This window comes from Undibacterium sp. KW1, assembly GCF_009937955.1.
Classification (GTDB): domain Bacteria; phylum Pseudomonadota; class Gammaproteobacteria; order Burkholderiales; family Burkholderiaceae_D; genus Undibacterium.
The window spans coordinates 2,305,280-2,420,622 of sequence record NZ_AP018439.1; the positions used below are offsets into that span (position 1 = coordinate 2,305,280).

Here is a 115,343-nt window from a genome sequence, read left to right on the forward strand (position 1 = left end):
CAGGGCGCGGTTCATGAATGTGTATCCTTGCTTTTTTCTTTGTTTTTTGCTTCGGGCAACAGGACTACTTGATTGCCCTGGCTGATACCTGATTTGATTTCACTGCGCACCGGGCCACGCTGCCCCAGTACTACCGCCTGGCGCTTGAGCTGGTCGCCATCCTTGATATATGCAGCAAAATTACTCCCGTCCTGTATCAGTGCGATATTCGGTACCGTCATGGCTTTGGCCTGGTTGATGAGGCTGACCGTGCCTATCAATGCCTGGCCAGGTTTGAGTGCCAGGCTTTGTGCCTGCGCCTTATTGAAAGCGGCTTCGAAGGTGATGAATTTGACTGGCGACTCCCGTGAAATGACGCTGGCACTATTGCCAACCTTGGTAATGCTCAATTCAATTTCCTGGCCGTTACCAGCCAGACGTACCTTGACTGGCAGACCTACTTTCAAGCCAAAGGTGCGGCCTTCTTCTATATTGAAATTGGCGACCAGTTGATCAAGGTCTGGCAGTGAGCCAAATTCTTCCCTGGGGCGGAAGCTTGAGCCAACCAGAGGTTTGGCTCCATCCCAGTTTACCTGCAACAAAAATACGCCATCGTGCGGGGCCAGCAATTCCAGTGCATCCAGGTTCTTTTTGTGCTGGCTGGCATTCAGGCTGACACTTTCTTTCTGCGAGCTTAATACTGCCTGCTCTGCTGCACTGCGTGCCTGTACCTGCCCGGTTTTCCAGTTCAGGTAGCCGCGTTTGTTCTTCAGAAATCCGCTGTCCTGCAATTCATCCAGTATTTTATTGCGTGAGAAAATAGCCAGATCGGCGTTGGCATAGCGTTCGCTGAGTCGTAAATCTGTCTGTACTTTGGCGCTGTCCGCAGACAGGGCAGAGCGGCTGCTGGCATCACTGGCCTGTATGGTCTCTGCGGCCAGTTCCTTGCGCAATAATTCCATTTCTGCCTGCGATAATTCCATGCGTGATTTTGGGGCATCAAAGAGAGCAATGACCTGGTCTTTTTTCACCAGGCTGCCTTCTGGCAGCATCTTTATCAGGGTGCGCGAATCCCAGCCCTGGCCAGGCACAGTCAGCGGAGTTTTGTTGGCGGCAATGATTTCGCCATCGACGACAATATTTTCTTGCCAGTTTCTGGGCGAAAAGGTTTCAGTTGCATGCTGGGTTTGTTCAGTCTTGTTGCCGCAGCCTGTGCTGTTGAGCGCCAGTGTTGCGCAGATGAGGAGTAGCCTTGATTTCATTTTTTTGCTGTTCCTGTCTTCGCCGTCTCTATTCCCGATGAGGCTAAAATTGCCTGCACTGCCGCACCGGGTTTGAGCCCTTTGGGCATCTGATCAAATTCCAGCTCTATATCCCGCACGATGATGGGTTGTGAGCTTGATTTGCTATGGAATACGTTGCCCAGCCCGGTAACGCGCGCAGGCACCGTCATATTGGCACCAGGTATGGTGATGCGGGCACTTTGGCCAACTTTGATCGTAGTCGATTGGGCTTCGGGCACTTTGGCAGAAACAAATAATTTGTCTGGGTCTGCCACACTGGCAATGGATAAGCCCATCCAGACCTGGCTGCCAGCAGCAAATTTCTCGCCCTCGAAATTGCTTTTGTAGATCATCATGCCTGGTTTGCTTGCTGTCACAGTCAGGGCTTTTTGCCCTTTGTTCAGTACGTCGATTTTCCCTTGCAGCATGGCGATTTCAGTTTCCAATCCCGTTTTTTCTGCCTTACGGGCACGTGCCTGGGTAGTGCGCATACGTAGGGACATGGCAGCCAAGTCGCTATTCAGAGATTTCTCTATGACCAGCTTGTCATAGTCGACACGCCGTATCAATTCTTTGGGCATGGTGGCTTTGCGTGCAGCTTTCTCCGCATTGCTTTGTGCTTCTGCTACAGCCAGATCCGCAGCTTTTTCTGCTTCTGTCTGTTCCAGCTTCAGTTTTTCCAATGCCCTCAGTTTCTCATTGAGCTGGCTTTTTTGACTGGCAAGCTGGTTGGGAACTTCTGCTGCCTGGAACATGGCAAGCATGTCACCTGTTTTGACGGCGCTGCCCTCGGGTGCGATCTGTGCCAGGGTATATTGCCAGATGTAGGGGATGGATGGTGGTCCTATGGACGTGATACTGCGTGACTGTATTTCACCTTCCAGTGTCAACTCCTTGCTTTGGGAGGCAGGTTTTTCGCTGTTTTTCTTACTGGCCTGAGCAGGTTCTATCAACACGCTCATACCAGGCATCAGTTTGAGATTTGACTGCGCTGGTAATTTGATATCCACACGAAAATATCTGCCATAACCCCATATGTTGTGTTCTTCAGGTGCGTTGGAAATACTGTCTATATTGGCCATTACTTCAGTGCCGGGCAGGGCATCAAATTTCAGGCCTACAGTTTGCCCTTCCTTCAAATAAATCCTGTCTGCTTCCAGGGCCCATGCCCTGACTTCCATTTGGCCTGAGCCTATAACCTGTCCCGCAGTATTGCCGGGAAAAGCGCTTGAACCTTCTTCGAGACGCTCACTACGCCAGTTGCTGTAACCATGAACGACATAGCCATCCTGGCTGGCTCTGACCTCAGAGCGGGTCAATTGCGTTTTGAGGTAATTGATGTTGATCTCTTGTTTTTTTAACTCAAGGTCAGCATCCGATTTTTTCCTGTTGATGGAGGCATAAGCATCGTCAAATGCCAGTTGTTTGACTTGCAGATCACGTTCTGATCTTTCTTTTTCTGCCTGATATTTATCAAATTCCAGCGCAGCAATTTGGGTTTTGGGGAGAGCAGCATCAACCAGGGACTTGGCTAATGCAGCTTTGGCTGTGAGCAGATTTTTTTCCGCATCCAGTGCAGTGACCTCAAGTTTGGCCAGTTCGGCATCGGCTTTTGCACGGGTTTGTTGCATGCTGATTTCCAGTTGCTCCAGGTTGGACGCATTTGGCGTTTCTATGCGCAACACCAGGTCGCCTTTTTTGACCTGGCTACCCTCGGCAACGAAATTGCGTAAAACTACCGGTGAAGAATTGGATGGCGGCACCAGGATGGCTTGCGAATCTTTTGCAATGACTTCACCAGTTAATAATACCGGGCGGTTTTTTGCAGGCCAGCTAGTGCTGGCTGTGTTGACAGCGTTGGACGGTGTTGCCGACGAAGCCGGTGCAAGTGCAGGTATGCTGGCGCATGCAGTGAATATGCAGACGCTGAGATTCGATAAGCTTACGTGTTTGGATAAACTGTGTTTCATGCTGTTATCTCCGCGACCTTGCCGTCAGCCAGGTGTATGGTTCTTTGCGCCCTGGCAGCAACTGCAGGGTCATGCGTGACCAGCACCAGGGTTTGTCCACCGGCATGCAATTCACCTAGCAAGCCAAGCACGTCGGCAGCGCTCTTGGAATCGAGATTGCCGGTAGGTTCATCGGCCAGCAGCAAGGCGGGCTGATTCAGCAGGGCGCGGGCGATGGCAGCACGCTGCAACTGGCCACCAGACAATTCACCTGGCTTGTGATCGATACGTTGTGCCAGGCCTATGCGTTCGAGCAAATGGCGGGCACGTGTTTCGGCCTGCGCGTCTGGTGAACTGCTATAGCGCTGTGGCAGCAGCACATTTTCCAGTACACTAAGGCGCGGTAACAGATGAAAAGACTGGAAAACAAAACCTATGCTGCGATTGCGTATGTCTGAGGCTGCATCGTCATTCATGGCGCTGATCTCTTCCTGATTCAGTAGATAGCGACCATGGTCGGGGCGGTCAAGCGCGCCGAGTACATTCAACAGGGTGGATTTGCCAGAACCTGAGGGACCCATGATGGCAACGAACTCACCGCTGGCAATGTGCAAATCGATGCCATCTAGCGCACGAATTTCATTGCCGCCTTGCTTGTAGGTCTTGCGTATCTGACTGAGTTTTATCATGCCAATTTTTCTGGTTTTAGTGAGGCTGCGCCGGAAAAAATTGGTGCTGATATTGCCCGGCAAGCAAGCTGGGCAGTATCACTGTGATAATTTATTTTGTCAAATGGCTACGCAAAAAATAGATGGAAAATTTGATTCTTGTTACTGCTTTTGACGGCTTATGCACTGCTTATTTTGCTGCTCATCTTCCTGACCAATGTGAATAAACCAATCATGATGCCAGCATTGTGAACAATGCTGGCGGAAGTACTTATTTTTTACGCTTGGGTGACAAGACGGTAGGCAGAGCTTTGGGCAAAGTGTCAGGATAATCGCGGCTGAAATGCAGGCCACGGCTTTCGCGGCGCGACAATGCACTGTTGACGATCAGTGAGGCGACTTCCACCAGATTGCGCAGTTCCAGCAAATTATTTGAGATGCGGAAGTTGGCATAATATTCGTCTATCTCTTCCTTCAGCAGGCGTATGCGATGCTTGGCGCGCTCCAGGCGTTTGGTGGTGCGTACGATACCAACATAATTCCACATGAAACGACGCAGCTCATCCCAGTTGTTGGCAATGACGACTTCTTCATCTGCATCTGAAACACGGCTTTCATCCCAGTCTGGCAGGGCAATGACGCTGACACGTTCCTGGGCTTCTATATGTTTGGCTGTGGCTCGGCCTACGACCAGGCATTCCAGCAGTGAATTACTGGCGAGGCGATTGGCGCCATGCAAGCCAGTGTAGGCGGTTTCGCCAACGGCATACAGGCCGGGTAAATCAGTGCGGCCATCCGTATCTGTCACGATGCCTCCACAAGTAAAATGCACGGCGGGCACGACTGGTATGGCTTGTTTGGTGATGTCTATGCCGAGCTCAAGGCAGCGCGCATAAATAGTAGGGAAATGTTCTTTCAAGAATTCTGGTGGCTGATGGCTGATATCAAGCTCAACAAAATCCAGGCCACGTTTTTTCATTTCAAAGTCAATTGCACGGGCAACCACATCTCGTGGTGCCAGTTCCATGCGCTCATCATGGCTGGACATGAAGCGTTTGCCGGCAGATGCACCGGCTTCGGCTGGCAGTTTCAGAATGCCGCCTTCGCCACGTACTGCTTCAGTGATCAAAAATGATTTGGCAAAAGGGTGATACAGGCAGGTGGGATGGAACTGTATGAATTCCATATTGCCGATGCGGCAGCCAGCACGCCAGGCCATGGCGATACCGTCACCAGTAGCAGTGTCGGGATTGGTAGTATATAGATAAACTTTACCAGCACCGCCAGTTGCCATCACTGTGTGTTGCGCGGCAAAAGTATCTACCTTGCCAGTTTTTACGTCCTGCACATACAGACCCAGGCATCGTGGAGTCGGCGAGGTGTCACCGATCTTGGCCGAGGTAATGACATCAATTGCATAGTGATGCTCAAATAGCGTGATGTTGGGATGGTTGCGTACTTTCTGTTCCAGCGTGACTTGCACTGCATGGCCGGTAGCATCTGCCGCATGAATAATGCGGCGCTGGCTGTGGCCACCTTCGCGTGTCAGATGAAAGCCTAGCTCCGCATCTTCATCGCGGGTGAAGGGAACGCCTTGTTCTATCAGCCAGTCTATGGCTTCGCGGCCATGTTCTATGATGTAGCGGGTGGCACCTTCATCACACAGGCCACCGCCTGCGATCAGGGTGTCTGAAATATGTTGTTCATGACTGTCATGGGAATCCAGTACGGCAGCGATGCCGCCTTGTGCCCAGTTGCTGGCACCGTCAAGTAATTCACGCTTGGAAATGATGGCGACTTTGCGTGTTTGCGCCAGATGCAGGGCGACAGATAAGCCAGCCAGTCCACTACCTACGATTGTTACGTCAAAATTCTTCATTGTCTTCCGTGTGTGTCTTTATTTGTTTTCGGTTGATCCCGCTTACGGTAGCTTGTCATCTTTTTGCTTGATCCCTTACGGTTTCCTATAACTTAAAGCCATACCAAATGGTGAATCAGGAATGGTCTTGCTGTGTGCGTAGGGCTGTCACAGACATCTTATGATGCCTCGCTTTTTGATGTGGGCTTGTCACATTCTAATTCAGGATGCAAAAGAGGGTGGCTTTTCCATATAGCAAAAATGCGCAGCTACCTGATTTTTTGCACAGTGGCTGTTAGCCAGAGAGGTAGAAAAAACGAATAAGCAAATCACAAATCAGCAAACTTGGCCTTAAAGCTTGCAAACAGCTTGACATAAGGCTTTGCGGCTTGCTCTAATACCGGATGCAGATTTCCTGCTTGCCGTGATAGATGCACGACCAATAAAATAATCGAATACATCATCGCGAAATTCAAATTTTTGTGAGGGGGCTATAAGTGAATAAGACTGAGTTGATCGATCATATTGCGAAAACAGCGGATATTTCCAAAGCGGCTTCGTCGCGTGCGCTGGATGCTGTGATCGGCGCCGTAAAAACCACATTGAAGAAAAATGGCACGGTAACGCTGGTTGGTTTTGGTACCTTCTCCGTTGCCAAGCGCGCTGCAAGGGCAGGCCGCAATCCTAAAACCGGTGAGCCTATCAAGATCAAATCTGCCAAGGTACCTAAATTTAAACCTGGCAAAGCTTTGAAAGATGCGGTAAACTAATGCACTTTCGTGGTTCGGGACATGGGCCACGGTATCTGTTTTATGCGTGGGGCGCTTAGCTCAGTTGGTAGAGCGGAGCCCTTACAAGGCTTAGGTCGGGAGTTCGAGCCTCTCAGCGCCCACCAGTAACAGACAAAAGTAGTGCCAGCAGTAAAAAGGAGTGGTAGTTCAGTTGGTTAGAATACCGGCCTGTCACGCCGGGGGTCGCGGGTTCGAGCCCCGTCCGCTCCGCCAGAAAATCGAAAAGGCGAACGAAAGTTCGCCTTTTTTTGTATTCGTCAAATTGTTATTGTGATACTTAGCCACGTGATTGGTTGAACATGTTTGAATTTATTCGTACCCATCAGCGCTTAATGCAAATTTTGCTAGCTGTTCTTATCTTGCCGTCATTTGTTCTGTTCGGTAATACTGACGCTTTGCGTTCCATAGGCAAAGAGGCAGGTATCGCGACCGTGGCGGGAGCGCCGATTACCCAGGGCGAGTTTGATCAGGCCCTGCGCGACCAGCTGGACCGTATGCGTCAGATGTATGGACCGCAGTTTGATGCAAAAATGCTCAATACACCTGAAGCAAGGCAAAGTATTCTCGATGAGCTGATTGCCCGCAAGGCGATGGCTGGCGAGATTGCTGTAAAAAAACTGGCTATTTCAGATGCTACTTTGCAAGACAATATTGCCAAGATGCCTGGTCTGGTCAAAGATGGCAAATTTGACAATGCAGAATATACCCGCCTGCTGGCACAGCAAGGCATGACGCCAGCCATGTTTGAGCAGCGTTTGCGCCAGGATATGGTATTGCAACAATTGCTTGGCCCAATCCAGGCAAGTGCATTTGTTCCCAAAACGGTGGCAGAACGTCTTTCTGCCATCAATGAGCAGGAGCGTGAAGTACAGATGTTGATGTTCAAGCCGGAAGACTTTGCGGCGCGCGTCAAAGTGACGGATGACATGCTGAAGGCCTATTATGAAAAAAATGCGGCCCAGTTTGAAATCCCTGAACAAATCAATGCTGAATATGTCGTGTTGAATAGTGAAGTACTGGCAGAGCAGATCACAGTAGCAGATGCGGATGTCCAGGCTTACTATAAGGCCAATGAGAAATCGTATACGACAGAAGAACAGCGTCGTGCCAGCCATATCCTGATTGCTGCGGGCAAAGACAGTAGTGATGCTGACAAAGCCAAGGCAAAGGCCAAAGCTGCAGACATACTGGCACAATTGCGCAAGAAGCCTGAAGACTTCGCCAAATTGGCAAAGGAAAATTCTGAGGACCCGGGTTCCAAAGAAAAGGGCGGTGATCTGGATTTCTTTGGCAAGGGCATGATGGTGCCGCAGTTTGATGAAAGTGTATTCAAGCTTAAACAAGGTGAAATCAGTGAACTGGTGCAGTCTGACTATGGTTTTCACATCATCACTCTGACTGCTATCAGGCCTGCCGGCGTAAAAACACTGGATGAAGTCAAAGCGCAAATTGCTGCGGACATCAAAAAGCAAAAAGCAGCCAAGGCATATACGGAAGCTGCAGAAACATTTGGTAATGTCTTGTATGAGCAGGGTGAGAGTCTCAAGCCTGCAGCAGAGAAGCTGAAGTTGAAGATTCGGACGGTGAATGGCTTGACGCGTAACAGCAAGCCTGGGGTACCTGCAACTGTAGAAACCAATAATCCTAAATTCCTGAAGGCGATCTTCTCTGATGATGTGGTCAAGAAAAAACACAACACAGAGGCGGTAGAGGTTGCTCCGAATACCTTGATAGCTGGCCGTATCCTTGAATACAAGCCTGCATCCAAGCGTCCGTTTGAAGAAGTGAAGGCAGCAATCCAGGCGCAGGTCACTGCGACGGAAGCCGCAGCCCTGGCTGAAAAAGAAGGTATCGCCAAGCTGGCAGCACTGAAAACGGCTGATTCTACCGCTGGATTTGCCGAAGCCAAAGTGGTGTCACGTTTGAAAAATCAGGACATCCCTACTGCGGCCCTGGTAGATCTGATGCGCGCTGATATCCAGAAGTTGCCTGCTTTTGTCGGCACGCATCTGGGTAATGCTGGCTATGTTATTTTCCGTATAGGCAAGGTAACTGCTGGTACGCCGGATGCAGCCCGTCGTGCTTCAGAAGCGCAGCAACTGACAAGTATGCAGTCAGCTCAAAATCTGTATTCTTATATTGAATTGTTGAAGCAAAAGTCGAAAGTGACTGTCAATAAAGCGGCAGTGACTGCACCGGTATCAGCCGCTCCATAATTCAGCTTTATTTTGACTTAAAAAAGACACCCATTGGGTGTCTTTTTTTTGGGGCAAAAATTAAAATTTTGTCTATTCTTGTAACTGTTGTCTTTCGTGGGTTGTCGCCTTTGAATCCGGCAATATTTGATGTGAATCAATGTAGGCGGGCAGGGCGATTGTTATTCTTCTAGTGTATTTTTACAACAGAGTGAGATCATGACAATAACTAAAGAAAACACATACAACTACCGGGTTGTACGGCAATTTTCTGTCATGGCAGTGGTTTGGGGTATCGTCGGCATGCTCGTGGGCGTGGTGATTGCAACCCAACTTGCCTGGCCAGAATTTCTCGGGGGGATACCATGGCTTAGCTATGGACGCTTGCGTCCCTTGCATACGAATGCCGTGATTTTTGCCTTTGGTGGTTGCGCCTTGTTTGCAACTTCCTATTATGTCGTCCAGCGCACATCCAACGTGCGGCTGTTTGCAGAAGGTCTTGCTGAATTCACTTTCTGGGGTTGGCAACTGGTCATCGTGGCAGCCGCCATCAGTTTGCCATTGGGTTTTACCCAAGGCAAAGAATATGCTGAACTGGAATGGCCAATTGACTTGCTCATCGCTGTCGTATGGGTGTCGTATGCCATCGTATTTTTTGGCACGCTGGTGAAGCGCAAGGTTGAGCATATTTATGTCGCCAACTGGTTTTTTGGTGCCTTCATCGTTGCGGTAGCGGTGCTGCATATCGTTAATAGTGCAGCCATGCCCGTATCTTTCATGAAGTCTTACTCTGCTTATGCCGGTGTGCAGGATGCGATGGTGCAATGGTGGTATGGCCATAATGCGGTGGGGTTTTTCCTCACGGCTGGCTTCCTGGGAATGATGTATTACTTCGTTCCCAAGCAAATCGAACGTCCGGTTTACTCATATCGTCTGTCTATCGTTCACTTCTGGGCTCTGATTTTCACATACATGTGGGCGGGTCCACATCACTTGCACTACACTGCCTTGCCTGACTGGGCGCAGTCCATAGGCATGTTGTTCTCACTGATTTTGCTGGCGCCGTCCTGGGGTGGCATGGTCAACGGCATCATGACGCTGTCCGGTGCGTGGAGCAAGTTGCGCTCTGATCCTATCCTGCGTTTCCTGATTGTGTCGCTGTCTTTCTACGGCATGTCAACGTTCGAAGGTCCAATGATGGCGATCAAGACCGTGAATGCCTTGTCCCACTACACTGACTGGACTGTAGGCCACGTTCACTCCGGTGCGCTGGGCTGGGTGGGTTTCATTACTATCGGCAGCCTTTACTATCTGATCCCGCGCCTGTTTGGTCAGACGCAGATGTATAGCAAACGTCTGATTGAAGTGCATTTCTGGGTGGCGACGATAGGCGTGGTTCTGTACATCGCTTCCATGTGGATAGCTGGCGTCATGCAGGGCCTGATGTGGCGCGCAGTCAATGAGGATGGCACGCTGACTTACTCCTTTGTTGAAAGCGTCAAGGCAACCTATCCGTATTACGTGATACGCATGCTGGGCGGCTTGCTGTACCTCAGTGGCATGCTGGTCATGGCATATAACGTCGCGAAGACCCTGATGGCTGCCAAGCCAGTCAATAACGCGATCCCGGTTTTGCCTGCAGCCGCAGCGCATGCATAAATCCAAGGAGAAATTGAATGCGTAATTTTACTCATGACTTGATAGAGCGGAATGTGGGCCTGTTGCTGGTACTGGTGCTGCTGACCATCAGTGTTGGTGGCCTGGTTGAAATTGTTCCACTGTTCTTTCAAAAATCAACGACGCAGGCAGTGCAGGGTATGCAGCCTTACTCTGCCTTGCAACTGGCGGGCCGTGACATTTACCTGCGGGAAGGCTGCTATGGTTGCCACTCGCAAATGATACGTCCTTTCCGGGCCGAGACTGAGCGCTATGGTCATTATTCTGTAGCGGGTGAGTCGGTGTATGACCATCCCTTCCAATGGGGTAGCAAGCGCACAGGTCCTGACCTCGCAAGGGTGGGTGGCCGTTACAGCGACACCTGGCACAGGGACCATCTGAATGATCCGCGTTCTGTTGTCGTGGAGTCGAACATGCCTGCCTACCCATGGTTGGCCAAGACACAGTTGGTGCCTGAGGATATCACGCCCAAGCTCAAGGCCATGAAAACCCTGGGCGTGCCATACAGCGATGAGCAAATCAAGGCAGGGCCTGCCGAGCTGGCTAACAAAACTGAGCTCGATGCGGTGATCGCTTATTTGCAAGTGTTGGGCACTGCGGTCAAAAACAAGAATTGATTGAAGAAAAAGCCAGCGCCAGACAGTGCCTGAATGGACTGGTTTTTCGGGGAGAAGAAAATGAATTTCACAATACTGAGCAGCATCGTGACGGTCATCAGCCTCATCGTATTTCTTGGCATTATTTACTGGGCTTTCAGTGCCGGTAATAAAGAAAAATTTGAAAAGATGGCACGCTTGCCAATTGATAATGAGAATGGAAAATAGCCATGGCTGACTTTTTTAATGAATGGTGGAGTACTGGTATTGCCATCGTCACGGCCCTGTCCATGCTGGCCTGTGTTTTACTGTTGTGGTCGCAATCCAAGGTCAAGGTCAAAGTCGGTAGCGACGGTAAACCTTTGCCCGCAGAAACCACTGGCCATGTCTGGGATGGCGACTTGATGGAGCAAAACAATCCGCTGCCAAAATGGTGGATGTGGCTGTTTTACCTGACCGTGATATATAGTGCCGGTTATCTGGTGGTGTACCCTGGCTTTGGTAAATGGCAGGGCACTTTTGGCTGGAGTCAAAAAGGTGCCTATGAGAAGGAAATGAAAGACGGTGAAGCGCAGTATGGTCCCATCTTTAATAAATTCCTTGCCATGGATATCAAGGCGGTTGCCAAAGACCCGCAAGCGCATGAAATAGGTCAGCGTCTGTTCCTGAATACCTGCGCGCAATGTCACGGTTCTGACGCACAAGGCGGCAAGGGTTATCCTAACCTGACTGACACTGACTGGTTGTATGGCGGTGATCCACAAACTATCCTGACCACCATACGCGAAGGCCGTCATGGCCAGATGCCACCCATGGGTGCTGCGCTGGGCACTGATGATGATGTCAGGAATGTGGCCAATTATGTGTTGAGTCTGTCCAGTTCCGCCCATGATCCTATCAAGGCAGCCTTGGGTAAATCCAAATTTGCAGCTTGTGCTGCCTGTCATGGTGGTGATGGCAAGGGCAACCAGGCCCTGGGGGCACCAAACCTGACAGATAAAGTCTGGTTGTATGGCGGTGGCATTGAAAATGTCATGGAAACCATCAACAAAGGCCGCAACAACCAGATGCCAGCTCATAAGGCAATTTTGACCGAAGGCAAGATACATTTGCTGGCTGCCTATGTCTGGAGCTTGTCCAATAGTTCTGCTACTGCGCAGGTAAGTGATGCAGATGTCAGCGCTATCAAGCAAATTGCCGCCAGCGCTGCTGAAGCTGCACCAGGTAAATAATTAGTTGAAAACCATGAATGTGCCAATCATAATGAGGGAGGGGAAATGATCATACAGCACGCTCCGCCTGCACTGATTGGCACTGTCATTTTGTCTTACTAAGAAAAACAGAATCAAGATGAAACACATACCCATAATCCCAGTGCCTATAGAAGAAACTGAATTGGCGCTTTTTGAAGAACGCCGGAAAATTTATCCGCGTTCGCAAACTGGCTGGTTCTCTTCTTGGCGCTGGGTGCTGGTGTTTTTTACCCAGGCTTTGTTTTACGGCACAGCCTGGCTGAACTGGAATGACAGGCAAGCAGTTTTATTTGACCTGGTTGCCCGCAAGTTTTATATTTTTGGCCTGGTGTTATGGCCCCAGGATTTTATCTACCTGGCAGTCTTGCTGGTCATTTCAGCCTTGAGTCTGTTCTTATTTACTGCCATCGCAGGCAGGTTATTTTGCGGCTATGCCTGCCCGCAAACCGTATACACCGAGATTTTCTTGTGGATAGAACACAAGATAGAAGGTGAGCGCAACGCAAGAATGAAGCTTGATGCTTCACCTATGACGGCGCGCAAATTCTCGCTCAAGTTCATCAAGCATTTCATCTGGATAGTACTGGCATTGTGGACAGGTTTTACCTTTGTCGGTTATTTCACTCCCATACGTGAGCTGGCGATAGAGGTCGGCAATTTTACCCTGGGTCCATGGGAGACTTTCTGGTTTCTGTTCTACGGTTTTGCCACTTATGGTAACGCTGGCTGGATGCGCGAGCAGGTTTGCAAATACATGTGTCCTTATGCGCGCTTCCAGAGCGCGATGTTTGATAAAGACACGTTGATCGTTACTTACGATACTGCACGCGGGGATCCGCGCGGATCCAGAAACAAAAAAATTGATCACAAATCCCAGGGTATGGGTGATTGTGTCGATTGCGGCATCTGTGTGCAGGTTTGCCCTACGGGCATTGATATCCGTCAGGGCCTGCAATATGAATGCATCGCCTGCGGTGCCTGTATTGATGGCTGTGATCAGGTCATGGACAAGATGGGTTATGAGCGTGGCCTGATACGCTATACCACCGAACATGCGCTGACCAGGAAACTGGATGACAAGGCCATGTGGAAGCGGGTATTCCGCCTGCGTACCCTGATTTATGGTAGCTTGTTAGGGCTGATTATATTGCTGGCGGCTGTATCCCTTGCAATGCACACTCCCTTGAAAGTTGATGTCATCAAAGACCGTGGCATGCCAAAAATAACTGAAGCGGGTGCAATTGAAAATGTCTATCGCCTGCAAGTCATGAACACCCAGGAGTCGGCGCGGCATTATAGTGTGGCGGTAGAGGGTGCTGCTGGCGCAATGATCGTCAACTCTGCGAACATTGAAGTTGGCTCTGCGACTACGAAGGCATTCCCGGTCAGGGTCAGGGTGCCAGCCAATGTATTGGCAAGCGGCTCTAACCGCATACGTTTTGTCGTTAAGGATATTGATGCGCCAGAAGTAACGGTGACTGAAAAAGCCGTGTTTACTGTTCCACGTTAGGAGAAGAAAATGGAAGCCAGTCTGATGCCCCCAAAATCCAGGCGTGATACCTGGTACAAAGAACCCTGGTTGCTGCTGGTGGCTGGTGGCCCGGCCTTCGTGGTTTGTGCGAGTCTATATACCGGTTATATCGCCATGCATGGTGCTGACAAGGTTGTCGCCGAAGATTATTATAAGCAGGGCCTGATGATCAACAAAGATATACAGCGTGACGCCAAGGCCAGGGAGTTGCAACTGAATGCCTACATCAATGCAGACTTTGCCAAAGGCAAGATCGTATTGCAAGTCAGTGGCAAGGGTGATTTGCCTGAGACCATACAACTGAGCCTCGCCAATGCGGCAGTTGGCGGTAATTCGGTGAGTGAAGTGATACGTCGCTTACCGATGAAGCGTACGGCCACCGGTCAATATGAAGGTGACCTCAAACTGATGCCAAGTGCCGGAGAACAAGCTGTAAAACTGTTTCATATCAAACTGGAGACCACAGACTGGCGCCTGACCGGTGACTGGTTTGATCCAGGACAAAAACCAGTGCAACTGAATGCCGCAAAATGATTTTAATCCCTGAATTTTGCTGACCTGAGGCTGGACAATCACTAGAAGGGGACAGGATTTGGAAAATAGCACTCTCACATCACGTAAACCACAATTGCGTTCTATGTTGATGATCGTTTTGTGGCCAGCGTTTTTGATGGCCTGTGCGGCAACCGGCTTGTTCTTTAGCCTGGTTGACCCGATGGAATTGATTGTGCTGGACAGGCGCCTGCAAATGCATGAAACAGGTGTTTATACCATAGGCTTTTTTGCTTTCTGGTTACTGGGAATCCTGTCTAGTGGTTTAACGGCCTTGCTTGTGCAAAAAGCACATTGAGACCCATCATGAAAATGAACGAACCGGCTGCATTTCCAGCAATAGAAATTCCAGAAGCACTGATACGCCGTTTCGACAGCCTGGGCCCCCGTTACACGTCTTATCCCACGGCAGACAGATTTGCAGAAACTTTCACGGCAGAGTCCTACATACTCTATCTGGAAGAACGCAGTCGTTTGCTGAACAAACCGCCATTATCGCTATACATACACATCCCGTTTTGTGCATCGCTGTGTTATTACTGCGCCTGCAATAAAGTCATCACTAAAGACCATGGAAGGTCGGCCAAGTATCTTGAATACCTGGCCAAGGAATTGAAGCTGGTAACTGGGCATTTACATGCACGCGAAACCCTGAGTCAGTTGCATCTTGGTGGCGGTACGCCGACCTTTCTCAGTCATGCCGAATTGCGCCAGTTGATGCATCTGTTGCGCGAACATTTTGACTTCACCGCTGATGCCGAAATCTCCATAGAGATAGATCCGCGTACTGTCACTACCGAAACCTTGCAGTTACTGGCAGAGCTGGGTTTCAACCGCACCAGTCTCGGTGTGCAGGATTTCAATGAGGAAGTACAAAAGGCAGTGCACCGCATACAGCCTTACGAAATGGTGGCTGCTACAGTGGCAGATAGCCGGGTCTGCGGTTTTCAATCCATCAATTTTGATTTGATCTATGGTCTGCCGAAACAGAATCTGGAAAGTTTTTCTCAGACGCTGGACCAGGTCATCGCACTGTCTCCTGCCCGCATTGCGCTATATAACTATGCACACCTGCCCACGCGCTTCAAGCCTCAGCGCCGTATCGCCGAAGCCGACTTGCCGTCTGCAGAGCAGCGTCTGCAGATTTTCCTGATGTCGATACGGCGCTTACTGGCTGAGGGGTATGTCTATATAGGCCTTGATCATTTTGCCAAACCGGACGACAGTCTGGCACTGGCGACTCTGGATGGCAGCCTGCACCGGAACTTTCAGGGTTACACGACGCGGGCAGATTGCGATCTCATCGCCCTGGGCTTGTCAGCGATAGGCAAAGTGGGGGCATCTTATGGTCAGAACCTGCGCACGCTGGATGAATACTATGCGAGCCTGGATAAAGGTATATTGCCTGTAGAAAAAGGTTATCACCTCGATGTCGATGACATCTTGCGTCGTCAGGTCATCATGAGCCTGATGTGCAGCAATACCCTGAATTTCAAATACCTTGAAATGCAATACGGCATTTCTTTCCCTGACTATTTTGCAGATGAGCTGCAGAGGCTGCAAGACTATGCAATAGAGGGTATCGTCCTGGTGGATGATGTCAGTATCAGTATCCCAGCCAAAGGCCGCTTGTTTGTACGCGCACTCGCGATGGTTTTTGACCGTTATCTGTCACAGCAATCAGGTGCCAGATACTCCAAACTGATCTGAGATGCTGACCCTTCCTTTGGTATTTGCCGCGATGACAGCCGGTGCCATAGGTGGGGTGCATTGCGCTGGCATGTGTGGTGGCATCTCCATGTTGCTGACACAGTCCAGGCAGAAGTCTTACGGGAGCGGCGGCAAAATTATTCCTATTGCCCTGGCAGGGCAGCGGGCGGCAAAACAAGCTTCTTTTGGTGTGCCGGTCAGTTTGCAATATCAAATCATGCTGCAAGGTGGGCGCATTTCTACCTATATGATTGCCGGTGCTGTGCTCGGCGGCCTGGGCGCAGCGGGTTTGTTATTCAAGCCTTACCTGCCAGTGCAGCAAATCATGTTCGTTCTTGGTAACCTGATGCTGATACTGCTAGGCTTGCGCGTGCTGGGTTGTTTGCCACGTCTGCCTTTTTTGCAAAATGTACTGGCAAACCTGCATGCAGGGCTGACTGACAGGCTACCATTATTACGTCAGGTGACGCGACATCCATTCTTGATGGGTATGGGTTGGGGCTGCCTGCCTTGCGGTCTTTTGTATGGCGTGGCGCCATTTGCCTTATTATCTGGCGATGCCTGGTCTGGTGCTGCGCTGATGCTGGTGTTTGGTCTGTTTGCGTTACCGCATTTATTGCTGACCCAGGCAGTCATGCAGCAGGCGCAAAATAATGCCATCATGCGTGGCTTGCGCTATTTGGGTGCTGCAATTCTGTTGGGAATAGGTGGATTCGGACTTTGGTATTTTGATATGAAGGATATGCCATCCTTCCTGTGCCTGGTGCCAGCAGCTTAGCAGGCGGACTACCTCAGGCCTTGATGTCAATCAGTGTGCCCAGTAACTCATCTTTCGTTTTGATAATTTTCGCAGACAGGTCAAAACCTGTCTTGAATTGTAGGGATTGCACGATTTCAGTGTTCAGGTCAGTGCCGCTCTGTTCTTGCGAGGCCAGACTGCTGCCTTCTTTACTGATATTGGCAATCACACCACCAGCAGGCTGCTCTTGAAAGCTGACTTGTTGCGGAACAAAGCCTGCCGTACTCGCATTCGCCACATTGTGACCAGAACTATCGAGTGCACGGGCATAAGCCTGGAGTCCTGAAAGGCCACTATTGAGTGCTGAAACTGACATTAAAATGCTCCTGCCGCGATACGATTTTCCGTAAGCTTATACTGGATTCGCCAGGTCTGCACGCATCTTCTGTTTGCTTAACATATTTGCTTGATGTATTTACTTGGGCGGATTCAAGCTCGAAGTGCAACCCTGTGTTAGTGCGATTGTATCTGAGCCATAAAAACTTCGTGCGGTGTTTTGTAGCCAAGACATTTTCTAGGTCGATGATTCAAGTAGTCCATAGCGTCAGTCATGTCTTGCGTTGTGATAGATTCAAAACACATTTTCTTCGGAAAAAACTGCCGTATTAAACCATTCATGTTTTCGTTAGCGCCGCGCTCCCAAGAGCAATAAGGATGGGCAAAGAAATACTGCACATTGAGGCTCTGAGCAATACGTTCATGCTGAGCAAATTCCTTACCATTGTCGGTCGTCAACGTATGCACTAATTCAGAAAAAGGCGCTAGCAAAGAGATAATGGTATCCGTCACCGCCTCAGCAGTTTTGCGGGTCACTTTTTCTAGCAAGGTGTAGCGCGATTTGCGCTCATTGAGCGTGACCAGCGCTTGCTGGTGATTCGCGCCGACAACAAGATCACCCTCCCAGTCCCCATAGCGCTTGAGCGTGTCCACAATCGCTGGGCGCTCTTCAATCGAAATCTGGTTGAGTATGGTGCCGCGTCGTTCACGATTTCCATAGCGCTTCTTGCGTATCTTCTGGCAGCGCAAGGTTTTGTGTAACGTGCCACCTCGTTGCTTGTCCGCATAGATTCGCCAATAAATGCTTTCGTGACTCACTCCAGGAAGAGCATTGGCACGGAGATAGCCGCTGATCTGTTCCGGGCTCCAATACGCTCTCAACCTGTCTTCTGCAAATGCCCATGTCTCAGCGGAAATAGTCACACCATTCTTTCTGGCTTGCTTGTCGAGACTGCGTTGTTGAGCCTGTTTTGGGCGGTATCCACGACCACCACTATTGCGTTTGATCTCTCGACTGATCGTCGATCTGCTACGCCCCATCACCTCTGCTATCTCACTTTGCCTATGTCCTGCCTTCTTCAGTATATAAATCTGGTATCGTTCTTCTTGGGTAAGATGTGTGTATGTCATTTCGGGCAACTTTGACTTGGGGGTCTGGAAGTTCGGATGCTACCGCATCTTCCCATTCAAACCAATTTAGCTTCTGTTGCACTTCTTATTTGAACTCGCGTTGATTTATTGAATTAACTTAATGGCAAATTGATTTTCAGTTGCGTTCCTTCTCCTGGCTGGCTGTCAACCAGAAATTCGCCGTGCATGGCTTTGACGCGTTCACGCATGCCAACCAGGCCAAAAGAACGTGATTTACGCATCTCATCTGCCTCTATGCCTTTGCCATTGTCGATAATGCTGAAGCTCAGTGAGTCCGGGCTACGTTCGAAAGTAATTTGCACTTCTGTGGCATCTGCATGCCTGACTACATTCGTCAGCGATTCCTGGACGATACGGAAGATTGCTGTGCTGTGCGCATCGTCGAGTGTCAGTTGCTCTTCGTTTGCCAGCAGGTCGCAGGTAATGCCATGGCGCTGGGAAAAATCTTTTTGCAGGGTCTGCAAGGCAAAATAGAGTCCACCTTCATCCAGTGCGCGCGGCCTGAGGTCGGTGGCGATGCGTCTCAGTGTGGTAATTGAAGTCAGAAGCAGTTGATCCATGCTGTTGATGGTTTGCTGGGTCTTGCCTGTCAACACACTGTCTCTTTGCAGCAGCGATAAATCCATGCGCAACGCGGCCAGTAACTGGCCGAGATCATCATGCAGTTCGCGGGCAATGTGCTTGCGTTCTTCCTCGCGTATGCTTTGCAGTGCTGATGATAACTGTGTCAATTCATCGTGATAAAGTGCCATTTTTTCTTTGGCGACCTTGCGTTCGGTAATGTCGCGGAAAATCACGGTGTAAAAACGTTTGCCATTTTCTATCTGGCTGGAAATTGAAGCCTCGATGGGAAATTCTTCACCATTGGATTTGACGCCGGTGACATAAAAATCATCAAAGTTCCCCCCATCTTTCTGCGGGTTTCGCCAGTTTCACCAAACTGCTGTACATGTTTGCCATGTACCTTGCGGTGGCGCTCTGGTAATACAAGATCAAGTGAAGCCCCCATCAGATCATCAACTTCATAACCGAAAGTGGCAGCAGCGGCAGGATTGACGAGGATGATGGATTGCGATTCGTTGATGGTGATGATGCCATCGATGGCTGTATCTATCATGCGGCTCAGACGTTCTCGCTCTATGCTGAGCTCCTCTGCCGAGCGGGCCAGATTCTGGCTGGTTTCTGCCAGACTGGCATAAGGCGTATGGATATTCACAGAGACCATGCCACGATAAATGGCAATGGCTGCCATTAACTGGAACACATGGCCGATGGCGACGAAGACATCATTGCCGTCAGCATAGATGGCAAAATACACCTCTGAAACGGCCAGCAGGATAGCCGCAAGAAACAGGGGCGCACGTTCTATTTGCAGGCGCTCAGCTTGCTTACCAGGTCCAGCAGAGCCTGAAATGGCCTTGCCCCGTTTGTTCAATTGATAGGCTGTGAACAGATTGATGGCGATCAGACCTGCTTCACAGGCTATTTTGAAAGAAGTTTGCCCTTCACCCTGGATATAAGTTAGCGGCAGCAGATGCGGCAGTGCGAACACCATCATCATCCATCCGGCAGTTGCTATCAAGCCTGCAATCAAGACGAAATAAGCTTGGGCCGGGCTGACTTCTGAATCCTCAGGGGCCAATGTCAGGCCAAGCAGCGTAGTGGCAATGAATGAGCGTGACAGCAGCCAGAACAGCAGGGACTTGTGCATGTCCTCGGCATCTGGGAAGCCGGGCATGCCCTGGAAACTGATTGCATGCATGAAGCCCAGAATGGCAGTGCACAAGAACGCGACAGCCAGGATAACGCTGCTCTTTTTCCTGGCGCCGCCAAAGGCATTCCAGCAAACGATGAATACCGAAGTGAAAATCACGATGGTGATCGTTTCCAGCACGGTATGTACAGGCAGGGGTGCAGGCATCTGTATGGTGGACAGGGTTGCGTGGTTCAACCATAAAATGGCTGACAGCAAGGCCAGCAAACCTGCTATCCATCGTGCTTTTACCATACCGGGATAATCATTAGCCATGTGATTTAGCTTTATTAAAATGAGACCATTATTCTAATTCGTAAATGCCCGGTTAAAGCTTGAGTGCCCGGCTATAAAAAATAAAATGACACTCCTTTTACAAGGAGTGTCATTTGCCAGGCTTGAGATCCCGACGATTAGTTTAATGTGACATCAGCACTGGCAGCGTCATACTTTGCAGGATGGTTCTGGTAACCCCACCCATGATCATTTCACGGAAGCGCGAATGACCGTAGCCACCCATGACCAGCAAATCATTGTCCTGATCGTGTGACAGCGACAATAGTGCATTACCGATATCGGTAGATGTTTTATGCACGCCAACTTCTACCTTGATACCGTGTCTTGCCAGGTACAGGGCAATATCGGCACCAGGTTGCTCGCCATGACTGTCAGGTACTGCCTTGGGATTGAAGATTGCGACATTGACCATGTCGGCGCGACGCAGCAGGGGGATTGCATCGGTGATCGCGCGGGTAGATTCACGGCTGGCATCCCAGGCAATCAGGGGGCGTTTTGCGACTGTCGTGAAATCACCTACATAAGGAATGATCAGGATGGGGCGGCCTGAATTCATGATCAGGTATTCAGGGAAATCAGGCAATACCGAGGGCGAGGGCTCGTCACGATTGGTCTGGCCTATGACTACCAGGTCGCTATACCTTGCTTGCAGGCCAACTCCACCACCGGCTTCATCATTGGCGATCATGCTTTCATAAGAATTGACGCCTAAAGCCTGGGCTTGATGGTTAAAGTTGGCGACAGCTTTTTCTGCGCGTTCCCTTAAAAAATTCAGATGTATGCTCAGATTGGGATCGTTGGCACTGATATTGCCATCCTGATAGATAAAACGGGAAACACCGGTGACGGCAGTTCCAGTCAGATGGGCTTCGTCAGCCTTGGCAATTTCTGCCGCAACACGGATACGGAAGTTGGAACGTTCAGATTCATCGACATGAACCAGTATGGTTTTGTATGGCATGTTTTACTCCTTGATGTGAAATCCGGGAAAGAAAACAAATACAAGTTCAGCCATCTTTTTGCCATGGCAAACATGGCAAAAAGATGATGCTACTTGTTAAAGCTTACACTAATTTAAGGCGACAGCAACTTCTTTGCCCCATTGCGGCAGCAAATTCTTACCAACTAAAGCCGACACTTTTTCGCTGACCTTGATGCGTGCCTTGGCTGGTGGCAGGCGACGCAGGGTTTTCAGCGCGGGCACATCGTTCAGGGCGATCTGACGCTGATCTACGCTGATCAGACCCATTTCGTTGAAGGCTGATAGAGTGCGGCTAACAGTTTCCAGGGTCAGGCCCAGGTAGCTGCCTATCTCATGTCGTGTCATGCGCAGATTGAAGGACTTGCCAGAATAACCCAGTTGGCTGAAACGTTCACCGAGTGTCGTCAGGAAGCGGGCAACCTTGGCTTCAGCACTCAGTGCGCTGAGCATGCCTATCATGATTTGTTCACGCACCAGCTCGCGGCTCATGACGCTGAACATGGCTTGTTCCAGTTCTACATAGGTGCGGCCCAGTGCAGAGAATGTTTTATAGGGCAGCAGTATGATGTCACAGTCGGACAGGGCCACTGCTTCCGAAGCGTGGTGCTGGTTGTGTATACCATCTATGCCGAGCAAATCGCCTTTCATGGGGAAGCTCAGGACTTGTTCGTTACCGTATTCGTCAAGCAGTACCGTTTTCAAGAAACCTGAATTGACGATGTAAAGAGTGTCAAAATCCTGGCCTATGGTATGGATTCTCTGACCAGCTTTGAAGCGTACATGCTGGAACAGTACTTCTTCATCTGCTGACGCAGCTGGGGTAGGGATGCGCAAGAGTTCGCATACTTCACGCAGGTTGGACCAGAGATTGCCATGACAACGCCAGCCAGCTTCATTGGAAATGGCCGGGAAGGCAGTTTTGCTGGTAACTGAAGGCAGGCTGCTTGTACTGGTGGTGAAGGCTGCTATAGTCATGATATTTCCCTTGTAATGTAAGGACACTGATTAATTGATTTGATGATTTGAATCTGGTTGCTGCCAGCGCAGCAGATAATCTTGTAACAGGCTAAAGTCCGTCGATTTATCAAGGAAGCCGTCTGCGCCAGCCCGCATTGCATGCAGACGGTTGTCTTCAGTTACATGATTTGTCAGTACTACAACTTTAATACTGGGCTTGCTTTGCTTGATATTTTTCAATAATTGCAGACCGTTGCCGTCGGCAAGCTGTATGTCGAGTATCAAAGCGTCTGCGTCATTGCCCAGCAGTGCCTGATAAGCGCTACCCATGTCGCTTGCCACTCCCAGTACATGCATGCCAGGCACTTCTTCGACTAACCGTATCAGGCGGTTCTGAATCAGGACTGAATCTTCAAGGATGTACAGGTTCATTTGTAAATGCTGTGCTTGTTTGCTTAGGCTCTATTATCGTAAGCATGGGCTTTGATTTAAATCAGGGGATGCTGATTTGAAGTGTCAGATTTGGCGCTGCCGTTGTAGGAATATTCCTAGACGGCGATTTGTATGGACTGATGAGGCGCAGGGCATCCTGCCCTCAGGGCCTGCTCTGGAATATTGATGTTCAGGAAGGGCGAGGGAGTATTTCAGGCCTGCGGCTGCAGGAGGTGGTGTGCTACCGCGTATTGCACGAGGTCAGACAGGTTGCTCATATTCATTTTTTGCATGATACGGGTTTTGTGTGTACTGACGGTTTTTACGCTCAGATGCAGGATTTCACCAATTTCGGTGATGGACTTGCCTTTCACCAGGTGGGTGAATACTTCAAATTCACGGTCAGACAGGCTGGTGTGTGGCTGGCTGTCATCTGCAGGCATGGCGCTCATGGCCAATTGTTCGGCCACTTCTATGCTGATGTACGGGCGCCCGGAAGCAACCTTGCGCAAGGCGGTGACCAGTTGCGTCCCTGCACTTTCCTTGGTCAGGTAACCGCGTGCGCCAGCACGTATGGCACGCACGGCATATTGTTCTTCTTCATGCATGGTCAGTATCAGGATGGGCAATTTGGGAAATTCATCCTTGATCTGGCGTATCAGGTCAACGCCGCTACGTCCGGGCATGGACAAGTCCATGAGCAAGACATCAAATTCGGTATTACGTACTTTTTCCAGTGTATCGAAACCATCAACTGCTTCGGCAACTACCTGTATGTCTTCTATGCCATCAAGTATGCGTTTCAGTCCTTCACGCATGATAGTGTGGTCGTCGGCAATCAGGATGCGGGTCATAGGGGCAATAGGGCAACAATGCGTGTTCGGTGGTACACCGGCACTTTCTTGTGCCAGTGCAAAGTTAGCCACTATTGTACTGTAGCCTGACGCCGGATGTGTTCCGGCGGTGGCTTATTGACGATTTAGTGATGCTTTATTCTATGTACCAGCACAGGTATCAGGCAAAGTGACAAGACCTTGGTAGTGACACTGCCGAGGATGAATTGCCCCAGACCGCTGCGGCCATGTGAACCCATGAAGATCAGGTCGCAGGCATATTCTTGCGCAGTGTGGACGATTTCCTTGGCCGTGGAATCATTGAATTGTATGACTTCCTGATAGGGCAGGCCAGCGGCGGCAGCGGCCTCCCTGACGGGTTGCAGATAACTTTCAGCCAGGGTCTGCATGGCAGCCTGATATTCTTCTTCAGTTGGTCCATTGGGAGGAAGTATGTCCACATAGAGTGGATACTGATAGTTGCCCGCAACAAAAACGGCGACGACTTCTGCCTTTAATTGCTGGGCAAATTCCAGCCCTGCTGCAACACAGGCATGTGACAGTTCAGAGCCATCGGTGGGTAACAAGATTCTGGAGTACATATCCTGCGCCTTTCATCGTTGAACTTGAAACCAGTATGCTTTCTGATTGTTGCACCAGCTTTGATTTCAAACAAGGTATTTGATGAATTATTCAGCAAGCATAGGGTGGTTTTTTGGATTTATGGCGCACTCATTGTGCGCCCAAGTGCTGGTTAAAAAACAGCAGCATTTCTTTGTAGGCAAGTTCTTTGGCTACCGGGTTGCTGCCTGTCGTCACGCCTTGTCCCGGATGCACGCCATTCGGCACATCCATGCGTTTGCGTACTGGCAGGTCTGGCGCATCAAAATCATGATAACTATCGGCAAAGACGCTGACCTTGACAGGCGAAGGCGCGAGCATTTTTTCAAAGCTCAGGCAAGGGGCAGCAGGTGTCCAGTCATCTTCTGCGCCTATAAGTATCAACAAAGGTGACGCCAGGCGATAAGCAGGACGTGCTTTCAGGTAGCCCTGGCAGCCTGGATAAAAAGCTACGGCTGCCTTGGGATAAAGATCATCCTTGTCTGCCGCTTTATGGGCCGTATTCAGGGAGTTCAGCGTGGTAGAACCACCATTCGACCAGCCGAGAAGGGCTATGTTTTTTGCATCAACAGTAGCTTGCTTGCCTATCCATTGCAAGGCGGCTTGCACATCCAGACGGCGGTTGTTGGTGCTGATATCGCGGTTTTTGTAGGTGCTGCTACAGATGCTATTTGTGCCGCGCGGGCGAAAACTGTCAGGCATCAACACGTTGTAACCGTTCTCCTGCAATAGCCTGGCCATATCATGATGCCTGGCATTCAGTTCCTGTTCATGTCCCTTGCGAGTGCTATACAAGCCACCGCAACCATGCAGGGCTATGACAGTCGGTGCACTGCCAGCATTGCCGCTGGCATGAAACCAGAGGGCCTCAAGCTCGACAGCGTGGCCGTTTTGTATGTCCAGACTGGGGAAGCTTACTTTTTCAGGAGCTTCACCAGCCATTGCCATAGGGCAGGCCAGCAGCAGGCTGATGAAGAATGCGTATCGTGGAGACATTTAAATCAGTGCCTCTAACAATGGTATCAGCTCCGCTGAGCTGCACCATGTCAATTGCAGATCATGGCATTCGTGCCATGTGGCGAATTCGCGCAAGGTCTTTGCCAAATCAGCCGCCAGTGCTTGAGAAGCGCGTACGCCCGGTTCGAGATGCAGGGCCTTGATTTCCAGTATGCCTTCCTTGCGATGAGCTTTGGCATCCATGCGCCCGATCAGGGCGCCCTTGCGCAAGATCGGCAGGGTGAAATAGCCATAACGCCGTTTTGGCGCTGGCGTATAGCATTCAAGTTTATAGTCAAAATCAAACAGATCTATCGCGCGTTTTCTGTCCCACACCACCGGGTCAAAAGGTGAAAGGATACGGGTGGCGGTAGCTTTCAGTTTGTTTTCGCCTGCCTGTTTCAGCAAATCGAGGCGATCGGGATGCGCATAAAACATGGTCTCGTGCTGATCAACCGTAACAGGTATCAATAAGCCTTCTTTGACCAGTTGTGTTGTCTGGTTGCTGGCATCGGGTTTGCCCATGCGGAAATAATCGCTGATCCAGTTTGCCTTGCAAATACCAAGCGCGCGGACGGATTGCAATATCTGTGCGCGCTCGCAATGCAGGATGGGTTTCAGATGTTTTTTGTCATTCCACTTGGGATGAACGCGTTCCCGCAGATCATAAATACGCTGGAAATTATGGCGTTTGGCGACCATCAGTTCTCCGGTCGTGAACAGCACTTCCAGTGAGCGTTTTTCCGGCTTCCATTCCCACCAGCCACCACTTTTGCCATCAGTGCGTTCAAAGTCTGCCGAACGGCTGGCACCATTTGCGTGGATATGCTGGCGCACAGTTTCTACCTGGGCAGCATTTTCTTTCAGCCACTTGTGATTATATTTCCAGCCCAGACCCTGTGGTGACACCATCTGATGCCGGTACAGGCCATAGTCTTCTATCGGCAAGAAGCAGGCCTCATGCGACCAGTATTCAAACAGATGGCCTTCTTCCAGCAATTCATGCAGCCATGCATGAGGATAATTGCCCAGACGGCTCCACAGCACCAAGTAAGGGCTGCGCGCAACCACGCTGATGGTGTCAATCTGCAGCGCCGACATATTGCGTATGCAGGCCAGCACATCCTGTTTGCCAGCCTTGCGCGGCGAAGGATTCAACAAGCCCTGTGCGGCCAGATGCAGGGCGCGAGCGGAACTGAGTGTCAGATGGAAATCAGTTGCGCTCATAAAATTTTCGCCCAGGATAACAGAGAGAACCGGGGGTTCGAATCCCCCGCAGATCAGAAGTGTTTCAAGCCGATTGCTGCCCTGACTTCATCGGTAGTTTGCGCAGCAATCTCACGCGCCTTGCGTGTGCCTTCCTTGAGTACTTGCAAAACCTGGCCACGGTCCTTGGCAAATTCTTCACGGCGTTCACGTATCGGTTTCAATAAATCCTGCAAGATGCCTTCCAGGCGTGCCTTGACGATGCTGTCACCGAGGCCGCCGCGCACGTAATGGTCTTTCATTTCTTGCAGGCCGGCTTTGTCTTCATCGAAAGCGTCGAGGTACATAAAGGCAACATTACCTTCCAGGTGGCCAGGGTCAGCTACGCGCAGATGCAGCGGGTCGGTATAGACATTGCGCACTGCTGCCTTGATTTCGGCGGGTGAAAAATTCAGGTTGATAACATTACCCAGTGACTTGCTCATCTTGGCCTTGCCATCCACACCAGGCAGGCGGCCAATTTCAGGCACCAGGGCCTGGCATTCCACCAGTATCTCTTTATTTGCCAGACGGTTGAAGCGACGGACTATTTCATTGGTCTGTTCTATCATCGGTATCTGGTCTTCGCCGACCGGTACCAGGCTGGCCTTGAAGGCGCTGATATCTGCTGCCTGGCTGACAGGGTAAGTCAGAAAGCCAGCAGGGATGTCGCGCTCGAAATTGCGCAGGGCGATTTCCTGTTTGATCGTCGGATTGCGTTCCAGGCGCGCTACCGTGACCAGATTGAGGTAGTAGAAAGTCAATTCAGTCAATTCAGGAATTTGCGACTGGATCAGGATGGTTGATTTGGCCGGGTCTATACCAACGGCCAGGTAATCAAGCGCCACTTCCATGACATTGTCATGGACTTTGGCAGGGTTTTCCATATTGTCGGTCAGGGCCTGGGCATCAGCCAGCATGATGTATTGCTCATACTGGTTCTGGAATTTGACGCGGTTGCGCAGGCTGCCTACAAAATGGCCAAGGTGCAGGGGGCCGGTAGGGCGGTCGCCCGTCAGTATCAGGTGTTTTTTATCTTCGGTACCAGGGAGCATGCTGAATCCAGTTGGGTGATGCGGTGAAAAATAGCTAGTATACGTAAAAAAGCCGCTGAATCATGAACGGCATGACGTATATCAAGGCGTGTTCTAAGGCTATGATGCCGTTTTCAGGCTGACTATGTCAAGTTTGACCAGATTTGATGTGCTTCTATCCCCATTCTGCCGCTGCATTTAATTTAATTCACTCAAAACTATCATCTTGTCATCTGAATTACTTATAAAGTCATTTCCTGCAATGATAAAATCGTGCCTGGTTTTTGTATCCCGCTTTTACAGTTGAAAGTAGCCTTATCTTGACATCTTCAAGTTCTAAAAAATTGATTATTGCCTCACGCGAAAGCCGTCTGGCGATGTGGCAGGCCGAGCATGTGCGCGACCGCCTGGCTGCGCTGTACCCTGATTGGCAGATAGAGATTTTGGGCATGACGACCCGTGGTGACCAGATACTGGACCGCGCACTTTCCAAAGTGGGAGGTAAAGGCCTGTTCGTCAAGGAGCTGGAAGTCGCCATGGCAGAAGGCCGTGCTGACCTGGCCGTGCATTCTCTCAAGGACGTACCCATGGATTTGCCCGAGGGCTTTACCCTGGCGGCCATTCTGGAACGTGAAGATCCGCGCGATGCCTTTGTTTCGAATGACTATGCTGGTCTGGATAGTTTACCTGCTGGTGCAGTCGTTGGTACCAGCAGCTTGCGTCGTCAGGCCCTGATTTCTGCACGTTACCCGCATCTGGTGATACGGCCTTTGCGCGGTAATCTGGATACCCGCTTGCGCAAACTCGATAATGGCGAATACGCTGCCATCATCCTGGCTGCCGCCGGCCTTAAACGCCTCGGCGTACCTGAACGCATACGTGCCTGCCTTGATCCGGAAGAAAGCTTGCCAGCCGCAGGTCAGGGGGCGATGGCGATAGAAATACCGGATAAGCGGCCAGAGCTGCAAGCCATGCTGGCTGCCTTGAATCATACCGAGACTGCACAGGCAGTGACGGCTGAGCGTACTGTATCCAAGGCTTTTGGTGGCAGTTGCCAAATCCCGCTGGCAGCATTTGCGACAGTCAGTCAGGGGCAGATGCAGATTCGGGCCATGGTGGCGACGCCAGATGGCGCACGCATTGCCAGGGCAGAAGCAACAGGGGCTGCAGACCAGCCACAGGAGCTGGGCTTGAAGCTGGCACAAGCCTTGTCTGCACAGGATGCAGAAGCCATACTGGCGGTTTGCAAAGCCCAGATCACAGAGTGATATAAGCCGGCATGCAGAATCACAAGGTCATACTGACGCGCCCACTTGCACAGGCTCAGGATTTTGCCCGGCAAGTAAAGGCCATGGGGCGTGATGTGGCGCATTTCCCTTTGCTGGAGATAGCGTCGCTGGAGGACAATACTGCCCTGATCACCCAAATAGGACAATTGCAGGACTATGCCCTGATTGCCTTTGTCAGTCCGAATGCGATAGAAGCTTTTTTTCGTCATGTGGTGAGTTTGCCAGCAAATCTGACTTTTGCAGTAATGGGGGAGGGGAGCCGGGCAAAGCTGGCCGAATATGGCGTGAATGACCAGACTGCGACCATTTTACGTCCGCGTAATCTGTTGAAGACGGATTCTGAAACCCTGCTTGCCGAACTGGATCTGAATGCACTGCGTGGCCAGAAAGTATTGATCATACGTGGTGAATCAGGCCGGGAATTATTGGCCGATGCCTTGCGTGCACATGGTGTAGAAGTGGTGCAGGTGGCCGCTTATCGCAGGGTAAAACCAGTACTGAATGATGAAAATGAAAAGTATTTAACACAATTGCTAGAAGCCGGGAATGACTGGGTTATCACCAGTTCCGAGGCTTTGCGCAATTTGTGTGACTATGTAGAGGCGTTGAAATTAAATAGTGGCGTGGCAAAAATGCAACGACAACATTTGCTGGTGCCACACAGCCGTATCGAAGAAACCGCACGATCTCTGGGGTTTCTGCACATAACCTTAACAGCTTCTGGCGACGAACAACTGCTTGTCGCGTTACAATCTCGTCTATGAGTGAACAGCAATCAAATCCCGACGCCGTCGTGACGGCAAATCCTGTCGATGCCCAGGCGCGACAGCCTGCACCAACTTTACCTGCCGAAGCTGCGAAGGAGCCTGGTTGGGCCAGTCCGGCTTACCTGGTATCTGGTGTGCTGGCGGTTTTACTGGCAGCTAACTGGTGGTCTTCACAAAATCAGATCAGTGCTTTGCGCGAAGAGGTCGCCAAACGCCTTTTGACTGCAGACACCAATAGTAGTGAAACCAAGGTCTTGGCGCGTAATGTGCAAGAGACTGCCAAGGAAATCCAGTCCAAGGTGATTCTGCTCGAAGGTAAACAATCTGAAGCGCAAAGCCAGCAACTGGCCTTGGAGCAGTTGTATCAGGATTTGTCCAAGAATCGTGATGACTGGGCGCTGGCAGAGATAGAGCAGGTACTGGCGACCGCCAGCCAGCAATTGCAACTGGCCGGTAACGTGCAAGGTGCACTGATTGCCCTGCAAAATGCCGACGGCCGCCTGGCGAAATCCGACAAGCCACAATTTATTTCCATACGCCGCGCGATTGCCAAAGACATAGAAAGACTGAAGTCTTTGCCTGCACTGGATTTGCCTGGCGTCGCATTGCGCCTGGATAGCGTGATTGCCCAGATTGACCATATCCCATTATGGTCCGATGAAAAATCTGTGGTATCCGCCACGCCACCAAAGGCCCCGTTGCGCGTTTTGCCAAAATCTTCAGTCACTGCAAAAACAGAAAAGAAGACTGTCGACGATGTTGAAGAAATTAGCTGGAGCATGCGCCTGCAAGATGGCTGGCAAAGTTTTTCCAGCGAAATGTGGAATGAAGTCAAGCAATTGATACGCGTGCGCAATGTAGAAACGCCGGACGTGCTGTTGCTGACACCATCACAATCTTATTTCGCTCGTGAAAACCTGAAGCTGCGCCTGTTGAATGCAAGGCTGGCGCTGTTGTCCAGGAATGAAAGTATCTTCAGAAGCGACATGATTGCTGCACAAGATGCCATCGCCAAGTATTTTGACACCCGCGCCAAGCAGACCCAGACTGTTCAGGCCTTATTGCGTCAGGTGCAGGGTAGCAATCTGTCGATAGAAATGCCGACTCTGGGTGAGAGCCTGAATGCGGTGCGTAACTATAAAGTGAAGCCATAAGAGTATGCGTATCTTTATCCGGCTTCTGATTCTGTTTGCGCTCGCTGTTGGCTTGGCCGTGGGCGCACGTTATAACCCAGGGAATGTGGTCCTGTTCTTTCCGCCTTACCGGATAGACTTGTCACTGAACTTCTTCCTGTTCCTGCTGCTGGTTCTTTTTGTCGTTATTTATCTGGTCATGCGTGCCATTGTTACGACCAGGAAAATGCCGCGCAAAGTTGCCCTGTACCGGCAGAATAAGCGCGAAAAAGATAGTAACAAGGCCTTGCGCGAAGCCTTGAAAGCTCTGTTCGAAGGCCGTTTTGGTCATGCCGAAAAAGCCGCCATGCGTGCTACTGACTTGCCTGATAACGCTGGCGTTGCTTCACTGATCGGTGCGCGTGCTGCCCATCACATGAGCCAGTATGAGCGGCGCGATTCCTGGTTTGCCGGTCTTGAGCAGGATGGCGCTTATAAGGTCGCCCGTCTGGTGAGCATGACCGAGTTGCTGGTCGATCAACACCAGCCTGGCAAGGCACTGGAAGCGGTGCGTGAACTGAATGCCAATGGTACTCGCCACATCCAGGTCTTGCGTTGGGCCTTGAAAGCGAATCAGCAGGCACAGAAGTGGCAGGAAGTATTAAAGCTGGTGCGTACACTGGACAAGCATCGCGCCCTGCATCCGGCACTGTCGCAGCGTTTGCGTGAATTGGCGTATGAAGATCTGTTGAAAAACCAGGGGCACGATGCAGAATCCCTGCGCCGGGTCTGGTATGAAATTCCACAGGCAGAACGCAAATCTGCTTTCATTGCAACAACTGCCGCTACAGCGTTCAACTCGCATGGCTTGTTTGACGATGCCCGTGGCATAGTTGAAAAAGCATTGGCAGAGGAGTGGGATGAGCGCCTGATGCGTGCCTACCGTGATGCCGCAGCCTCAGAAGGTTCCGCTGCCTTGTTATCACAAATTGAACATTGTGAAAAATGGTCAGAGCAGCATCCGACTGACCCTGAACTGGCGTTGACACTTGGTACACTATGCCTGCGCCAGAAATTATGGGGCAAGGCCCAGAGACATATGGAGCAGGCCTTGTCTGATGCAGTTGATCCACGCACCGTGCGGGAAGCTAATCTGAAGCTGGCACAATTGCATGAGGCGCTGGGTCAGGCAGAAGAAGCTGCCAGCCATTATCGCCAATGTGCGATGGCTACCATGTTATGAGTAAACGGGTCGTATAAAGTGGCTGAAAGTTAAATTGTCATGCTGCCCTGTTGCGGCGCACAATTCTGCCTTGAAAAATTATATAATCCCGTTCAAACCATTTCTTCTATTGATACTTATACAGAAAGTGCAAGATGAGCTTGAATAAAGTACCAGCAGGTCGTGATCTGCCAAATGACTTCAATGTTATTATCGAAATTCCTATGAACGGTGATCCGATCAAGTATGAAGTCGATAAAGACACTGGCGCTCTCTTTGTTGACCGTTTCATGGGTACTGCCATGCATTATCCTTGCAACTATGGCTATGTGCCACAAACACTGGCTGGCGACGGTGATCCGGTTGACGTATTGGTCATCACGCCTTTCCCGCTGATTCCTGGCGTAGTCGTGCGTTGCCGTCCTATCGGCATCCTGAAAATGACAGATGAAGCCGGTAATGATGCCAAAGTATTGGCGGTACCAGTAGATAAAATCCTGCCTATCTACACACACTGGCAAAAACCTGAAGATCTGAACGAACTGCGTCTGCGCCAGATCCAGCATTTCTTTGAGCACTACAAAGACCTGGAAAAAGGCAAATGGGTTAAAGTTGAAGGCTGGGGCGGCCCGGACGATGCCAGGGCAGAAATTTTGGCTGGCGTAGAGAATTTCAAAAAAGCTGAAGCTTAATAGCCAGTAGTTTCTTAAAACAAAAAAAGGTGCGGTCAATCGCACCTTTTTTGTTTTTGCTGAAATATTCAGCGAATATCTTTGCCAGCTTCTATGCCCTGTGCATCAGATAAGCGGCCACGCCGATGACGGCTGCGATCAATGCCACCCAGCTCAGCCATGAGCCCACATGCCTATCCCCTTCATTTTTGTAATCGCTGGTATCGTTGCCTTGCTTTTGGCGTTTGCGTTTCAGTTTTCTGTCGCGCTCAAGAAATTTTTCCAATGCCAAAGACATTTCAGCGGCACTTTCATAACGTGCTGCAGGGTCTTTTTGCATCGCCTTCATGACAATTTTTGATAGTGAGTCTGGTATGCTGGGACGAATTTCAGAAGGATATTTCGCTACTTTATTTACAATCTGTTGCAATAATTTGTCTACATCTTGCGACTGAAATGGCTTTTGACCGGTCAGCATTTCATACATGACCGTACCCAGCGAATATACATCCGTCAGGGCATTGACAGGTTTGCCATTGGCCTGCTCCGGTGACATGTAGTTGGGCGTGCCCAGAATATTATTGTTGAACAGAGTGTGGGCCTGTTCCCTGGTTTCATCGAGCACACGATTTGGTGCGCGGGCGATGCCAAAATCCACCACCTTGGGTTGCTGGTTGGGTAAAACAAAGATATTGGCGGGCTTGATGTCGCGGTGTATCACGCCATTGCTATGGGCGTAGGCAAGCGCTTCAGCAATCTTTTGTATGATGTTCGCAGTCTCTATGATGTCGAATTGTTTGCCCTCTGCCAGGATATGTCGCAAATCCTTGCCCTGGAGAAATTCCATCGCGATAAATGTTGTGCCACCCTCACTGGAAGCATCGAATATCGTCACGATATTTGGGTGGGATAATCTGCCAGCTGCGCGTGCTTCATTGATAAATTGCTGCTCGCGTTGCTTTTTGTCGGCGGCATTGTTGCCTGCACTAAATATTTTAATGGCGACATCGCGGTCTATGACAGGATCGTGGCCCAGATATACCGCGCCATTTGATCCCATGCCCAGACGTTCGCTGAGATAAAAGCGTCCGACGCGTTTGCTTGGCAATGCAGCAGGTGGTGCATTCGGTGTCGAGAGAAAGTTATTTTGCATGGCGACAGGATGCCTTGAACGAAGCAAAATTTCAAGTAGCGCTTACTTCAATGTGTTTCAGCGCTTTGTATGGTGTGTGTTGATGTAACTCATTTAAATATAGCTCAATATCTTGTGTTTCACGTACAAGGAAATTTGATACTGCGTCAAAAAATTCTGGATGACTCAGGTAATGTGCAGACCAAGTCGTGGTAGGCAGAAAGCCGCGTGCCATTTTGTGCTCGCCTTGGGCTCCACCTTCGAAAATCGCAATTTTTTCCTGTATGCAAAAATCGATGGATTGGTAATAAGCGGTTTCAAAATGCAGGCAGGGATGTGTTTCCAGGCAACCCCAATAGCGGCCATACACGCGCTGCTGATCATGAATGAGTAAGGATGCAGCGATCTTATTGCCGTCTCGCAATGCAATAACAAGATGGATGTTTTCTGGCATGGCACGACCTATGCGCAAGAAAAAATCCAGATTCAAGTATGGCGTTGAGTGATGTTCTTCATAAGTCTGGTCATAACAGCTTTTGAAAAAGCGCCAATCGTCTTCTTGTATGTCTTTGCCGCGCACATGCTGGAACTGTATGCCAGCTTCCTGCACTTTCCTGCGTTCGGCACGAATATTCTTGCGTTTTTTCTTGTCCAGTGTATCCAGAAAATCATCAAAACATTGGTAGCCCTGGTTTTCCCAGTGAAACTGCACGCCTTTACGCAAAAGGTAGCCTTCTTCATTAAGCATGCGCGCCTGATCTTCCGGCAAGAACAGCAAATGGCTGGAAGAATATTCACCGGCCTCTTGTAGCTCCTGCAGGGCAGCGATCAAGGCCCCTTGTGCTGCCGTATTGCGTGCGAGCAGGCGGCTGCCCGTGATGGGAGAGAAAGGGATGGCGGACAGCAGCTTGGGATAATAATCGTGGCCATGCCGCTCAAACGCCCTGGCCCAGGCCCAGTCAAACACATACTCGCCATAGGAATGGCTTTTTTCATACAGCGGCATCGCAGCTTCAAGCTGCTCTCCATCCCAGATGGTAATAAAACAGCTTTGCCAGCCAGTTTTTTCAGTGGCAGACCCTGACTCTTCCATGGCGCTCAAAAATGCATACGATAGAAATGGATTGGCAAGCGTCTGATCTGCAATCAGGCTGTCCCATGATGATTGCGCTATCTCGCTCAGTGAAGTAACGATACGCATGCGATAATGTGGGGCTGGAGATTCAGATTTCATTTTCGATTTAATACAGATTTGCAAATATGACCGTAAAAGTTGCCATTGCCCAGATGAATAGCGTTGTCGGTGATCTTGCCGGCAATGCTGCCCAGATCGCAGAATATGCCCGCCGTGCCGCAGAGCAGGGGGCAGACATACTCGTCACACCGGAATTGTCCCTGGTAGGTTATCCACCAGAGGATTTATTGCTGCGCCAGGCGTTTTATCATGATACCGCTGTCGCACTCGATACCTTAAAGAAACAGCTTACGCTATTTCCCGGCCTTGCGGTTTTGGTCGGTCATCCGGGTGAGGCCGATGGTAAACGGTATAATGCTGTTTCTGTGCTGCAAGATGGTGTGGTATTGGCAAGTTATTTTAAGCGTGATTTGCCAAATGATATGGTGTTTGATGAAAAACGCTATTTTTCATCAGGTAATCAGGCTTGTGTATTCGCTATCAAGGGCGTGAATTTCGGCATCAATATCTGTGAAGATACCTGGCTGCCAGATGCGCCCGCACAAGCCAGGCAGGCCGGCGCAGAAGTGCTGCTGGTGCCAAACGGTTCACCCTATCACATGGGCAAGCAGCATCAGCGCTACGATGTCATGCGCGCCAATGTGATCTCTCAGGGCTTGTCCCTGGTGTATGCCAATCTGGTTGGTGGTCAGGACGAATTGATTTTTGATGGTAATTCATTTGTCATGGATGTCCAGGGTCAGATTTGCGCTCAAATGAAGCATTGCGAAGCTGATTTGCAAGTAGTCGAATTTGACGGCGCACAACCTTTGAATGCTCGCGTGGAAGCGGCCTTATCGCTGGAAGCCGAGGTTTATCAGGCACTCGTCATGGGCGTGCGTGATTATGTAGGCAAGAATGGCTTCCCCAGTGTATTGCTGGGTTTGTCTGGCGGTGTTGATTCTGCCCTGGTGCTGGCAATTGCAGTCGATGCGCTGGGTGCAGACAAGGTCAGGGCGATCATGATGCCTTCACCTTATACTGCCGATATTTCATGGCAGGATTCGCGTGATATGGTGGCACGCATAGGTGTGCGCTACGATGAAATCGCCATCAGCGATTGCTTCAGCGCATTCCGTTCTACCCTGAGCCAGGAATTTGCTGGCTTGAAGGAAGATACCACCGAAGAAAATATACAGGCCAGGATACGTGGCACACTGTTGATGGCCTTGTCGAACAAATATGGTTCCATCGTTTTGACGACGGGTAACAAGAGTGAAATGGCAGTTGGTTATTGTACTTTGTACGGTGACATGGCAGGTGGCTTTGCCGTTATCAAGGATATTGCCAAAACCCTGGTATATCGCCTGTGTGCCTATCGCAATACCCTGTCAGCCGTAATACCCGAGCGGATACTGACGAGGGCGCCATCAGCTGAATTGCGACCTGATCAAAAGGACCAGGATTCTTTGCCGCCCTATGACATTCTGGACGGCATCATGGCCATGTATATGGAAGAAAACAAGGCGCGTGCCGAGATAGTTGCGGCAGGCTATGCGGCAGAGGATGTGGAACGCATCACGCGCCTGATCAAAATTAATGAGTACAAGCGGCGTCAAGCGCCCATAGGTATCAGGATTACCCATCGCGCTTTTGGGCGTGACTGGCGTTATCCTATTACTTCGAAGTTCAGAGACTAGTTTGATCCGTATTAATTATATTAATCGTATTAACCGTAACAATTTAAGGAGAGGGAAATGAAACAGATTACCGCTATCATCAAACCATTCAAACTCGACGAAGTGCGTGAGGCACTGGCAGACGTTGGTGTGACAGGATTGACTGTGGTCGAGGTAAAAGGTTTTGGCCGTCAAAAGGGGCATACGGAACTGTATCGTGGCGCTGAGTATGTGGTCGATTTCTTGCCCAAGATCAAGGTGGAAGTCGTAGTAGATGACAAGATTGCCGACAATGTAGTCGATGCAATTATTAAAGCAGCCCATACCGGCAAGATCGGTGATGGGAAGATTTTTGTACAAAATGTGGAGCAGGTAATACGTATTCGCACTGGCGAGACGGGTCCTGATGCGGTTTAAATATGACGATGTTTAAGAAGTTTGCAGTAAATGAATTTGTTGGTGTTTCAAAAGCAAGAGCAAAAACAAAAATAGGGGTGGCACTGGTGTTGATGGCGATGGCAAATGCCCAAGCCGAAACCGGTGTCACAGATAGAAAAATTTTATTGGGGCAGTCAGCTGCATTTTCCGGCCCTGCAGCACAACTTGGCTTGCAGCTCAATTCAGGTGCCAAGACTTATTTTGATCAGGTCAATGCTGCTGGTGGTGTATATGGCCGCAAGATTGAAATCATACAAAAAGATGATAAGTATGAGGCAGATCTGGCGGCTACCAATACCAAGGCCCTGATTGAAAACGATGGTGTATTTGCTTTATTTGGCTATGTAGGTACAGCCACCAGTAATGCAGCCTTACCCATTTTCACGCAAGCAAAAGTCCCTTTCTTCGCACCTTATACCGGTGCACAATCCTTGAGAGAACCTCTCAACCGTCAGATTTTCAATATCCGGGCAAGTTATAACGACGAGACTGAATATCTGGTCGATCGTCTGGCTAATCTGGGAACAAAAAATATCGCCGTCTTTTACCAGAACGATGCTTATGGCAAGGCAGGTCTGGCTGGTGTGGAGCTGGCGATGAAGAAGAGGAATTTGCGTATAGCTGAGATGGCAACAGTGGAAAGGAATAGCACTGATGTCTCAGCTGCTGTTGCCAAGCTCTTGCCAAAACGGCCAGATGCCATCATACAGATCAGCACCTATGCGGCGAGTAGTGCGCTGGTCAAAGAAATGCACAAGGCTGCCTATACAGGCATGTTTTACAATGTGTCTTTTGTCGGTAGCCAGGCTCTGGCAGATGCGCTGGATAAAGATGGCGTTGGTGTCGTGATTTCACAGGTGGTTCCATTTCCATGGTCACCGTCAATACCTGTGGTTGCCGAATACACGAAAAGTATGGAGAAGGCCGGAAATAAAAATCTGAATTTTTCCAGCTTCGAAGGTTATCTGGCTGCCAAAGTATTTGTGGAAGGCTTGAAACGCGCCGGCTCAGGTCTCACCAGAGAAAAACTGGTGTCTGCACTGGAAAGTATCAACCGCAGCAGCTACGACGCCGGTGGTTTTGATGTGAGTTTTTCGCCCTCGAATCATAATGGTTCAAAATATGTTGATATGACCGTTATTTCGAAGGACAAGAAGTTCCGCAATTAAGTTTGCTATGCCTGAGCCCCGGTTCATCGGGGGCTCAGGCTGTATAGCCATCAGCCATCGTCAAGATTTCAATAGCACGATCAAGGCACCAGAGCCACCATCAGCCGCAGTCGCCTGGCTGAATGCCAATACTTCATCTTTCTGTATCAACCAGTTCCTGACTTTTTGCTTCAGTACAGGTTCCTTGTTGACAGAGCCCAGACCTTTGCCATGAATGATGCGCACGCAACGTGTGCCATTGCGCATGCACTTGCGCAAAAATTCTCCCAGACTGTCCCTGGCTTCATCACGGCGCAAACCATGCAGGTCAAGTTGTGCCTGTATGACCCAGTGGCCCTTGCGCAGCTTCCTGACAACATCCTGACCTACGCCTGACCTGGTATAGCTCAGGTTTTCATCGGTTTCCAGCAGGGAGTCAGCGTCAAACTCATCCGACAAAGATTCCTGTAGCGCTGCCTGTTCATCTGCAATGTGTTGAAATGGCAGGGGTTCAAGGCGAGCTGGGGCAGGGTGATGTTTCACCGAGGTTTTTAAAACCTCTACCTTGCCTACGCTGGAGCGAAAAATATTCGCCTCTTCTCTGGCTTTCTTTTCCCGTTCCAGACGTTCTGCCTCTGCACGTTGTCGGCTTTCTTCCTGTTGCTTTAATTGCTGGCTGAGTGACTTCAGGTCAGCAAGGTTTTTAAAAGACGACATGCTTTACATCCTTGGCGTTTGACTTATTCTTCCAGGAAGCGCTGTGCATCCAACGCTGCCATGCAACCTGTACCAGCACTGGTAATCGCCTGGCGATAGATATGATCCTGTACGTCACCAGCGGCAAACACACCTGGTACATTGGTGGCTGTTGCCATGCCCTCGGTACCGGTACGGGTTTTGATATAGCCATTCTTCATGTCGAGCTGGCCATCAAAAATGCTGGTATTTGGTTTGTGACCAATCGCGATGAATACGCCATGTAAAGTAATTGGAGTAATGGTTCCATCCGCAGCCTTGACATTAATGCCTGTCACGCCAGAGTCATCACCAATGACTTCATCCAGCGTATGGTTCCATTTGACTTCGATCTTGCCTTCAGCAACCTTGGCCATCAGACGGTCAATCAAGATTGCTTCGGCACGGAATTTGTCGCGACGATGGATGACGGTAACCTTGCTGGCGATATTCGACAGGTAGAGGGCTTCTTCCACCGCTGTATTACCACCACCAACGACAGCCACTTCCTTGCCGCGGTAAAAGAAACCATCGCAAGTTGCACAGGCAGACACGCCTTTGCCCATGAAAGCCTGTTCAGATGGCAGACCCAGGTATTGGGCGGAGGCACCGGTAGCGATAATCAGGGAGTCGCAGGTGTATTCTGCCTGGTCGCCGATCAGGCGTATCGGTTTTTCATCAAGCTTGGCAGTGTGGATGTAATCAAAAATGATTTCTGTATTAAAGCGTTCTGCATGCTGCAAAAAACGCTGCATCAGTTCCGGGCCTTGTACACCCATGGGGTCGGCTGGCCAGTTCTCAACATCGGTGGTGGTCATCAACTGGCCGCCTTGTTCTACACCAGTGATCAGTACAGGTTTCAGATTGGCGCGCGCAGCATACACAGCAGCGGAATAACCTGCGGGGCCAGAGCCAAGAATTAATACGCGGGCATGTTTGGGTGTGGACATAGCAGACCTGATAAAAAAGTTGATGATGAGCTGAATTGCAGATAATAGATGGCGTTTTTCATGCAAATTTCAAGTTTTTTGCTGATTTTGCATCGCTATCCTGAGGTAAGCCTGAATTATAGACTATCCTCCTAGTGGTCGTCTTCCTGCCGTGGTGCGCCAGACGGACATATCTGTTTCAACTGTTACAGTGCACAAGTTTGGCGCATACACGGCTTCATGCTATCTTGTCAGCTTTTGATAGCTGTCCGAATGAGGTTGCTCTCTGTTTTATGACTACTGGTAACGAAGCTTATACTCGAAGCAAGAAAACTGCAGCACCTGCAGCGCCACCTAACCGCTTTCTGGTCCTGTTGATGGAAGCGAAATGGATAGCTCTGGCCGCATTTTGCATTTGCCTGATACTGATCATGGCAAGCTACTCCACGCAAGACCCGGGTTGGTCAAGGTCAGTGGATATCCCTCGCATACATAATATTGCTGGCAAATTCGGTGCCTGGCTGTCTGATGTGCTGTTTTATGTATTCGGCATTTCGGCATGGTGGTGGTGCATATTCGCCTGCCGCCAGGTATGGATTTCCTATAGCAGTCTGTCACAGAGGGTAAAGCTCAATCCTGAACCGGAAGCGGATGTCGGTTTTTCTGAAATCCTGGTCCGTAATATTGGCTTTGGCCTGTTATTGGCTGGCAGTATGGGCCTGGAATATTTGCGCATGCACAGCCTCAAGGTGGCTTTGCCGCTGGGGCCGGGCGGCGTGCTGGGTGAGTTGATAGGTAAGGCCGGTTTTGCGGCGCTGGGCTTTACCGGTGCGACCCTGGCATTACTACTGATGATCGCTCTGGGTATCAGCCTCTACTTCCACGTATCCTGGCTGACCATCGCAGAGCGCATAGGCGCAGGTATAGAATGGGTGTTTGTGTTTGTGCAAAACAAACATGCCGATGCCGAAGACCGGCGTGCTGGTCAGACTGCCGCCGTCAAGCGTGAAGAAGTTGTGGTGCAAGAGAGAGCCAAGATCGTCGAGGCTGCACCAATACGCATAGAGCCGCAGGTAGTCGCTGTGCAGCGCTCTGAAAGGGTGGAAAAAGAAAAGCAGGTATCCCTGTTCAATGAACTGCCGGACACCAATCTGCCGCCTTTGTCTTTGCTGGATGAGCCGCCACCAGTGCAAGAAACTGTCAGCGTACAAACCCTGGAATTCACCAGCCGCCTGATAGAAAAAAAACTCTCAGACTTTGGTGTCGATGCCAAGGTAGTGGCAGCTTACCCAGGCCCTGTGGTTACCCGCTATGAAATTGAACCTGCTACTGGCGTCAAGGGTAGCCAGATCGTTAACCTGGCGCGCGACTTGGCGCGGTCATTGTCACTGACATCCATACGTGTGGTTGAGACCATTCCAGGTAAAAATTACATGGGCCTGGAATTACCAAATCCCAAGCGCCAGATTGTACGTCTGACCGAGATTTTGGGCTCCAAAGTCTATAACGACAGCTCATCAAGCCTGACAGTGGCATTGGGCAAAGATATAGGCGGCCTGCCTATTTGTGCTGATCTTGCCAAAATGCCACATTTGCTGGTCGCGGGTACCACAGGTTCTGGTAAGTCTGTGGGTATCAATGCCACCATCCTGTCGCTGCTGTACAAGTCTGACCCGAATGATGTGCGCATGATACTGATTGATCCAAAAATGCTGGAGATGTCGGTGTATGAAGGCATACCGCATTTGCTGGCACCCGTGGTCACTGATATGCGGCAGGCGGGCCATGCTCTGAACTGGGCGGTGGCAGAGATGGAGCGCCGTTACAAGCTGATGTCCAAGCTCGGTGTACGTAATCTGGCTGGCTATAACGCCAAGATTGCCGAGGCAACGCGTAAAGAGGTACATATCCCCAATCCGTTCAGCCTGACGCCAGATGCGCCAGAGCCCCTTGAAAAACTGCCAACCATCGTCATTATCATTGATGAGCTGGCTGATTTGATGATGGTGGTTGGTAAAAAGGTAGAGGAATTGATTGCCCGTATTGCGCAAAAAGCGCGTGCTGCGGGCTTGCACCTGATACTGGCAACTCAAAGGCCGTCGGTCGATGTGATTACTGGCCTGATCAAGGCGAATATTCCTACCCGTATCGCTTTCCAGGTCAGCAGCAAGATAGATTCGCGCACCATTCTTGATCAGATGGGGGCAGAAGCCTTGCTGGGTATGGGTGACATGCTCTACATGCCACCAGGTACTGGCCTGCCTGTGCGTGTGCATGGCGCTTTTGTCTCGGATGAAGAAGTGCATCGCGTCGTCGAATATTTAAAAGCCCAAGGTGAGCCAAATTACATAGAAGGCATACTCGAAGGCGGCACGCTGGAAGAGGGCGGTGAAGCCGGTGGCGAGAGTGCTGGTGCAGGTGGTGGCGAATCAGACGCCTTGTATGACCAGGCTGTTGCCATCGTACTCAAGAATCGCCGTGCCTCTATCTCACTGGTACAAAGGCATTTGCGCATAGGCTATAACCGTGCTGCCCGTTTGCTGGAACAAATGGAGCAAAGTGGTGTCGTATCTACCATGCAGTCCAACGGTAACCGGGAAATCCTGGTTCCTGCCGGGAATACATCTGAATAAAGCAACAGAATAGCAGCGACAGAATAGGATAAATCAGTGAAAAAACAATCAAACATGATGGCAAGACTGGTGGCGGGTGCTTTTACACTTGCCATGATACCTGCATGGGCATCTGCCACTGCGGTTGAACAGTTCAAATCCTTCGTGACGAATAATAAAAGCGCCAAAGGTGAATTTACACAGCAGCAAGTCAAAATGGTTGATGGCAATCCCAAGATCAGCAAGACTGCAACAGGCAATTTTGTGTTCGCCCGTCCGGGCAAGTTCATCTGGTCTTATGTGAAGCCGTATGAACAACTCTTGCAGGCAGATGGTGAAAAGCTGTACATCTACGATAAAGACTTGAATCAGGTCACGATTCGTCCCCTCGGCAATTCCCTGGGTTCCAGTCCCGCAGCCATTTTGTTTGGCAGCGCTGGCGCGGCTGATCTGGACAAGAATTTCAATTTCAAAGAGGTCGGTGCCAAGCAGGGTCTGGAATGGCTGGAAGCTACACCCAAAGCCAAGGATTCACAGTTTGAGACCATAGGCATAGGTATGAAAGACGGCGTGCCAGTGGCCTTGGAGTTGCACGACAATTTTGGTCAGTTTTCTACCCTGACCCTGAAGAATCTGGAAAAAAATCCTGCGCTGAAGCCTGAGCAATTCAAGTTTGTCGTGCCTGCTGGTGCCGATGTATTTAAACAGTAGTAGCAGTAGTAGCGTTTAATGACTATGTTGCACAATAATTCGCGCAAAAAACCTGCCCCATTGGCTGAGCGCATGCGCCCGGCTACGCTGGATGATGTCATCGGCCAGCAGCATATCCTGGGCGAGGGCAAGCCCTTGCGTGTAGCTTTCCAGTCTGGTGAACCACATTCGATGATCTTATGGGGGCCACCAGGCGTGGGCAAGACCACACTGGCGCGCCTGATGGCAGATGCCTTTCATTGCGAGTTCATTGCCTTGTCGGCAGTCTTGTCTGGTATCAAGGATATACGCGAGGCAGTAGAGCGCGCGCAGATATTGCAGGCGACTTCCCATCGACGCACCATATTGTTTGTTGATGAAGTCCATCGCTTCAACAAAAGCCAGCAAGATGCCTTCTTGCCGCACGTAGAAAGTGGCTTGTTCACGTTCATCGGTGCGACGACAGAGAATCCTTCGTTTGAAGTCAATAGCGCCTTGCTGTCACGTGCCTCAGTGTATGTGTTGAAGTCACTGACGGATGAAGACCTGCAAGCCATGGTAGTACGCGCCTGTGAGCGTGAACTCGATGGTTTGACGCTGACGCCAGAAGCCATGGCCAGCCTGGTTTCCAGTGCTGACGGCGATGGTCGCAAATTGCTGAACAATCTCGACATCGTTGCCCACGCAGCAGTCGCCAAGCATCTCGACACGGTAGACCATGGATTGCTGGGCGAATGCCTGGGCGATGCCTTGCGCCGCTTTGATAAGGGGGGCGATGCCTTCTATGACCAGATTTCTGCCCTGCATAAATCGGTACGTGGCTCCAGCCCTGACGCAGCCTTGTACTGGCTGGTGCGCATGCTTGATGGCGGTGCCGACCCGCGCTACATGGCCAGGCGCATAGTACGCATGGCCTCAGAAGATATAGGCCTGGCAGACCCGCGCGCCTTGCGGATATGTCTCGATGCGGCAGAAACCTATGAAAGACTGGGCTCGCCAGAAGGCGAACTGGCCCTGGCAGAAGCGGTAATCTACTTGGCTTGTGCAGCCAAATCAAATGCGGTTTACAAAGCCTATAACGCCGTGCGCGCCATGATCGCCAAAGACAAGTCCCGCATCGTGCCCGAGCATTTGCGCAATGCACCCACCAAACTCATGAAAGAACTGGGCTATGGCAAATTGTATCGCTATGCCCACGATGAGCCAGATGCCTATGCCGCAGGCGAAACCTATCTGCCTGAAGGCCTGGAAAATGAATCCTGGTATCACCCAGTGCCACGCGGGCTGGAAATCAAGATAGCAGAAAAACTCGCGTATTTGCGTAGCCTGGATGATCAGGCCAAGTAATTTCAGTTTCGTCTGAATTTCAATCGTTTAGATTTCATTCGTTTAAATCTTCATTGCAAATCAATAATCATAATAAGGACTTTCATGAATAAAACATTTACTGCAAGCGCAAGCCTATTGTTATTGTCACTGGCAGGCTCTGTCTATGCACAAACCGAAGAGCCGCGCAGTACCCTGGCTGACCAAAAAGAAGTCGCCGTCACGATCTACAATGAAAACCTGGCCCTGATCAAGGACCAGCGCAAGCTGCCTTTGAAACGCGGCGCAAGCGCACTGGCTTTCCGCGATGTCAGTGCCAAAATGCGTGCTGAAACTGCCTTGCTACGCAGCTTGTCTTCTCCAGGCAGCTTGTCTGTCGTAGAGCAAAATTTTAATTTCGATTTGCTGACGCCGCAAAAATTGCTGGAAAAATATGTTGGGCGTAACGTCAACATCATTCGCACCAATCCTGCGACGGGTGCTGAGACAACAGAATCGGCCACAGTCTTGTCCGCCAATAATGGCGTGGTGTTGAAGATAGGTGACCGCATAGAAACCGGCCTGCCAGGTCGCATCATTTATCCTGATGTGCCAGCAAATCTCCGAGACCGTCCCACCCTGGTCATGGCACTCGATAACAACGGCGCACAGCAACAGGATGTAGAACTCAGTTACCTGACCGGCGGTTTGTCCTGGAAGGCAGACTATGTTGTAGAACTGAATGCCGCTGATGACAAGCTTGATATTTCAGGCTGGGTCACGCTGGGCAATACCAGTGGTACGACTTACCGCAATGCCAAGCTGCAACTGGTGGCAGGTGATGTTCATCAGGTTTTGCAAAGGATAGAGGTTACCGGTAGCGCAGTCAAAAGGATGGATGCCCCGCAAGCCATGATGGCCAAAAAAGCCATGGCAGAAGAATCCTTGTTTGAATATCACCTGTACACACTGGACAGGCCAACCACCATTGCAGAAAACCAGACCAAACAAGTGGCCTTGCTGTCTGCTTCTGGCGTTCCCGCCCGTAAGGAATTGCTGCTGGCGGGCAGTGATTATTATTACCAAAGCAGTTACGGTGATCTTGGCCAAAAAATGAAAATAGGTGTCTTTGTTGAATTCGACAATAAAGAGGCCTCTCAACTGGGTATGCCTTTACCCAAAGGTGTCGTACGCGTCTATAAAAAAGATGGTGCAGGCAATGCCCAGTTCATTGGTGAAGACAGCGTAGATCACACGCCAAAAAATGAAAAAGTCCGCCTTAAACTCGGCGAAGCCTTTGATGTGACTGCAGACAAGAAGCAGACAGACTTCAAAAAGCTCGCAGCGAGCGGCAAATACAATTACGTTTCTGAAAGTGCCTACGAGCTGGTATTGAAAAATGCCAAAAAAGAAGCCGTCATCGTCACTGTGCAAGAACCCATGCCTGGTGACTGGCAAGTCTTGAGCAGCAGCCATCCTTATACCAAGAGCGCCAGCAATACGGCAGTATGGAAAATCAGCGTGCCTGCAGAAGGTAATACCAAACTGGTTTATCGCAGCGTGGTCAAGTATTGATATAAGTATACTGATGTAAAAACGGCATTTCTCCTTGTCTGAAAATAGGGGAAATGCCCATCCCTTGATACAATAGTCGATTAGCTTAGTTCACTGCACTTAAAATCATGATAGATATTCAACTTTTGCGCAAAGATATTGCCAGTGCGGCAGCGCGCCTGGCTACCCGTAAGTTCCAGCTCGATGTAGAAACCTTCAATGCCCTCGAGGCCGAACGCAAGCAGATCCAGTCCCGTACTGAAGAGCTGCAAGGCAAAAAAAATACTATCTCCAAGCAGATTGGTAATCTTAGAAGCAAGGGCGAAGATACTTCCGCATTAATGGCTGAAGCAGCGAGCATCCCGGAAGAGTTGAAAGCATCAGAAACGCATTTGAGTGATGTGCAAGTTCGCATGAGTGCGTTCCTGCAAACCATTCCAAATCTGCCGCATGAATCCGTCGCTGTCGGTGAAGATGAAACCGGCAATGTGGAAGTACGCAAGGTCGGCACGCCACGCGCATTTGATTTTGACGTCAAAGACCATGTCGATATCGGCTCAGCCCTGGGCCTGGATTTTGAAACTGCAGTCAAACTCACAGGTTCACGTTTTTCCGTCATGAAAGGTGGCATGGCACGCCTGCATCGCGCATTGGCCCAGTTCATGCTCGACATGCAAACGCTGGACCATGGCTATACTGAAATGTATACGCCTTACATGGTCAATGCTGATTCCATGCGCGGCACAGGCCAGTTGCCTAAATTTGAAGAAGACTTGTTCGCAGTGAAAAAAGGCGGACAAGAAGGTACAGGCGAAACGTTTTACCTGATCCCTACCTCAGAAGTCACTTTGACCAATACCGTGCGCGACGAGATTCTGGCTGCCGATGCATTGCCTATCAAAATGACTGCGCATACACCATGCTTCCGTTCTGAAGCGGGTAGTGCAGGCCGTGATACACGCGGTATGATACGTCAACACCAATTCGACAAAGTCGAAATGGTGCAGATCGTGCATCCAGAAAAATCCATGGAAGCCCTGGATGAAATGGTCGGCCATGCCGAAGCCGTTCTGACCAAACTGGAACTGCCTTACCGCGTCATGAGCCTGTGTACTGGCGATATGGGTTTTGGTGCATGCAAAACTTTCGATCTGGAAGTATGGCTGCCAGCACAAAACACTTACCGTGAGATTTCTTCGATTTCGAATATGTTCGACTTCCAGGCCCGCCGCATGCAAGCCCGCTTCCGCAATGCCCAGGGTAAACCAGAATTGGTACACACTCTGAACGGTTCTGCGCTGGCAGTTGGCCGTACCCTGGTGGCCGTGCTGGAAAATTACCAGCAGGCTGATGGTTCTGTCGTCATCCCTACAGCTTTGCGCCCATACATGGGCGGCCTGGAAAAGCTGGCACCAGCAGCTTAATTGGCTCTGGCCCAATAAGAAAAGCGCTTCACTACATAAAGTGAAGCGCTTTTCTCGTTTACAGATTACGTTTAACCTACCAGTAAGTCCATTTCAGAACGACGATCTACAAACAGACTATTGCCATGTATCTTCTTTGCCTGCTTCTTCGCATCTGATGCAGCGATGGATATCTGGTGATGTGAGTAATAGCGGTTTGCCCTTGACTTCACGACACCCAGAGACAGGCTCACGAGCGGGTAAAAGACTTTCTTGCCTTGTCTGTCTTCACTGAGGTAGCCGCCTCGTTCGCGGTCTTCATTACTGTAAAAGTCGTAGATGGCAGCAGAAAAACTCGCCAGTATGGCCTGGCAGCGTACTTCCCAATCCTCGCTGCGAAACAGGATAATGAAATCATCGCCACCAATGTGGCCGATAAAATCCAGCTGCTGGTCGCAATGCTGCTTTAATACATCACTGGTCATTTGTATGATGTCGTCACCACGGCGGTAGCCATAGACATCATTAAACGGTTTGAAATGATCAAGGTCGCAATAGCACGCGCAGAAAGACTGCTCTTTCTGCAGCAATACATCAATATGTTCATTGATGGGCACGTTGCCGGGTAGTTGCGTCAATGGGTTGGCGTAACGCGCCGCATTGATTTGCATCTGCGTGATTTCGCGCATCAAGTCCGGCCCGCTGCCCAGGCCTATATAACGCCCCTGATCAGTAATGATAATGCCATTGATCAAGTGCTCTGGATTGGCTTCCACAATAATGTGGCTGACATCCTGCATGCTGGTATTTTTATCGACAATGACTGGGTGCGCTTCCATAAAAACCGTGCAAGGCTTTTTGCCATACAACTCACGCTGATACGGGCGGGCAAAGCGGTCTATCATGTGATAACGGTTGATCAGGCCCACAGGGATACCATCATCCACTACAGGGATGATTTGCAGTTTGGGATGCTGCAAAAAGATATCATCGACCTGGTTATTCAACATGCGTGAAGAAATCGTCGGCGGTGTCTTTAAAATCTTTTCTACCGTCGCAGCCTGCTCAAAACTGCCAGAGGTACGCCGTGCTGCCTGATATTGATTCGGCGTCAAAATTCGCGCCACTTCAGCCGATACTGCACGCGCAGGAGTAGGGTGGGGGCGGGCGATATGATAACCCTGGCCACAGGCAACACCCAGATCACGCACGGCCAATAACTCAGCCTGGGTTTCTATACCTTCAGCGACGACCCGTGTGCTTGACTTTTCAGCAATGCTTTGTATAGACCGTACAAACTGCGCTTTGACCGGATCGTGATCTATGCCCTGGATGAAATGCATGTCGATCTTGACATAATCAGGCTTTAATTCTGACCACAAGCGCAGACTGGAGAAGCCTTCACCGAGATCATCAATTGCAATCTCAAAACCCATCTCGCGATAATGGATAACCGCTTCACACAGCAAGGCATAGTCATGCGTGGGCTGGTATTCAGTCAATTCTATGATGACGCGCTCAGGGTTAATGCCAAGTTCATGGATATAATCCAGCGTCTCACCATAGCGCACATCTCTTTGCAGCAGGCATTCTGGACTGACATTCAAAAACAGCTTGCCAGGTAATTTTTGCGCAGCGAATTGTTCCAGCACGATACGGCGGCACAGGTGCTCCACCGTTACCGTCAGATTATTATCCCATGCGGCTTTAAACAAATTGACGGGCGAGTGCAGCGGGCTGTCTGATGGGCCACGTATAAGGCCTTCGTAACCCAGAATATCACCATTCTGCATCTGGACAATGGGCTGGAAGCGTGCGGTAAGTAGGCGCTGCTCAATAATACGCTGCAAATGCGCCAGCATCAGCGCCGCAGACTGTGCACCAAACTGGCTGATGTCTTGCTCTGATACCAGGTTTTGCTGAGACAGATAATCCACAGTATCCCCGCTAAACTACTTTCCATTGAAGCTGATCCTAATATTGAAATGCCAGGTGCATTCACAATTGCAAACGACATCTTGCCGCATTGCATCAGAATATAGTCTTGCTTTGTGACATCTTCATGTCACGGCAGCAGTGATGCTGACCATATGTCTTATGGACTTGTTAATCGTGTAATTTTGAATTGAGCAAGTTCTTTGCTATAATCACAGGCTTCGTTTATAACGAACAACCAAGCCGGAGAAGTGGCAGAGTGGTTGAATGTACCTGACTCGAAATCAGGCGTACTAGCAATAGTATCGGGGGTTCGAATCCCTCCTTCTCCGCCAGAATAATCAAGCACTTAGCACCATATCGAAGGCCGGAATAATCCGGCCTTTTTCTTTTTGGTCTGCAATAAATCAGCCATTTAATTTTATAAATTGGTTATGTCGCCTTATTAATGGTTGCTTTTATGACTACTTTGACCCAACTTGATAAATACGCGAGTAAATGGTTTCACGACGAGATGAGACGTCGTGGTTTTGCCGTAGAAAAAAAGTTCATTTTCTGGAGAAAACGCGGCCCCTTATTTGACATGTTTGTAACAAGAATTAGCTCAGGAGGTTTTCTTGAAATCAAGGTTACGATATGGTCGCCTTGGGTAAATCATTCAAATGGCGAGCTTGGAGAGTTTCCTCCTGATTATTCTTTGATTGGGGGACGTCTCTCTGATGGGTTCCCCACTGATATGTTTGGGGAGCCATTGCTTTCTGTTGAAGACGAACAAGTCATGGAGCTTAGTTTAAGATCACTCTTGGTTTTGATCGATCAATATGCTTTGCCTTGGTTTCCAACAATCAACTCTTATGAGACTTATGTTGCCTACGTAGGGAAGCGCGGTTATAACCCGACTCCAGAGCGTATAGAAATGGTAAAGGCAGGAATTGCCAGAGGTTTTCAGCAAGAGAAATTCCTCTGAAGTTTTAAAGAGGTCAATACAAAGTCTGTTGATATTTGCGTTATTTTTAAAAAAATAAAACATGCCTATTCCAGGGCACTAGCATTCGTTCTTTTGCAACCTTCCATCAACTTCTGTTGACTGATGACGAATTCGTCGAAAGCCCCGGCTTTAGTTTCGCGAACAAGACAGAAGGTGGCGCTGGTCGTCAATGCCGACATTTTCTGAGGTGAGCTGTTGTAGTTTCGATTTGATCTTCATTGGAATGAATAATGGCAATATTTGGATTCATTCGCGCTCTTCTCGACGCGGCATGGAAACTGAGAAAATTTAGAAAAGTATCGGATAAGTTACGAATTTTATCGGTGCAATCTTTTATTCCCGCTTGGCAAACTTCGATGGGCCATGGGGTAGGTGTGTTTTCATTGAATGCGCCTGCAGATGTAGATGACATTTCAAAAGTTGAAAATCGGCTCGGTTGCCAGCTGGCTGGTGAATTGAAGGAGTTTTATGGCGTATGCAATGGATTCAAATCGACTACCAGTGATTGTTCCAGCTATATAGTTCCTTTGAGGGAGTTGCAGTATGCATCTCAATATGAACCTTCACTGAGTAATCAACTTGAACAAAAATGGAAAGATTTAAACGACGTTAATGCGCCGAGGGGCTTGCTTGTTATTTCGGATAGTTTTGTGAAAATTATTACTGCTGACGAAGATACGGTCCTGTCTTTTCATGATGTTGATAATATGATTGCATTGCACCCTCCTGAAGATGGCAAAGTGGTTCTGATAGTTGTTCATGATATGGCATGCTACCCCGCCGGAACAGTATTGGAAGTGGAAGGCCTTTCAGCGACCCGCTTTGAAAATGTAAGAACTTGGCTTGCGAGTGTGGCTGCGACAAATGAAATGTTGGGCAGTTTTACCAAGGAAATCTCTAATTAAGTGAGCGACCTGCCGTTGCCGGGTTTCGCTAAATTTGATCGAAAAAAATTTTTGAACTGAGGCCACCAAATTCGGTTGGAAAAATAGTTCTTGCAAAACACCAACTAGTCATGGAACAAATAAAATTTGACTTAACCGACTACCTGCGTCTGGACAACGAGAAGTTATATAATTTGCGGGGCAATGCTTCGCGTTGTATTTTTGCAGAACTGCCTGAATCAAAGCTTATTCTCGTCACAATGCTCGCGCCAACAGATTATTGTTGGGGATGGAATTCGCGTTCAGTCGTACTTGCAAAAAGTACGATCAAGAAATTCTGCAGACAGTTGATCCTGACTCCGTTACTGATGAGGTTTCCAGTGCCGGTCTTATTCTGGGTGAGGTCATGGCAGGAATGATTCCCTTGGTAATTGACCCCTACACATCAGACTTTGCATACGGCAACGATGAAGCAACACTATTTTCTTGGTGGTTTCGTTGTTATGCCCTCCCTGCACGCGACAGAATTATTGAAGATTTTTTAGAAAATTGGGCGTGCCACGAAACGCAATTGGGAAAATACTTTCTTTTGGCCTATTCCGACCAAAAGGTTCTCGACCAAGGGCCGGGCCGGTGTTTCACGCCTTGGAAGGATGCCGATACTCTCGATCGGTTGTTTTGCTCCAAGACAGGTGCACTCGGTGTCGAAGCGTCTGTTCTAATTGAACTTTTAGAGAGATACCAGGATGCGAATGAGACGCGAGAACTTGAGAATTTTTTGACGCCAGAATTCCTGTTGCAGGAATGCGTTCGCTGACCAAGTGACTTGTTACCACAACCGCCAGGGTTCCGTAGTGATATAGTAAAACTGATGTCGGCGTCTCTTGGCAATGATGTGACCAGAATTACAGATGTACGGACACGAATCGCGATTCTCCGGATTCGGATCGCGCACAACTTGCAATGGCCTTTGGGGGTACGTTACCTCTTCGAAATGCTTGACCTGGTTACTGATGAAATACGCGTGTCAGCAGTGTTGTGTGCTGAGACTCAGGCTTATCTTGATGCCGCCGTTTTGAAGTTTCCCGTCTTGCGAGAATAGAGAAAAATAAATGCGTGCTGTAAATGTCGGACACTTATATATTTTGCTCTCCCCCCTTAAAAAGGATATTTTCATGAAATCTAATTCTGTGATTCCGTGCAATCGGTTTATTTCAAGGTAAAGCAATTTCCAGTTTTTAAAGACTCGGTATATGTGCAATCGTTTGTGCTAATATTTTCAATCGCCCAATTTGAACTATCAATCTAATTGACAATACGGATGAACCCAAAATTCGAAGAAATAATACCTGTTTTTCGCAAGTTTCTTGAGCAGCAAGGCTGTCCAGGGAAAATTGTATGGGTAGCTCCAGAGCACACTATGTGTTGTGGTAGAGCAGAATGGAAAATTTTTGAGAATGAATGTGTCGATGAGGAAGATATAAAATTAAAGTATCAAGACGCAGATGATAAAAAATTTGGCGTTCGGTTTTGTGCTTTATGCGTAAACGATGAAACTTCCTACTGCTATTTAATTGTCCCCACCAGTGAGCTTGATGCTGACTATAAATTATTGACATATGAAAAAGTGAAATTGAGTGTCCCGGCAGAGATGCCACATGCCAGTATTTTGCGTAGAGGTTTTCGTGCGAGTTGGTATCAAACGAGAGAATCAATAAAATTTAAAGAATGGAAGGAGCTGGTTTTTCGGATAGATTGATTTGTATTACTTGTTGCTACTTTTTGTGGGCCTGGAATGGCAAAGACATACAGCAAGTTGATTCGAAATTTTGAAGTCCTTTTGCGACCGTTTAGAAAAAGAGAAAATATGTCGAACATCAAACAGATCTTGTGTATCACTGTGTACGTAAAGCTGTCACAAGGCTTTGAGAGCTTCCTCGAAAAATTCAGGCATTTTGATCCGCTTGCAGAACTGGATCTGGTGAATGGAGTATTGATGGTGTTCTACGCTACAGATGAATTGAACGCGCTAATTACATCCTCCATACAAGATGCCAAGAAAAAATTTGATTGTGCTTCCTCCGTGGGGGTGCTGACCCTGTCTCTTAACGAAGCTGGGGAATTGCAATCTCCTCCTATGGGCATGGCTGTCAATGTGGCCATATTGGAAGCGTCCAGGCTTCAGGGTATGCGGCATTCTGCGTGAATTTTTCTCCATAGATTCAAATCGCAATATTCGCATATCACAAAATTCCATCGCTCTACATGTGTACAAATTGCATACAATTGTACGACACTTGTTAGAAATACTCTTCCTGTCCCCTCCTTATAATCCCCACCTGAAAGAGCGCGTCTTAGCATGCCTGTGATGCGCAGTAGATCAGCGCTTGCATGATGTGAGCTTGTACTGGCTCTTGTGCGTGCGCCCGGCATCTGTTTGCCGGACGGGGAAGCAGTGCGCGTAGTTGTGCTGCTCAAATAATTATCTCCAGTTGTTCAGGCTTTGAGCATTCTGCATCCCATGGGGAGGATGAGTTTCGTCTGTACATTTGTAAAGCACGTTGGTTTTAGCTGCTTTGAGCATATCGCTCTTTTTTTGAAATGAATTGAATGAATCCACACGCAGTACCGTCCATTACGCCCTTGAGCTTGCTTGCTTCTTTACGGCAGCATCGCAGGCTCATCATGAGTTTGATAAAGCGTGAAGTGTTGATGCGCTATCAAGGCTCGCTGCTGGGTTTATTGTGGTCTTTCTTTAATCCTGTGTTGATGCTGGCGGTTTATACCTTTGTGTTCAGTGTGGTGTTCAAGGCGCGCTGGGCTGGTGGGTCTGAATCGAAGACGGAATTTGCCTTGGTTTTGTTTGCGGGTTTGATGGTGTTTGGTTTGTTTTCTGAATGCGTGAGCCGTGCGCCTGGTCTGGTGGTCAGCAATGTGAACTACGTCAAGAAAGTGATATTCCCTCTGGAGATTTTGCCTGTAGTCGCAATGGGGGCGGCTTGTTTTCATTTGACGATCAGCTTTGCAGTCTGGCTGATTTTTTATTCGATATTTTTTGGCATGCCGCATGCGACGATTTTTATCCTGCCGCTGGTTTTGCTGCCGCTGGTTTTGTTGAGCCTGGGTGTGAGCTGGCTGCTGGCTTCGCTGGGCGTGTTTATTCGTGACATACATCAGGTGGTGGGTGTTGCCGTATCAGTGCTGACATTTTTGTCGCCGGTGTTTTATCCGATAGCGGCATTGCCAGATGGTTTTCGCGGGGTAGTGCAGGTCAGCCCTTTGACGCAGGTGATAGAGCAGAGCCGTGACGCCATGATCTGGGGCAAGCCGCTGGATTGGCAAAGCTGGCTGGCGTATTTTTTATTGTCTGGTGTGGTTGCCTGGCTGGGTTTTGCCTGGTTTCAAAAGACGCGCAAGGGGTTTGCTGATGTCCTCTAAGTTTTCCATCAAGGTAGAGCATTTGAGCAAGTGCTACCAGCTCTACGACAAGCCGCAGGACAGGTTGAAGCAAATGCTTTTATCCCGCTCTAAAACCTATTACCGTGAGTTTTGGGCTTTGCGTGACGTGTCATTCGAGATCGCACCTGGTGAAACGGTGGGCATCATAGGTCGCAATGGCAGTGGCAAGTCCAGCCTGTTGCAAATGATATGCGGCACTTTGTCGCCAACATCTGGCACGGTGATGACACATGGCAGGCTGGCTGCCTTGCTGGAGTTGGGGGCAGGCTTTAATACTGAGTTTACCGGGCGTGAAAACGTTTTGCTGAATGCGGCGATTTTAGGTTTCCCGCAAGAGCAGATGCTGGAGCGCATGGACGAGATTTTGGCTTTCTCTGAGCTAGGTGATTTTCTGGATCAGCCGGTCAAAACCTATTCCAGCGGCATGTATGCACGTCTCGCGTTTTCTATTGCGATTCATGTTGATCCTGAGATTCTGATCGTGGATGAGGCGCTGGCTGTAGGTGACGCCCGCTTTGTCGCCAAGTGCATGCGCCGCATCAAGGATATACAGAAAACTGGTGCCAGTATTTTGTTTGTCAGCCATGACGTCAGTTCTGTGCGCACTTTATGTGACCGCGCCATTTGGCTCGATAAGGGGCGCATGCTGGAGCAGGGCGATGTTTTTCCGGTGACTGGTCGCTATATGGAAATGATGTTTCAGGACGATGATGCCAGCGACGATGACGAGCATGAAGCCATGCACTCGGCCAATGTTCCTGTATTGGGAAATGTACTGGCTGAAGTGGCGGCGGAAGACATTGCACTTGATAGTCGGCCAGTTACTCACTGGGGTTCGCATAAGGGTCTGATACTGTCCGCTGCCGTGCTGGATGCCAGTGGTGCACGCCGCGATGTGCATGAGTGGGGCAAAAGCATGGAGATCAGGATCAGCCTGCGCATACCGCAAAGCATAGACAGAGAGCATTTAAGCGTTGCCGTCTCCATCAAGGATTTAAAAGGCAGCGACCTTATCGTTTCGACTACCCATGATTTTGAAAGCAGGCGTTTGCCAGACGATGAAGAATTTGAAGTCAGCTTCACACTCACCAACCCGTTGGTTACTGGCAAATACCTGTTGGTTGCCGCAGTAGAGAACCGCCTGCATCGCGATATTCACTATTACGAATACATAGAGGGTGCGCATTACTTTTCTTCACTCGCGGATCAGCGTTTCTTTGGTTTATTTCAACCGCCGATCTCGCAAGAGATTGTTGCGCCTGTTCTTGACCTCAAGCTAAAGAAACTGGCTGCCTGAAGACTATGAAGCACTCTTCATCAAAATTAATCAGTGATAGATAACACGAACATGCAAACAGAAATTAATTCCCGCGCTTATTGGGATGCGCGATTTGAAAATGATTGGGTCGCTTGCAAAGGCGACAAACAATCGCGTTTCTTTGCCAGCATCGCCATTCAGCAATTGCCGGGCTGGTTGCTGGACCAAATCAGGCAAGAGAAATTAAGTGTGGCGGATTGGGGCTGCGCACAGGGTGATGGAACTGATGTCTGGGCCAGCCATGTACCGGCTGAACAGATTAAGGGCGTAGATTTTTCTGCTGCGGCCATACAGCAGGCGCATGCGCGTTATCCCGCCCTGGCGTTTGCAAATACGGACTGGCTGACGTCATCGCCTTCAGATCAGGATGTATTTGATGTCGTGTTTTCTTCAAATACGCTGGAACATTTTCATCAGCCCTACCAGGTTTTGCAGACGTTAAGTCAGCGGGCAAGCAAGGCACTGGTATTGGCCTTGCCTTACCGCGAGCTGGAGCGTGAGAGTGAGCATTTCTATTCTTTCTTGCCTGAGAATATCCCGTTGCAACTGGAAAATGGTTTCAGCCTCGTTTGGGCCAAGGTACTGGATTGCCGCCCTTTGCCAAATAGCCTGTGGCAGGGTGAGCAAATCATACTGATGTATGCAGATATGAGCTGGCTAAAAAAATTGGGCTTGCGTCTGAGTCATGTGCACTTGACGCAAACCGATGTGCAATCGGAACTGCTTCAATTGCAAACATCACTGAGCGAATCGCAGCTGCAATTACAGCAGGCACAGCAAACGCAAAAATCGCTTGAGTTGGAAAGCGTTCATCAAGAGCATATGTTGCAGCAACATGAAAAAGCTTATCAACAGCAGCAACTGGATATTGCTGAATTGCTGTTGAAGTGTGAAAAGCTACAGCAAGGCATAGACGAGAAGATGCAACAGATACTCGGCCTGAAAGATCAACTCATGAGTCGTGAACATGCATTGCAGGCGCAATACAAAGTTCAATCCGGGTTGCAGATTGTGACTGATGATCTGCAAAAGAAAGTGGATGACTACGACAAGCTGCTCCAGCAACTTGATCTGCGTGATGCGCAAATCAGCAGGCTGAATCTGGATGTGCATTACAAAGAGCAAGCTATCAGGGAGATCAAACACTCTTATTCCTGGATATTGACGCGCCCCTTGCGCTTTACCAGGCAGTTTTTTCAAAGCCCTGGACGTGCCTGTTATGACTTGGCGAAATTCATATTCTGGCGTTTGCCAGCAAAAATGCGCTGGGCATTGCATGGGCCAAGGCATGATTTCGTGCGCTGGGTGAGAGCATCTGCATTGCCGCTTAATACACCACAGTTGGTGGCTGCCGGAATTCCAGTCGTCATTGACAACCCAGGTGCGCCAGTAGCTATGAAGTCAGCTAAAAACACAGATTTAAGCTGGCCTGAATTCCAGCAACAGGTCTTGTCGCGTCGAGCAGATTACAAGGGTATCTTTGTACAGGAGCTGGTGATTGACTGGAATGTGCCTCTGTACCAACGTCCCCAGCATATCGCCGCTGCTTTTGGCCGCCTTGGGTATCTGGTGATTTATCGCACTGATAACTGGGCAGGTGATGATGTGCAGGGCTGCAGGGAAGTGGCGAAAAATGTCTGGATCACCAACCGACATGAAGTCAATCAATTGCAGGGTGTGGTGCGTTCATTGTATTCAACTGCCTATGCCAATACACCTGAGCTGCTGCTGGAAAACGGCAGGCGTGGCACGCTGGTGTATGAGTACATAGACCATATCGACCCGCAAATTAGTGGCGATGCAGAAAATGTGCGCCGTTTGCTGGCCTTGAAGGATTTCGCTTTCAGTGGTGGCGCAGATTATGTGGTGGCGTCTGCCAAGAAATTGTATGAAGAAGCCATCGCTGCAGTAGGTGCTGATAAAGTCATCCTTGCACAAAACGGGGTCGATACTGCGCATTATCGTCACCCTAAGCACCTGAGCACGCCGCTGCCGCAAAACCTGCAAAACTTCCGTGCCAAATACGGCAAGGTAGTTGGTTATTTCGGTGCGCTTGCTCCCTGGCTCTGGTATGAGGCAGTGGCTGATCTGGTTAATTGCCGCCCTGATCTTGGCTTTGTGTTTATCGGGCCTGACTACTACGGTGGTTCTGACAAACTGGTGAAGGCTGACAATCTTTTGTATATGGGTACGGTGGATTATCAAATCCTGCCAGCGTATGCACGCCAGTTTGATGTTTGCTTTATTCCGTTCGCCCCTGGCGAAATCGCGCGCACCACTTCACCCCTTAAATTATTTGAATACTTTGCGCTGGAAAAACCTGTGGTCGTGACCAGGGATATGGCGGAGTGCATCGCGTTTGAGGAGGTATTTTCTGGCAACAGCGTGGAATCTTTAAGTGCAGCACTGGATGCCGCCTTTGCATTGAAAGATGACCCTGAATTTACCCGGCGACTGGCTGATCTGGCTGATGCCAATGACTGGGACTGTCGTGCCAGGGCGATGGAAAAAGCATTTCAAAAACCTTCATAGCATTGAAATGCATGGACAGTAATTTCTGAATCTGAAAGTAATTCATCATGAAAAAAATATTGTGTGTCGTTGGTACCCGCCCTGAAGCCATCAAGATGGCCCCCGTTATTCTGGCCTTGAAGCAAGAGCCCTGGGCCCAGGTCAGGGTACTGGCAACGGCACAACATCGCCAGATGCTGGATCAGGTATTGTCATTTTTTGATATTGAAGCTGATATTGATTTGAACATGATGCGTCCTAACCAGTCATTGACAACCCTCACTGGCCGCATGTTGCTTGATCTGGATGCAGTCTTGCTGGCAGAGAAACCGGATGTGGTCTTGGTACAGGGTGATACAACAACTGTCATGACAGTATCGCTGGCCTGTTTTTACCACCGCATACCCATTGGTCACGTTGAAGCGGGCTTGCGCACCTGGGATAAGCAAAATCCATTTCCAGAAGAGGCAAACCGGGTATTGACAGGCCGCCTGGCACAATGGCATTTTGCCCCGACAGAAAGTTCACGCCAGAATCTCTTGCGTGAAGGTGTGGCCGATAGCGACATCATTGTCACAGGCAATACCGTGATTGATGCCTTACTGATGACGGCGGAACGTGAACTGAACCTGGGTATAGAACTTGATGCCAGCAAGCGCATGGTGCTCATCACTTCACACAGGCGTGAGAATTTTGGTGAACCATTTGCTCATATCTGCCGCGCCATACTGAAGCTGGCGCAAGATAACCCGGATGTGCAGTTCCTTTACCCTGTGCATCCAAATCCTAACGTCAAGGAAGTTGCCCATGCAACGCTGGGGAGTGTGCAAATATTCATTTGTGCGCACCGCTGGATTATGCCCCCTTCGTGGCAGCGATGAAGCGCGCTTATCTGATCATCAGCGATTCTGGTGGGGTGCAGGAAGAAGCACCAGCGCTGGCCAAGCCTGTACTGGTCTTGCGTGAAGAAACCGAAAGGCCTGAAGCGGTAGAGCAGGGCGTAGTGAAACTGGTTGGGGCAAATTACGACAATATCGTCGCAGAGACACAAAAACTGCTGGATGACGAGCTGGCCTACAAAGAGATGGCAAGAGGTGTATCGCCGTATGGCGATGGGCTGGCAGCCGGACGTATAGTGCGGGTACTCCAGCAATATTACGCGGCCCAGGATAAATCGGCTGATAGCGACAGCGAAGCAGTAGTTGAAGCAGCAGTTGAAGCTGAGCCTGCATGATGCGCCTCGTCTATCTCTCGCCTGTTCCGTGGAACAGTTTTGCCCAAAGACCACATCAGTTTGTGCGCTGGTTTCATCAGCAATTTAATGCGAAGGTATTGTGGATAGACCCGTATCCCACACGTTTTCCAGAGATGAGCGATGTGCAACGCGTAGTGGCATCAAAATTTGCGCAGACACCCACTGTTGTTGGCACTGTCAAGGATAAAGAAAACCCGGAAATAGCAGACTGGCTGACACTGGTCAAGGTTCCTGCCTTGCCGATAGAACCTTTGCCTGCTTCCGGGTTTTTACAGCAATGGTTTTGGCGCAAGGCTATGGCAGAGATAGATGAATTTGTTGGTAATACCAAGGCGCAGATCGTTGTCGGCAAACCTTCCAAGCTGGCTTTGCAGGTGCTGGCGCGTTATCCTGAGATGGCATCCATGTATGATGCCATGGATGATTTTCCGGCTTTCTATGAAGGCTTGTCCAGCAAGGCCATGGAGCATACAGAGGGCAAGCTGGCAGCCAGGGTCAATAAGATAGTCATTTCCTCCAGCGCAGTTTCACGTTTCTCGGCGCAGGCAGATAAACTGAGCCTGATACTGAACGCCTGTGACAGTGATAACCTGCCGCCTGCATTGCCAAGATCAGAGCAGCCACCAGTGTATGGTTATGTCGGCACGATAGGTCACTGGTTTGACTGGGATGCAGTCGTCAAGCTGGCCTCTTCGCTGATCAACACTGACCCACGCGCTCTTGTGCGCCTGATAGGGCCAGTGTTCACGCCGCCACCTTGCGCATTGCCAAAGAATGTGCAAATCCTACCTGCATGCAGCCATGCGCGTGCCATGCAGGCCATGCAGAAATTTTCTGTAGGCTTGATACCGTTTAAGCGCAAATTGCTGACGGCCTCGGTTGATCCTATCAAGTACTATGAATACCGCTCGCTGGGGATACCAGTTCTTTCATCTGACTTTGGTGAGATGTCTTTGCGGGCAAATGAAGATGGCGTGTTTTTATACAACGGGGAAAGTGATTTCACGACTTTGCTCAAGACTTGCCTGAGGTATCGCAGCAGTGAAGATGGTCTGAGCAAGTTCAGGACAGACAACTCCTGGGCTGCCCGGTTTGCCGGATTGATACCGCTGTTTGATGCCGGTGCTGATCACAGGGGGCGTAGAAAATCCACTGCCAGACTTGAGCAATTTGCATGGCAGCGCGCTTGATTTTGTCTTAACGCTCAAACCGGGTTTTCAAGTTCAAGAACCAGGATTCATAATAGCGGAAGCTGATACTGGCGATGACGGTAGCTACAATCAGGGTCAGCAAGAAAACCGCAATGCCCGGTTCGTGAATCTGCAAAGCACTAAAAAGTTTGGTGACAAAGTTTTTGCACAACATGTGCAGCATATACATGCCGTAACTGATCGACCCCAGATAGGCGATGGGCTTCAATGAGAGTACGGGTCCCAGGGGATGGCGTTCCTGAATGACGCAAGCCCCGACCAGACCCGCAAACAATATTGAGGCAATAAAGCCAGGCAAAATATTGCCAAGCAAGACTAGCAGCAGTGCCATGAAGAACACAGGCGCTGACCATGTCTGGCCAAGGATGCGGTAGAGCCAGCTAAAGTGGCTCTCATTGTTCAAGCCTATCGCCAGCAAGGCACCGATGACGATGGGTAATTGTATGATATCGAATGCGTGCTGCCCTGCCATTTGGCTTACTATGCAAACTGCAATGACGCTGATCAGGATGATGCTGGCTCTTTTGACTGAACCTGCGAGTAATAAGAGTGGCGGCCACACGAGATAGAATTGCTCTTCCGCTGCCAATGACCAGGCAAAATAAAAAATGACCCGTCCATCCAGGGCGACAAAAATATTTGATGTGTAAGTCGCAAAGTAGATGAGATTATGAAAGAAAGCCTGACCTGGTTCAGAATGTCTTTCCAGTACATATACCAGAACGATATACAGCGCCAGGGTACCGTAATACAACGGGAAGATGCGCAGTGAACGGCGCAGGTAAAACGCCTTGAGGTCTATCTTGCCATTGCGCTCACGTTCTCTTAACAACAAGGTCGTGATCAAAAAACCGCTGATGGCAAAGAATAATTGCACACCTTGTGCGCCTATGCTCGCCAGTATTTCATTGATGCCCGCAGGTGCAGTGTGATGCCAGATGACGGCCATGATGCTGATGGCACGCAAGCCATCCAGGGATGCAAATCTTTTATTTGACAGGTAATCGGCAAACGGCTTAAACATCCACGCTCCTGGTAGACTGGCTGGTGTGCTTGTCAAATTTCATGTTTGTCTGGTCTCAGTGCGCTGGCTGGGATGAATGGTCTTCGGTTAAGGCAAGTTTACCTTTAAGTAAGAAAGCCCGCATGGAAATTTATCTTTGCAGGCTTTGCTGTTTAATTTGCAGGTGACAAGCAAGCTCAGGTTTCTGACCACATGCGCAATAGATTGTGGTACTGGCCGGTCAGGCTCAATACTTCTGCACTATCACCAAGCAAGCTGCGCAGGCGGGTGATGTTCTGGTCCATTTCAAACAGCATGGTACGGCGGGCGTCGTCGCGTATCATGCTTTGCGTCCACAAGAACGAGCATACGCGCTCACCACGGGTGACTGGCAATACCTGGTGCAGGCTGGTGGAGGGGTAGAGTATCAGGTCACCGGCTGGCAATTTCACTTCATGGGTACCGTAGGTATCAACTACTTCAAGCTCGCCGCCATCATAGTCTTCCGGGTCACACAGGAACAGCGTAGAAGATACATCGGTACGCAGACTGTAGTTAGCGTTGGCAACATTGCGCACAGCGCCATCGACGTGCAGGCCATAGTGTTCACCACCGGCATAAGAGTTGAACAGCGGCGGCACGATGCGCAAGGGCAGGGCAGCGGCGAAAAACAGGGGATTATTTTTTAATGCAGCCAGAACGATGTGGCCCAGTTCTTGTGCCAGTGCAGAGTGCTCAGGAAGTTGGCGATTACGTTTAACCTGGGCACCCTGCGCACCTACAGTCTGTTTGCCGTCAACCCAGTTGGCTGCGTCCAGCCTTAGTCTTATTGCGCTGACTTGCTCACGGCTGAGCACGCCAGGTATATGTAACATCATTACGAACGCTCCAGAAAAAAGCCCCTCAGGGAGAGGGGCCAGTTTGATTGCTTTAGAATTTTACATTCGCTGTCAGGCTGACCGCTCTTGGTGTACCTGGAGTATAACGGTAACCACTTTTATTGATGGCAGCAACATAGACTTTGTCTGCAATGTTGTTGATGTTTAATTGCAGGTCTATGTTTTTGTTGATGGCATAGCTGGCCATGGTATCAAATACCCAGTAGGCTTCTGTTTTCGCTGGTGTGCCTACTGCACCATCAGTGCCGCGCAACAGTGCGTCAACGAAGCGTGCGCCACCGCCGAGCTTGATGCCCATAGGTAATTGGTAGGATGTCCAGGCTGTGAAGCTTTGTTTAGGCGTGTAGCTCAGGTTGTTGATGCCGCTGGCAGTCACCAGTGGGCCACTTTCAACACTGGTATCCATGCGTGTATAACCTGCGCTGACCAGCCAGTTGCGGTTGATTGCACCTGTCATGCCCAGCTCCACACCTTGCACGCGTTTTTTACCTGTTTGGTAGTACAGCAAGTCTGTCAGGTTTTGCACGACTTCATTGGATACTTCGGTACGGTAAATCGCTGCTGTGAAAGACAGTTTTTGATCCAGCAAATCCCACTTGGTACCAATTTCCATATTCTTGGTTTCTTGCGGATCAAACTTTGGATTGGCGGCGCTGCTGGCCGATGCACTCAAGGCAAAGTTGGAACCACCAGGTGGCTGCTTGGAAGTCGAATACGATGCATAGACGCTGCTGTCCTTGGTTGGTTTATACAATGCACCCAGTTTGAAGTTGACCAGGTTGCCGGCCATGTTCAGGTTGGTGGGGATTAACGTGCCAACAGGCAAAGTTGGGTTGGCCGCTGCTGTTGACAAGCTGGCTGCAGAATAGTCTGTCGTGTAATGGTCTATACGTACACCCGCATTGGCTTGCCATTCAGGGCTGAATTTGATCGTGTCAAATACATAGGCGCTGGCAGTATTGGTTGCGCCACGGGTGAAGACGGCATTACGCACCGGATTCAGGCCAGTCACAGGGTCACGTGGGTTTGGATTGTAGAAATTAGCTGCTGGCAAGGTACCCAGGCCATTATTACCCCAGGTATTTTGTTTTTCACTGGTGATTTCAATACCGCCAACCAGGCTGTGTTTCAGGCCGCCCAGGTCCAGGTCTGCCACCAGGTTAGTCTGGTTGGTCAGGATTTCATTTTCCTGGTCTTTCAAAGTGCGTGTGCCGCGTGCCAGTGTCCAGGTAGAAAGATCAGTTGTTGATGGCGTCAGCAGATTGGCAGTGGAACCCATGAAGGATGTCAACAGGTAATGCTGGCTGGTTTTGCCATAGCGTGCCGTGTTGATCAGTTTTACCTTGTCGCTGAAGTCATGTTCAATGCGGCCAGTCAGCATGTCAGCAGTGACTTTGTCAAAGTCATTGACAGAGCCATAGAAATTTTCAGGATTGACTTTGGGTGCCGTACCAATGAAAGGACGTTTGGGGTCGGGGCTGGTATAGCCCGGCAGGCCCACGGTAGGTACGCCGCCATCAGGCACATTGTCTTGCTGTACATGCAGGTAATTCACATAAACGCGGGTAGCAGACTTCAGACCAAAGGCGAAGGATGGTGCAACACCCCAGCGTTTGTTTTTAACTTCATTGCGGCCAACCACACCGCTGTCCTGATCTACCACGTTCAAGCGGAATGCAGAGCCTTGTTCAGCACTGATAGCCTTGTTCCAGTCCAGTGCCACACGTTTTTGGCTGCCGCTACCTACAGTCACGTTACCGAGGATGGCATCATCAAGAGTCGCCTGTTTGCTGACCAGGTTGACGGAGCCTGTAGGTGCACCACGGCCACCATCTGTACCAGCCGGGCCTTTGAGTACGTCGATTTGCTCGATATTGAACAAGTCACGGGAGATGGAACCCAGGTCACGCACGCCATCCACATAAATGCTGCTGGACGTATCAAAGCCGCGCATGTAGATACTGTCACCAGTACTGGTGCTGCCATTTTCACCGAGGAAGAATGCACCAACGCCTGGCGTATTGCGTAGCGCTTCTGTCAGTGTCAGAGCGCCTTGCTGATCAATCAGCTCGCGTTTAATGACGCTAATGGTTTGTGTGGTATCTACCAGCGGCTGCGTATATTTGGGGGAAGACGCTTTGTCTGCCTTGAAATCACTCTCGGTTTTTGCGGTGACTTTAACTTCTGGCAGGGCTGGGTCAGCCGCCTGTGCTGCGATAGGCAGCAAAAATGCCGCCGCTGCCACCGTCATGGTGTGGTTGATGCGCGTATTGAAATTGGAGTGCTTGCGACTCTTGATGTGAACCATGATATTTCCTGGATGATAATGAAAATAAAATACCGCTGGCTTTTCTTCAAGAATGGCTGAGGTAGTAATGTGAAAAAATCAGAGCGCAATTGTAACGAAATGAATACTGAAAGTAAATGATAATCGTTCTTATTTATATCTGATCTGCATCAATTTCCAGGTAAGTAAAATGAAAATTGTCTATGATGCAAGGAGGTATGATATTCAAAGCAACTTTTACTTGTTGTTTGGCTGAATTTTCGTTTTGGCAATAAAACGTAATTTTTTGTTACTTTGCGTGATATTTTTGTGCTTGCGGTCAACAATAGTCTGAGTACCGCGTTGATTGAGTACATTACTTTTTTTCGGAGTTCATTATGCGCAAGCTTACTATCCTGGCCACTGTAGCCGTTGCTGTTTCTCTGGCAGGATGTGCTGTCCAGCGTTATCCTGCCCATGCGCAAAACCAGTATCCACAGCAATATCAGACCCAGCCGCAGTATCCTGCTTACGGACAAAATCCCCAGAATTATCCGCAGCAATACCAGAATACCTATGTGGATACAGCAACGATTGTTGCTGTGCGTGAGGTAAATGTCGGCAGTGGCGGTTCTTCTGGCGGTGGTGCGGTGGTTGGTGCACTGATAGGCGGTGTGCTTGGACATCAGGTCGGCAAAGGCACGGGGCGTGATCTGGCTACCGTTGGCGGAGCTATCGCCGGCGGTGTCATAGGCAATGAAATGGAACGTAATTCCACCCCAAGGAACAAACTGGAGCTGACTTTACGTCTGCCGAATGGTGATCAGCGTGCAGTACTCGTAGATCCAAACAACTATTATCGTGTAGGCGACAGGGTCAGGGTAACTTTCCAGAATGGTCAGATGATATTGGCACACTGATTGGCAATAAAGTAGTTGCTAGACATACCAAATAATAAATCCGCATGCATCATTGCCTGCGGATTTATTGTTTTAAGATTTGATATAGTTCTTGACTCTCAGCTCATACAGTAAAGCCTGGGGACTCAGGCTACAATGTGGCTTGCCCATAATATACGCTGAGATAAAATCTGAACCATGTCCAAACCCATGTTGAGTACCAAAGAAGCACTGAATTTTTTATTGTCAGCGGTGCGCCCTGTTTGCACTGCCGGGGATAATGAAAAACTCCCCACGATTGCGGCAAATGGCCGTATCCTCGCTAAAGATCAGTCGTCTTTATTGGATGTTCCACCTGCGGATAATACCCAGATGGATGGCTACGCTGTACGCGCAATTGATTGCGCCAGCGGCGAGACGCGTCTGCGCATCTCGCAAAGAATACCGGCTGGTCATGTGCCACAGGCGCTGGAACCAGGTACGGCTGCACGTATCTTCACTGGTGCCATGATACCTGTGGGCGCAGATGCAGTCGTCATGCAGGAGCAATGTCAGGCAGACGGTGAATTTGTCATCATCAGGCACCAGCCACGTAGTGGCGAATGGGTGCGTCGCCAGGGCGAGGATATCCAGACAGGTTCCACCATATTGAAAGCGGGCACGCGTTTGCGGGCGCAGGAAATGGGATTGGCCGCATCGGTAGGCCTGGCACAATTGCCCGTTTTGCGTCAGCCCAGGGTCGCGGTATTTTTTACCGGCGATGAACTGACCATGCCTGGTGAGGCCTTGAAGCCTGGCGCGATTTACAATTCCAATCGCTTTACACTGAATGGCTTATTGCAAGACCTGGGTTGCATCGTTACTGACTATGGCATCGTGCCAGACAAGCTGGATGCAACCCGTGACACTTTGCGCCGTGCCAGCCAGGATCATGATCTCATCATCACATCTGGTGGTGTTTCTGTTGGTGAAGAAGACCATATAAGGCCGGCAGTTGAGGCCGAGGGTAGTCTGAACATGTGGCAGATCGCCATGAAACCCGGTAAGCCTTTGGCTTTTGGTGAAGTTGGCAAGGCATTTTTCATGGGTTTGCCGGGCAATCCGGTATCGAGCTTCGTCACTTTCCTGCTGTTTGTGCGTCCATTCATCCTGCGCATGCAGGGTGTAGGAAAAGTGGAACCCGCAGCTTACCAGGTGCGTGCTGACTTCGACTGGTTAAAGCCGGACAGGCGCAATGAATTCTTGCGTGCCCGCCTCAATGCAGAGGGCGGTCTGGATCTGTTTGCCAACCAGAGTTCTGGCGTACTGACTTCGACTGTCTGGGGCGATGGCTTGATTGATCTTGCGCCAGGTCAGAGCATACGCAAAGGCGAACTGGTACGATACATCCCCTTTAGCAGCCTGATGTAAGCTGCCCGCTTGAATTTGCTCTTATTCCCGGTGTTTTAGATGATGAATATACAATTACGTTTCTTTGCCAGTGTCCGTGAAAAGCTGGGTATGTCTGAGCAAAGAGTGGTCTTGCCAGAAGATATCAGGACAGTGGGACAAGTCAGAACCTGGCTGGCAGCGCGTGGCGATGTGTGGGCTGAAGTGCTGGCACCCGGACGCGCCTTGCGCATGGCATATAACCAGCAGATGTGTGAGCCGGATACCGCTATCAGCGAAGGGGCAGAAGTGGCATTCTTTCCGCCAGTTACCGGAGGCTGATAGATGACCAACATGATAATCCGCGTGCAAACCGCCGACTTTGATTTGAATGCAGAGCTGGCGCAATTGCGTCAGGCGAATCCTGGCATAGGTGCTGTGGTCAGCTTTGTTGGGCTGGTACGGGATATCAACGATGGTCAGGACATCAGTGCCATGGAGCTGGAGCATTATCCTGGCATGACAGAAAAAGCGCTGGAACAGATAGTCAAAGAGGCTGAGGCACGCTGGAAGCTGATCAATACTGTCGTCATTCACCGGGTGGGAATTTTGCAGCCACTGGACCAGATTGTGCTGGTAGCTGTGGCTACACGCCATCGTGGCGATGCTTTTGCTGCTTGCGAATTCATTATGGACTATCTGAAAACCCAGGCACCTTTCTGGAAGAAAGAGCAGACGCCAGAAGGCGCACGCTGGGTGGATGCGCGTGAAACCGATGATCAGGCCTTGCAAAAGTGGGCAGAGGGTGTCGCATGACCTGGCTGGGAGCTTTGGCAGTTGGCATAGGTGCGGCGTTCGGTGCCTGGCTGCGCTGGGCTTTGGGATTATGGTTCAACGGTGTGCTGCCCTTGTTACCAGTCGGTACCCTGATCGCCAATCTGGGCGGTGGCTATATTATCGGTTTTGCGGTAGCTTTTTTTTCTGCCTATCCGCAGTTGTCTCCTGAGTGGCGGCTGTTTCTGATTACTGGTTTTCTGGGTGGCCTGACAACCTTTTCTACTTTCTCGGCAGAAGCCATGAGCCTGCTGCAACGTGGCGACTATGGCTGGGCTTTGCTGCATAGTGGTGTGCATTTACTGGGCTCCATTATTTGCTGTTTTGCCGGTTTTGCGAGCTACAAGGCGTTCTTCCAGTAAATTGCCTGGTGTTTTTAAAGCCAGGTCTCATGTACTTGCAAATGGCTGGGCAGCATATTGATGTATTGCACTATGCGGGGTTTCCTGCCCCGGTTAGGGCGGCTGCCATGGGGCAGGGCCTGGTGCCAGATCACCAGGTCGCCCGCCTTGCCACCCACAGGTATCGAACCCAGCGTATGTAAATCCTGTTCCCTGGGGCTGGCGTTTGCTGGCAATGCATCCAGCCAGGCTGCCAGCTTGTGCTGAAAGCCTGGTACCAGGGTCAGTGCTCCTTGTTCTGGCGGTGTGTCTGTCAGGTAGAGTAAGCCCTGGGTTGCAAATGGTATGGGCTGATGCAAACTCACATCCCAATGCAGGTCAGGCCCCTGGAAAATATGGCCCGCTTTCTCAGGGACATTAAAGCTGCAACGGTCAGTGCTTGCCCACAAATCTGCAGTCCCCCACAATTGTGCAAATGCCTTGTGTATGCGTAAAGAGCGGCGATTTTTGTCAAATGCCGGTGACTGGAACAACTGCACCATGATGTTGGCATGCCCCTTGTGATACCAGCTTGCCTCATCATCTTCCCTTGCACCCAGCGCCTCCCAGATCACTTGTTCAGCCTCAGCACAATCTGCAATTGGCACAGCGTTGGACAAGACCACAAAGCCATGTTCAGACCAATGCTGCAGGTCTTCTGCACTGAATACGTCGGGCATATTGGTGACTTGTCCGAACAGGTCCAGAATCTCATCCGGGAGTGGTACCTCTTGATACAGATTGTGCAAGCGTGCGATGGCGTTGCCAGATGGCATACCTGCTGTGGCAAAGGCCCATGTCTGGAAATCGGTAAAACCAGGGCGGTTTTGCAGAAGATACTGCGTGGTTTGTTCTAGCCCCAATCCCAGCACATGCAGGAGCAGGCGGTCTCTGTGGAACTCGGGATTGTGCCCCTGGTTCTTGCCATTCAGTGCTGCCATCATGCGCGACCAGTAGTGATACAGGCCCGGTACCTCAGGCTGTTGATGTCCGTTTGATTTTGCTTGAGAATCTGATAGTGGCATGGCAGCAGTATGGAATATAAAAACAGCATCATAGGAAATAAAAGTCTATACCGCAATACAAGCGCAGGAATTGCAATATTGCCTATTGCTTCTTGAAACACATGGGTATAATCCCTGTTAATTATTTAAACTACATCCTCACTATCATCATGAGTGCTGACACTACTTCTTTGTTTCCTGTCATAGAACCACATCGTACTGGTATGTTGAAAGTCGATGATATTCATACCCTGTACTGGGAAGAGAGTGGCAATCCCAACGGCCAGCCCGTGATTTTCCTGCATGGTGGCCCGGGTGGAGGTACAGCGCCAAATCACCGGCGCTTCTTTGATCCTGCGCATTATCGTATCGTGTTGTTTGATCAGCGTGGAGCGGGTAAATCTTTGCCGCTCGGTGAATATCGCAATAACACGACGGCTTTGCTGGTGGAGGATATAGAAAAAATTCGTGCCATGCTGGGTATAGAGCAATGGCTGGTCTTTGGCGGTTCCTGGGGCTCGACTCTGGCGCTGGCTTATGGCGAGGCGCATCCTGAGCGTTGCCTGGGCTTTGTGCTCAGGGGTATTTTCCTGTGTACCAAGGCAGAGGTGGAATGGTTTGTGAATGGTATGAAATGGTTCTTCCCTGAAGTGCACCAGCGTTTTGCTGAGGGTGTGCCAGCAGAAGAACGCCATGATTTGCTGCAAGCCTATGCCAAGCGCTTGTTTAGTGACGACCCTGCTATTTATACTGAGGCAGCACGTAACTGGAGCCGTTATGAAGGTTCTTGCATCTTCCTGCTGCCGCAACCCGACACAATTGCCGATTTTGAGTCAGATGCTGTTGCCATAGGCCTCGGCAGACTGGAGGCGCATTACATGATCAATGGTGCTTTCATGCGCGAAGACCAGTTGATTGAGGATATAGACCGCATCCGCCACTTGCCTGCCGTCATCGTGCAAGGCCGTTATGATGTGGTTTGCCCGCCAGTGACTGCGCGCAGGCTGCACCATGCCTGGCCAGAAGCAAGTTTGCAGATGATTGCTGATGCTGGACATTCTGGTGGTGAGCCTGGCATTGCTGCGGCACTGGTAGAGGCAACCAATCAATTTAAAAAATCCGGCAAATTCGCTTGAGATTTTGCCGTCTTTAGTTTGTCGGCTTTAGCTGGCGTTTTTTTGCTAAGCTCTCAATTCAGCATCCGCGTCGGAGGTGCTTCCGGTGCACTGCCCAGCATTTCCAGGGTGAATCCCCAGTCTGCTTTTTCCACAGCGTCCTGGAATAATTTGCAAAAGCCATGCAGCAAGCGCTTGCCCATGGCAATTTCAAAATTCTTACCGCCGGCAGCCGTAAATTCCATTCTGAACGGCAATTTGGCATGGACATGGAATTGTATGTTTTCTGGCAGCATGGCTTCCTTACCCAGAGGCCAGCTTTGAACATCTCCCTCCAGTGGCGTATCAAAATGGCCACTATCCTTCATCTCGGCCACTGAGGCTTCATGTTCCATTTGTACCAGTTCCGAGCTGGCGTGGGCGGCGCTGGGTTTGCTCATCTTGACCTGCTTGCCCATGGCCTCCAGCAAGCCAGGCCAGAACTTCATGGTCGTGCGGCGGGTGAACAAAAGATCTATCTCTTGCCTCATTGTCTTATCTTTTTCTGCAAACGATAATTTCAGCAATAGTCTGTCCTGTTCAGGAAGATAAGTAATTTGTATCTGATGTAAATCCATGTGATCTTTGATGTAAAACAAGCTTTGGGGGATGTGTCGCGAGTTTAAACCAACTATTCTTGAAATTGGCTTAGCTGCCCCAAATTGTAAAGCTAACTAATTCTTCAGGAGAGAGTCATGCGGCTCGACAAATTAACTACCAAGCTACAAGAAGCGCTCTCTGACGCGCAAAGTCAGGCAGTCGGCAATGATAACCAATACATAGAACCTGTGCACGTCTTGTTGGCATTGATCAACCAGGATGATGGCAGCAGCCGTTCATTATTGCAAAGGGCAGGTGTCAATGTTGCCGCCTTGGGCAATGCCTTGAAAGCTGCTTTGGAGCGTTTGCCCAAGGTCAGTGGTACGGATGGGCAAGTACAGGCTGGCCGCGAGCTCGTTGGCTTGCTGAACCTGGCAGACAAGGAATCGCAAAAACGTGGTGACCAGTTCCTCGCCAGTGAAATGATCCTGCTGGCACTGACAGAGGACAAGTCCGAGGCTGGCAAGCTGGCACGCGAGAATGGGCTGACACGTAAATCATTGGAAGCTGCCATCGCCGCTGTACGGGGTGGTGGCAATGTGGATAGTCAGGACGCTGAAGGTCAGCGCGAGGCCCTGAAAAAATACACCCTGGATTTGACCGAGCGCGCTCGTCTGGGCAAGCTTGACCCTGTGATTGGCCGTGATGATGAAATCCGTCGCGCTATCCAGGTTTTGCAGCGCCGCAGCAAAAATAATCCTGTGCTCATCGGTGAACCAGGTGTCGGTAAAACCGCCATCGTTGAAGGTCTGGCGCAGCGTATTGTCAATGGTGAGGTGCCAGACAGCCTGAAATCCAAACGTGTCTTGTCACTGGACATGGCTGCTTTGCTGGCGGGTGCCAAATACCGTGGAGAGTTTGAAGAACGCCTGAAAGCCGTGCTCAAGGAAATCGCCATGGATGAAGGCCAGACCATCGTCTTTATCGATGAATTGCACACCATGGTCGGCGCAGGCAAGGCTGAAGGTGCGATGGATGCCGGCAATATGCTCAAACCTGCACTGGCACGCGGTGAATTGCACTGTGTAGGCGCAACCACGCTGGATGAATACCGCAAATACATAGAAAAAGATGCTGCACTGGAGCGCCGTTTCCAGAAAATCATCGTTGATGAACCTAGTGTAGAGGCAACCATAGCTATCCTGCGTGGTCTGCAAGAGAAATACGAAGTCCATCATGGTGTTGATATTACTGATCCGGCGATAGTCGCAGCGGCCGAATTGTCGCATCGCTACATCACCGACCGCTTTTTGCCGGACAAGGCAATCGACCTCATCGATGAGGCAGCAGCCAAGATCAAGATAGAGATAGATTCCAAGCCTGAGGTCATGGACAAGCTGGATCGCCGCCTGATACAGTTGAAGATAGAGAAGGAAGCCGTCAAGCGCGAAAAGGACGAGGGTTCCAAAAAACGCCTGATCTTGATAGAAGAAGAAATAGGCAAACTCTCGCTCGAATATGCTGATCTCGAAGAAGTCTGGAAAGCAGAAAAAGCCTTGGTGCAGGGCAGTACCCACATCAAGGAAGAAATAGAAAAAATCCGTCTGCAAATGGATGAAGCCAAGCGCCGTGGCGACTGGCAAACCATGTCTGAATTGCAGTACGGTCAATTGCCTGAGCTGGAAGCACAACTCAAGCAGGCAGATACTCAGGCGGATAAAAACCAGCAAGACGGCAGCAAGATGAAGCTCTTGCGTACCCAGGTAGGTGCAGAAGAAATTGCGGAGATTGTGTCTCGTGCAACTGGCATCCCAGTGTCGCGCATGATGCAGGGTGAGCGCGAGAAATTATTGCATATGGAAGATGCATTGCATCAACGCGTTGTTGGCCAGCATGAAGCAATTACTGCAGTGTCGGATGCAATCCGCCGTTCACGTTCTGGCCTTGGTGATCCTGGCCGTCCTTATGGTTCCTTCCTGTTCCTCGGGCCGACTGGCGTTGGTAAAACCGAGTTGTGCAAGGCACTGGCGAATTTCATGTTTGATACAGAAGAGTCATTGATCCGTATCGACATGAGTGAGTTCATGGAGAAACATTCGGTGGCACGTCTGATAGGTGCGCCACCGGGCTATGTAGGCTATGAAGAGGGTGGCTATCTGACCGAGGCAGTAAGGCGTAAACCGTATAGCGTGATTTTGCTGGACGAAGTCGAAAAAGCCCATCATGATGTCTTCAATGTGTTGTTGCAGGTGTTGGATGATGGACGCATGACGGATGGACAAGGCAGAACGGTGGATTTCAAAAATACCGTGATCGTCATGACATCGAATCTGGGTTCGCATCAGATACAGGCCATGGAAGGTAGCGATCCTGAAGTCATCAAGATGGCCGTCATGGGTGAAGTCAAAACCCATTTCCGCCCTGAATTTATCAACCGTATTGATGAAATCGTGGTCTTCCATGCACTGGATGCGAAAAACATAGGGGCAATTGCCAAGATACAGCTCAAGACTCTGGAGCAGCGTTTGCGTCAGATGGATATGGGTTTGCAGGTCAGCGAAGATGCGCTGCAAAAAATTGCCGAGGCTGGTTTCGACCCAGTGTATGGAGCAAGACCTTTGAAACGAGCTATCCAGCAAGAAATAGAAAATGTCTTGTCCAAACTGATATTGCAAGGTAAATTTGGGCCCAAGGATATTATCGCGATCGATGCCAAAGACCATGAACTGGTGTTTAGCAAAGCGGGAGAACTGGCGTGAAATTAGTTGGAACCTGGGGATAGATTACCGGTCTAGACCTTCGTAGGAAAGCAAGTTGGGGCAGCATGCAAATGCTGCCCTTTTTTTATCATTACTCATTTTTGTTTGAAAAAACTCGATGGTGATTCACCAAAAGTTTTCTTGAACATGGCCGAAAATGCCGACTGGCTGGCATATCCCAATTCAGACGCTACTTGTGATAATGGCATGCCGCTGGTGATCAATGGTGATGCCTTGGATAAGCGCATTTGCTGGCGCCAAGCAGTGAATGACATATCAAGTTCCTGCTCAAACAGGCGTGACAGGGTGCGTGAGGATGCTCCTACCTGTATCGCATAATCCTCCATAGTCATGCCGGATGCCGGGTCGGCCAGCAAAATTTCACACAGGTTTTTGAGTCGTTTATCTCTGGGCATAGGCAAGCGTATGGGTAAAGTTTTTGCAGCTTGCAGTTCATCCATGATGACAGCCGCGATATGAAACTCGCGCGTACTGGCTACTTCTATTACTTCCATGCTGGCGATCAATTCCCTGAGCAGTGGCGAGACTTCCAGTACCAGGCATTCTGTGCCGCGAAAGGGGGCAAAGTCAGCGTGTATGTTCAGCAGCCGCAGTTGTGAAGGCTCAATGATACGTACCTCATGCGCCACATCGGGCGGTATCCAGATTGCCCGTAAAGGCGGCACGAACCAGGTGTTGTTATTCGCCAGTATCTGCATCATGCCCTGCGGCGTATAAGTCAACTGCCCCCAGGTGTGGCTATGCATGCTGATGACTTCTTCCGTCGGCAGGTTTCTAGCTGCCAGCCGTACAGGGCGCTCAGGTGTGGGGCGCTTGTCTGGTGCCTGGGGGCGGGTATCGGTCAGGATTTCAATTGCCATGGTCAATCCCAGTTTGGCGGAAATGCGATAAAGTTTGTCTCTCTATCTTAAATCAGACTGGACGAATTTGCATACACTGTTTGCTGAGTATTTGCTTTGCCATGCAAAGCGTGATTGGAAACAGTAAAGGATTACAAATGACAGCAGCAATACCGCAAGCTCCGGAAAATCTTAAAAAAGATGTCATGGTTATCAGTCTGGTTGGCCTTGCGCATGGCATTTCCCACTTCTTCCACATGATACTGGCCCCTTTATTCCCCTGGATTAAAGATGCCTTCAGCCTGTCATTTGCTGAACTGGGTTTGCTGATGACGGTATTTTTTGTGATTTCTGGCATAGGTCAGGCCTTGTCCGGTTTTATTGTTGATAAAGTCGGTGCCAGGGCAGTCTTGTTTTTTGGTGTCACTTCTCTGGGCATTGCTGCCCTGGTATTGTCGACGTCGCAAAATTACAGCATGCTGCTCATGGGTTCCATGCTGGCTGGGGTGGGGAATAGCGTATTTCATCCTTCAGACTACACCTTGCTCAACAAGAAGGTATCGAGTCAGCGGCTTGGTTATGCATTCTCTGTGCATGGCATCACGGGTAATCTCGGTTGGGCAGCGGCACCCGTGTTTTTGGTGACCATCGCCGGATTGACAAGCTGGCGTACTGCCTTGTTTTGCGCAGCATTCCTGCCTTTTACCGTACTGGCTATCCTGGTCTTTTATCGTGAGCTGTTGCATACCGAAATAGTTCAGCATAAAAGCGCAGCGCATGCTGCAAAGGCCGCCGAGGGATCTATGGATTTCATGCGCATTCCTGCAGTGTGGATGTGCTTTGGTTTTTTCTTCATGATCGCCATGGCACTGGGCGGTATACAAAGTTTTTCATCGGTCAGCTTGCGTCAGATGTATGACATGTCGCTAGGATCAGCCACCACTGCCTATACCTTTTACATGCTGGCTTCTGCGGGGGGCATGCTGTGGGGTGGTTTTCTGGCAGCCAGAACCAGTCATCATGACAGGACAATTACGCTGGCCTTCAGCTTCGCTGGTATTTTCTCGCTAATACTCGCCAGCGGGGCTGTGAATGTCAGTATCGCCATTTTGCTCATGGGGGCGATAGGCTTTGGTTCCGGCGTAGCCGGGCCTTCGCGCGATCTGATGATACGTGCTGCAGCACCCAAAAATGCAACTGGCCGTGTGTATGGCATAGTCTATTCAGGCCTGGATTCTGGCCTGGCGGTCGCACCGCTGATTTTTGGCGCCATCATGGATGCGCATCATCCATCCTGGGTGTTTATCTGCGTTGGTTTCTTCCAGGTGTTGGCAATATTGACGGCCGTCAATGTCGGTAGCAGGACCAGGGCATTGGCGGTTTGAAGTTTGCTGGTTAGAATGGGGTTCCACACTAACGAGGACAAATCATGAGCTTTGCTACCTGTGATATTTGTGATGCTAACGAAGACAAGATTGCTACGCATGAGCTGGCTGTTATCCCACCTATTTTCATGCGCTATGGCACAGCAGTTAAATTCAGTGGTCAGGCAGTGACGCTGAAGGTGTTTGAAGATAATTTACTGGTCAGGGAAACGCTGGAAACTCCAGGCAATGGGCATGTCCTGGTGATAGATGGCGGCGGCAGCTTCCGCTGCGCCCTTGTTGGCGGCAATCTGGCGGCACTCGCAGAAAAAAATGGCTGGGTTGGCATAGTCGTGCACGGTTGTATTCGGGATGTTGATGAAATCAACGCCTGCAATATAGGCGTGCGTGCCATGGCTGCCATGCCTTTGCGCGCTACCAAACACGGCGGCGGCATGCGCGATGCACGCATCAATATCTCGGGTGTGGCAATCAAGCCGGGCGACTGGATTTATGCCGATGTGGATGGTGTGTTGGTAGCCAGGCACGCGCTGGTGTAGTGTGATCCGGTCTGGATGATATTAACGCATACGGCCTGCAGGCCCGTATGCGTTTTTGCTTTTTTAGATGCATGCATGGCAGGCTATGGTATAAAGTCTGACTCCCGTCATTTATCCTGTTCCCTTATGTTTCTACGCGTTTTGGTGTTTGCCCTTGCCTCTGCTTCCATGATTACTGGGCCTGTTCAAGCTCAGGATAAGCAGCTCACTGCCCCTGTCAGGCTGCTTACTGAGCCATTTCAGAGCAAGAAAATCTTCCAGATGACACCGCAGGAGGTCGATCAGTACCTGGCATTTTTGCACGCCAACGTACCTGATCTGCGCCAGCGTATCGCCTTGATTGCCAGAAAAAATATAGGCCAGCCTTACAAGCTGAACCTGCTGGGAGAATTCCCTTTTGAACTGCATGACAACCTGCCCATGTATAGTCTGACGCATAGCGATTGCTTGGTGTTTGCTGAACATACCTATGCGATGGCCTTAAGCAGTTCCTGGGAAGAATTCTTCTGGACCCTGCAACGCATACGCTATAAAGACGGTTTGATAGGTGTGGTGACACGCAACCATTACACGGAAGTCGATTGGAATACCAATAATGCCTGGTTGCTTAAAGATGTCAGTGCCGGTTTTAGCGCAGACAAAGTGGCGAGCTATGACATCGTCGTTGACAGGGCAAAATTCCTGCGCGAGAAGCACCATAAAGAAACCACTATCCCCGTGCAAACCAGTCATGAAGCCTATGTCAAAGCCGACAAGGTAAGCGCTATACTGGATCAGTTGCGCGATGGTGATTTTGTGAACGTGGTATCAGACAAGGATGGATATCAATCGATTACCCATGTCGGCCTGGTCGTGGTTGACGCCAATGGCAAGCGCAACTTCTTGAATTCTGGCGAACCACAGGTCAAGGAAGAGAGCTTTGATACTTTCATCAGCCGTACCAATGAAAGAACCAGGACCAGCAAGCAATCCAAGCCACGTCGCTTGCTAGGTTTTAAATTCTTGCGTTTGCGCGACGATATTGTCATCCCCGGTGCCGTCACTTTACCCAGACCCAAACAGGCGCAGTAAACTAAGTTACGCTAATGTTTTTTGCGCAGGGCAGTGAAGCTGGCTGGCTCCCATTCACGCATGGCCAGCAATACTGCGGTGCCGCGCCTTTTCTTGAGCGGGCTGCTCAAACTCTCGGTATGCAGTTCAGCCAGTTTTTGTCTGAGCTGGCGTATCTCAGCCTGGAATTTTTCAGCGGCCGCATCTGTCAGCATGCCGTGTATGAAATGCTGTGATTCATATTCATGGCTAAACGGCGCATCCAGAAAATCTGCCATACCTGTGTCGTGGAAATATTGGCGTATGGGGCCATGTGGTAGCCAGTCAAAGTCCCTGGCGATATTCAAACGTATGCGATTATTTGGCATCAGGCTGATCAGGCATAATTTATCCAGGCGCAAGAGTTTGCTCAGACATTCTGTTTCACTGAGTTGGTAGACGTGCAGGATTTCTTCAAATTTCCAGTGATTCAGGGCGCAAACCGCCACCAGCAACAATTTTGTGTCAGAAACCAATTCCTTTTCCTGCGCAGGGCTCAGGCTATGGATGCGGGTGTTGCTTGCATTTGCCTCCTGCGTGATTTCCATCAGGCTAAAGCCCAGAAACTGGCTGATTTGTGTCAGCCTTTCTATACTCATATTGGCGCCATTATCGGCACTCAAGAGGCGTTTGATACTGGCCTCGGACAAATCCAGTGCCACAGCCACATCCCTGTATGTTTTGCCTTGCAGCTTCAATTGCTGCTTGATGCTGTTCAATAATTGCCGGATTTCAGTCATGTTTGTGCATGTACAAGGTTGCGGGATTTAATACTTCGATTATTCTATGGTGCTACTTTACCAGTAATGGTTACATTATTTGCTGCCTGTCTCCACAATTACCTATCTGTTAAAACATAGGTGAGAAAAATGAAAACCGGATTGCGTGCGTTGCCTTTGCTGATTTCGGCGCTGGCAGCCCTGGCATTATTACTGCATGGGCCAATAGCCCAGCTTGCGCATTACCATGACTTTGCCGATCAGTCGAACTGGGCGGGTGTACCCCATGCGATAGATGTGCTGACCAATCTTGGTTTTGTGATGGTGGCGATGGTTGGTGGCTGGTTTTTGCTGGAGAAATATCGCAAGGGCGATGTTGGTGTCGCATTCCCCGCTTATTGCGTCTTTGCTCTCAGTATCGCTGCCACTACCGTGGGTTCCAGTTATTACCATATTGCACCTGACGATGCACGCCTGTTCTGGGACAGATTGCCCATTGCCTTTGCCTGTTGCAGTCTGTTGGCGGCAGTCAGAGCAGATAGCCTGCCTGGCATGGGTGCGCGTAAAGCCTTCTTGGAGCTGGTGCTGTTATTGATGGCGGCTTTGATGTCAGTGGTATGGTGGCAGCAGACAGGTGACTTGCGTCCCTATTTACTGATACAGGGTTTAACTCTGGTATTGATCCCCTTATGGCAATGGATATGGAAAGCAGAACGTGTAGACCGCCTGGCATTTGGTGCAGCAATGTTTTTATACGTGATTGCAAAAATCACTGAAATGCTGGATGGGCAGATTTTGCAGCAACTCCAGTTCATGAGCGGCCACAGTCTCAAGCACTTGCTGGCAGCCCTGGCTGCTGGCCTGATAGTCTGGCGCTGGCGCGCTCATAAGGAGGTGCGAACAATAGCAACCGTTCAAAACATTGTAGTCCGCAGGCAAACTGCTTCATAATCAGGCTATTAATCAATTAGCCTGGGTTTGAAGCTATGTGTGGACATTATGTGGATAGATAGTCACTGTCATCTGGATGCAAGTGAGTTTGGCGGTACATCGCTGGCTGTGGCCGAAGCAGCAGCGCAGGCATGCGTCTCGGCCATCGTTGTGCCTGCCATCCACAAAAGCAATTTTGACACTGTCATCCAGTTGGGCGAGCAGCGACCTGATTGTTTTTATGCCCTGGGCATACATCCTATGTATGTGCCGACTTCAAAAGAAGAAGACTTGCTGCTCCTGCGTGAAAAAGTAAGTGGCTTGATGGCTGGAGCAGATGCACACAAAAAATTGGTAGCCATAGGCGAAATTGGTCTCGACTATTTTGTACCTGCACTGACACAGAGTCCTTTGAAGGAAAAGCAGGAATACTTCTATACGGAACAACTGAAGCTAGCCAGGGATTTTGATTTGCCTGTGCTGCTGCATGTAAGGCGTTCACAAGACATCATACTCAAGTATTTGCGACGCATCAAAGTGCGGGGCGGTATTGCTCATGCTTTCAACGGCAGTGTGCAGCAGGCACAGACCTTCATTGACATGGGTTTCAAGCTGGGCTTTGGTGGCGCCATGACTTTCACGCGCGCCTTGCAAATACGCAGGCTGGCAACGGATTTGCCCTTGTCCAGCATCGTGCTGGAAACCGATGCGCCAGATATCCCGCCTAGCTGGTTGTCAGAAGGCGTGAACACACCGGCCCAGTTACCAAAGATAGGTGCCGTGCTGGCAGAGTTGCGAAATCTGAGCCTGGCTGAAGTGGCGCAAGCAACTACCGCCAATGCCATGCACATCATGCCACGCATGCAAAGGGGCTAGTCTGTGCGGGCGGTGATGTTGGGATTGGTGTTTGGTGTCGCCATCTTGCAGCAACAGGCAGCGCTATTGAGTGGCAACTTGCTGGCGCTGATGGCGGTTTCATCACTGGTCATCATTCTTCTTCTGGTTAAATACAAACCTTCACCCTGGTTGCATCTGCCCACGCGCTTTGTGGTTGCGGCCACACTGGGCTTTGTCTGGGCCAGCGCTTATGCACAATTCTATATGCGTGAAGAGCTGCCCAAAAAATGGGAAAACCAGGATGTGGTATTAACTGGCACCATAGACAGCCTGCCATTTCAGTTTGAACAAGGGCAAAGATTCAATTTCGCAGTCGAGCAAGTGCGTGCTGATGGTGTCGGTGACCTGACTGGCATTGCACATTGGCCATCCAAAGTCGCATTGTCCTGGTATGGTGCCGACCGCGGCAGTGATATGCGGCAGGTGACGACAGTCCAGCCAGGAGAACGCTGGCAATTCAAAGTGCGTCTGAAGCGCCCGCATGGCAACGTCAATCCACTCGCTGGCTTTGATTATGAGGCATGGCTGCTGGAGCAGGGCATACGTGCTACTGGCACGGTGAGGCCTGATAAATATGAACCGGAAACTGTTATTTATAACCGCAAGCTGGCTGATTTTGTCTGGAGTATCAACAATGTCGTCGAATACAGCCGCGCCAGGTTACGCGACCGCATCCACGCTGCTTTGCCCGGCCAGCCCTATGCCGGGGTGCTGGTCGCTCTGGTGGTTGGTGATCAGCGTGAAATTTCCCAGTCTGACTGGACCGTATTTAACCGGGTAGGCATAGGTCATCTGATCAGTATCTCCGGCTTGCATATCACCATGGTTGCAGGCTTGTTTGCTGGCCTGGTATTTTACTTCTGGCGGCGCTCCTTCTTTCTTAATCTCTCTTTGCCCCTGCGTTTGCCTGCGCAAAAGGCAGCAGCACTGGCAGGTGCGCTGATGGCACTGGTCTATGTTGCCCTGGCTGGATTTGGTTTGCCTGCGCAAAGAACGCTGATCATGCTCAGTGTGGTGGCGGTGGCGATTTGGACAGGGCGCATTAGCAGTTTTTCTGCAGTGTTAAGCCTGGCGCTGGGACTGGTCGTATTGGCAGACCCGTGGGCGGTGTTGTCCGCGGGGTTTTGGTTATCCTTTGCGGCCGTTGGTGTCATTGTCTTTGCTACCGGTGGACAAGAGCGCCGCAAACTTGAGGGGAGCCTTGCAGCTGGCCTCATGGCCTCTTTACGTTCGGCATCCCTCATGCAATATGCTGTGACCCTGGGCATGATCCCGCTGACCATGTTTTTATTTGGCCAGATATCCCTCATCAGCCCGCTGGCAAATGCAATTGCCATTCCCCTGATCAGCTTTGTTGTAACGCCATTGGCTCTGGTTGGCAGCATCCTGCCTGCGCCTTTATCAGGATGGCTGCTGCAAATTGCCCACGTCTTCGTGGATTTCCTGGCACGCTTCCTGACTTACTTCAGCGCCTTGCCCTATGCAGTGTGGACTGCGCCTATCCCCTCATTCTGGTTGTTTGGACTTGCCCTGGCCGGTGTATTGTGGCTGCTGGCTCCCAGAGCCTGGCCCTTGCGCTGGCTGGGGTTGGTCTGTTGCTTGCCATTGTTATTGCAGACTTCGCAAAGACCAGCAGAGGGAGAGTTGGCTGTGACGGCACTGGATGTAGGGCAGGGTATGGCTTTATTGCTGGAGACTGCACATCACAGGCTACTGTATGACAGCGGCCCCAGCCTTGGACCTGAGTCAGACAGTGGCAGCCGCGTGATCTTGCCTTATCTGCATGCGCGGGGCATCAATGAGCTTGATGTCATGATGATTTCCCATAATGACAATGACCATTCTGGCGGAGCGCTGAGCATACTCAGGCATTTGCCAGTAAACCTGTTAACTACGTCCCTGAGCCTGGATAGTCCCATCGTTCAAACTGCCAAGCAGCACAGACGTTGCGTGGGCGGACAAGCCTGGGATTGGGATGGCGTGCATTTTGAAGTCTTGCAACCCGGCACAGCCAGTTATGAAAGTACGAAATGGAAGCCAAATGCCCGTAGCTGCGTATTAAAAGTCTCTACCAAGCTGCATTCTATCTTGCTGGCAGGTGATATAGAGGCGATACAGGAAGATGAGCTGGTGAACAGTATCCCGCAAAAACTGAGGGCGAATGTGTTGCTCGCACCACACCATGGCAGTGGGACCTCTTCAACCGAACCTTTCCTGAAAGCGGTGCAACCAGAGCTCGCAATTTTCCAGGTGGGCTACCTGAACCGGTACCACCATCCCAAGCCAGAGGTCTTCCAGCGCTATGCTGATTTTGGAATAAAACGTCTAAGAACAGATGAATCGGGTGCAATCAGCATACAATTTGGCGCATCATTGAAAACTTCACAATTCAGACAGGAAAACGCGCGTTACTGGTTTGACCGGTAATGCAATGCCTATAGTTATGAACGAGACTACCGTAAAACCCATCATCCATTTTGTCCATGGCAATAGCTTTCCATCTGGGACTTATCGTATGTTCCTCGATCATTTGCGCTCTGACTATGAAGTTCATGCCACTGACATGGTCGGCCACGATCCGGCATATCCTGTCACAGATGGCTGGCGCAACCTGGTGCAGGAATTGATTGATACCTTGCAGGCTAGTTATCAGCAACCTGTAATTTTGCTGGGCCATTCGCTGGGTGGTATTTTGTCGTTAATGGCCGCCAGGGCCAGGCCAGACCTGGTGCGTGGCGTAGTGGTGCTGGATTCGCCAGTAGTCTCAGGTTGGCGGGCAATGTTGTTGCGTATATTCAAGTCCATGGGGCTGGACAAAAAGTTTTCACCTGCGCGTTTTTCAGAAAGACGACGTCACCTTTGGAAAAATGAAGAAGAGGCTTATCAGCACTTTGCCTCCAAGGAGATGTTTGCGATCTGGCCGCCAGAAGTCTTGCGTGATTATATGAAAGCTGGACTTAAACCTCATGCTGAAGGCGTCACCCTGCGCTTTACCCGTGAAGTGGAAACGGCAATTTACCGTACTCTGCCACATGGCTTGGGCCGTTTGAATAAACGTCCACCCAATGTGCCAGTGGGTTTTGTAGGTGGGACTGAGTCCATAGAATGCCGTCAGGCAGGCCCTCATGCGACAAAAAAATTAATGGGTGATAATTACGTTCTTATTCCTGGTGGGCATCTGATCCCCATGGAAGTGCCTGGTCATACAGCCGCTGCTGTGCTGAACATGCTAGAAAGCATGAAACTAAGCTCCATATAAACACTATCGCGATAAATACATGAATCAAATCAAGCCTGTATTGAAATTTTCCACTTCACTGGCAGCAATGCTTTTTACTGCCAATGTATTTGCACAAGAGACTTTGCCATCCTGGGATGAATTCACTCAGGTGCGGCAAACTGGCAAGACGTCCTGGCAAGTTGATATTGATAATGACAGCCTCTTGCTGAAGAAGGATGATGGTTTTTACACCAGCGGTAACAGAATAGGACAAAGCTTTACCAAAGGGAGCACCACACAAGCACTGACTTATGGCTGGCGACTGGGGCAGGAGCTATATACAGCATCAGACATCAAGCTGGCACCAAACCAGATCGCCAAAATTGATCATCCCTACGCTGGCTGGTTGTTTGCAGGCGTGTATCGTGAAAAGAATGAAGCCAATGGCAGCAGCCAACGCCTGGGTCTGGATATAGGATGCCTGGGCCCTTGCGCCGGTGGCGAGTGGACGCAGACGCATTTGCACCGATTGCTGAAGCAGCCTTTGCCACAAGGCTGGAGTACACAACTGCGCAATGAATGGGGTGCAGTATTATCAGGTGAATATTCGCCTGGCCGCATCGTGATCATGTCCAATGTAGATATCACCCCGCGTGTGAAGGGCCGTTTTGGCAATATATTTACTGATGCCAGTGCCGAGTTAATGATGCGGGCAGGTAGCTTGAATGCACTGCCGGAGCAGCCAGCCAGTTATGGCTTCTTGCGCACCGAACTTAAGGCCGTTGCCTACAATGCAAGCATACAGGGTGGTTACTTTAGTAATCAGACTACTGCAGTCAAGCCAAAGAGCATGGTTGGTGAGTTTGAAATAGGCTATTTATGGCGTGGTGAAAACTTCGGTGCATCGGCATCTTTCATCCGCCGCAGCAATGAAATCAAGGAATTAAGCAATGGCCAGGGCGCACAGAATTTTGCAAGATTGCAATTTATTTATGCAATGTAAACCTTTCGGTTCCTGAAATTTCAAGGTAATTGCGAGCGGGAATTCTCGCACATCATGGCTTAGTGATGTATAATTCGAATTTCCCGCTTGTGCCGTTCGGCACCTTCTGCAATGACTAAGTTTGTATTCGTTACGGGGGGCGTAGTCTCCTCTTTAGGCAAGGGTATTGCCGCTGCCTCTCTCGCTGCGATTCTTGAATCGCGCGGCCTCAAAGTCACTATGCTCAAACTTGATCCCTACATCAATGTGGATCCAGGTACCATGAGCCCATTCCAGCATGGTGAAGTTTTTGTGACCGATGACGGCGCTGAAACTGATCTTGACCTGGGCCACTATGAGCGCTTCATCACGGCCAAAATGAAAAAGGTGAATAACTTCACCACTGGTCAGATTTATGAATCCGTTATCCGCAAAGAGCGCCGTGGCGAATACCTGGGCAAGACTGTGCAGGTTATTCCGCACATCACCAATGAAATCCAGGAATTCATCCACCGTGGCGCAGCCGGTGCTGACGTTGCCCTGGTTGAGATTGGCGGCACAGTCGGTGATATTGAGTCCCTGCCTTTCCTTGAGGCTGCCCGTCAACTGAGCCTCCGTGCTGGCCGTAATGCTGCCGCTTTCGTGCATTTGACACTGGTGCCTTATGTTGCCGCTGCTGGTGAATTGAAAACCAAGCCTACCCAGCACAGCGTACAAAAACTGCGCGAAATCGGTATTTTTCCTGATGCCTTGTTGTGCCGTGCTGACCGTCCTATCCCTGATGATGAGCGCGCCAAGATTTCCCTTTTTGCCAACGTGCCTGAAGAAGGCGTGATCTCAGTCTGGGACGCCGATACCATCTATAAGATTCCACAGATGTTGCACGACCAGGGCCTGGATAAAATCGTCTGCGATAAATTGGGCTTGTCACCAAAACCGGCTGATCTGGCGATGTGGGACAAATTGATCTATGCGCTGGAAAATCCGAAAGAAGAAGTCACTATCGGCATGGTAGGTAAATATGTCGATCTGACAGAGTCGTATAAGTCTTTGACAGAAGCCCTGCGTCATGCCGGTATCCATACTGAAAGCCGTGTGAATATTGAATACGTGGATTCTGAAGAAATTGAAGCTCACGGCACCAAGTCGCTGGAAAAATACGATGCCATCCTGGTGCCAGGCGGCTTCGGCAAGCGTGGTGTAGAAGGCAAGATACTGGCAGCCCGTTATGCACGTGAAAACAAAATACCTTACCTGGGTATTTGCCTGGGTATGCAGGTTGCCCTGATTGAATATGCACGTAACAAGGCAGGTCTGGCCATGGCAAACTCGACAGAGTTTGATGCCGAGACAGAACAGCCTGTGGTTGCACTGATTAATGAGTGGCAAAACCATGACGGTAAAGTCGAAACACGCGATGAGAATTCCGACCTCGGCGGCACCATGCGCCTGGGGGCACAGACTTGCGCAGTTCGCCCCGGTACGCTCGCGTCCGAGATTTATGGCAATGTCGTGACTGAGCGTCATCGCCATCGCTATGAGGCCAATAACCATTATCTGGGACGTGTGGAGGCTGCTGGTTTAACAGTATCTGCCCGTACACCGACAGAAGATTTGTGTGAAATCATGGAATTGCCACGCGATGTGCATCCATGGTATCTGGGTGTGCAGTACCACCCTGAATTCAAATCGACACCGCGCGACGGTCACCCCTTGTTTATCTCTTTCGCCAGGGCGGCGATAGAACATAAAAAGGCGCAGGGTAACAAGGCATGAGATGTAAGGGATTTGATGCAGACCTCCAGTTGGGTAGTTTGAATACTGGTTTGTCTGTTATCTGCAAATTCTGATTAAAAGGCGAGCCACTTTTGCGGCTCGCCTTTTTTTGCAAGATGGTATGTAGTTGCCTGAAAGAATGTTGTTAGCAGGCCCCGGAGACTGTACTGATGGGGTATGCCAGGCTTTTTGAACCTGCTTTTGCATGATTTAATCTGTGGGGAAGGTTTTTTTGCTTATCAGCGTAAAAAGCCGCAAGAATAAAGTTTTGTGCGGCTTGAAGTGTCCCCGTAATGGGGTATCATCTGCACCATCATTTTGGCTGTAATAAAGTCATTACAGCTGCCAGCTTTATTTATCTGTCGGCATATCCAGCCAGCAGATGTTTTGCAAATCAGATTCGTATTATTTTGTTAGATATTTTGTTCGATATTTTGATTGTTTAGGAGAATTGAATGAGTGCCATCGTTGACATTATCGGTCGTGAAGTTCTGGATTCGCGCGGTAACCCAACTGTTGAATGTGATGTCTTGCTGGAATCTGGTGTCATGGGCCGCGCTGCTGTGCCTTCCGGCGCATCCACAGGTTCCCGCGAAGCGATAGAGCTGCGTGATGGCGACAAGTCCCGCTATCTGGGCAAGGGCGTCCTGAAAGCCTGCGAACACATCAATACTGAAATCGCTGAAGCCATCATGGGCCTGGATGCGAATGAACAGGCATTCCTGGATCGTACCCTGATCGATCTGGACGGCACTGAAAACAAGAGTCGCCTCGGTGCAAATGCCATGCTGGCTGTGTCCATGGCTGTTGCCAAAGCTGCTGCTGAAGAAGCTGGCCTGCCACTGTACCGTTATTTCGGCGGTTCAGGCGCAATGCAATTGCCAGTGCCTATGATGAACGTCATCAACGGTGGTGCACACGCTGACAATAATCTGGATATTCAAGAATTCATGATTATCCCGGTAGGCGCGCCAACTTTCCGCGAAGCAGTTCGCTATGGTGCTGAAGTATTCCACGCACTGAAAAAAATCCTGCATGACAAGGGTTTGACCACAGCAGTTGGTGATGAAGGTGGTTTTGCTCCTTCCGTAGATAACCATGAAGCCGCCATCAAACTGATCATCCAGGCGATAGAAGCTGCTGGCTACGAGCCAGGCACGCAAATCGCCCTGGGCCTGGATTGCGCTGCCAGCGAATTCTACAAAGATGGCAAATACCACCTCGAAGGTGAAGGCCTGACTTTGTCTTCCGCTGACTTTACCAACCTGCTCGCAACATGGGTAGATAAATATCCTATCATCTCCATCGAAGATGGCATGGCCGAAGGCGACTGGGACGGCTGGGCTATCCTGACTGAAAAACTGGGCAAGAAAGTCCAGATCGTTGGCGATGACTTGTTCGTCACCAATACCAAGATCCTCAAAGAAGGCATACAAAAAGGTATCGCCAACTCCATCCTGATCAAGATTAACCAGATTGGTACTTTGACTGAGACTTTTGCAGCGATCGAAATGGCAAAACGTGCAGGTTATACTGCCGTTATTTCCCATCGTTCCGGTGAAACAGAAGACAGCACTATCGCTGACATAGCCGTTGGTACCAATGCCTTGCAAATCAAGACCGGCTCTTTGTCCCGTTCTGACCGTATGGCAAAATACAACCAATTGCTGCGTATTGAAGAAGATTTGGGCGAAATTGCCAGCTACCCTGGTCGCGACGCCTTCTATAATCTGAAGTAATCTGGTATCGTGCAAATAAAAAGGGGAACTGGGTTCCCCTTTTTCTTGTAGGTCTGCTTTTGGAAACAGATTGGTTTTGTTTTTATTTTTTTGCTTTAATTATCCGTGCGTTTGATAGCTCTTTCCTTTGCTGCCCTGTTGATGTTGATCCAATACCCGCTGTGGTTGGGTAAGGGGGCTGGTTGCGTGTCTGGGAGTTGGACAGGCAGGTAGCGCAGGTAAAAGGAAATAACGAAAAATTAAAAGAACGCAATGGCAAGCTCGAATCCGAAGTGCAGGATTTGAAGACAGGTACAGATGCGGTAGAAGAGCGTGCCCGTTTTGAGCTGGGCATGATCAAGAAGAACGAAATTTTCGTGCAGATACTGGATGCCAATTCACCTGCTTCAACGACTGCACAGCCTGACCAGGTCAAGCGCTGATAGTATTCATAGTCAGCCTGATGTGGCTGTGCTTCCTCAGTTATACCTCATTTACATCCCATATACATATAGCCACATATTTGTTCGTCCTGTATGTGGTCAAGCAGCATTCTGGTGTTAGAATCACCAGTCTTTTTTGCATTTACATTTCGTAACAAAATTGCAGATATTGCATTTTCCTAGATGCCAGCTGCATTTTGTACTTTTTATGCATGGGCGCTTTTGTGCTCAAACTTCGATTACTTCATGAAAAATAACAAGTATCAATTTTTTATTCCCGTCTTATTGTCAGCATTGCTCAGCGCTTGTGGTGGTGGAAGCGGCGGTGCTAGTACCGCCAGCAATAACGCGAATGGCGCTACAGTAGCTGTCAGTAACAGCGGCCGGCAACTTATCGGCATAGTCGCAAAGGGGCGCATCAACGGCGCGCGCGTATCAGCCTTTAGTCTTGATCAGTCCGGTAATAAATCTGCCAGTTCTTTTGCGACAGCTACTACCGGCGCTGACGGGAGCTATGCGATATCGGTACCTGGCAGTGTCACCAGCTTTCTCATCGAAGTAAGCGGGGCGCCAGGTGCAATGATGTATGACGAAGCCACCCAGGCAGATTTGCCTTTTCCTGAAGACTTGAAGTTGCGCAGTGTTGTCAAGCAGGGCGCCAGTCCTGAGCCAGTATATTGGGGCAGCGTTACGCCGCTGACAGAATTGATCGTTCAGCTTGCAGAAAAAGCGGGTGGCCTGAACTCATCCAATATAGACAGGGCCAGGGCAGGTGTGCAGGCTTTACTGGGTTTTGACCCGCAAAGGGTCCCTGTCATCCACACGACGGCAGAGTCATCGCAAGATACTTATGTCGATGAAAAAATCCAGGGCCTGAGTCTGACTGCCATTTCGCAACTGGCACTGGACAAGGCACTTTCCTGCGATGCTACAAGCCAGGGTAGCCGTGTAGCTTGCGTGGTAAAACAAATAGCCTCTGCTGGCAAGTTGGACGGCAATGATTTTGTATTGCGAGAAGATGTGCGTGCTGCTTTGCGTGCCAGCTTTGAAAAAGTTGCACAAGATGAAAATCTCAACAAATCAGGCAAAAACTCGGTAGCTGGTACCAGCGCGTTTACTGCGAATAGTTTGCCAGCACCAGCTCCTGAACAGGACAAGATCGCTGCAACCAAACAATTATTCAGCAGCTTGCGCAATAACATTTATGCGGTATCGAATTCACAGCAAAATGGTGGCCTGGATTTGCGCCTCAATGCTGTCAAGTCCGACTTTGAAAAAGCGACGCAACCCTTGGACAGGGATTTGCTGATCTGGTCCAAAACCATCACCGAAGGTATAGATCAATTCAATAAATACAGAAATGGTCAGACCAATGCAACTGCGGTCAATGGCCTGTTCTATGGGCAAACTGCATTGTGGAGTGGTTATCAGAATATAGGCAATCTGGGCGATTGCACTGTCATGCGTGATGCCTTGAATGTGGCAACTACGCCTGCACAGGCGGCAGGCATAGAGTGCCGTTTCTCGCGCTTTGTACTGCCGGGGACTTATAAATACGGTTACAAATATCAGGTTGAATGGGTGGAATTGGTAGATCGTATCTGGCTGGAACCAGTGGCAAATGACGTCACCCGTTTTAACTACAAATCTGAATTGGTGCAGCAAAAAGCAGTGTTCGTCTGGAATGAAGGAAAGAATGATTTCCTGAGAAGACCAGTTAATCCTGCAGACGTAGTTGCCACGTATGGCAATTCAAATGATGCATACACTGGTCAGATGAGTATTGCCATGGAAGGCAACAAGCTATATGCCTTCACGGTTGAAGGCAAGATGCCGCCACGTACGAATAGCGCTGGTCAGTTGATTTCAGATTTTGAGCGCTGGAGTCTTCGTACAGACCGCAATCAAACTGTCGATGGCAATTTTCGCTACGACTTCAGCGGTGAGCTTAAATCTTATGTCAAAGATCAGGTAAGTTCGCGCCTGTCACTGGATAAAGGTTCTTACGCAATTGTTGCATTGAATTACAAAGGTAATCTGCAAAAAAATGGCATCAAAGAATTCAATCTGGCGATTACGGCTGAAGCTGGCAATAGCAAAGTGCACGGTGAGATAAAAATCGGCAATGCATCTGCGGACAAGAATGGCCTCAGCTATCAGCCTAACCGTATAAATTTTATCGGTAGCATCAGCAATGCCACAGGCCTTGCAAATGCACTAGAGATTTTCAATGGACAATTGACGGTAGAACGCTTTGCCTACAGCAGCTTTGATAGCAGCAAGCCTGAGTCAGCAAATAATTTTGTGCGCAAAGCTGTAGCATTGTCAGGCGTGGTGCAGGTGCCAGAACGCCCTCCATTGAAATTGAATGTGACGGGCAGTAATGACGCCTTCGGCAGTAGTAGCATACTTGCGCAATATCTGGATGGCAGCAGTGTCATCAATGCGCAAATGAGTGAAAGCATTGGCAAGCCCCGCGTTGTGCGTGTCAGTAGCTCGTCCGGTGTTTCTTTTGACGTGTATGGCAAGAATGAAGTTGCCGACATCCTCAAGGATGGCAGCAAGGTAGGCTGGCTGGATATCAAGGCAGGCCGTATCAGCTATGTGGATGGTAGCTTTGAAACCATCCGATAGTTTGTAAATTGATTGACGGCCCGCTGCATGTCAGCGGGCTATTTTTTTGAGTAGCCCATGTTTTCTTCCCGTCTGATATTTTCCTTATTCTGTGCATCACTAAGCCAGCAGGCATATGCTCTGGATGTGCTTGCCCCACAAAAGAGTGATGGAGGCTGGCAGGTATTTTCCAATGTGGATTTGTGGGAAGCCTCAGACTTCATGCCCACCCGTAAAATCGAGGGCGACTGGAATACAGATTTTTCTCCCAAGGATGGTCAGAATGTCAGCCTGCGCCGTTTGCGTGCGGAGCTGGGTGTGGGTTATAAAGAGTGGCGCTTAAATCTGGAAGCCCGCCAGGAAGGCATGCTCAAGGCCAGCGCATCCACCCTGGCATTTGTTAAAGCATACAAGCAAGCTGGTTTGCCACAGCAAGTTGTCAATTATCAACTGGATGCCCAGCTGGAAAGCTGGTCAGGCTTTGGCCTGAGGGCAGGGCGCTGGTTTGCATTTGGTGGTGAATATCAGCCGCGCTTCTTTGCCAGCGCGGTGTATTACATGAATCCGCAATACCGCTCTACGCAAGCAACAGGTGCAGCCAGTTACGTCGATAATCAACACTACAGTTTTTCCGCAACTGAACTGGATGTGAATAGCCGTTACCAATACCTGTTCCAGCAATTTGAGCCTGAAGCCAGGGGCTATAGCTCCAGCCTTGCCATGGATTGGCAAATCAATCCGGCATGGCGTATGCAATATCAACTGGAAGATGCATACAACCGCTTTGCCTGGAAAAATTTGCCAGAGCTGCAGCAAAGCCTGAGCTCTGCCGTTGTGCAGTATGACAGCAAGGGCTATTTGAACTATCAGCCTTTGTTGCAAGGTGTTAACCGTCAAAGGACACGCTCAGTCTCAGTGCCGCAAACACATACAGCGCGACTCGCCTACCAAAACCAGCAATGGGAATTTGCCGCACAAGTCCGGCATTTTTACGGCGTCAATCTGCCTGTGATGAGTGTCGCTAATCATTCTGCCTATGGCCGCTTTGATGCCAGTTTTGATACGCGTTATAAATCAGTTGGCCTAGGCTGGAGTAATCAATTCGTTGGTGTGCATTTGCAGACAGATAATTTGAACTTGAGTAGTGCTAAAGTACTGGGGTTGGGTGCGCAGGCGCATTATCAATTTTAAGTACCTGCATAGGTTTGTGGCAATTGGAAAATTCAGATAAGATCGGCACTGTCACTATATCAACATAAGCTACAAACATGAACGAACTGCAAGAATTGGCACTGAAGAATCATTTTAATGATAAGGATAAAAATAAAGCTTTTTGCAAAATCGTTACAGAAAGCAATTTGACAGATGCTCAGCTCATGGCTTTTTACAAAGAGCATGACGCGCCTCTTTACCAAATGCTGGGTGTGGATGATCAGACAATCGTAGCATTTATGCTAAAGGAAATGCCATTGGCAATCCAGAAAAAAGATTGGCAATTGTGGCGAGCTTTATATGATATGCATCACACCATGCAGTGCCAGCGATCAAAAGTTGATTTGATGAATCAACTTTTACTCATGCAAGATCATACGAATCATCAGGAGATCACTTGGGAAATTCAGCACTTAGCAGATTCTTCCAGTATCCCTTATATTCAGCAAGTTTTGGAAACGGGTTTTGATCATTTGGCTTACACATGCTCGGAGCATCAAGTGATTGCCAAATGGTTTAGTCATGCACTCGCAAGTATAGGTACACGAGAAGCGAAAGATTTGATACGTAAGTATTCTACTTCAAAGGACAAGGGTGTTGCTTCAGAAATGATGTATCGATTACGTAGTATCAAGCGACAAAGAAAATACTTGTCTCAGCATAAGATTCATGCCTGTAAATAGTTACAAAATCACGTTTTATTGCAGTGTGATTTGACCAGGTTTTTCATTGATGTAGTTTCGTTGTTCCGCAAGTATACCGAGCTTATTTACTTGAAAATGCCAGGACAGGCGCTTGCTCGACCTCAATTCTATACGCCCACATATTTTTGCCAGGTTTCCGGCGACTGTGTCAGGCTGTCGCTATTGCCATGCCAGACTATCTTGCCCCGTTCCATGATGCTGTGCTGGTCGGCAAGGGGGATGAGTTTTTCTACATATTTATCAATGACCAGCGTGGTTTGCCCCTGGTCGCGCAATTTTCTGAGGCAGGCCCAGATTTCTTCGCGCACTAGTGGTGACAAACCTTCAGTCGCTTCATCCAGTATCAGTAAATGCGGGTTGGTCATCAAGGCGCGCGAGATGGCCAGCATTTGCTGTTCGCCACCAGATAACTGGTTACCCATATTGCCGGCGCGCTCGGCCAGACGAGGGAAGAGCTGGTAAATCTCTTTCAGGCTCCATGGTGTCTTGCTTTGATTGCGATTGGCCGCAAAGGCGATGAGATTTTCCTTAACGCTCAGGTTGGGAAAAATCTGCCTGCCTTCCGGCACCAGGGCTATGCCCATCCTGGCGATTTTATCCGTCGTCATTTTTTCTATGCGCTGGCCCATGAAGCTGATATGGCCGCTATGTGCCGGTGTCAGTCCCAGTATTGAGCGTAAGGTTGTGGTCTTGCCAGCACCATTGCGCCCCAGCAGACTGGCAACTTCACCCTGGCGTATCTGCAAATCTATGCCAAACAAGACCTGGCTGTGTCCATAGGCGGTAGCGATATGTTCGACTTCCAGTATGGTCTTCATGCGGATTCCTTGAGTGCTATGTCCGTTTCATCACCAAGATAGGCTTTCTTGACTTCCGGGTTTTGGCGTATCTGTTCTGCAGTGCCAGTAGCAATAATGGAGCCTGCCACTAAAACAGAAATGCGGTCGGCCAGTTTGAAGACGGCATCCATATCATGCTCAATCAAGATCACCGCTGCCTTGCCACGCAGGGCGGCGATCAGTTCCAGCATCTTGCCCGATTCTTCATGTCCTGTGCCTGCCATGGGTTCATCCAGCAAGAGTAGTTTAGGTTGTGTCGCCAGTGTTAATCCCAACTCCAGTTGACGTTGTTCGCCATGCGCAAGTTCACAGGCTTTTCTATTGCAATGCTCAGCCAAACCTATGTCACTGGCGAGTTGCCTTGCTTGCTCAAAAAGTGCCTGCTCATCTATGGCCTTACGCCAGAAACGCATGCTGCTGCCTGAACGTGCCTGTATTGCCAGACTCAGATTGTCGATGACAGTATATGACGGGAAGATATTTGTGATCTGGTAAGAGCGTGCCAGTCCAAGTTTGACGCGTTCATGCATGCTGACGCCAGTAACATCCTCACCATTGAAAATAATCTGTCCCTGGTTTGGAACTATGACACCAGATATCTGGTGTATCAGCGTCGTCTTGCCTGCACCATTCGGGCCTATGATGGCGTGGATTTCACCGGGTAATACATCCAGGCTCAGATTGTTGGTTGCGAGCAGCCCGCCATAGCGTTTGACCAGGCCTTTTAGCTGTAACACGCTCATGCCTGATCCCCTTGAGTTTTTTTCGTCGACATGAACTTTTGCGGCAGGCTGGCGAGGCCATTTGGCAAGAGCATGACAACCAGCATCAGGATAATGCCCAGATATAACTGCCAGTGTATGGTGTAGCCGGACAGAATTTCTTCCAGCATCAACATCACTACCGCACCGAGGATGCCGCCAGACAGATAGCCTACACCGCCGAGTATGACCATCACCATCAGGCTGCCTGATTGTGTCCAGTGCAGCAGGTTAGGGCTGACCAGCATGTTCTGGTTTGCCAGCAGGGTACCTGCCAGGCTGGCGACGCTGCCGGCAATTGCAAAGCACAGCAGCTTGTAGCGAAACACAGGGTAACCTATGGCTTCCATGCGAGTTTCATTTTCCTTGATGGCTTGTATCACCCGCCCGAAACGGGAGTTGATAAGCCGGTACAAAACGAAGAGAAATGTGGCGCAGATAGTCAAAACCAGATAATAAAAGTTGCTATCATTGCTCATGTCCAGACCGGTCACCGAGCGTTGTGCCAAGCTCAGGCCATCATCACCGCCATAGTTTTTCAGTGATACGAACAAAAAGTACAACATCTGCGCGAATGCCAGCGTGATCATGATGAAATATACGCCGCGAGTTCTGAGTGAGACACTGCCTATTGCCAGTGCCAGCATAAAGCCAGTTAGCATCGCCGCTGGCCAACTGATCCAGGCAGAAGTGATGCCGTGTTGCATCAGTATGCCCACCACATAAGCACCGCTGCCAAAGAAGGCAGCATGCCCGAGGCTGATCATGCCGCCAAAACCCAGTATCAGGTTCAGGCTGCTGGCTACCAGTGCGAAAATCATCAAGCGGCTTAACAGGCCTATATAAAATTCCTGAGCTAAGTAGGTCGCCAGCAGGGGGAAGGCAATCAGCAGGAGCAGTATGCCTATGCTGAACTTGCGCGAGATAGTGTGATGTAGGCTGCTTTGCATGATTACTCCCTTAGCCGCGCGCAGGGAACAGGCCCTGGGGTTTGTAAAACAGCACGGCTGCCATCAATACATAAATCAGTATCGATGCCAGGGCAGGACCAAGGTTGGCGGCCATCTCCATTGGCATTAGTAGTTTTAGTGCACCAGGCAGCAAGGTTTTACTTAGGGTATCGACCAGACCTACCAGCAATGCGCCTACCAGTGCGCCGCGTATCGAGCCTATGCCGCCAATGACGATGACCACAAATGCCAGTATCAAAATGCTTTCACCCATGCCCACCTGTACTGCAAGTATTGAACCCAGTAGCGCACCAGCGATGGCGCACAGAGCCGCGCCAAAGGCAAACAGCAGCGTGAACACCAGCTTGATATTGATACCCATGGTGACAGCCATTTCACGGTTCGATGCCCCAGCCCGCACTAGCATGCCTATGCGGGTTTTGGTGACCACAAAATACAGCAAGCCAGCTACAGCCAGACCGGTCGCAATAATGAACAGGCGGAAAGAGGAATAATAAAAGTCAGGCAGCAATTCCACTGGTCGTGCCAATTGCGGCGGAATATTCAGCATCAGCGGTTGTGCACCCCAGATCATGCGTGCACCTTCATTGAAGATCAGTATCAATGCAAAAGTCGCCAGTACATGCGATAAATGATCGCGCTGGTATAAATGCCGGAAGATGACTACTTCCAGTATCACGCCCAGCAGAGCAGTCGCTATCACCGCTGCCAGCAAGCCGAGCCAGAAAGAACCTGTCATGGCGGTAAAGCTGGCGGCGAAATAAGCACCTGCCATGTAGAGGGAGCCGTGGGCCAGGTTGATGAAATCCATGATGCCAAAGATCAGCGTCAGGCCTGCTGCCAGCAGGAAAAGCATGAGGCCAAACTGCAGGCCGTTTAAGCCGTGTTCAAGCAAAAGCGTGATATTCATCCCCTGATCCCTAAATGCTGATGGTGGTGCAGATGTGAAATTACTTTAGGCCTAAAATATACTATAAGCGACGCAATTGAAATTATTTTCTTTGAGAAAAACTGGGTTTTGATGCAAAAAAACACTTTACCTAAAAATAGTTTAGGTTTAAAGTAGTTTGGTGTTTTCAGGGTTGCTGTATCTATATTGTGTACCAAAGCCGGAGAAGAAATGAATTCAACTGTGCTACCAGGGTCTGCCCATCTGGATACTTTTGCTTTTGATCACTTGCCGCCGCGCGAGCAATGGCCTGAACTGATTTTTTCTTTGCCTGAGTTGCAATACCCTGAACGCCTGAATTGTGTCGCCGACCTGCTGGACAAGATGTGTGCAACCGGCCATGCCGACAGTATTGCCATTCGTAGCCAGACAGAAAGCTGGTCTTATTCCCATCTGCTGGCTACCGTCAATCGTATTGCTCACGTCTTGCTCGATGATATGCATTTGCAGCCCGGTAACAGGGTCTTGCTGCGCGGTGCCAATAACCCCATGATGGCTGCTTGTGTGTTGGCTGTCATCAAAGCGGGTTGCATCGCCGTGCCTACCATGCCCTTGCTACGTGCCAAGGAATTGGGCGTGATCGCCAACAAGGCTGAAATTGCCGCCGCCCTTTGCTCAGAAAATCTGCGTGAAGAGATGGTGCTGGCAGTGCAAGCCAATCCCATATTGACGCAGGTGATGTACTTCAATCATCAGGGCGATGATGGCCTGGAAGCACTCATGGCTGGTAAATCGCCTGAATTTGCCGCTGTCGATACCCTGGCCGAAGATGTCTGTCTCATCAGTTTTACCTCCGGCACGACAGGTATGCCCAAAGGCACCATGCATTTCCACAGGGATGTGCTGGCGATTTGCGATTGCTTCCCACGTTCTACCTTGCAGTCTGCACAAAGCGATATTTTCATAGGTACACCACCACTGGCGTTTACTTTTGGCCTTGGTGGTTTGCTGCTATTCCCTTTGCGCGTGGGTGCAACAGCGGTCTTGCTGGAAAAACTGACACCAGAATCCTTGCTGAAAGCCATAGACGAATTCAAGGCCACAGTCTGTTTTACTGCCCCGACTTTCTATCGCCAGATGGTCACGCTGGCAAAGAATTTTGATTTATCCAGTCTCAAGAAAACTGTTTCTGCCGGTGAGGCCTTGCCTGCTGCAACCCGTGAAGCCTGGCGTCAGGCGACAGGCCTGGTCATGATAGATGGCATAGGCGCGACCGAGATGCTGCATATCTTTATTTCTGCGGCAGGTGATGAAGTGCGGGCAGGGGCAACTGGCAAGCCCATACCGGGCTACCAGGCATGCATATTTGATGAGCATGGCGACATGGCTGGCCCTGGCGTGGTTGGTCGTCTGGCAGTCAAGGGGCCGACAGGTTGCCGTTACCTTGCAGATGACAGGCAAAAAAATTATGTTCATCAAGGCTGGAACCTGACGGGCGATGCCTATGAAATGGATGCCGACGGTTATTTCTGGTATCGCGCCCGTACTGACGACATGATTATTTCTGCTGGCTATAACATTGCAGGGCCTGAGGTCGAAGAAGCTTTGCTGAAGCACCCCTCAGTGTCTGAATGCGCAGTCATAGGTCTGGCTGATGAAGAGCGCGGCCAGATCGTCAAGGCCTTTGTGGTGTTGAAAGCCGGTGAGCAGGCATCAGCAGAACTGCGCAGGGAAATCCAGGATTTCGTCAAGAATAGCATCGCCCCCTATAAGTATCCGCGCGCCATAGAATTCATGACGAGTTTGCCTAGAACGGAAACCGGAAAACTGCAGCGTTATAAATTGCGTACACCTGCTGCCAGCTAGGTATTAGATTAAGTATCAGATACAAAAGATTCGCCCATGCCCATTAACCCGAAGGAGACGTTCGTGAAAAAGACCTTGCTGTGTTTATTGTTGTCCAGTATTGCTGCGACCAATGCGACCTGTGCTTTTGCCGCAGATAAAGTCAAAGTGGGCATGGTCACCACCTTGTCTGGTGCGGGCGCTGGCCTGGGTGTTGATATACGCGATGGCTTTTCCCTGGCGATGAAGCATCTGGACAATAAATTCGGCAATTTTCCGGTCGAAGTCATCACAGGTGATGACCAGCAAAATCCCGACGCGACTAAGCAACTGGTTGATAAGCTCATCAAAAAAGACAAGGTCGATTTGATGACCGGCATTGTGTTTTCCAATCTGATGCTGGCAGTGGGGCCAACAATTTTTGGTGCCAAAGTCCATTACATCAGTGCCAATGCTGGCCCGTCCCAATATGCGGGTGAGCAATGTAATCCATACTTCTTTAATGTGGCCTGGCAAAACGATAGCCTGCATGAAGCTGTCGGCAAACAGGTCAATGACAAGGGCTTTAAGAATGTCGCGCTGGTTGCACCTAATTATCCGGCTGGCAAAGACGCACTGACTGGCTTCAAGCGCTACTACAAGGGCAAGGTTGCTGAAGAAATTTATACTAAGTTGGGGCAACTTGATTATGCGACTGAACTGGCGCAGATACGAAACCTGAAACCTGATGCTGTGTATATATTCCTGCCAGGTGGCATGGGCATCAATTTCATCAAGCAGTTTGTGGATGCCGGTTTATCCAAGAATGCCCAGCTCTTCGGCCCAGGCTTTTCTGCCGACGAAGACATCATCAAGGCAGTAGGCGCACCCATGCTGGGCATGTTCAATGCATCGCAGTGGGGGCATGATATGGATAATCCGCAAAACAAACGTTTTGTAGCTGACTTCCAGAAAGAATATGGCCGCTTGCCATCATTGTATGCATCACAAGGTTATGACGCTGCCATGCTGATGGATAGCGCCGTGCGGGGTGTCAAGGGCAAGATAGAAGACAAGGATGCTTTGGGCAAGGCCATCAAGGCCGCCAACTTCAAATCTGTGCGTGGTGACTTCAAGTTCAACAGCAATCACTATCCTGTGCAAAATTATTATGCCCGCATTGTCAGCAAGGATGCACAGGGCAGGGTGACCAACAAAACTTTGAGTCCGGTGTTCACTAATCATCCCGATGCCTATGTAGCTTCCTGCAAAATGCAGTAGCGCAGTGTGATTGATCAAGTAAAAAATTAATTTCCAAGGTAATTAAATGAACATCCTATGCATAGGCGGTGGTCCGGCTGGCCTGTACTTCAGCCTGCTGATGAAAAAACAAAACCCGGCACACCAGATCACCATCGTCGAACGCAATCGCGCTTACGATACCTTTGGCTGGGGTGTGGTGTTTTCTGACCAGACCCTGGGTAACCTGGTGAATGCAGATGAACAGACTGCCCGTTCCATCTTGCAGTCCTTTAATCACTGGGATGATATCGACACGCATTTCAAGGGGCAGGTTGTTACCTCCGGTGGTCACGGTTTTTGCGGCATAGGCCGCAAGCGTTTGCTGAATATCCTGCAAGAGCGTTGCGAAGAACTGGATGTCAAGCTGGTGTTTGAAACCGATGTGACAGATGATCAGGCACTGGCGCTGGAATATGATGCTGATCTTGTCATTGCCTGCGATGGTTTGAATAGCCGCGTGCGTACTCGCTACGAGCAAAGCTATCAACCCGATATCGACACACGTAAATGCCGCTTTGTCTGGCTGGGTACCAAAAAGCTGTTCTCGGCTTTTACCTTTGCCTTTGAAGAAACCGAGCATGGCTGGTTCCAGGCACATGCCTATCAATATGATGGCGATACGGCGACCTTTATTGTCGAGGCACCAGAAGAGACATGGCTCAAGGCTGGCATAGATAAAATGAGCCAGGAAGAAGCCATCGCTTTTTGTGAAAACCTGTTCGCCAAATACCTTGATGGAAATGCGCTGATGTCAAATGCGACGCATTTGCGTGGCTCGGCCAATTGGATCAAGTTCCCCCGCATTATCTGCAAGAACTGGGTGCACTGGGTTCAATTGAACAATAAACGCGTGCCAGTGGTCCTGATGGGGGACGCTGCCCATACTGCACATTTCTCCATAGGTTCCGGCACCAAGCTGGCACTGGAAGATGCCATAGAACTGGCACGCAGTTTTGAGAAACATGGTGAGCAAGGTATGGATGCCGTGCTGGAAGCCTATCAGGACTTGCGTTCCATCGAAGTCTTGAAGATACAAAGTGCTGCCCGCAATTCCATGGAATGGTTTGAAAATGTGCTGCGCTATACCGCCATGGAAGCGCCGCAGTTTGCCTATTCCATGCTGACACGCAGCCAGCGTTTGTCGCATGAAAACCTGCGGGTAAGGGATGCTGGCTATGTACGCAGTTTTGAACACTGGATAGCTGAGCAGGCTTATGCCAAAGCTGGCTTGCCTGTGCCCAAAACAAAAACAGCGATCCCACCCATGCTGACGCCCTACAAGCTGCGCAATGTAGTATTGAAAAATCGTATCGTCGTCTCACCGATGGCGCAATACTCTGCGGTTGATGGCGTGGCCGGAGACTATCATCTCGTGCACCTGGGTAGCCGGGCCATGGGCGGTGCAGGCCTGGTATTTGCCGAGATGACCTGTGTCTCTGCCGATGGCCGCATCACGCCAGCTTGCCCCGGGCTGTATGCAGCTGCACATACACAAGCCTGGAAGCGTATCGTTGATTTTGTTCATTCCAATACTGATGCAAAGATTGCCGTGCAGCTCGGCCATGCCGGAGCCAAAGGTTCCTCCTGCGTGGCCTGGGAAGGAACAGATCAGCCATTGAAAGAAGGCAACTGGCCGCTGGTGTCAGCGTCTGAGCAACAATACCTGCCTGGCATTTCGCAAGTTGCGCGTGCTGCCACAGTGGCAGATATGCAGCGCATAAAAGATGATTTTGTCCAGGCGACCAGGGCAGCAGCAGAAGCAGGCTTTGACTGGCTGGAACTGCATTGCGCTCATGGTTACTTGCTATCAAGCTTCATTTCGCCACTGACCAATCAGCGTGAAGATGAGTACGGTGGTTCGCTGGAAAACCGTTGCCGTTATCCGCTGGAAGTATTTGCAGCCATACGTGCGGTCTGGCCTGCAGATAAACCTATCTCTGTGCGTATCTCCGCGCATGACTGGGTAGAGGGCGGCATTACACCAGATGATGCAGTTGCCATTGCCAGACTGTTCAAGGCAGCGGGTGCAGACATGATAGATTGCTCGTCCGGCCAGGTAAGCAAGCAGGAAAAACCTGTCTATGGCCGCATGTTCCAGACGCCATTTGCTGACCGCATACGCAACGAAGCACAAATCCCTACTATCGCCGTTGGTGCGATATTTGAGGCCGATCATGCCAACAGCATCATCGCCGCCGGCCGTGCTGACTTGTGCGCCATCGCCAGGCCACACCTGGCTGACCCTGCCTGGACTTTGCATGAGGCAGCCAAACTGGGCTTTAATGATATGCCCTGGCCCAAGCAATATCTCGCTGGAAAAATGCAACTGGAACGCAATCTCGAACGTGATCGGCAAGTCGCCGCAGCCAGCGCTGGCCTGACACCACAGCAAGTTGCCGCCAAATTGCTGGAAGGATGAGCATGACTGTGCATCAGGAAAAATTGCAAGGCAGGCATGCACTGGTCACCGGTGGTGGCAAGGGTATAGGCCTGTCGATAGCGCAAGCCTTGCTCAGCGAAGGTGCGACAGTAACACTGGCAGGTCGTAGTGAAGCGACCTTGCAGGAGGCTGTGGCTTCGCTGATCCATGCCAAAGTGCAGTATGTCGTCATGGATGTCAGCAATGTGGAATCAGTGCAGGCAGCTTTTCAATTATCGCAAGGCAGGGATGGTCGTATCGACATCCTCATCAATAATGCTGGGCAAGCCAGTTCAGCTTCTTTTCTGAAAACCGATGCCAAACTGTGGCAAAGCATGCTGGATGTGAATCTGAACGGCAGCTTCATTTGCATGCAACAAGCCTTACCTGCCATGCTCGAAGCGGGTTGGGGGCGTATCGTCAATGTGGTCAGCACAGCAGGTTTGAAGGGTTATGCCTATGTCTCTGCCTATTGTGCTTCCAAGCATGGCGTCATCGGTCTGACGCGGGCAGTGGCTTTGGAGGTTGCAGCCAAAGGCGTGACCGTGAATGCGGTGTGCCCTGGTTATACCGAAACCGATATCGTCAAGGAGGCCGTTGCCAATATCGTTGCCAAAACCGGTCGGACAGAAGAGCAAGCGAAAGCTGAATTGGCTGCGGGTAACCCACAAAAACGCCTGGTGCAACCGCAAGAAGTCGCGGATGCGGTGTTGTGGCTATGCATGGACGGTGCATCGGCAATGAATGGACAATCCATTGCTGTCGCTGGTGGCGAAGTGATGTGATGAAATCTGAAGAGCAGACAAAATCAGGTATGAAAGAAGATAGTAACCCTGTGTTCGATATGGAAACCCGTCTGACGCAAGATGACCATCAGTCCTTGCGCCTGTGGTTGCGCATGCTGTCTTGCACTGTAATGATAGAAGGCGAAATTCGTAGCCGCTTGCGTAGCGAGTTCGGGATCACCTTGCCCCGCTTTGACTTGATGGCGCAACTGGAGCGCCACCCGGAAGGCTTGCGCATGGGTGAACTGTCCAAGCGCATGATGGTCACTGGCGGCAATATCACCGGCATTACCGATCAACTGGAACAGGAAAAACTGGTAACCCGTGTCGCCGATCTCAAAGACAGGCGTGCTTACAGCGTCAAACTGACACCTGCTGGCCGCCGCGCCTTCAAACGTATGGCGGCTGTGCATGAAGAATGGATAGCCGATATGTTTTCCGGTTTGCAGACTGAACAAAAAAGTAAATTATTTGAATTATTGTCGCAGGTGAAAACGCATTTGCATGAACCTGGTGTTGATGGCATTGCCGACAATAATACGGACAACCTCAAGCAGGAACAATAAACATGAAATACCTACCTGGACAGCCTCAGAATTTGCCTGGCAATCGTCAACAACTGGCGGGCTATGAAGCCAGTCATTTCAAATACGCCGTAGTCGCTGGTGTTGCCACGATCAGCCTGAACCGGCCTGAGCGCAAAAATCCCTTGACCTTTGATTCTTATGCCGAGTTGCGCGACCTGTTTCGTGCACTCGCGTATGGGGACGATGTCAAGGCCATTGTCATTACTGGCGCAGGCGAGAATTTTTGTTCTGGTGGTGACGTGCATGAAATCATAGGTCCATTGACCAAACTTGATATGCCAGGTCTGCTAAGTTTTACCCGCATGACGGGTGATCTCGTCAAAGCCATGCGTGCCTGCCCACAGCCGATTATCGCGGCAATTGATGGCGTCTGCGCTGGTGCTGGCGCGATTTTGGCACTGGCGTCTGATATACGCCTGGGTACAGCACGCAGCAAGACAGCCTTCCTGTTCACCCGGGTTGGTCTGGCAGGTTGTGATATGGGAGCCTGTTCCATTTTGCCGCGTATCATAGGGCAGGGGCGGGCTTCTGATCTTTTATATACGGGGCGTTCCATGTCGGGCGAAGAGGCAGAACGCTGGGGATTTTTCAATAGGCTGGTAGAGCCTGAGCAAGTTTGGGAAGAGGCGCAAGCTTATGCGCGCAGCTTGGCAGACGGCCCTACCTTCGCTCACGGCATGACCAAGAAAATGCTGCAGCAGGAATGGAATATGGGGGTTGACGAAGCCATAGAGGCGGAAGCCCAGGCACAGGCCATCTGCATGATGACCAATGATTTCCATCGTGCCTACCATGCCTTCGTTGCCAAGCAAAAACCTGGCTTTGAAGGGGATTGAACATGACGCATATCATGTCTGACACTAGTTATCTGGACTGGCCCTTCTTTGATGACAAACATCGGGAATTGCAACGCACGCTGGATGCCTGGTCTGCGGAGAATCTGCCTGATCATCATGCGGCTGATGTCGATCAGGTTTGCCGCGATCTCGTCAAACAACTGGGCGCGGCTGGCTGGCTCAAAAATGCCATAGGTGGCAGTGCGTATGGTGGTAATGCTGAAGTCATCGATACCCGCGCCATTTGTCTCATACGCGAAACCCTGGCCCGTCATTCCGGCCTGGCAGATTTTGCCTTTGCCATGCAAGGGCTGGGTTCTGGCGCGATTAGCCTGCATGGCACAGAAGTGCAAAAGCAAAATTATCTAAGTAAGGTAGCTAAAGGAGAAGCGATTGCAGCTTTTGCCCTGTCCGAGCCTGAGGCTGGTTCTGATGTGGCAGCCATGCAATGTGCGGCAGAATTTGTCGATGATGCAGATGGTGGTCACTATGTCTTGAATGGTGAGAAAACCTGGATTTCCAATGGTGGCATTGCTGATTTCTATGTATTGTTTGCCCGCACTGGCGAAGCGCCGGGTGCACGCGGTATCACAGCCTTTATCATTGATGCCGGTTTACCCGGTTTTGAAATTGCCGAACGTATCGATGTGATAGCCCCGCATCCGCTGGCACGCCTGAAGTTCAGCAATTGCCGTATCCCGGTAGCGCAGCGTCTGGGTGAAGCAGGGCAGGGTTTCAAAGTGGCGATGGCGACGCTGGATATCTTCCGTACCTCCGTCGCTGGCGCTGCACTTGGCTTTGCCCGCCGTGCCATGGACGAAGCCATGCACAGGGTAACGACACGCAAGATGTTTGGCCAGACCCTGGCCGATTTCCAACTGACGCAGGCCAAGCTGGCGCAGATGGCTACTACGATAGATAGCTCAGCCTTGTTGATTTACCGCGCAGCCTGGCAAAGAGACCAGGGCCGGAAAGTCACCAAAGAAGCCGCCATGGCAAAACTGACTGCGACTGAAGGTGCGCAGCAAGTGATAGATGCAGCGGTGCAGATGTTTGGCGGCCTTGGTGTCGTCAGTGAAGTGCCGGTAGAGCGTTTGTATCGTGAAATTCGTTCCCTGCGTATTTATGAAGGGGCGACCGAAGTGCAGCAACTGATCATAGGCCGTGAATTGCTCAAAGAGTTTGCCGCATCATGAGCTTTAATTATGATTTTTACCGCTGAATTAGCTATACGCTTTGCCCATTGTGACCCGGCAGGCATTGTGTTTTATCCGCGCTATTTTGAAATGATGAATGGTGTGGTGGAAGACTGGTGCGCACAAGGCCTGACTTGCAGTTTTCATGAAATGCATATTGCACGTGGCATAGGTTTGCCTACCGTGCATCTGGAAACGGATTTCATCAAGCCGGCAGAATTGGGCGAAAGCTTGCTGGCAGAATTGGTCGTGACGAAACTGGGCAAGAGTTCAGTCGAACTGGAAATTTGCTTTAGCGGACCGCAACAGGATGTGCGTCTCAAAGCGAAGTTGGTGCTGGTTATGATGGATTTGAAATTGCGCAAAGCGATAGCGATACCTGATGAGCTGCGTACTGCCATGCTGAAGTATTGCGAAACATAAGATAGATAAGATAGATATAATGGACTTTTCAGGCTCAAGGCTGTGAAAAGTCATCAATGAAAGGGATAGATGATGGACATTTTGCAACCTCCGGGCTGGGCCAGGCCACGTGGCTATTCAAATGGCATTTCTGCCAGTGGCCGCACTGTGTGCGTCAGTGGCATGGTGGGCTGGGATGCGCAATGCGCCTTTCAGACAGATGATTTTGCTGGGCAAGTTAGGCAGGCCTTGCAGAATATCGTAGAAGTCTTGACAGAGGCAAATGCCAAACCTGAGCATATCGTGCGCATGACCTGGTATGTCATCGATAAAAAAGAATATGTAGGTGCCTATAAAGAAGTTGGTGAAGCTTATCGCGATATCATAGGCCGCCATTACCCAACCATGACTGCCGTGCAAGTGGCAGGCTTGATAGAAGACAGAGCCAGGGTAGAGATAGAAGTCACCGCCATCGTACCGGAGTAAATATGAAGACCAGTATTGCAGATGTTGGCGCTGTTGGCATCGTCGGTGCCGGTGCCATGGGGCGTGGCATCGCCCAGATTGCGGCACAGGCAGGTTTTACTGTGCTCTTGTTTGATGTGCAGGCAGATGCCGCCAGCAAAGCCAGTCAGTTGATTGCTGAACAATGGCAAAAAATGCTGAGCAAGGAAAAACTCAGCGCAGAACAATATCAGCGTGCTGTAGAAAACCTGCAAGTCGTCAATAGCATGCAGGAACTGGCCAAATGCAATCTGGTCGTAGAGGCTATTGTTGAAAAGCTGGACGTCAAGCGTGCTTTGTTCCAGCAATTGGATGCCATCGTCAGCGACACTTGTATACTGGCGACCAATACTTCGTCTTTGTCAGTGACCGCTATTGCGGCGGGCACAAAAATACCTGAGCGTGTCGCAGGCCTGCATTTCTTCAATCCTGTGCCCTTGATGAAGGTGGTTGAGGTCATCGATGGTTTGCTGACCGATGCTGCGGTCGCAGAGCAGCTAATGGCGTTCTCCACACAAACCGGGCATTTGCCAGTGCGTGCCAAGGATACACCAGGCTTTATCGTCAACCACGCAGGCCGTGGTTATGGCACGGAAGCCCTGCGGATATTGCAAGAGAATGTCGCCAGCTTTCGCCAGATCGACCAGATCATGCGTGAGGCGGCGGGCTTCAAGCTGGGCCCGTTTGAATTGCTGGACCTGACCGGGCTGGATGTGTCGCACCCGGTCATGGAAGCGATTTATCATCAGTATTATGAAGAGCCACGCTATCGCCCCAGTGTCATTACTGCGCAGCGGGTATATGCAGGTGTGCTGGGTCGCAAGACCGGGCGCGGTTTTTATACTTATACTGGCAACCAGAACGTACCAGCGGTCCCTGAACAATTGCCAGCCTGGGCAGGACCAGTATGGCTCAGCCAGGAAAACGCGGACGCGGTGCCAGCGCTGCTTGCCTTGTTTGAGCGTTGCGGCGTCATCGTCGAAAATGGAGCTCTGCCATCTGCGGAAGCAATATGCATAGTCAGCCCTTATGGCGAAGATGTCAGTACCTGTGTAGCAAGAATGGGCCTGGATGCCCGTCGCACCCTTGGCATAGACGCACTGACTGCTTGCCAGGGGCATCTGAGCCTGATGATGAATCCCGCTACAGATGCAAATCTGGCAGCACAATGCCAGTCCCTGCTGCAAAAAAGCGGGCAGGGCGTCAGCCTGATACAGGATAGTGCCGGTTTCGTGGTTCAGCGTATTCTGGCGACCATCATCAATATCGCCAGCGACATAGCTCAGCAGGGTATTTGCAGCCCGCAAGACCTGGACAAGGCAGTGGTATTAGGCCTCGCTTATCCGGCAGGCCCACTGGCTTGGGGCGACAAACTCGGCAGTTCGCGTATACTATTGGTTTTGCGGAACTTGTATGTCAGCACTGGCGACCCGCGCTATCGCCCCAGTCCCTGGCTGGTACGCAGGGCGCAGCTGGGTTTGTCCTTGCTGCATTTGCCACAATAGTGGACTGTAACAGGATAAGGCTGCATGAAAGCAGACATGTCACTTCTTAATGTAGAAAAGTGACATGTAAATAAATATATAACGGTACATATTCAAATCAGGAGAAACAGATGGCCAAGGCTGTATTTAGTTGGGAAGATCCCTTGTTATTGTCCTCGCAACTCAGCGATGAAGAGCGCATGGTGCAGGATGCAGCGCGTGTTTATTGCGAAGAAAAACTGACGCCGCGCGTACTGGAAGCTTTCCGTCATGAAAAAACAGATCCAGCCATTTTCCGTGAGATGGGTGAGCTTGGTTTGCTGGGTTCCATGATCCCTACGCAATACGGCGGTGCTGGTTTGAACTATGTCTGCTATGGCCTGGTGGCGCGTGAAGTGGAGCGTGTTGATTCTGGTTACCGTTCCATGATGAGCGTACAAAGCTCGCTGGTCATGGTGCCTATCAATGAATTTGGTAGCGAAGCACAAAAACAAAAATACCTGCCCAAGCTGGCAACGGGTGAATGGATAGGCTGCTTTGGCCTGACCGAGCCTAATCACGGCTCTGACCCAGGCAGCATGGTGACTCGTGCCAAGACTGTGCCGGGTGGTTATTCCCTCAGTGGTGCGAAGATGTGGATCACCAATAGCCCTATCGCTGATGTCTTTGTGGTTTGGGCAAAAACGGATGATGGCCGTATCCGTGGCTTTATCCTGGAAAAAGGCTGGAAAGGCCTGACAGCGCCAGCCATTCATGGCAAGGTCGGCTTGCGTGCTTCCATCACTGGCGAAATCGTCATGGATGAAGTATTTGTGCCAGAAGAAAACCTGATGCCGAATGTAGAAGGCCTCAAAGGCCCGTTCACTTGCCTGAATTCAGCCCGTTATGGTATCGCCTGGGGTGCTTTGGGTGCGGCAGAATTCTGCTGGCATACAGCACGCCAATACACCATGGACCGCCTGCAATTTGGCCGCCCACTGGCAGCAAATCAGCTGGTACAGAAAAAACTGGCAGACATGCAAACAGAAATCACACTCGCACTGCAAGGTTGTTTGCGTCTGGGTCGTATGAAGGATGAAGGTACGGCAGCCGTTGAAATCACGTCCATCATGAAGCGTAATTCTTGCGGCAAGTCCCTGGATATCGCCCGCACTGCGCGCGATATGCTGGGTGGTAATGGTATTTCCGATGAGTTTGGTATTGCCCGTCATCTGGTGAACCTGGAAGTCGTCAACACCTATGAAGGTACGCACGATATCCACGCACTGATATTGGGCCGTGCGCAGACTGGAATCGCTGCTTTCTAAAATAGCGGCACTCCAAGCTGTTTGCAAAACCATAAAAGCCGCTTTGCCTTTAAGGCAGGCGGCTTTGATTTTATGGCATGGCTCATTTGCCTGCCTGATTTTTTTACCGCAATTTCTCCCGCCTATTCTTCGACTTTCTATAAAATTTGCGCGATCGCAAGGTGTGTTCAATTTTTTCCATTGATGATTGCCAAAAAGCGATAAAGCAGGATTCAGATCCTACAGATGCTGTCGCGTGTTCGTCTTGATAAGATTTTTGGTGAAAATACAATGAAATTTCCAGTGACTCAACGCTTCTGGACCTGGTTTACCCGTCCTTTGTTATTGATGGGGTTGCTGTTGACCATCCCGGCATTTTATCTGTTGCTGGGTGGTACTACTGACATCACCGAGCTGGCCGGGCGCAGCCTGTATGCGGCCTCAGCTTTGTTGATGCTGGTCGATACTGGTCTGCAATGGCAAAAGAACAGGAGTCAAAAAAGACGTAGTGGCAAGCTGGCACTGGATGGCGTGATTATCGCAGGTTGCCTGCTGAGCATCGTCTTTACCGGCGAGGCTTGGGGTACGCTGGAATGGCTGCTGCGCCTGGCGCTGGTAGCCGTCATTCTGCTGCGTCTTGCCACCCTGGTTTTGCAGCATATGAAACCCAGTCATCTGGTGCAAATGATAGTGCTGGCCTTGTTGATGCTAAGTTCCGCAGGTGCCGGGTTTTACTGGCTGGAACCCAATGTGCATAGCTATGCAAATGGTGTCTGGCTGGCTTTTACGACGATAGCTACCGTGGGTTATGGAGATATTGTTCCATCTACACCCGCGTCCAAGATATTTGCCGTCTTCATCGTTTTGCTTGGTTATGCCATGTTTTCCATCGTAACGGCCAATATCGCCGCCTTGTTTGTGGAGGAAGAAGAAGCGAATCTGGAAAAGCAACTGCATGCTGATATACGCCACTTGAGCAGGGAAGTGGCTGCACTCAGGGAAGAGTTGCGCAGCCGGGATCGTCTTTTCCTGGAGAAGGAAAAGGCTAGGGAATTGAAACAGGCTGCGCAAACTGAGTAATGTCCGGCAGCCTGCAGGTTAATTGATTTTTTGGTAAGTGAATGAGCGGGCGATGATACGGTCCAGCAAAGCGCTCTTCACCTGTCCATGCAAGCTTCCATATACACGACCACATTCAGCATCTGCACGGCTTTGTATAAAGGCGAGAGCGATATCTTCTTCGGCATATTCTGCCATCAGAAAAGCCTGTGCCGTCAGTACCAGTTTCTGGGTAATACGGCGGGCGTTCATTTCTCTGAATTCTACGAGTGCCAAGTCTGTTTGTAGTTCCACCACCATTTGCCTGACTCGCTCAGATGTTGAATTGCTCCATAATTGCAGAAGCAATTGCAAGCCTTCCGGGTCTCTTTCTAACGCACGCAGTACATCCAGGCACATGACATTACCTGAGCCTTCCCAGATAGAGTTGACTGGCGCTTCACGATATAACCTCGCCATGGGGCCAGTCTCGACATAGCCATTGCCACCCCAGACCTCCATGCATTCACCGGTAAATTCCAATGCACGCTTGCAAATCCAGAATTTCGCGGCAGGCGTCATGATGCGTTTCCAGGCGCGTTGCAAGGCGTCATCTGGTGCATCCAGGGCAGCAGCCAGGTGCAGCATGAGGCGGGTTGCTGCTTCACTTTCCAGCGCCAGGTCAGCCAGTACATTACGCATCAAAGGCTGATCTGCCAGCTTCTTGCCAAAAGCCGTGCGATGGCGTGCATGATGAATGGCCTGCACCAGTGCCTGCCGCATCAGGCCTGCGCTGCCGATGACGCAATCAAGCCGGGTCAGGTTGGCCATTTCTATGATGGTTGGTATACCTCTGCCTTCATTGCCTACCATGACACCAAAGGCATCCTGGAATTCGACTTCGCTGCTGGAGTTGGATTTGTTGCCCAGCTTGTCTTTCAGCCTTTGTACCAGGATAGAATTCTTGCTGCCATCAGGATGCCAGCGCGGCACGAAAAAGCAGGACAAGCCATTCTCAGTTTTGGCCAGCACCAGGTGGGCATCGCACATGGGCGCAGAAAAAAACCATTTGTGACCTGTCAATGCATAGGCCTGGCCTCGTCCTTCAGCACCCAGCGCCACAGCAGTGGTGCTATTGGTGCGTACATCCGAGCCGCCCTGTTTTTCTGTCATGCCCATGCCGATCAGGATGGATTTTTTCTGGGCTATAGGCAAGTCACGCGGGTCATGTTCCAGCGAGTACAGTTTGTCTTTGAGTTCAGCGAACAGCACAGCTTCGTTTTGCAGCACGGGGATGGAGGCAAAAGTCATGGTGCTGGGGCATAAGGAGCCAGACTCTACTTGTGACTGCATGAAATAGCCGGCAGCGCGCGCAACATGTGCACCCATGCGCGGCTGACTCCAGGGGCTGGCATGCAGACCTTGCTTGCGCAATATTACCAATAACTGATGCCAGCTTGGGTGAAAATCTACCCTGTCTATGCGCTTGCCCTGTCTGTCATGGGTATGCAGCTCGGGCAAATGCGTATTGGCCAGCGCAGCAGCTTCCAGCACAGCGCTGCTGCCCAGTTCCTGCCCGGATTCTGCCAGCGTGTTTTGATACCAGTCAGCCTGATACTGCGCCAGGCTGGTCATTAGAACGGCATCACTAGTGAAAATATTGTAATCTTGCAGGTCTGCGACCTGATTGCTTATTTCATGGGTTTGCCACTGCATCGGTGCCTCATTGATATGGGTAAGCTAAATAAGTAAGCCAGATGAATAGTGTAGTCTGATGAAGTAATCAAGATGTTCGCCTTTTAGCATTCCCCCAAGTACCTGAACTTATAAAACAAGAAACACCATGAGCGAGACTGCCAGCCCTTTGAAACTACGCCGCAAGCCAGTGCAGCAACGCTCAAAAATGACACAATTGGCAATCCTCGATGCCTTTGTTCGGCTTTTGGTCGAAAAAAGCTATGCCGATCTGACCATGCGCGATATCGCTTTGGTTGCTGGCGTAGGTCTGGGTACCTTGTATGAATACTTCCCTGGCAAGAAATCGATAGCGGCGCACTGCATCCATGAACGCATGAAGAATATAGGCGCGCAGATGCGCAACTGGGTAGAGTTGCAACACGGTCAGCCCTTGCAAGACATCGTCACGGATCTGCTGGAGCGCATCATACTCTTGCATGCCGACAAGACCGAGGAGTGGTCAGCCCTGATTTTCCTGGAGCGGCAAATTTCCAATATGGAAGCCTATAGCGCTTTGTATGGGCAGGTTGTTGATATCTGGGAATCTGCTTTTGCGGCAAGCTCAGACCGTGCGCTGTATCCCGATACCAGCCCGGCGATCGTCCATGCGGCTGTCTACGGTGTCCTGTATCAGACCCTGATGTTGTCCCCACAAAGCCTGCAAGAGCCTGAATTTCTTGCCCAGATGAAAAACTTGGTGTTGGGATATCTGCAAATCACTGATCAGAGTGCCCGAATAAGGTAAAATCGCGGGATGTCCTATCAAGTCCTCGCCCGAAAATATCGCCCCAAGAGTTTTGAAACTCTGGTGGGGCAAGAGCACGTGGTCCGTGCCTTATCGCATGCGCTAGAGCAGCAGCGGCTGCATCACGCCTATTTGTTTACCGGTACCCGTGGTGTCGGCAAGACGACGCTGTCACGTATCCTCGCCAAATCCTTTAACTGTGAGACCGGCATTACTGCCCATCCTTGCGGTGTTTGCGAAGCCTGTACGGCAATTGATGCCGGGCGCTTTGTTGACTATATAGAAATGGATGCCGCCTCTAACCGTGGTGTCGATGAAATGGCCTCGCTGCTCGAACAGGCGATTTATGCACCGTCCAATGCACGCTTTAAAGTCTATATGATAGACGAGGTGCACATGCTGACCAACCACGCTTTCAACGCCATGTTGAAAACGCTGGAAGAGCCGCCTGAGCACGTCAAATTCATTCTGGCAACGACAGACCCGCAGAAAATCCCTGTCACGGTCTTGTCACGTTGCCTGCAATTCAATCTCAAACAAATGCCGCCTGGCCACATCGTTGGCCATCTGGAAAACATTCTGGGACAAGAGCAAATCGAATTTGAATTGCCTGCCTTGCGTTTGCTGGCGCAGGGTGCCCATGGTTCCATGCGTGATGCCTTGTCGCTGACTGATCAGGCAATTGCCTATGCTGCCGGTAAAGTCAGCCTTGATGCCGTGCAAGGCATGCTGGGTGCGCTGGACCAGTCTTATCTGATACGTCTTCTGGATGCTTTGCTGGCCCAGGATGGCAAGGCCTTGCTGGATGTTGCCGACGAAATGGCAGCGCGCAGCCTGTCGTATAAAGCTGCCCTGCAAGACCTGGGTAGTTTGTTGCACCAGATCGCCGTGGCGCAAATGGTGCCTGCGGCAGTGGCAGAAGATATTCCCGAGCGTGAGCAGGTTTTGCGTCTGGCACAAAGCTTTGCCAAAGAAGAAGTACAGCTGTTTTATCAAATTGCAGTACATGGCCGTAACGAGCTGGCACTGGCTCCTGATGAATATGCAGGCTTCAGCATGACGCTGTTGCGCATGCTGGCGTTCAAACCTGTCAGTGGTGAGCAATGGGCGCAGCCGCCCGCCGGTACACCACCGGCTGGTGGGCGTCCGGCTTTGCCAGTGAATCATGTTAACAATCAGGCTCCCTCGCAAAGCGCTGGTCGTCCCGGTTCTGCTCCTGCTCCCGGTCCTGCAGTCGTAAATGTCAGTGGCTCCGCACCGCTCGCAAGCGCAGTACAGGCAGTTGCGCCTGCCAGAGTTGCTGCAGAAGTAGCGAAACCGGTAGTACAGGAAAAAATAGATGCGCCCGCACCAGCACCAGTGCCAGCTAATGGTGCCCGGGTAAGCCCTGTCATGGCGGCCCTGGCTGCTGCGCGTGCAGGTGCCAAGGGCGGTACGCCAGCCCGCTCTGCTCAGTTTGAAGCTGCGCCAGCACCACAAGTCAAGGCTGTGATTGCGCCCGTGGCCCTGGTCGCTCCGGTTACTCCGGCTGCCACGCCAACTGTCAAAGTCGCACCGCCGTCCGCACAGCCATTAGTCAAGCCTTCCCAGCCAGTGTCTGCGCCCGCGCCTTTGATTGCCGAGCAGGATATGCAATCCATGGGTATGGATGATATGCCGCCACCCTGGGATGAAGAAATGTTCTTCGATGCAGAGCCTGCAAAACTGGCGATGCAACCACGATTGATTGCTCCTGCTTCTGCCCCTATTGTGCAGCAGGAGCAAGCCGCGCAAGTTGAAGTGGCCGTGCTAGCTGATGCTGCTGCATTTGCTGCATCTGTTGACCAGGAACCGCAAGCCGCCGCTGCAGAAGCGGTCAAGCCTAGGGAATCGATCACCCTGATTGCTGATCGCCTGATCGCGAATGCGCCAGTCCCTGAGTTGAACTGGGATGGTCATTGGCCTACGCTGGCTGCCAGTTTGCCAGTGCGTGGTGTAGCGCAGCAAATGACACAGCAAAGTGAGCTGGTCAGTTGCAAGCAGGATGGTAATGCTCATGTGTTCCGCCTGCGCCTGCCTTTGGCGACTCTCCTGTCTTCGGGCAGTGTAGAAAAACTTAGTGCAGCCCTGACTGAGCGTTTTGAAAAAAACATACGGGTAGAAACCGAGATAGGTGCGGTTGAGCATACAGCCAACGCACAGGCTGTGGCTGAGCGTGAAGTGCGCCAGCAACAGGCAGAAAAATCCATACAGGGCGACAGTTTCGTGCAGACTTTGATGCGTGAATTTGGTGCCACTATCGTCACGGGTAGCATAAGGCCGGTCTGATGTCGGTGATATGCAAAAATAATGCAAGTCCGCGTGACCAAATTTAATCAATATTCCATTTTTATTTTCGGAGAAATTTTATGATGAAGAATCAATTAGCTGGCCTGATGAAACAAGCCCAGGCAATGCAGGACAATATGAAAAAAGCCCAGGATCAATTGGGCCTGGTAGAAGTAGAAGGCCAGGCTGGTGCTGGCTTGGTCAAGGTCGTCATGACCTGCAAGAATGATGTCAAGCGCGTTACCATCGATCCATCTCTGCTGGGTGATGACAAGGACATGCTGGAAGACCTGGTTGCTGCTGCATTCAATGATGCAGTACGCAAGGCAGAAGCCACTTCACAAGAAAAAATGTCCGCACTGACAGCTGGCATGCCTTTGCCACCCGGCTTCAAGATG

Annotated in this window: 102 protein-coding genes, 3 tRNA genes and 2 pseudogenes (2 of these 107 running past the window's edge); 73 read left to right on the forward strand and 34 right to left on the reverse strand. The window is 50.2% G+C overall.

Features of this window, described 5'->3' with window-relative positions; all coding sequences use genetic code 11:
* The 5 genes from UNDKW_RS10330 to nadB form a co-directional block, all read right to left on the reverse strand.
* Positions 1 to 15 carry the 5' end (the start) of an ABC transporter permease gene (locus UNDKW_RS10330; RefSeq protein ID WP_162058618.1) on the reverse strand. 1,221 nt of this gene lie to the left of the window's left edge, so the window shows 15 of its 1,236 coding nt (coding positions 1–15); its start codon is at positions 13 to 15; the stop codon falls past the left edge of the window.
* Positions 12 to 1,241 carry an efflux RND transporter periplasmic adaptor subunit gene (locus UNDKW_RS10335; protein ID WP_162058619.1) on the reverse strand — a complete coding sequence of 410 codons (1,230 nt, stop codon included), beginning with the start codon at positions 1,239 to 1,241 and terminating at the stop codon, positions 12 to 14. Before UNDKW_RS10335 ends, UNDKW_RS10330 begins: the two co-directional genes overlap by 4 nt.
* Entirely contained in the window at positions 1,238 to 3,232 is a 1,995-nt protein-coding gene (locus UNDKW_RS10340; protein WP_162058620.1) for an HlyD family efflux transporter periplasmic adaptor subunit, read from the reverse strand. Before UNDKW_RS10340 ends, UNDKW_RS10335 begins: the two co-directional genes overlap by 4 nt.
* The gene (locus UNDKW_RS10345) at positions 3,229 to 3,900 is read right to left on the reverse strand and encodes an ABC transporter ATP-binding protein (RefSeq protein WP_162058621.1); all 672 of its coding nucleotides are present in this window, start codon (positions 3,898 to 3,900) and stop codon (positions 3,229 to 3,231) included. Before UNDKW_RS10345 ends, UNDKW_RS10340 begins: the two co-directional genes overlap by 4 nt.
* A gap of 250 nt (positions 3,901 to 4,150) precedes the next feature.
* Complete coding sequence (nadB, locus tag UNDKW_RS10350) at positions 4,151 to 5,758, reverse strand: L-aspartate oxidase (protein WP_162058622.1); 1,608 nt, start codon at positions 5,756 to 5,758, stop codon at positions 4,151 to 4,153.
* A 476-nt stretch (positions 5,759 to 6,234) separates the two neighbouring features.
* Between nadB and UNDKW_RS10355 the strand changes: the two genes are divergently transcribed.
* The 13 genes from UNDKW_RS10355 to UNDKW_RS10415 all read left to right on the forward strand — a co-directional run bounded on the left by UNDKW_RS10355 (position 6,235) and on the right by UNDKW_RS10415 (position 16,820).
* A complete protein-coding gene (locus tag UNDKW_RS10355; protein WP_162040973.1) occupies positions 6,235 to 6,507 on the forward strand; it encodes an HU family DNA-binding protein in 273 nt (90 codons plus the stop codon).
* 49 nt (positions 6,508 to 6,556) lie between these two features.
* Positions 6,557 to 6,632, forward strand: a tRNA-Val gene (locus UNDKW_RS10360).
* A 32-nt stretch (positions 6,633 to 6,664) separates the two neighbouring features.
* Positions 6,665 to 6,741 (forward strand) — tRNA-Asp (locus UNDKW_RS10365).
* Positions 6,742 to 6,827: 86 nt separating this feature from the next.
* A complete protein-coding gene (locus tag UNDKW_RS10370) occupies positions 6,828 to 8,744 on the forward strand; it encodes a SurA N-terminal domain-containing protein (protein WP_162058623.1) in 1,917 nt (638 codons plus the stop codon).
* 198 nt (positions 8,745 to 8,942) lie between these two features.
* A complete protein-coding gene (gene ccoN, locus UNDKW_RS10375; protein WP_162058624.1) occupies positions 8,943 to 10,382 on the forward strand; it encodes a cytochrome-c oxidase, cbb3-type subunit I in 1,440 nt (479 codons plus the stop codon).
* Positions 10,383 to 10,399: 17 nt separating this feature from the next.
* Complete coding sequence (gene ccoO / locus UNDKW_RS10380) at positions 10,400 to 11,017, forward strand: cytochrome-c oxidase, cbb3-type subunit II (protein ID WP_162058625.1); 618 nt, start codon at positions 10,400 to 10,402, stop codon at positions 11,015 to 11,017.
* Positions 11,018 to 11,077: 60 nt separating this feature from the next.
* Entirely contained in the window at positions 11,078 to 11,224 is a 147-nt protein-coding gene (locus tag UNDKW_RS10385) for a cbb3-type cytochrome c oxidase subunit 3 (protein WP_162058626.1), read from the forward strand.
* A gap of 2 nt (positions 11,225 to 11,226) precedes the next feature.
* Positions 11,227 to 12,228: a cytochrome-c oxidase, cbb3-type subunit III gene (gene ccoP / locus UNDKW_RS10390; protein WP_162058627.1), complete on the forward strand. Its 1,002-nt coding sequence runs from the start codon at positions 11,227 to 11,229 to the stop codon at positions 12,226 to 12,228.
* Positions 12,229 to 12,346: 118 nt separating this feature from the next.
* Complete coding sequence (gene ccoG / locus UNDKW_RS10395; protein ID WP_162058628.1) at positions 12,347 to 13,759, forward strand: cytochrome c oxidase accessory protein CcoG; 1,413 nt, start codon at positions 12,347 to 12,349, stop codon at positions 13,757 to 13,759.
* Between the two features lie 9 nt (positions 13,760 to 13,768).
* Positions 13,769 to 14,314: a FixH family protein gene (locus tag UNDKW_RS10400; RefSeq protein WP_162058629.1), complete on the forward strand. Its 546-nt coding sequence runs from the start codon at positions 13,769 to 13,771 to the stop codon at positions 14,312 to 14,314.
* Between the two features lie 58 nt (positions 14,315 to 14,372).
* Positions 14,373 to 14,630 (forward strand): hypothetical protein, encoded by a 258-nt coding sequence (locus UNDKW_RS10405; protein WP_232063330.1) that lies wholly within the window; start codon positions 14,373 to 14,375, stop codon positions 14,628 to 14,630.
* Positions 14,631 to 14,638: 8 nt separating this feature from the next.
* On the forward strand, positions 14,639 to 16,042 hold the full coding sequence (gene hemN, locus UNDKW_RS10410; RefSeq protein ID WP_162058630.1) for an oxygen-independent coproporphyrinogen III oxidase: 1,404 nt from the start codon (positions 14,639 to 14,641) through the stop codon (positions 16,040 to 16,042).
* A 1-nt stretch (position 16,043) separates the two neighbouring features.
* Positions 16,044 to 16,820, forward strand: coding sequence for a sulfite exporter TauE/SafE family protein (locus UNDKW_RS10415; protein ID WP_162058631.1), 777 nt, complete (start codon positions 16,044 to 16,046; stop codon positions 16,818 to 16,820).
* Positions 16,821 to 16,833: 13 nt separating this feature from the next.
* On the opposite strand, the gene UNDKW_RS10420 is transcribed toward UNDKW_RS10415, so the two are convergent.
* The 12 genes from UNDKW_RS10420 to trpS form a co-directional block, all read right to left on the reverse strand.
* Positions 16,834 to 17,157, reverse strand: coding sequence for a flagellar basal body rod C-terminal domain-containing protein (locus UNDKW_RS10420; RefSeq protein WP_162040982.1), 324 nt, complete (start codon positions 17,155 to 17,157; stop codon positions 16,834 to 16,836).
* A 137-nt stretch (positions 17,158 to 17,294) separates the two neighbouring features.
* Positions 17,295 to 18,248: an IS30 family transposase gene (locus UNDKW_RS10425; protein ID WP_162058632.1), complete on the reverse strand. Its 954-nt coding sequence runs from the start codon at positions 18,246 to 18,248 to the stop codon at positions 17,295 to 17,297.
* Between the two features lie 113 nt (positions 18,249 to 18,361).
* The gene (locus UNDKW_RS10430) at positions 18,362 to 19,066 is read right to left on the reverse strand and encodes a sensor histidine kinase (protein ID WP_162058633.1); all 705 of its coding nucleotides are present in this window, start codon (positions 19,064 to 19,066) and stop codon (positions 18,362 to 18,364) included.
* 23 nt (positions 19,067 to 19,089) lie between these two features.
* Positions 19,090 to 20,298 carry an MASE3 domain-containing protein gene (locus UNDKW_RS10435; protein ID WP_162058634.1) on the reverse strand — a complete coding sequence of 403 codons (1,209 nt, stop codon included), beginning with the start codon at positions 20,296 to 20,298 and terminating at the stop codon, positions 19,090 to 19,092.
* 142 nt (positions 20,299 to 20,440) lie between these two features.
* Positions 20,441 to 21,280, reverse strand: a complete 840-nt coding sequence (locus tag UNDKW_RS10440) for a universal stress protein (RefSeq protein WP_162058635.1) — start codon at positions 21,278 to 21,280, stop codon at positions 20,441 to 20,443.
* A gap of 108 nt (positions 21,281 to 21,388) precedes the next feature.
* Complete coding sequence (locus tag UNDKW_RS10445; protein ID WP_162058636.1) at positions 21,389 to 22,276, reverse strand: helix-turn-helix domain-containing protein; 888 nt, start codon at positions 22,274 to 22,276, stop codon at positions 21,389 to 21,391.
* A 30-nt stretch (positions 22,277 to 22,306) separates the two neighbouring features.
* Positions 22,307 to 22,690: a response regulator gene (locus UNDKW_RS10450; protein WP_162058637.1), complete on the reverse strand. Its 384-nt coding sequence runs from the start codon at positions 22,688 to 22,690 to the stop codon at positions 22,307 to 22,309.
* 212 nt (positions 22,691 to 22,902) lie between these two features.
* Entirely contained in the window at positions 22,903 to 23,544 is a 642-nt protein-coding gene (locus UNDKW_RS10455; RefSeq protein ID WP_162044555.1) for a response regulator transcription factor, read from the reverse strand.
* A 125-nt stretch (positions 23,545 to 23,669) separates the two neighbouring features.
* The gene (locus tag UNDKW_RS10460) at positions 23,670 to 24,125 is read right to left on the reverse strand and encodes a universal stress protein (protein WP_162058638.1); all 456 of its coding nucleotides are present in this window, start codon (positions 24,123 to 24,125) and stop codon (positions 23,670 to 23,672) included.
* 130 nt (positions 24,126 to 24,255) lie between these two features.
* Positions 24,256 to 25,140, reverse strand: coding sequence for a dienelactone hydrolase family protein (locus UNDKW_RS10465; protein ID WP_162058639.1), 885 nt, complete (start codon positions 25,138 to 25,140; stop codon positions 24,256 to 24,258).
* Entirely contained in the window at positions 25,141 to 26,367 is a 1,227-nt protein-coding gene (locus tag UNDKW_RS10470; protein ID WP_162058640.1) for a winged helix-turn-helix domain-containing protein, read from the reverse strand.
* Positions 26,368 to 26,420: 53 nt separating this feature from the next.
* The gene (gene trpS / locus UNDKW_RS10475) at positions 26,421 to 27,440 is read right to left on the reverse strand and encodes a tryptophan--tRNA ligase (protein ID WP_162058641.1); all 1,020 of its coding nucleotides are present in this window, start codon (positions 27,438 to 27,440) and stop codon (positions 26,421 to 26,423) included.
* 299 nt (positions 27,441 to 27,739) lie between these two features.
* Between trpS and hemC the strand changes: the two genes are divergently transcribed.
* The 5 genes from hemC (at position 27,740) to ppa (ending at position 32,501) form a co-directional block, all read left to right on the forward strand.
* On the forward strand, positions 27,740 to 28,687 hold the full coding sequence (hemC, locus tag UNDKW_RS10480; protein ID WP_255431538.1) for a hydroxymethylbilane synthase: 948 nt from the start codon (positions 27,740 to 27,742) through the stop codon (positions 28,685 to 28,687).
* A gap of 11 nt (positions 28,688 to 28,698) precedes the next feature.
* A complete protein-coding gene (locus UNDKW_RS10485; RefSeq protein ID WP_162058642.1) occupies positions 28,699 to 29,472 on the forward strand; it encodes a uroporphyrinogen-III synthase in 774 nt (257 codons plus the stop codon).
* Positions 29,469 to 30,629, forward strand: a complete 1,161-nt coding sequence (locus tag UNDKW_RS10490; protein WP_162058643.1) for a uroporphyrinogen-III C-methyltransferase — start codon at positions 29,469 to 29,471, stop codon at positions 30,627 to 30,629. The genes UNDKW_RS10485 and UNDKW_RS10490 overlap by 4 nt, the downstream gene beginning before the upstream one ends.
* Before the next feature lie 4 nt (positions 30,630 to 30,633).
* Positions 30,634 to 31,830 (forward strand): heme biosynthesis HemY N-terminal domain-containing protein, encoded by a 1,197-nt coding sequence (locus UNDKW_RS10495; RefSeq protein ID WP_162058644.1) that lies wholly within the window; start codon positions 30,634 to 30,636, stop codon positions 31,828 to 31,830.
* 134 nt (positions 31,831 to 31,964) lie between these two features.
* Positions 31,965 to 32,501, forward strand: a complete 537-nt coding sequence (gene ppa / locus UNDKW_RS10500; RefSeq protein WP_162040995.1) for an inorganic diphosphatase — start codon at positions 31,965 to 31,967, stop codon at positions 32,499 to 32,501.
* 91 nt (positions 32,502 to 32,592) lie between these two features.
* On the opposite strand, the gene UNDKW_RS10505 is transcribed toward ppa, so the two are convergent.
* Positions 32,593 to 33,633, reverse strand: a complete 1,041-nt coding sequence (locus tag UNDKW_RS10505; protein ID WP_162058645.1) for a serine/threonine-protein kinase — start codon at positions 33,631 to 33,633, stop codon at positions 32,593 to 32,595.
* Positions 33,634 to 33,664: 31 nt separating this feature from the next.
* Positions 33,665 to 34,846, reverse strand: a complete 1,182-nt coding sequence (locus UNDKW_RS10510) for a GNAT family N-acetyltransferase (RefSeq protein ID WP_162058646.1) — start codon at positions 34,844 to 34,846, stop codon at positions 33,665 to 33,667.
* Positions 34,847 to 34,872: 26 nt separating this feature from the next.
* On the opposite strand from UNDKW_RS10510, the gene UNDKW_RS10515 reads away from it, so the two are divergent.
* From UNDKW_RS10515 to UNDKW_RS10525, 3 genes are all read left to right on the forward strand, one after another.
* A complete protein-coding gene (locus tag UNDKW_RS10515) occupies positions 34,873 to 36,486 on the forward strand; it encodes an NAD+ synthase (RefSeq protein WP_162058647.1) in 1,614 nt (537 codons plus the stop codon).
* A 57-nt stretch (positions 36,487 to 36,543) separates the two neighbouring features.
* Complete coding sequence (locus tag UNDKW_RS10520; RefSeq protein WP_110253085.1) at positions 36,544 to 36,882, forward strand: P-II family nitrogen regulator; 339 nt, start codon at positions 36,544 to 36,546, stop codon at positions 36,880 to 36,882.
* 92 nt (positions 36,883 to 36,974) lie between these two features.
* Positions 36,975 to 38,072: an ABC transporter substrate-binding protein gene (locus tag UNDKW_RS10525; protein ID WP_370529129.1), complete on the forward strand. Its 1,098-nt coding sequence runs from the start codon at positions 36,975 to 36,977 to the stop codon at positions 38,070 to 38,072.
* Positions 38,073 to 38,132: 60 nt separating this feature from the next.
* On the opposite strand, the gene UNDKW_RS10530 is transcribed toward UNDKW_RS10525, so the two are convergent.
* Together UNDKW_RS10530 and trxB are read right to left on the reverse strand one after the other, a co-directional pair.
* Complete coding sequence (locus UNDKW_RS10530; protein ID WP_162058648.1) at positions 38,133 to 38,768, reverse strand: Smr/MutS family protein; 636 nt, start codon at positions 38,766 to 38,768, stop codon at positions 38,133 to 38,135.
* Between the two features lie 23 nt (positions 38,769 to 38,791).
* Positions 38,792 to 39,736 carry a thioredoxin-disulfide reductase gene (gene trxB / locus UNDKW_RS10535; protein ID WP_162058649.1) on the reverse strand — a complete coding sequence of 315 codons (945 nt, stop codon included), beginning with the start codon at positions 39,734 to 39,736 and terminating at the stop codon, positions 38,792 to 38,794.
* Between the two features lie 272 nt (positions 39,737 to 40,008).
* On the opposite strand from trxB, the gene UNDKW_RS10540 reads away from it, so the two are divergent.
* The 5 genes from UNDKW_RS10540 to serS all read left to right on the forward strand — a co-directional run bounded on the left by UNDKW_RS10540 (position 40,009) and on the right by serS (position 47,300).
* Positions 40,009 to 42,348: a DNA translocase FtsK gene (locus UNDKW_RS10540; RefSeq protein ID WP_162058650.1), complete on the forward strand. Its 2,340-nt coding sequence runs from the start codon at positions 40,009 to 40,011 to the stop codon at positions 42,346 to 42,348.
* 54 nt (positions 42,349 to 42,402) lie between these two features.
* Positions 42,403 to 43,038, forward strand: coding sequence for an outer membrane lipoprotein chaperone LolA (lolA, locus tag UNDKW_RS10545; RefSeq protein WP_162061874.1), 636 nt, complete (start codon positions 42,403 to 42,405; stop codon positions 43,036 to 43,038).
* Positions 43,039 to 43,056: 18 nt separating this feature from the next.
* Positions 43,057 to 44,364, forward strand: a complete 1,308-nt coding sequence (locus UNDKW_RS10550) for a replication-associated recombination protein A (RefSeq protein WP_162058651.1) — start codon at positions 43,057 to 43,059, stop codon at positions 44,362 to 44,364.
* A gap of 84 nt (positions 44,365 to 44,448) precedes the next feature.
* Positions 44,449 to 45,897, forward strand: a complete 1,449-nt coding sequence (locus UNDKW_RS10555) for a DUF4139 domain-containing protein (RefSeq protein WP_162058652.1) — start codon at positions 44,449 to 44,451, stop codon at positions 45,895 to 45,897.
* Positions 45,898 to 46,004: 107 nt separating this feature from the next.
* Complete coding sequence (gene serS, locus UNDKW_RS10560; protein WP_162058653.1) at positions 46,005 to 47,300, forward strand: serine--tRNA ligase; 1,296 nt, start codon at positions 46,005 to 46,007, stop codon at positions 47,298 to 47,300.
* A gap of 71 nt (positions 47,301 to 47,371) precedes the next feature.
* Here the strand turns inward: serS and UNDKW_RS10565 are convergent, their stop codons facing one another.
* The gene (locus UNDKW_RS10565) at positions 47,372 to 49,141 is read right to left on the reverse strand and encodes a GGDEF domain-containing protein (protein ID WP_162061875.1); all 1,770 of its coding nucleotides are present in this window, start codon (positions 49,139 to 49,141) and stop codon (positions 47,372 to 47,374) included.
* A gap of 318 nt (positions 49,142 to 49,459) precedes the next feature.
* On the opposite strand from UNDKW_RS10565, the gene UNDKW_RS10570 reads away from it, so the two are divergent.
* The 11 genes and pseudogenes from UNDKW_RS10570 (at position 49,460) to UNDKW_RS10620 (ending at position 60,819) form a co-directional block, all read left to right on the forward strand.
* A tRNA-Ser gene (locus UNDKW_RS10570) sits at positions 49,460 to 49,549 on the forward strand.
* Positions 49,550 to 49,674: 125 nt separating this feature from the next.
* On the forward strand, positions 49,675 to 50,181 hold the full coding sequence (locus UNDKW_RS10575) for a hypothetical protein (RefSeq protein ID WP_162058654.1): 507 nt from the start codon (positions 49,675 to 49,677) through the stop codon (positions 50,179 to 50,181).
* A gap of 251 nt (positions 50,182 to 50,432) precedes the next feature.
* Positions 50,433 to 51,107: an SMI1/KNR4 family protein gene (locus UNDKW_RS10580; protein WP_162058655.1), complete on the forward strand. Its 675-nt coding sequence runs from the start codon at positions 50,433 to 50,435 to the stop codon at positions 51,105 to 51,107.
* Positions 51,108 to 51,375: 268 nt separating this feature from the next.
* A complete protein-coding gene (locus UNDKW_RS10585; protein ID WP_162058656.1) occupies positions 51,376 to 51,903 on the forward strand; it encodes a hypothetical protein in 528 nt (175 codons plus the stop codon).
* 504 nt (positions 51,904 to 52,407) lie between these two features.
* On the forward strand, positions 52,408 to 52,845 hold the full coding sequence (locus tag UNDKW_RS10590; protein WP_162058657.1) for a hypothetical protein: 438 nt from the start codon (positions 52,408 to 52,410) through the stop codon (positions 52,843 to 52,845).
* Positions 52,846 to 52,953: 108 nt separating this feature from the next.
* Positions 52,954 to 53,292 (forward strand): hypothetical protein, encoded by a 339-nt coding sequence (locus UNDKW_RS10595; RefSeq protein ID WP_162058658.1) that lies wholly within the window; start codon positions 52,954 to 52,956, stop codon positions 53,290 to 53,292.
* A gap of 404 nt (positions 53,293 to 53,696) precedes the next feature.
* Positions 53,697 to 54,524 carry an ABC transporter permease gene (locus UNDKW_RS10600; protein WP_162058659.1) on the forward strand — a complete coding sequence of 276 codons (828 nt, stop codon included), beginning with the start codon at positions 53,697 to 53,699 and terminating at the stop codon, positions 54,522 to 54,524.
* Positions 54,514 to 55,842 carry an ABC transporter ATP-binding protein gene (locus tag UNDKW_RS10605; RefSeq protein WP_162058660.1) on the forward strand — a complete coding sequence of 443 codons (1,329 nt, stop codon included), beginning with the start codon at positions 54,514 to 54,516 and terminating at the stop codon, positions 55,840 to 55,842. Before UNDKW_RS10600 ends, UNDKW_RS10605 begins: the two co-directional genes overlap by 11 nt.
* 51 nt (positions 55,843 to 55,893) lie before the next feature.
* Positions 55,894 to 58,395, forward strand: coding sequence for a methyltransferase (locus UNDKW_RS10610; protein ID WP_162058661.1), 2,502 nt, complete (start codon positions 55,894 to 55,896; stop codon positions 58,393 to 58,395).
* A 47-nt stretch (positions 58,396 to 58,442) separates the two neighbouring features.
* Positions 58,443 to 59,608: pseudogene (gene wecB, locus UNDKW_RS10615) on the forward strand (non-hydrolyzing UDP-N-acetylglucosamine 2-epimerase).
* Entirely contained in the window at positions 59,605 to 60,819 is a 1,215-nt protein-coding gene (locus UNDKW_RS10620) for a glycosyl transferase (RefSeq protein WP_197893136.1), read from the forward strand. The pseudogene wecB and the gene UNDKW_RS10620 overlap by 4 nt, the downstream one beginning before the upstream one ends.
* Positions 60,820 to 60,826: 7 nt before the next feature.
* Here UNDKW_RS10620 and UNDKW_RS10625 read toward each other — a convergent pair whose 3' ends face one another.
* The 3 genes from UNDKW_RS10625 to UNDKW_RS10635 all read right to left on the reverse strand — a co-directional run bounded on the left by UNDKW_RS10625 (position 60,827) and on the right by UNDKW_RS10635 (position 65,050).
* Positions 60,827 to 61,864, reverse strand: coding sequence for an acyltransferase (locus UNDKW_RS10625; RefSeq protein WP_162058662.1), 1,038 nt, complete (start codon positions 61,862 to 61,864; stop codon positions 60,827 to 60,829).
* A 176-nt stretch (positions 61,865 to 62,040) separates the two neighbouring features.
* Positions 62,041 to 62,721: a Fe2+-dependent dioxygenase gene (locus UNDKW_RS10630; protein WP_162058663.1), complete on the reverse strand. Its 681-nt coding sequence runs from the start codon at positions 62,719 to 62,721 to the stop codon at positions 62,041 to 62,043.
* A gap of 52 nt (positions 62,722 to 62,773) precedes the next feature.
* On the reverse strand, positions 62,774 to 65,050 hold the full coding sequence (locus UNDKW_RS10635) for a catecholate siderophore receptor Fiu (protein WP_162058664.1): 2,277 nt from the start codon (positions 65,048 to 65,050) through the stop codon (positions 62,774 to 62,776).
* Between the two features lie 356 nt (positions 65,051 to 65,406).
* Here UNDKW_RS10635 and UNDKW_RS10640 point away from each other — a divergent pair, with 356 nt between their 5' ends.
* The 5 genes from UNDKW_RS10640 (at position 65,407) to crcB (ending at position 68,471) form a co-directional block, all read left to right on the forward strand.
* Positions 65,407 to 65,928: a glycine zipper 2TM domain-containing protein gene (locus UNDKW_RS10640; protein WP_162058665.1), complete on the forward strand. Its 522-nt coding sequence runs from the start codon at positions 65,407 to 65,409 to the stop codon at positions 65,926 to 65,928.
* Between the two features lie 177 nt (positions 65,929 to 66,105).
* A complete protein-coding gene (gene glp, locus UNDKW_RS10645) occupies positions 66,106 to 67,317 on the forward strand; it encodes a gephyrin-like molybdotransferase Glp (protein WP_232063333.1) in 1,212 nt (403 codons plus the stop codon).
* A gap of 42 nt (positions 67,318 to 67,359) precedes the next feature.
* Positions 67,360 to 67,617, forward strand: coding sequence for a molybdopterin converting factor subunit 1 (gene moaD, locus UNDKW_RS10650; RefSeq protein WP_162058666.1), 258 nt, complete (start codon positions 67,360 to 67,362; stop codon positions 67,615 to 67,617).
* 12 nt (positions 67,618 to 67,629) lie between these two features.
* On the forward strand, positions 67,630 to 68,091 hold the full coding sequence (gene moaE / locus UNDKW_RS10655) for a molybdopterin synthase catalytic subunit MoaE (RefSeq protein WP_162061877.1): 462 nt from the start codon (positions 67,630 to 67,632) through the stop codon (positions 68,089 to 68,091).
* The gene (gene crcB, locus UNDKW_RS10660) at positions 68,088 to 68,471 is read left to right on the forward strand and encodes a fluoride efflux transporter CrcB (protein WP_162058667.1); all 384 of its coding nucleotides are present in this window, start codon (positions 68,088 to 68,090) and stop codon (positions 68,469 to 68,471) included. Before moaE ends, crcB begins: the two co-directional genes overlap by 4 nt.
* A 14-nt stretch (positions 68,472 to 68,485) precedes the next feature.
* Here the strand turns inward: crcB and UNDKW_RS10665 are convergent, their stop codons facing one another.
* Complete coding sequence (locus UNDKW_RS10665) at positions 68,486 to 69,514, reverse strand: phytanoyl-CoA dioxygenase family protein (protein WP_232063334.1); 1,029 nt, start codon at positions 69,512 to 69,514, stop codon at positions 68,486 to 68,488.
* A gap of 149 nt (positions 69,515 to 69,663) precedes the next feature.
* Between UNDKW_RS10665 and pip the strand changes: the two genes are divergently transcribed.
* Positions 69,664 to 70,629, forward strand: a complete 966-nt coding sequence (pip, locus tag UNDKW_RS10670) for a prolyl aminopeptidase (RefSeq protein ID WP_162058668.1) — start codon at positions 69,664 to 69,666, stop codon at positions 70,627 to 70,629.
* A 53-nt stretch (positions 70,630 to 70,682) separates the two neighbouring features.
* Here the strand turns inward: pip and UNDKW_RS10675 are convergent, their stop codons facing one another.
* Positions 70,683 to 71,225 carry a hypothetical protein gene (locus UNDKW_RS10675; RefSeq protein WP_162058669.1) on the reverse strand — a complete coding sequence of 181 codons (543 nt, stop codon included), beginning with the start codon at positions 71,223 to 71,225 and terminating at the stop codon, positions 70,683 to 70,685.
* 117 nt (positions 71,226 to 71,342) lie between these two features.
* Here UNDKW_RS10675 and clpB point away from each other — a divergent pair, with 117 nt between their 5' ends.
* Positions 71,343 to 73,946 (forward strand): ATP-dependent chaperone ClpB, encoded by a 2,604-nt coding sequence (clpB, locus tag UNDKW_RS10680; RefSeq protein WP_162058670.1) that lies wholly within the window; start codon positions 71,343 to 71,345, stop codon positions 73,944 to 73,946.
* Between the two features lie 95 nt (positions 73,947 to 74,041).
* Here the strand turns inward: clpB and UNDKW_RS10685 are convergent, their stop codons facing one another.
* Positions 74,042 to 74,827 carry a helix-turn-helix domain-containing protein gene (locus UNDKW_RS10685; protein ID WP_162058671.1) on the reverse strand — a complete coding sequence of 262 codons (786 nt, stop codon included), beginning with the start codon at positions 74,825 to 74,827 and terminating at the stop codon, positions 74,042 to 74,044.
* 137 nt (positions 74,828 to 74,964) lie between these two features.
* On the opposite strand from UNDKW_RS10685, the gene UNDKW_RS10690 reads away from it, so the two are divergent.
* The 3 genes from UNDKW_RS10690 (at position 74,965) to UNDKW_RS10700 (ending at position 77,801) form a co-directional block, all read left to right on the forward strand.
* Positions 74,965 to 76,191, forward strand: a complete 1,227-nt coding sequence (locus UNDKW_RS10690) for an MFS transporter (protein WP_162058672.1) — start codon at positions 74,965 to 74,967, stop codon at positions 76,189 to 76,191.
* 44 nt (positions 76,192 to 76,235) lie between these two features.
* On the forward strand, positions 76,236 to 76,730 hold the full coding sequence (gene rraA / locus UNDKW_RS10695; protein ID WP_162058673.1) for a ribonuclease E activity regulator RraA: 495 nt from the start codon (positions 76,236 to 76,238) through the stop codon (positions 76,728 to 76,730).
* Positions 76,731 to 76,991: 261 nt separating this feature from the next.
* A complete protein-coding gene (locus tag UNDKW_RS10700; RefSeq protein WP_232063335.1) occupies positions 76,992 to 77,801 on the forward strand; it encodes an N-acetylmuramoyl-L-alanine amidase-like domain-containing protein in 810 nt (269 codons plus the stop codon).
* Between the two features lie 11 nt (positions 77,802 to 77,812).
* On the opposite strand, the gene UNDKW_RS10705 is transcribed toward UNDKW_RS10700, so the two are convergent.
* Entirely contained in the window at positions 77,813 to 78,559 is a 747-nt protein-coding gene (locus tag UNDKW_RS10705) for a helix-turn-helix transcriptional regulator (protein WP_162058674.1), read from the reverse strand.
* Positions 78,560 to 78,688: 129 nt separating this feature from the next.
* Between UNDKW_RS10705 and UNDKW_RS10710 the strand changes: the two genes are divergently transcribed.
* The 11 genes and pseudogenes from UNDKW_RS10710 to UNDKW_RS10760 all read left to right on the forward strand — a co-directional run bounded on the left by UNDKW_RS10710 (position 78,689) and on the right by UNDKW_RS10760 (position 93,012).
* Positions 78,689 to 79,489 carry a hypothetical protein gene (locus tag UNDKW_RS10710; RefSeq protein WP_162058675.1) on the forward strand — a complete coding sequence of 267 codons (801 nt, stop codon included), beginning with the start codon at positions 78,689 to 78,691 and terminating at the stop codon, positions 79,487 to 79,489.
* A 48-nt stretch (positions 79,490 to 79,537) separates the two neighbouring features.
* Positions 79,538 to 80,344, forward strand: coding sequence for a TatD family hydrolase (locus UNDKW_RS10715; protein ID WP_162058676.1), 807 nt, complete (start codon positions 79,538 to 79,540; stop codon positions 80,342 to 80,344).
* A gap of 15 nt (positions 80,345 to 80,359) precedes the next feature.
* Positions 80,360 to 82,792, forward strand: coding sequence for a DNA internalization-related competence protein ComEC/Rec2 (locus tag UNDKW_RS10720; RefSeq protein ID WP_232063336.1), 2,433 nt, complete (start codon positions 80,360 to 80,362; stop codon positions 82,790 to 82,792).
* 4 nt (positions 82,793 to 82,796) lie between these two features.
* Positions 82,797 to 83,624: an alpha/beta fold hydrolase gene (locus tag UNDKW_RS10725; RefSeq protein ID WP_232063337.1), complete on the forward strand. Its 828-nt coding sequence runs from the start codon at positions 82,797 to 82,799 to the stop codon at positions 83,622 to 83,624.
* A 19-nt stretch (positions 83,625 to 83,643) separates the two neighbouring features.
* Positions 83,644 to 84,588, forward strand: coding sequence for a lipid A deacylase LpxR family protein (locus UNDKW_RS10730; RefSeq protein ID WP_232063338.1), 945 nt, complete (start codon positions 83,644 to 83,646; stop codon positions 84,586 to 84,588).
* A gap of 111 nt (positions 84,589 to 84,699) precedes the next feature.
* Entirely contained in the window at positions 84,700 to 86,343 is a 1,644-nt protein-coding gene (locus tag UNDKW_RS10735; RefSeq protein WP_162058678.1) for a CTP synthase, read from the forward strand.
* A 455-nt stretch (positions 86,344 to 86,798) separates the two neighbouring features.
* Positions 86,799 to 88,082, forward strand: a complete 1,284-nt coding sequence (eno, locus tag UNDKW_RS10740; RefSeq protein ID WP_162058679.1) for a phosphopyruvate hydratase — start codon at positions 86,799 to 86,801, stop codon at positions 88,080 to 88,082.
* A gap of 105 nt (positions 88,083 to 88,187) precedes the next feature.
* Positions 88,188 to 88,504: pseudogene (gene ftsB, locus UNDKW_RS10745) on the forward strand (cell division protein FtsB).
* A 246-nt stretch (positions 88,505 to 88,750) separates the two neighbouring features.
* Complete coding sequence (locus UNDKW_RS10750) at positions 88,751 to 91,138, forward strand: hypothetical protein (RefSeq protein WP_162058680.1); 2,388 nt, start codon at positions 88,751 to 88,753, stop codon at positions 91,136 to 91,138.
* A gap of 57 nt (positions 91,139 to 91,195) precedes the next feature.
* A complete protein-coding gene (locus UNDKW_RS10755) occupies positions 91,196 to 92,308 on the forward strand; it encodes a hypothetical protein (protein WP_162058681.1) in 1,113 nt (370 codons plus the stop codon).
* 77 nt (positions 92,309 to 92,385) lie between these two features.
* Positions 92,386 to 93,012: a hypothetical protein gene (locus UNDKW_RS10760; protein WP_162058682.1), complete on the forward strand. Its 627-nt coding sequence runs from the start codon at positions 92,386 to 92,388 to the stop codon at positions 93,010 to 93,012.
* A 128-nt stretch (positions 93,013 to 93,140) separates the two neighbouring features.
* On the opposite strand, the gene UNDKW_RS10765 is transcribed toward UNDKW_RS10760, so the two are convergent.
* Genes UNDKW_RS10765 through UNDKW_RS10780 form a run of 4 tightly spaced genes read right to left on the reverse strand, consistent with a single transcriptional unit; the run spans position 93,141 to position 96,514 of the window.
* Positions 93,141 to 93,851, reverse strand: a complete 711-nt coding sequence (locus UNDKW_RS10765) for an ABC transporter ATP-binding protein (RefSeq protein ID WP_162058683.1) — start codon at positions 93,849 to 93,851, stop codon at positions 93,141 to 93,143.
* Positions 93,848 to 94,615: an ABC transporter ATP-binding protein gene (locus UNDKW_RS10770; protein WP_162058684.1), complete on the reverse strand. Its 768-nt coding sequence runs from the start codon at positions 94,613 to 94,615 to the stop codon at positions 93,848 to 93,850. Before UNDKW_RS10770 ends, UNDKW_RS10765 begins: the two co-directional genes overlap by 4 nt.
* On the reverse strand, positions 94,612 to 95,583 hold the full coding sequence (locus UNDKW_RS10775; protein ID WP_162058685.1) for a branched-chain amino acid ABC transporter permease: 972 nt from the start codon (positions 95,581 to 95,583) through the stop codon (positions 94,612 to 94,614). Before UNDKW_RS10775 ends, UNDKW_RS10770 begins: the two co-directional genes overlap by 4 nt.
* Positions 95,584 to 95,593: 10 nt before the next feature.
* On the reverse strand, positions 95,594 to 96,514 hold the full coding sequence (locus UNDKW_RS10780; protein ID WP_162058686.1) for a branched-chain amino acid ABC transporter permease: 921 nt from the start codon (positions 96,512 to 96,514) through the stop codon (positions 95,594 to 95,596).
* 210 nt (positions 96,515 to 96,724) lie between these two features.
* On the opposite strand from UNDKW_RS10780, the gene UNDKW_RS10785 reads away from it, so the two are divergent.
* From UNDKW_RS10785 to UNDKW_RS30395, 12 genes are all read left to right on the forward strand, one after another.
* Positions 96,725 to 98,359, forward strand: coding sequence for a benzoate-CoA ligase family protein (locus tag UNDKW_RS10785; RefSeq protein WP_162058687.1), 1,635 nt, complete (start codon positions 96,725 to 96,727; stop codon positions 98,357 to 98,359).
* A 36-nt stretch (positions 98,360 to 98,395) separates the two neighbouring features.
* Positions 98,396 to 99,598 (forward strand): ABC transporter substrate-binding protein, encoded by a 1,203-nt coding sequence (locus tag UNDKW_RS10790; RefSeq protein WP_162058688.1) that lies wholly within the window; start codon positions 98,396 to 98,398, stop codon positions 99,596 to 99,598.
* Positions 99,599 to 99,644: 46 nt separating this feature from the next.
* Positions 99,645 to 102,038 (forward strand): bifunctional salicylyl-CoA 5-hydroxylase/oxidoreductase, encoded by a 2,394-nt coding sequence (locus UNDKW_RS10795; protein WP_162058689.1) that lies wholly within the window; start codon positions 99,645 to 99,647, stop codon positions 102,036 to 102,038.
* A gap of 2 nt (positions 102,039 to 102,040) precedes the next feature.
* On the forward strand, positions 102,041 to 102,823 hold the full coding sequence (locus UNDKW_RS10800; protein ID WP_370529108.1) for an SDR family NAD(P)-dependent oxidoreductase: 783 nt from the start codon (positions 102,041 to 102,043) through the stop codon (positions 102,821 to 102,823).
* Between the two features lie 29 nt (positions 102,824 to 102,852).
* A complete protein-coding gene (locus tag UNDKW_RS10805; protein WP_162058691.1) occupies positions 102,853 to 103,389 on the forward strand; it encodes a MarR family winged helix-turn-helix transcriptional regulator in 537 nt (178 codons plus the stop codon).
* Positions 103,390 to 103,391: 2 nt separating this feature from the next.
* On the forward strand, positions 103,392 to 104,246 hold the full coding sequence (locus UNDKW_RS10810) for an enoyl-CoA hydratase family protein (RefSeq protein WP_162058692.1): 855 nt from the start codon (positions 103,392 to 103,394) through the stop codon (positions 104,244 to 104,246).
* A 14-nt stretch (positions 104,247 to 104,260) separates the two neighbouring features.
* Entirely contained in the window at positions 104,261 to 105,442 is a 1,182-nt protein-coding gene (locus tag UNDKW_RS10815; protein WP_162061882.1) for an acyl-CoA dehydrogenase family protein, read from the forward strand.
* A gap of 9 nt (positions 105,443 to 105,451) precedes the next feature.
* A complete protein-coding gene (locus tag UNDKW_RS10820) occupies positions 105,452 to 105,865 on the forward strand; it encodes a thioesterase family protein (protein WP_162058693.1) in 414 nt (137 codons plus the stop codon).
* Positions 105,866 to 105,937: 72 nt separating this feature from the next.
* Positions 105,938 to 106,330 carry a RidA family protein gene (locus tag UNDKW_RS10825; RefSeq protein WP_162041041.1) on the forward strand — a complete coding sequence of 131 codons (393 nt, stop codon included), beginning with the start codon at positions 105,938 to 105,940 and terminating at the stop codon, positions 106,328 to 106,330.
* A 2-nt stretch (positions 106,331 to 106,332) separates the two neighbouring features.
* Positions 106,333 to 107,853, forward strand: a complete 1,521-nt coding sequence (locus tag UNDKW_RS10830; RefSeq protein ID WP_162058694.1) for a 3-hydroxyacyl-CoA dehydrogenase — start codon at positions 106,333 to 106,335, stop codon at positions 107,851 to 107,853.
* A 110-nt stretch (positions 107,854 to 107,963) separates the two neighbouring features.
* The gene (locus tag UNDKW_RS10835) at positions 107,964 to 109,139 is read left to right on the forward strand and encodes an acyl-CoA dehydrogenase (protein ID WP_162058695.1); all 1,176 of its coding nucleotides are present in this window, start codon (positions 107,964 to 107,966) and stop codon (positions 109,137 to 109,139) included.
* 270 nt (positions 109,140 to 109,409) lie between these two features.
* On the forward strand, positions 109,410 to 110,198 hold the full coding sequence (locus UNDKW_RS30395) for a potassium channel family protein (RefSeq protein WP_232063339.1): 789 nt from the start codon (positions 109,410 to 109,412) through the stop codon (positions 110,196 to 110,198).
* A gap of 18 nt (positions 110,199 to 110,216) precedes the next feature.
* On the opposite strand, the gene UNDKW_RS10845 is transcribed toward UNDKW_RS30395, so the two are convergent.
* On the reverse strand, positions 110,217 to 111,872 hold the full coding sequence (locus tag UNDKW_RS10845) for an isovaleryl-CoA dehydrogenase (protein WP_162058696.1): 1,656 nt from the start codon (positions 111,870 to 111,872) through the stop codon (positions 110,217 to 110,219).
* A gap of 127 nt (positions 111,873 to 111,999) precedes the next feature.
* Here UNDKW_RS10845 and UNDKW_RS10850 point away from each other — a divergent pair, with 127 nt between their 5' ends.
* From UNDKW_RS10850 to UNDKW_RS10860, 3 genes are all read left to right on the forward strand, one after another.
* Entirely contained in the window at positions 112,000 to 112,638 is a 639-nt protein-coding gene (locus UNDKW_RS10850; RefSeq protein ID WP_162058697.1) for a TetR/AcrR family transcriptional regulator, read from the forward strand.
* A 9-nt stretch (positions 112,639 to 112,647) separates the two neighbouring features.
* Positions 112,648 to 114,945: a DNA polymerase III subunit gamma/tau gene (locus tag UNDKW_RS10855; RefSeq protein WP_162058698.1), complete on the forward strand. Its 2,298-nt coding sequence runs from the start codon at positions 112,648 to 112,650 to the stop codon at positions 114,943 to 114,945.
* A gap of 80 nt (positions 114,946 to 115,025) precedes the next feature.
* Positions 115,026 to 115,343, forward strand: partial view of a YbaB/EbfC family nucleoid-associated protein gene (locus UNDKW_RS10860; RefSeq protein ID WP_110253135.1) — the 5' portion only. 9 nt of this gene lie beyond the right edge of the window; 318 of the gene's 327 nt are visible here — the first part of the coding sequence; it begins with the start codon at positions 115,026 to 115,028; its stop codon lies off the right edge, out of view.

Coding starts and splice junctions, on each gene's coding strand:
- UNDKW_RS10335 (WP_162058619.1), bottom strand. CDS start 1,241: ATGAAATCAAGGCTACTCCTCATCTGCGCAACACTGGCGCTCAACAGC.
- UNDKW_RS10340 (WP_162058620.1), bottom strand. CDS start 3,232: ATGAAACACAGTTTATCCAAACACGTAAGCTTATCGAATCTCAGCGTC.
- UNDKW_RS10345 (WP_162058621.1), bottom strand. CDS start 3,900: ATGATAAAACTCAGTCAGATACGCAAGACCTACAAGCAAGGCGGCAAT.
- nadB (WP_162058622.1), bottom strand. CDS start 5,758: ATGAAGAATTTTGACGTAACAATCGTAGGTAGTGGACTGGCTGGCTTA.
- UNDKW_RS10370 (WP_162058623.1), top strand. CDS start 6,828: ATGTTTGAATTTATTCGTACCCATCAGCGCTTAATGCAAATTTTGCTA.
- ccoN (WP_162058624.1), top strand. CDS start 8,943: ATGACAATAACTAAAGAAAACACATACAACTACCGGGTTGTACGGCAA.
- ccoO (WP_162058625.1), top strand. CDS start 10,400: ATGCGTAATTTTACTCATGACTTGATAGAGCGGAATGTGGGCCTGTTG.
- UNDKW_RS10385 (WP_162058626.1), top strand. CDS start 11,078: ATGAATTTCACAATACTGAGCAGCATCGTGACGGTCATCAGCCTCATC.
- ccoP (WP_162058627.1), top strand. CDS start 11,227: ATGGCTGACTTTTTTAATGAATGGTGGAGTACTGGTATTGCCATCGTC.
- ccoG (WP_162058628.1), top strand. CDS start 12,347: ATGAAACACATACCCATAATCCCAGTGCCTATAGAAGAAACTGAATTG.
- UNDKW_RS10400 (WP_162058629.1), top strand. CDS start 13,769: ATGGAAGCCAGTCTGATGCCCCCAAAATCCAGGCGTGATACCTGGTAC.
- hemN (WP_162058630.1), top strand. CDS start 14,639: ATGAAAATGAACGAACCGGCTGCATTTCCAGCAATAGAAATTCCAGAA.
- UNDKW_RS10415 (WP_162058631.1), top strand. CDS start 16,044: ATGCTGACCCTTCCTTTGGTATTTGCCGCGATGACAGCCGGTGCCATA.
- UNDKW_RS10420 (WP_162040982.1), bottom strand. CDS start 17,157: ATGTCAGTTTCAGCACTCAATAGTGGCCTTTCAGGACTCCAGGCTTAT.
- UNDKW_RS10425 (WP_162058632.1), bottom strand. CDS start 18,248: ATGACATACACACATCTTACCCAAGAAGAACGATACCAGATTTATATA.
- UNDKW_RS10435 (WP_162058634.1), bottom strand. CDS start 20,298: ATGGCTAATGATTATCCCGGTATGGTAAAAGCACGATGGATAGCAGGT.
- UNDKW_RS10440 (WP_162058635.1), bottom strand. CDS start 21,280: ATGCCATACAAAACCATACTGGTTCATGTCGATGAATCTGAACGTTCC.
- UNDKW_RS10445 (WP_162058636.1), bottom strand. CDS start 22,276: ATGACTATAGCAGCCTTCACCACCAGTACAAGCAGCCTGCCTTCAGTT.
- UNDKW_RS10450 (WP_162058637.1), bottom strand. CDS start 22,690: ATGAACCTGTACATCCTTGAAGATTCAGTCCTGATTCAGAACCGCCTG.
- UNDKW_RS10455 (WP_162044555.1), bottom strand. CDS start 23,544: ATGACCCGCATCCTGATTGCCGACGACCACACTATCATGCGTGAAGGA.
- UNDKW_RS10460 (WP_162058638.1), bottom strand. CDS start 24,125: ATGTACTCCAGAATCTTGTTACCCACCGATGGCTCTGAACTGTCACAT.
- UNDKW_RS10465 (WP_162058639.1), bottom strand. CDS start 25,140: ATGTCTCCACGATACGCATTCTTCATCAGCCTGCTGCTGGCCTGCCCT.
- UNDKW_RS10470 (WP_162058640.1), bottom strand. CDS start 26,367: ATGAGCGCAACTGATTTCCATCTGACACTCAGTTCCGCTCGCGCCCTG.
- trpS (WP_162058641.1), bottom strand. CDS start 27,440: ATGCTCCCTGGTACCGAAGATAAAAAACACCTGATACTGACGGGCGAC.
- UNDKW_RS10485 (WP_162058642.1), top strand. CDS start 28,699: ATGCAGAATCACAAGGTCATACTGACGCGCCCACTTGCACAGGCTCAG.
- UNDKW_RS10490 (WP_162058643.1), top strand. CDS start 29,469: ATGAGTGAACAGCAATCAAATCCCGACGCCGTCGTGACGGCAAATCCT.
- UNDKW_RS10495 (WP_162058644.1), top strand. CDS start 30,634: ATGCGTATCTTTATCCGGCTTCTGATTCTGTTTGCGCTCGCTGTTGGC.
- ppa (WP_162040995.1), top strand. CDS start 31,965: ATGAGCTTGAATAAAGTACCAGCAGGTCGTGATCTGCCAAATGACTTC.
- UNDKW_RS10505 (WP_162058645.1), bottom strand. CDS start 33,633: ATGCAAAATAACTTTCTCTCGACACCGAATGCACCACCTGCTGCATTG.
- UNDKW_RS10510 (WP_162058646.1), bottom strand. CDS start 34,846: ATGAAATCTGAATCTCCAGCCCCACATTATCGCATGCGTATCGTTACT.
- UNDKW_RS10515 (WP_162058647.1), top strand. CDS start 34,873: ATGACCGTAAAAGTTGCCATTGCCCAGATGAATAGCGTTGTCGGTGAT.
- UNDKW_RS10520 (WP_110253085.1), top strand. CDS start 36,544: ATGAAACAGATTACCGCTATCATCAAACCATTCAAACTCGACGAAGTG.
- UNDKW_RS10525 (WP_370529129.1), top strand. CDS start 36,975: ATGGCGATGGCAAATGCCCAAGCCGAAACCGGTGTCACAGATAGAAAA.
- UNDKW_RS10530 (WP_162058648.1), bottom strand. CDS start 38,768: ATGTCGTCTTTTAAAAACCTTGCTGACCTGAAGTCACTCAGCCAGCAA.
- trxB (WP_162058649.1), bottom strand. CDS start 39,736: ATGTCCACACCCAAACATGCCCGCGTATTAATTCTTGGCTCTGGCCCC.
- UNDKW_RS10540 (WP_162058650.1), top strand. CDS start 40,009: ATGACTACTGGTAACGAAGCTTATACTCGAAGCAAGAAAACTGCAGCA.
- lolA (WP_162061874.1), top strand. CDS start 42,403: ATGATGGCAAGACTGGTGGCGGGTGCTTTTACACTTGCCATGATACCT.
- UNDKW_RS10550 (WP_162058651.1), top strand. CDS start 43,057: ATGACTATGTTGCACAATAATTCGCGCAAAAAACCTGCCCCATTGGCT.
- UNDKW_RS10555 (WP_162058652.1), top strand. CDS start 44,449: ATGAATAAAACATTTACTGCAAGCGCAAGCCTATTGTTATTGTCACTG.
- serS (WP_162058653.1), top strand. CDS start 46,005: ATGATAGATATTCAACTTTTGCGCAAAGATATTGCCAGTGCGGCAGCG.
- UNDKW_RS10565 (WP_162061875.1), bottom strand. CDS start 49,141: ATGCTGGCGCATTTGCAGCGTATTATTGAGCAGCGCCTACTTACCGCA.
- UNDKW_RS10575 (WP_162058654.1), top strand. CDS start 49,675: ATGACTACTTTGACCCAACTTGATAAATACGCGAGTAAATGGTTTCAC.
- UNDKW_RS10580 (WP_162058655.1), top strand. CDS start 50,433: ATGGCAATATTTGGATTCATTCGCGCTCTTCTCGACGCGGCATGGAAA.
- UNDKW_RS10585 (WP_162058656.1), top strand. CDS start 51,376: ATGGAATTCGCGTTCAGTCGTACTTGCAAAAAGTACGATCAAGAAATT.
- UNDKW_RS10590 (WP_162058657.1), top strand. CDS start 52,408: ATGAACCCAAAATTCGAAGAAATAATACCTGTTTTTCGCAAGTTTCTT.
- UNDKW_RS10595 (WP_162058658.1), top strand. CDS start 52,954: ATGTCGAACATCAAACAGATCTTGTGTATCACTGTGTACGTAAAGCTG.
- UNDKW_RS10600 (WP_162058659.1), top strand. CDS start 53,697: ATGAATCCACACGCAGTACCGTCCATTACGCCCTTGAGCTTGCTTGCT.
- UNDKW_RS10605 (WP_162058660.1), top strand. CDS start 54,514: ATGTCCTCTAAGTTTTCCATCAAGGTAGAGCATTTGAGCAAGTGCTAC.
- UNDKW_RS10610 (WP_162058661.1), top strand. CDS start 55,894: ATGCAAACAGAAATTAATTCCCGCGCTTATTGGGATGCGCGATTTGAA.
- UNDKW_RS10620 (WP_197893136.1), top strand. CDS start 59,605: ATGATGCGCCTCGTCTATCTCTCGCCTGTTCCGTGGAACAGTTTTGCC.
- UNDKW_RS10625 (WP_162058662.1), bottom strand. CDS start 61,864: ATGTTTAAGCCGTTTGCCGATTACCTGTCAAATAAAAGATTTGCATCC.
- UNDKW_RS10630 (WP_162058663.1), bottom strand. CDS start 62,721: ATGATGTTACATATACCTGGCGTGCTCAGCCGTGAGCAAGTCAGCGCA.
- UNDKW_RS10635 (WP_162058664.1), bottom strand. CDS start 65,050: ATGGTTCACATCAAGAGTCGCAAGCACTCCAATTTCAATACGCGCATC.
- UNDKW_RS10640 (WP_162058665.1), top strand. CDS start 65,407: ATGCGCAAGCTTACTATCCTGGCCACTGTAGCCGTTGCTGTTTCTCTG.
- glp (WP_232063333.1), top strand. CDS start 66,106: ATGTCCAAACCCATGTTGAGTACCAAAGAAGCACTGAATTTTTTATTG.
- moaD (WP_162058666.1), top strand. CDS start 67,360: ATGAATATACAATTACGTTTCTTTGCCAGTGTCCGTGAAAAGCTGGGT.
- moaE (WP_162061877.1), top strand. CDS start 67,630: ATGATAATCCGCGTGCAAACCGCCGACTTTGATTTGAATGCAGAGCTG.
- crcB (WP_162058667.1), top strand. CDS start 68,088: ATGACCTGGCTGGGAGCTTTGGCAGTTGGCATAGGTGCGGCGTTCGGT.
- UNDKW_RS10665 (WP_232063334.1), bottom strand. CDS start 69,514: ATGCCACTATCAGATTCTCAAGCAAAATCAAACGGACATCAACAGCCT.
- pip (WP_162058668.1), top strand. CDS start 69,664: ATGAGTGCTGACACTACTTCTTTGTTTCCTGTCATAGAACCACATCGT.
- UNDKW_RS10675 (WP_162058669.1), bottom strand. CDS start 71,225: ATGGATTTACATCAGATACAAATTACTTATCTTCCTGAACAGGACAGA.
- clpB (WP_162058670.1), top strand. CDS start 71,343: ATGCGGCTCGACAAATTAACTACCAAGCTACAAGAAGCGCTCTCTGAC.
- UNDKW_RS10685 (WP_162058671.1), bottom strand. CDS start 74,827: ATGGCAATTGAAATCCTGACCGATACCCGCCCCCAGGCACCAGACAAG.
- UNDKW_RS10690 (WP_162058672.1), top strand. CDS start 74,965: ATGACAGCAGCAATACCGCAAGCTCCGGAAAATCTTAAAAAAGATGTC.
- rraA (WP_162058673.1), top strand. CDS start 76,236: ATGAGCTTTGCTACCTGTGATATTTGTGATGCTAACGAAGACAAGATT.
- UNDKW_RS10700 (WP_232063335.1), top strand. CDS start 76,992: ATGACACCGCAGGAGGTCGATCAGTACCTGGCATTTTTGCACGCCAAC.
- UNDKW_RS10705 (WP_162058674.1), bottom strand. CDS start 78,559: ATGACTGAAATCCGGCAATTATTGAACAGCATCAAGCAGCAATTGAAG.
- UNDKW_RS10710 (WP_162058675.1), top strand. CDS start 78,689: ATGAAAACCGGATTGCGTGCGTTGCCTTTGCTGATTTCGGCGCTGGCA.
- UNDKW_RS10715 (WP_162058676.1), top strand. CDS start 79,538: ATGTGGATAGATAGTCACTGTCATCTGGATGCAAGTGAGTTTGGCGGT.
- UNDKW_RS10720 (WP_232063336.1), top strand. CDS start 80,360: ATGTTGGGATTGGTGTTTGGTGTCGCCATCTTGCAGCAACAGGCAGCG.
- UNDKW_RS10725 (WP_232063337.1), top strand. CDS start 82,797: ATGCCTATAGTTATGAACGAGACTACCGTAAAACCCATCATCCATTTT.
- UNDKW_RS10730 (WP_232063338.1), top strand. CDS start 83,644: ATGAATCAAATCAAGCCTGTATTGAAATTTTCCACTTCACTGGCAGCA.
- UNDKW_RS10735 (WP_162058678.1), top strand. CDS start 84,700: ATGACTAAGTTTGTATTCGTTACGGGGGGCGTAGTCTCCTCTTTAGGC.
- eno (WP_162058679.1), top strand. CDS start 86,799: ATGAGTGCCATCGTTGACATTATCGGTCGTGAAGTTCTGGATTCGCGC.
- UNDKW_RS10750 (WP_162058680.1), top strand. CDS start 88,751: ATGAAAAATAACAAGTATCAATTTTTTATTCCCGTCTTATTGTCAGCA.
- UNDKW_RS10755 (WP_162058681.1), top strand. CDS start 91,196: ATGTTTTCTTCCCGTCTGATATTTTCCTTATTCTGTGCATCACTAAGC.
- UNDKW_RS10760 (WP_162058682.1), top strand. CDS start 92,386: ATGAACGAACTGCAAGAATTGGCACTGAAGAATCATTTTAATGATAAG.
- UNDKW_RS10765 (WP_162058683.1), bottom strand. CDS start 93,851: ATGAAGACCATACTGGAAGTCGAACATATCGCTACCGCCTATGGACAC.
- UNDKW_RS10770 (WP_162058684.1), bottom strand. CDS start 94,615: ATGAGCGTGTTACAGCTAAAAGGCCTGGTCAAACGCTATGGCGGGCTG.
- UNDKW_RS10775 (WP_162058685.1), bottom strand. CDS start 95,583: ATGCAAAGCAGCCTACATCACACTATCTCGCGCAAGTTCAGCATAGGC.
- UNDKW_RS10780 (WP_162058686.1), bottom strand. CDS start 96,514: ATGAATATCACGCTTTTGCTTGAACACGGCTTAAACGGCCTGCAGTTT.
- UNDKW_RS10785 (WP_162058687.1), top strand. CDS start 96,725: ATGAATTCAACTGTGCTACCAGGGTCTGCCCATCTGGATACTTTTGCT.
- UNDKW_RS10790 (WP_162058688.1), top strand. CDS start 98,396: ATGCCCATTAACCCGAAGGAGACGTTCGTGAAAAAGACCTTGCTGTGT.
- UNDKW_RS10795 (WP_162058689.1), top strand. CDS start 99,645: ATGAACATCCTATGCATAGGCGGTGGTCCGGCTGGCCTGTACTTCAGC.
- UNDKW_RS10800 (WP_370529108.1), top strand. CDS start 102,041: ATGACTGTGCATCAGGAAAAATTGCAAGGCAGGCATGCACTGGTCACC.
- UNDKW_RS10805 (WP_162058691.1), top strand. CDS start 102,853: ATGAAAGAAGATAGTAACCCTGTGTTCGATATGGAAACCCGTCTGACG.
- UNDKW_RS10810 (WP_162058692.1), top strand. CDS start 103,392: ATGAAATACCTACCTGGACAGCCTCAGAATTTGCCTGGCAATCGTCAA.
- UNDKW_RS10815 (WP_162061882.1), top strand. CDS start 104,261: ATGTCTGACACTAGTTATCTGGACTGGCCCTTCTTTGATGACAAACAT.
- UNDKW_RS10820 (WP_162058693.1), top strand. CDS start 105,452: ATGATTTTTACCGCTGAATTAGCTATACGCTTTGCCCATTGTGACCCG.
- UNDKW_RS10825 (WP_162041041.1), top strand. CDS start 105,938: ATGGACATTTTGCAACCTCCGGGCTGGGCCAGGCCACGTGGCTATTCA.
- UNDKW_RS10830 (WP_162058694.1), top strand. CDS start 106,333: ATGAAGACCAGTATTGCAGATGTTGGCGCTGTTGGCATCGTCGGTGCC.
- UNDKW_RS10835 (WP_162058695.1), top strand. CDS start 107,964: ATGGCCAAGGCTGTATTTAGTTGGGAAGATCCCTTGTTATTGTCCTCG.
- UNDKW_RS30395 (WP_232063339.1), top strand. CDS start 109,410: ATGAAATTTCCAGTGACTCAACGCTTCTGGACCTGGTTTACCCGTCCT.
- UNDKW_RS10845 (WP_162058696.1), bottom strand. CDS start 111,872: ATGCAGTGGCAAACCCATGAAATAAGCAATCAGGTCGCAGACCTGCAA.
- UNDKW_RS10850 (WP_162058697.1), top strand. CDS start 112,000: ATGAGCGAGACTGCCAGCCCTTTGAAACTACGCCGCAAGCCAGTGCAG.
- UNDKW_RS10855 (WP_162058698.1), top strand. CDS start 112,648: ATGTCCTATCAAGTCCTCGCCCGAAAATATCGCCCCAAGAGTTTTGAA.